Origin of the sequence: Hymenobacter duratus, from assembly GCF_014698995.1 — a bacterium.
GTDB classification, from domain to species: Bacteria; Bacteroidota; Bacteroidia; order Cytophagales; family Hymenobacteraceae; genus Hymenobacter; species Hymenobacter duratus.
Genome location: NZ_JACWZZ010000003.1, coordinates 228,189 through 343,531, shown reverse-complemented (window position 1 = coordinate 343,531; position 115,343 = coordinate 228,189). Strand labels below are relative to the sequence as shown.

Sequence of the window (115,343 nt, the reverse complement as noted above, 5' to 3'; positions counted from 1 at the left end):
AACCCGCCACCTACACCATTGGCCCCCTCTCAGAAGCCAACTCCACACCCGTCCTAAACGCCGTTGCTATTCGGCAGGACAACAATACGCCTGTAGTTTATCTTGATGGTGTTCGGGTAGCCACGGGCTGGGGCGCGGCCATCAGCCGCCCCGAGTACACCGAGCCCAATGGTACCATCAATGCCGGCAACTACTATAGTGTAGGCGTATCGGGCACCAACGACCGTCTGGACCCGAACGGCGCAGTAGTAGTAGAAGGCAACCTCAACCTGGATGGTGGCAAGATATTCACCACCGCTGCCAACTCGCTTACGCTCCGCGTTGGCGTCACGACGCAGGTAAGCGCCAGCGGCACCAGCTTCGTAAGCGGCCCGCTCGTGCGCGAGTCCGTGAATGCGCCGTCGCTGTTCTTCCCCATTGGCAAGGGCACCAACTACCGCCCCCTCACGCTCAACATCAGCACGGCCCCGGCCGGCATCACCCGCTACACCGCCGAGCAGAACGAAGGCGTTCCGGCCGACCAAACCCTCCTCGGCGACCTGAAGCGCGTGTCGCGCTACCGCACCTATAGCGTGACGCCGAGCCCGGCCCCGGCCGCCGGCACCTTCTCCGGCACCATCGAGCTGAGCTTCGGCACCAACGACGGCGTCACGGACCCTTCGGCTTCCTCGCTGGTAGTAGCCAAGAGCAACGGCAGCGGCTGGGAAAACATCGGGCGCTCGGCCAGCACCGGTACCAGCACCGGCGGTGGCAGCACCGCCTACGTAGCCGGCACGCTCACTTCCAACGTCTTCACCTCGTTCAGCGACTTCGCCCTCGCCAGCACCGACCCCGACGTGCTCATCAACCCGCTGCCCGTCACGCTGATCAGCTTCGCGGCAGAGCGGCAGGGCGAGGTAGTGAACGTAGCCTGGGCCACGGCTTCGGAGAAAGACAACGCCCGCTTTGAAGTGCAGCGCTCCGCCGACGGCAACGCCTTCAGCACCCTGGAGAGCGTAGAAGGGCACGGCACCACCACCCGCCGCCACGACTACCGCATCGTGGACCGCCAGCCGCTGGCCACGCTCGCCTACTACCGCCTGCGCCAGCTCGATACCAACGGCAAAGCCACCTTCTCGCCCGTCGTGACGGTAGCGCCCGGCAAGGAGCTGGCCCTGTACCCGAACCCCACCCGCGCCTCCCTGACGCTGGTAGCGCCCGCAACGGCCGCTACCTACCGCGTCATCAGCACAGTGGGTAGCGTAGTGCTGGAAGGGCAGGCCCCCACCGGCACCGCCACCCTCGATGTAGCGAAGCTGCCGGCCGGCCTCTACCAGCTGGAAGTAACCTCCGCTGCCGGCCGCACGGTGCGCAAGTTCACGAAGCTGGACTAAGCCCCCGGCCCGCGCCGGGCGCGCCTCAGCCCCAGCAAAAAGCCTCTTCCACTCAGTGGAAGAGGCTTTTTTGTGTGCCGCTCAGCCGGGGCCGAAGGCGCTACTGGGCCGGGCCGGTGGGCGCGTCGTCGGCATCGGGGCCCGGCTGGCCGCCGCGCCGCACCACGCGGGCCGCCCCCTGGAAGGCCGCCCAGAACTCGGGCTCATCGGCCTGGTACACGGCCAGCAGCGCCGCGATGCGCGCCCCCAGGCGGCTGGTTTCCTTGATGAGGCGTTCGAGGCCGCTGCGGCCGGCGGCCCCGGCCGTGTCGTTGATGCGGCCTTCGGTGGTCGTGGCCCGAAACTCCTGGAGCAGCTTCTGGGCCTGCTGGTAGTGCTCGGGCAGGAAGCGGCGCTTGCTCAGGGCCGCGCTCCGCTCGGGGGCCAGGCTCAGCAGGCGGCGCGCTTCCTCCTGAAACGAGGTTTCGGTGAGCTTGGCCAACTGGCCGGGCCGGCCGGCCAGGGCCAGCAGGCGGGTGTCGTTGGTGGCGGTGGCTTCGGCCCGCACGGCCACGGCCAGGCGCTTGAGCAGGGCCGTGAGCTGGCTGCGGCTGCCGCGCTTGTGGGTGGTGTTGGCGTCGGAGTCGGCGGCCAGTACCTCATCGGCGAAGGTCTGGGCCTGCTCCAGGGTCTGCTGTAGCTGGGTGCGCAGGGGCGCTACATCGTCCTCCACGTCGGCGTACTGCGCTTTCTGCTCGGTCAGGAAGGCGAGCAGGGTGGTGTCGCGCCGCAGGCGCGCCTCAATCAAATCGTTTTTCATGGAATAAAGTAAAGTGAGAATAACACGCGGATAAGGTACTGATTAAATGAAATCCGGCCTAGTCCTACGCGCCTCCCCCCATGCGCATGCCATTTCCACCCGTGCGCGCGCCATTTCCACCTGTGCGGATTCCATTTCCACCCATGCGTGTACCATTTCCACCCATGCGTGCTTCATTTCCACCCTTGCGCGCGCCATTTCCACCCATACGCACGTCATTTCCACCCGTACACGCTTCGTTTCCACTGGTGTACGCCTCGTTTCCCGGTGTGCGGGAGGGAACCTCCTGGTGGGGCGCAGGGCGCGGGGCACCGGGCAGGGAAGAGGCAGCTGGTTAGCACGTTTCCAAGGAGCCGCCATAGCGTGCGTGCCCCGCCCGGCGCGCTAGGTAGCTGAATACAAGGAGCTCAACCATACGCCTACCATACCCAGTAGCAGGGCAGGGTAGCATAATGCTACTACATGTAAAAATATGAATAGTAGGGATAATCGGATATACGAATTAATTGACTTTATTTAGGAAAAATTAGCCAACCTTCTACCACCATGCAACGTATTTACGCACCCTTTTCCCGACTCAGTGTGTTTTCTCGCACCCTGCTTCTCGCAGCAGCACTGGGGGCGGGTACTCTGAGCGCACAGGCACAGTTTACTGCTGTGCAGAGCTTCAATGGGACCAATAACAACACGCCGGCCGGCGAGTTGGGCTATGAAGGAACGCCAGCCTTTATTGGCAGCACGGCCCCTGGCACTTGGCGGAATCCTGGTGACAACCTGTCGTTTGCCAGCAACAGCGCTTGGCGTATCCAGAATGCAACGGAAGGGCTGATGTTCCGCAACCGTACTACTACAGCTGCTTCTACCGGCAATTACATTCAGTTTCGGGTAGCTGCCTGGGGAACGAATGGCGGTGCTGGGTTGGATGCAGATGACGAAATCAACGTCAACGTCAGCATCGACGGGGGACTGACGTATACCAACACCCTGCGCATCACTGGTAAGACGAACGGTAGCGGTAATGGCTATTGGAACTTCACACCAGGCGCTCTGAACTCGACCACCTATGTTAACGGAGGAGCCGTACGGGTAACTGGCCCCAATACTGGCAACGATGACCACAACGGCGACGGATTTAGCAACTTCCGTATCAATCTGCCGAATGGCGCGCTGTCTGTCCGTTTCTCCATCATTGCCAGCAACAACAGCGCCGACGAAATCTGGATTATTGATGAGGTAACGGTAGGCAGCAGCGCCCCGCTACCGGTAGAGCTGAAATCGTTCACGGCCGAAGCCACGAGCAAAGGCACGCAGGTGCGCTGGGCAACGGCTTCCGAGAAAAACAACGCCGGCTTCAAAGTACAGCGCGGCACCACCGCCGATAAGTTTGAAACGATAGGCCAGGTAGCCGGTCACGGCACCTCCACCCAGGCGCACTCCTACGAGTGGCTCGATGCGCGGCCCCTGAGCGGCACCAGCTACTACCGCCTGCTCCAGACGGATACCGATGGCACCGAAACCTACTCGCCGGCAGTAGCGGTGCAGTCGGGCGGGGGCACCAAAGCCACGTTCTTCCCCAATCCTACCACCGGCAGCATCGTGCTGGCCCCCGGCATCGGCACGGTCCGCTACCGTATCCTGAACCCGCTGGGCCAGGCCGTACTAACTGGTGAGGCCACCGGCGGCAGCACCCTCGATGTACAGACGCTACGCGCCGGGTCGTATTTCCTGGAGCTCAACACCGCTTCCGGTCGCCAGATTCAGCGCTTCGTGCGCGAGCTGTAGCAGGCAGCCGCAAAGCTATAAAAGCAGAAGGGGCGCTATCCGAGTGAATAGCGCCCCTTCTGCTTGTATGTGTATATAGCTGCTGGCCGGTAGCCCGCAGGCAAGCTACACCGAGAAACTCTCGCCGCAGCCGCAGGTGCGGGAAGCATTCGGGTTGTCGAAATAGAAGCCTTTGCCGTTCAGTCCGTCGGAGAAGTCGAGCTCGGTGCCAGCCAGGTAGAGGAAGCTTTTCATATCCACTACCACGCGCACACCCTTGTCCTCAAACTCCTGGTCCATGGGCTTTACCTCGTTGTCGAAGTCGAGCTTGTAGCTAAGGCCCGAGCAGCCGCCGCCGGCCACGGAGGCGCGCAGGCGGTACGTGGCGTCCAGCTCCGCATCGTGCATGAGCTTTTCTACTTTTTCTTTGGCTTTATCAGAAACAGTAATCATGGGAAGAAGAGGCTACCTCCACCAGCGCTGCCGACCCGGCAGCATCGGGGAGAATTCTAGAAGCAGAACACCAAAGATACGACGCTTGTTCAGAAAGAGTCTAAAAAGCTTGAGCCAATAAGACGCCACCCGCAAAAAAAACGGAAACGCAGTACTGCGCTTCCGTTGTCGTTCGGTCGGGGCTGGGTGAGAGCTACGAGCTGGGGTTCAGCACCACGCTGAATACCGTAATGGTGCTCAGGTCGCGGCCGTAGTAGAGCTTGTCGAGGGCTTCGTAGGTGTTGTGGGCGCGGAAGTAGGAGGTTTGCAGCTCCTTCGCGTCGCGGGCCCGCCACTGGATGGTGTACGAGCTTTCCTCGTCGCGGTAGCGCTGCACGTAGGCCAGCATCTTGCGGAGCGCATCCAGCTTATCGTGGCCCATTTCGTAGCGGAACAGAAAGCTCTGCTGGTGGCGCGGGTTCACCGTTATAAGGTCCAGGCGCGTCTGCCCGTCCAGCTGCCGGAACTCAAACAGCAGGTTGCCCGGTCCCAGTCCCAGATAGTCTTCTATCTGCCGCTGAATCCGGGCACTTTCTACGTGTACGTCGGAGGGAGTGACGTCCATGGGGTAATGTGTGAATGGTTGAATGAGTGAATGAGCGAGTAGTTGTCGTGTGCTGTAAGACGCTTGCTCATCCTTTTATACAATAAACGAGTGAGCGAATAAAGTGCCACGGACAGCACTCATTCGCTCACTCGCTCATTCACTGTTGACTAGTGGTGCGACTTCGCCATTTCCAGCTCCGGCATCCCGTTTTTCACGCGGTAGTCGTTGATGGCCGACTTGATGGCGTCTTCGGCCAGCACCGAGCAGTGGATTTTCACGGGCGGCAGGGCCAGCTCTTCCACAATCTCCATGTTGTCGATGGCCAGGGCCTCGTCCACGGTCTTGCCTTTCAGCCACTCCGTCGCCAGCGACGACGAGGCAATGGCCGAGCCGCAGCCGAAGGTTTTGAATTTGGCGTCGGTGATGGTGTTCGTGGTTTCGTCCACCTCGATTTGCAGGCGCATTACGTCGCCGCACTCAGGCGCGCCTACCAAGCCGGTACCTACGTTTTTCTTGCTCTTGTCCAGCGTGCCCACGTTGCGGGGGTTGCTGTAATGGTCGATTACTTTATCGGAGTAAGCCATGGCTTTGTTGAAGTTTAGATGTCAGATTTTAGAACTCAGAACCTAGATTGAAAACCAAAGCTACGCTCTTGGTTCTCATTTCTAAGTTCTAAAATATTAATGTTCAGCCCACTCAATCGAGTTGAGGTCGATGCCTTCCTTGAACATCTCCCACAGCGGCGACATTTCGCGCAGCTTCGTTACAGCCTCCTTCACATGGTTGATGGCGTAGTCGATCTGCTCGTCGGTGGTGAAGCGGCTCAGGCCGAAGCGCAGGGAGCTGTGGGCGAGGTCGTCGCTGAGGCCCAGTGCCTTGAGTACGTACGAAGGCTCCAGGGAGGCTGAAGTACAGGCCGAGCCGGACGATACGGCCAGGTCTTTCACGCCCATCATCAGGCCTTCGCCCTCTACATATTTGAAGCTGATGTTGGCCACGTGCGGCAGGCGGCGCTCTACCGAGCCATTCACGTAGCTTTCTTCCAGCGTCAGCAGCTCTTTCTCCAGCCGGTCGCGCATGGCGCTCAGGCGGGCCGTATCGGCCGCCATTTCGAGGCGGGCCAACTCACAGGCTTTGCCCAGGCCAACAATGCCAGGCACGTTGAGGGTGCCGGAACGCATGCCCCGTTCGTGGCCGCCACCGTCCATCTGGGCGGTTACTTTCACACGTGGGTTTTTGCGACGCACATACAGCGCACCTACGCCTTTGGGGCCGTACATTTTGTGCGCCGTGAAAGCCATCAAGTCGATGCCGTCGGCAATGACGTCTACCGGGATTTTGCCTACTGCCTGCGTGCCGTCCGTCATGAACAGGGCACCGTGCTTGTGGGCAATGGCCGCAATTTCGCGGATAGGCTGAATGGTGCCGGTTTCGTTGTTGCCGTACATGATGGTCACCAGAATGGTTTCCGGAGTCATGGCAGCTTCCAGCTCTTCGAGGCTGATGAGGCCTTCGGCGTTAACTGGAAGGTAGGTTACACGGCCGCCCAGCTTCTCGATGTGCTTACAGGTATCGAGCACGGCTTTGTGCTCCGTAGTAGCCGTGATGATGTGGTTGCCCTTCTGCGCGTACATCTCAAACACGCCCTTGATGCCCAGATTGTCGGACTCAGTAGCGCCTGAGGTGAAGATAATTTCTTTCGGGTCGCAGTTGATCAGGCTGGCAATCTGTTCGCGGGCGTAGTCTACAGCTTCCTCCGCAGCCCAGCCAAAAGGATGGTTGCGCGAAGCAGCGTTGCCGAACACCTCGGTCAGATACGGCATCATCGCCTCCAGCACACGCGGGTCGAGGGGCGTAGTAGCGTTGTTGTCGAGGTAAATAGGTAGTTTGAGCATGGCTCGGGGTCTGGTTTCAGCGGAGAATCATTCGCAGGTAGAACACAAAAAACGATAAACAGGTTTTAGTTTCTTCCCACATTTGCAACTGCAAAAGTAGAACAAATACAAAGAAGCCTCGCTATGGGGCCAGTCCGCATTTTCGACCAATGTATGCTCACTAACCTTGAACACCTGGGCCTCGCCGTTAAAGATCTGGCGGCGGCTACTGCCTTATATACAAAGCTGCTGGGGCAAGAGCCCTACAAGCACGAGCATGTAGCCTCTGAAGCCGTGGATACGGTGTTTTTCCAAGTGGGAGGCTCTAAGATAGAGCTGTTGGCCGGCACCTCGCCCGACAGTGCCATCACGCGGTATCTGGAGAAAAAGCCGGAAGGTATTCATCACGTCGCGTTTGAGGTTGACGATATTCGGGCCGAGATGGCGCGGCTGCGGGCCGAGGGATTTGTGCTGCTGAACGAAGAACCCAAGCGCGGCGCCGACAACAAGCTGGTGTGTTTCGTGCATCCGAAGTCGGCGGGTGGCGTGCTGGTAGAGCTGTGCCAGTCCATTGTGGCGTGAGCTTGAGGCGCTCAAAGCACGTAGTATAGTCACTGCGCACCCACCTTTTCCATTTGTTCCCCCAAGAAGTCTGGCTTATGAGTACCAAATTTTTCCGTGAGGAGGTAGATGCCACCGTGGATGCGCTATTGATGCAGCAGGTAATTCTGTACCCAACCGATACGGTTTGGGGCTTGGGCTGCGACGCTGAGGCCCCGCCGGCGGTAGAGAAGCTCTATAAGCTCAAAAACCGTCCGGCCGACAAAGCCTGCATTGTGCTGGTAGCGGATGAGGTTATGTTTGCCCGGTACGCTGCCGTGGTGCCACCGAATCTGGCGGAGCTGCTGGCCACCCAGGCCCGGCCCACCACCTATGTAGTGCCCGGCAGCCGGCTGCTGGCCCCGAATCTGCTGGCTCCCGATGGCACCATCGGGTTGCGGGTGGTCCTCACCGATGAGTTCTGCAGCAAAGTAGTGCGCCGGCTGGGGCATGGGCTGGTATCCACGTCGGCTAACCTGAGCGGGGAGCCCACACCGGGCATCTACGCCGAAATAGACCCGCAGCTGGTGCGCAAAGTCGAGTATGTGGCCCACTGGCGCCAGGACGACACCACCCCGGCCACGCCTTCCCGCGTGGTGCGTGTGCTGCCCGATGGCTCGCTGGAAGTACTGCGCGACTAGCTGGCAGTTGCCTGCTGCCGGGGCCGAGCCATAGTGGAGTGCAAAAAACATTGACGTGCCGGGTTACCATTCGCGCTGAGGCGTATGAAGCGGGAATTCTTTCATCAGAAACTCCATACCCAACTTACTATGAAACGCTCGTTCAAATCCCTGCTCGTTCTGGCTGCTTTCGCTCCTTTCGCTCTGGCTTCTTGCTCGGAAAAGACGCAGGAAAACGCTGAGGCTACTGCCGAAAGCGCTGCTACCGATGCTGCCAACGCTACCGAAAACGCCGGCGACGCCGTAGAAAACGCTACCGACAATGCTGCTGCTGACGTGAAAGCCGATATGGCTCCCGAGGCTGGCGACACGGCTGTAGTAGTTAACAAAGAAGCCAACAAAGTAGTAGAGGAAGTTCCTGCCAAGCAGTAGTCTTCTGCGCCTTCTGGCAAAAAGCCCCTTTCGAACCTGGCTCGGAAGGGGCTTTTGCCGTTTTACGGGGTCAGCCGCGTACCGCTGATGCGGCAGCAAAGCATAGGCGGCAATAACACGAGTGGCGTACCTTTGTGCCCTAACCCGTTTTGCATGACTACTCCACAGCTGCCAGATCTTCCGTTGTTCCGCACGATTGCCGCTGCCGCCGGCGAATTGGGCTTTCCGGCTTATGTCATCGGGGGCTACGTGCGGGATTTGGCGCTGGCTCGGGAGAGCAAGGACGTGGACGTGGTATGCGTCGGCGACGGAATCCAACTGGCCCAGGCAGTGGGGCGCAAGCTGCCCGGCCGGCCGCGCGTAACGGTGTTCAAGAATTTCGGGACGGCCATGCTGCCGACACCCGAAGTAGAGGTGGAGTTTGTGGGAGCCCGCAAGGAAAGCTACCGCGCCGAAAGCCGCAAGCCCGAAGTAGAGGCCGGCACCCTGGAAGAGGATCTGGCGCGTCGCGACTTCACCATCAACGCCCTGGGCCTAAGCCTGAATCCGGAGGATTTCGGTACGCTCGTGGACCGCTACGACGGCATGGGCGACCTGCAGCGCAAGCTCATCCGGACGCCGCTCGACCCCGATATTACCTTCTCCGACGATCCGCTGCGCATGCTGCGCGCCATTCGGTTTGCCACCCAGCTGGATTTCGATATCGACCCCGACACCTTTGACGCGCTGGCCCGGAACAAGGAGCGCATCAAAATCGTGTCGCAGGAGCGGATTACGACCGAGCTGAACAAGATTATCATGGCCCCGAAGCCAAGCTACGGTTTCAAGCTGCTGTTCAGCAGTGGGCTGCTACAGCTCATCTTCCCGAAGATGGCCCTGTTACAGGGCGTGGAGAAGGTGGGCCAGCACGCGCACAAAGACAACTTCTACCACACGCTGCAGGTGCTCGACAACGTGGTGGCGGCCGGCGGCGACCTGTGGCTGCGCTGGGCGGCCATCCTGCACGACATTGCAAAGCCCGCCACCAAGCGCTACGACAAGCGGGTGGGCTGGACGTTTCACGGCCACGAAGACAAGGGCGCGCGCTGGGTGCCCGGCATCTTCACCGACCTTAAACTGCCGCTGGGCGAGGAAATGCGCCAGGTGCAGAAGCTGGTGCGCCTGCACCTGCGGCCCATTGTGCTGTCCAAGGAAATCGTGACGGACTCGGCGGTGCGCCGGCTGCTGTTCGAGGCCGGCGACGACATCGACCGCCTCATGCTGCTCTGCCGCGCCGATATCACCAGCAAGGACTACCACCGGAAGAGCCGCTACCTACGCAATTTCGACGTGGTGGAGCAGAAGCTGAAGGAAGTGGAAGAGAAGGACCACCTGCGCAACTTCAAGCCGGTCATCACCGGCGAAATCATCATGGAAACCTTCGGCCTGAAGCCCAGCCGCGAGGTAGGGCAGCTGAAAGAAGCGCTGCTGGACGCCATTCTGGAAGGCCGCATCCGCAACGAGTACGATGAGGCGTTTGCGCTGCTGCTGGCGCTGGGGCAGCACAAAGGCCTGGAAGTGGCCGGCAAGCCCTGACAGAAGGTGGAGTGGCCGCCGAAAGCGGCAGCCACACTACTACAGCATACCGGTCCGCCCCGGGCGCCAGCACAATCGGTTGTACGATTGAGGCTGACGCCCGGGGCGGACCGGTTAAACATAAGCGGTGCGCGCCACTCCAGAAGCAGCGCCACGATGGTTGCTTTGCTTTGGATTCAGCTAAAAATGAAGAAGCCTCTTATCTACTGGTTGCAGCACAGTAGATAAGAGGGCTTCTTCGGGTTGGCCTCTCACTCACCAGAAAAAGGCCATATTGTTGGTTTCTCTATAGCACAGATGGCAATTCGGGTAACAGCGTTGCCTGAAGAATAGGAAATATACAGATTAAGCGGATAAGATGCTGGCTTGCAGGCAAACATTACCGGCAGAAGCTGCGGCTAGTCGCGGATAGAGCGGATGCTGGAGGCTCCCACGGCGTCCTTGTCAACGTTGCCGGGGTTTCCGCTGTATTCCACCACGCTGGCACCCACCGCGGCGGCGTTGAGCGACTCGGTCACGTGCAGGCGGGCTTTGCTGCCGCCTACCAAGTCCACGTCGGCGTGGCGGGCCGTGAAGTCGGCGGCGGCAACCTCGCAGCCGGCGGCTCCGTCAATACTCAGCTTGTCGGCGCTGCCCTGCAGGGCTGCGCGGCACCCGGCCGCTAGGTCCAGGTCCAGGTCGTTGAGGCTGGCATCGAGGCGAAGCTGGCTGCCCCCGGCCTGCTGCACCTGCAGGTCGCCGGAGTTGAAGCCACTCACGTCGGCCCGGCTGCCACCCACCAGTTTCAGCATGTTCAACTCGGGCATGGTGATGGTGATGAGCACCTTTTCGTTGCTGCCACGGCGTGAGTCGAACAGGTTGCGGTTTCGGGGGCGGATCAGCAGCTCATTGCCTTCGCGGTCTACTTTCAGGTCGCGCAGGGCCCGACCGTTGCCGGCCGCTCTCACTTCAAAATCATTGCCCTGGCGCAGCACCACGCGGTAGGGCCCCACGATGTTGACCTGGTCGAAGTCTGATTCCGTGAAGCGCTGCCGGCCGGAACCGTAGGCATTTTCATCCGTGTCGAAGGACTGAACCTTGCCGAAGTTGAGGTTGATGTTTACGCCGCTGTCCTCGTTGCCGTCCTCGTAATCCGCGCTGTCTTCATCGGTGTCCTGCTCATCGGCAGGGGGGCAGCCGATGCATTCCAGCTTGTTGCCGCGCAGGCGGTAAGTGTAGTTTTCGGGTTCGTCGGGCGTTGTGTCGCCAACAAAGTTGTCGTCACCGAGCCAGTTGGCGGTGGCTTCGCTCAGGCGGAAAGTCCGGTCGCGGGGCAAACGCAGGGTCAGCTCTACGTCCTGGTCGCGGAAGCGGGCGTTGGGCTGATACGAGAAGTGGTCGTCCAGAATCAGGGTGGAGTCGCCGCGGGTACGAACTGTGTAGGCCACCGACGTAGCGGCAGTGCGGCTGGCTTCGGCTTCAGAAGCGCCCTTGGCCGAAATCAGCTGGAGCACTTCCACTACCTGGCCACTGTCAGCGGCAGCCAGCCGCACATCAACGTGCTGATCCCAGTCACGCTCGACGCGGCGGGTTTCCAGGCGCAGCACCGGGGCCGTGAGGCCAGCGTAGCGGGCCGTCTGCTCTACATCGGCGCTGTATTGGAACTCGCGGCTCTGGCGAGCTGCTGCCACCGTTACACCAATAATGCTCAGCAGCCACAGGCCAAACATCGACCAGCCTACCATGCGGCTGATAAGAGCCCGGCGCAGCAGCAACCCTACTCCAATCAGCAGCAGCGCCAAGGATGGAATAGCGGTGGCGGCGTAGCCGGCCATCCAGGCCCAGGTGGGCTGCTCCTCCAGCAGCTTCAGGAAGCTAGCGTCGCCGAAGGTCGGGTTTTGGGACTCCGGAATGAGGCCCAGCACCGCGCCCAGCGTGATGGTAAAGCCCACCAGCAGGCTAAACCCGATGACCGACAGCATCACGCCGGCAAAAATGCGGATGGCAGTGCCCACAAAGCTCAGCAGCGGGTTGAGCGCCTTGGCCAGGTCCTCGAAAAAAGTGCCCAGCGGCCGGCGGTTGCCGGCAGTAGTGTCGTCATAGTCGCGGGCGTTGCTGGCAATGCCCGACAACGTCAGGGCATCGCCGCGCATCCGCATCCGGTCGGCCACGGTTTTGGCTTCCGGCACCGCAATCCACAGAATGATGTAGAGAATCAGGCCGAAGCCAACGAACATTCCGATCAGAAACAGAATCCGTACCAGCGAAACGTCGGTGCCCAGATAGGCGGCCAAACCGGCCGATACCCCACCGATTTTGCCGGTATCCGTGTCGCGAAACAACTGCTTCTCGGTGCCGTCGGTGGGCTCAGGCGAGTCGTAGCGCTTGGGCAGCACAATCCACAGGACAACATACGACACGATAACCACGCCTGGCAGGAAGCCGATGAAGTCGCCGATGACCGGCGAGAGCAGCGAGGCCAGCGCAATCAGCCGCACCCACACCGCACTGATGCGGAAGTATTGCGCCAGACCGGCGCACACACCCGCAATTTTGCGGTGGCTCATGTCGCGGAACAGCTGGCGGGGCTCCTCCGGAGTGGCTGCTGCGCCGGCGCCGGGGTTGGTGCTGCTGTAGGCGCGGCTGCTGCCGGCGTAGGTGCCCTGGGCGGTGCCGCTGGCTACGGCGTCGGCCAGTAGCTCGTCATCGTCCTCGGCATCGTCGGCGCTCTGGAAGTCGCTGACGCGGCCCATTTTGGCCACCATGGCCTGCACGTCCTCCAGCGACACCACCTGCTTCATGTCGGAGAGGCGGGCGGCGAAGATTTCGGCAATGCGGCCTTCAATGTCGGACACAATTTCGTCGTGGCCGCGGTAGCCGCTGAAGTGGGCTTTTACTTCCGCCAGGTAGCGGCTCAGTACTTCATAGCCATCTTCTTCGATGTGGAAGATGATGCCTTGGAGGTTGATGCTGATATTCTTTTTCATCTCAGTTGCTGCAACTAGTCGGAAAAAAATCGGGAGAGGGAGCTGGTCGTTACAGTACGACCGGCAGTTCGGGGCTCCCGCTGGCGGAAGGCTTGGTCCGGATAATGCGAATGGAATCCTCGACTTCCTCCCACGTCAGGCGCAGCTGCTGGAGAAACTCCGTGCCGGCTTCGGTGAGGGTGTAGTACTTGCGGGGCGGGCCACTCATGGATTCCTTCCAGGTATAATCCAGGAGGCCGGCGTTCTTGAGGCGCGTCAGCAGCGGGTAGAGCGTACCCTCCACCACAATCATGCGGGCTTGGGTGAGCTCTTCGAGCATGTCCGACGCGTAAACCTCGCCGCGGGCGATGATTTCCAGAATGCAGAACTCCAGGATGCCTTTCCGCATCTGCACTTGGGTGTTCTCAACTTTCATGGGCTTGAGGCGGTAGTCGGTGAAGAATAAGTCAAAGGTAGCAAAAGGTACTATGCAACGCAAGGTACTGGGTGAAAAATATTTTGAGAAAATGATATTTTGATTTGGTTTTGTTGGTATATGTTTGATTGATAGTTATTTGCTTGTTTAAGCGGCCCTGCGGTTTAGCGGCTGCTGCATGTCCGGCGGACCCGAAGAGCCAAAAAACTCCGATACAACGCCGGTGCAAATCTGGCGGAGGGGCAATTCCGTAGCTCCGGAACCGAGGACAACCGGCCCTCTTTGCTCCGGAAAAATTTCGGAAACCATCCTGCAGGCCGCCACGTGGTGCGGTTTGTGCAGGCTTCGCGCGCGCGACGCACTATTAGTTAGTACCTTGCGTTGTGAAGCGGATTACCCGTTTTTAGCTCATTTTCTATGTCGCACGTTTTCCGTATTGCTCCCTTGCTGCTCGGTGTGAGTGGCGCGCTGACCCTGGCACCTCAGGTGGCCTCCGCGCAGGATTCCACGCCCAAGTACAGCAACGAATTTCTCAACATCGGTGTCGGGGGACGGGCCCTGGGCATGGGCAAAACGCAGGTGAGTCTGGCGCAGGACGCTACGGCCGGCTATTGGAACCCGGCCGGCCTGCTCAGCCAGAAAACCAAGTATGATGCCGTGCTGATGCACTCCGAGCTATTTTCGGGCATCGTCAAGAACGACTATGCGGCCTTCTCTATGCCGCTCGATGACCAGAGCGCCATCGGTATCAGCGCCGTGCGCCTCGGCGTCGATGATATTGCCGATACCCGCGACCTGATTAATGAGTACGGCTACATCCAGTACGACCGAATCCGGTACTTCTCCGTGGCTGACTATGCTGTGATGCTCTCGTATGCCCGCCGCATCGGCAACATCGAGGGACTGAAAGTGGGCGCCAACGCGAAGGTTATCTACCGCAACATCGGTGAGTTTGCCAACGCCTGGGGCTTCGGTATTGATGCCGGCATGCAGTACGACAAAGGCAACTGGCGCCTTGGCCTCATGGCCCGCGACATTACCACCACCGTGAATGCCTGGTCCATCAACTCCGAGCGGCTACGCCCCGTAGCCGGCGACTCTACCGACATTCCGGCCAACAGCACCGAAATAACGCTGCCCCGGTTTGTGCTGGGCGTAGGCCGCCTGATTCAGCTGCCCGGCGAGTTTACGGCCCTAGCCGCCGTAGACCTGGAAATGACCACCGATGGCCAGCGCAATACGCTGATATCGAGCAAAGCCGTGAGTATTGATCCGCGGGCGGGTCTGGAAATCGGCTACAAGAACCTAGTGTTTCTGCGCGGTGGCGTGAGTAACATCCAGCAGGTGAAAGCCTTTACCGGCTCCGATGAGTGGAAAGTGCAGCCTAGCCTAGGGGTAGGTGTGGCCTTGAGCGGCCTGCGCCTGGATGTGGCGCTTTCGCAGCTGGCTATTGAAAAGCTGGGCGGACGCAGCCAAACTAACAACATCATCGTTTCGTTGGGCTACGGCATCAAGTAGGGCCCAAACCTGAGGAAATAAGGGAAGTACCTTCCTGAGCATATCGTTTTACGGTTAGAATATGAAACAACACTACCGCGTCCGGCTTCTGGTGAGTTGGTGCAGTCTGCTGCTGGCATTAGTGGCCTTCCGGCCAGCTCTGGCCCAGGCTCCCGCGCCCTTCGGCAACGAGTGGATTGTGCCCAGCCAGCAGTACTATAAGATTCAGGTGCTGAAGGACGGGCTCTATCGCCTCGATCAGCAATATCTGACGCAGGCCGGCATCAGCGGCGTGAACCCGCAGCGGATTCAGTTGTGGCGGCGGGGCCGGGAAGTGGCCATATTCGGGGGCGGCAACCAGACCGCGCTGGATGCTACCACTTACTTCGAGTTCTACGGCCAGCGCAACGACGGCAAGCTGGACCAATACCTATACAAAGGAGGCACCGCCACCCAGCCCCACGACCTGTATAGCCTGTATACCGACACCGCCGCGTACTTTCTTACATGGTCGGCTACTGCTAACGGCCGGCGCATGGCCCAACCGACGGTTGCGCCTACAGCCGCGCCCCACCCACACCGGATGGCGCGCGAGCTGGACTTATTCACTTCCAGGATTGCCTATGTAGACGACGCCAGTTTTGTCTACCAACCCTGGGGCGAAGCAGGAGAAGGCTACTTATCTGCTGCGGCTGCGGCAAATGCAGCTCTTACAGATTCCCTCTGGAGCCGTAGTGCCACTGGCCCGCGGCCGGTAGTGGAGGTACTACTGGTAGGAGCGTGGCCCGGGCAACGATCTGTGGACGTGTCCGTCACTATTCCGGGGGGCACTGCCACGCGTTTTCTGGGTACGGCTGCGCTAACAAACTATGGAAAGCAACGGCTGCGCCTGCCATTGCAGGATGCAGATATAGATGCCAGTGGAAGAGTGAACCTTGTGTTTACTGCCACTGGCTCCCCTGCAGGAAACAACAACAGATTCAGAGTAGCATATGCCCGCTACATGTATGCGCAAACCAGCCGCTGGTTTGCGGGCCGCAAGCACATACAATTTGCCAACGACTCCACCCTTACCGGCCCGGCTTATTATACCCTAGATTCCATTCCGGCGACTGTCGCTGGTTTTGACGTAACGGACCCCTATAATGCGCAACGGATAGCAGGAACTAGCTTGGGCGGTCAGCGGCGGGGCTACGTATTTCCGGATGCCAGCAATCGGACTCGGACGCTACTCCTCGCCGATGAAGCAGTGGCCTCCTTGCCCCGGCCAGCTAAGCCGGTTCGTTTCCGAACCCTGAATGCGGCCAACTCCAACTTCCTCATCGTTAGCAGCAAGATTTTGATGCGTCCGGTGGGAGGGGTGAATCCTGTGCGGGCCTACGCCGACTACCGGGCCTCCACGGCCGGCGGCCGCTACGACACGGTAGTGGTGACGGCTGAGCAGCTCTGCAATCAATTTCACTACGGTGAGAGGTCAGTGGACCAGGTGCGCAACTATGTGCGGTGGGAACTGGCCAACTCGCCGGCAGCTCAAACCAACTACCTGCTGCTACTAGGCAAAGGATTAATAGTAGGGGAGGCTTTCCGCAACGGCAGCAACTTCGAAATTGACCTGATACCCTCCAGCACGCGAAGCGGTTCGGATAATTTTCTGTCGGCTGACTGGGAAAACAACAGCTATGTGCCCCGTATGCCCACCGGGCGCTTATCGGCTACCAATCCGCAGGACGTAATCAACTATCTGGACAAACTCAAAACGCATGAAGCGTTAGGGCCGGAGCCGTGGCGCAAGAATATCTTGCATCTGGCAGGAGGTAAGGACGTGGATGAGTACGCAGAGTTTGAGGGCTACGTCGACAAATACAAACGGCTGGCCGAACGCCCGCTGTTTGGCGGAAAAGTGGTTAACACTTACCGGCGGGGGCAGTCTGGCGGCAGCAACCTACCCGTCAATATCACTATTGCGCCCGAGGTAAATGCAGGTGTTTCGCTCGTGACCTATTTTGGGCACGGTTCTACTACCACTTTCGACCTGAATTTTGGCGACCCATCGGAACCGGGTAAAGGCTACAACAACCCCGGCAAATACCCAGTATTTCTTCTCAATGGTTGCGCTGCTAATGCCGTGGACCGGCGGAACTACTCAAAAGTGGTTTCCGAAAACTGGATTTTTTCGGCTAACAAAGGCGCAATAGGCTTTATGGCCGCTTCCGATGAGGCCTTTGCCTACGACCTAGACGCCTTTAGCACCGAATTTTACAAAGTTGCCTTCAACGAGCCTGCGTGGTATGGCAAGCCCATTTCGGTGCTACAAGCAGAAGCGGCGCGCCGTATGGTGGCCTCTGTAGGGCAGTCATCTTCAATTGCGCTGAGCCAGATGACGGTGTGGCTCGGCGACCCGGCGCTGCGGTTCTACTCACCCGAAAAACCCGACTTCATTGCCAATCAGACCGGCAACGTGCAGGTATTGTCTAACAATACCGGCCCGCTGCAGGCGGCTTCTCCCGACCTGAAGGTGGTGGTGAACGTGAAGAATCCCGGCAAAATCACCTACGATTCGCTCGATATCCGGGTGACGCGGCGCTACCCGGCTACCAGCACAGGCACCCGCACGCCGGACGTGTTTACCTATACCGTGCGGCAGGCCTGGCGCGACACAACGTACGCTTTCGTGCTGCCTAATTCGGGTAACGTGTTCGGGGAAAACTGCTTTGAAGTAGCCCTCGACTACCGCATGCGGATAGACGAGCTGAGTGAAACCAACAACGTGGGGCAGGCCTGCTTCAACTTCCTGCAAGGCGGTGTCACGACGCTCTGGCCGCCGGAGTTTGCCATTGTTCCGGCTACCGGCCTGCGGCTAGTAGGCCAGACCAACGACCCGCGTGGCGCCTCCCGCGTCTATGAAATGGAACTGGACACGGTACCAACGTTCAACAGCGGCCCGGCTATCAAGCAAACCCGCACCATTACAACGACGCTGCTGCCTGACTGGCGCCCCACGCTACCTGCTCTGGCTGGCCGCGATAGTGTGGTATGGTACTGGCGCCTACGCTTCCAGACACCTGACCCGGCGCTGAACGAAAACGGCGACTGGGCCACCAGCTCGTTCCGCGTGATTCCGGGCAGCCCCGGCGGCTGGTCGCAGAGCCACCACGGCCAGTTCAAGCGCGACCAGCTGACCAACGTAGATGTAGCCGCTCCCTCGGGCCGCTGGAACTTCGCCGATGTAAGCCAGGCCGTGACGATGGTGACACGAGGTGGCGGCACCGGTGCTGCGCCTACTTTCAACCAGATAACCGACGGTATTACGGCGGCCACTTCGCCTTTCGTGGGCAACTGCAGCATTGGAGTCCCGAATATTATTGTGGCCGTATTCAGCGGCCAGACGCTACGGCCCGTGCGCAATGTGGGCGGCGGAACCTACGATTCCTGCGGGCAGGGCAATCTGCGCTTTTACCACTTCGCCTTGTCTGGTACCGACAACATCAACACGCCTGCCCGCCAGGCCCAGTTACAAACACTGCTCACCAACGTACGCCCCGGCGACTATGTGGCGCTGCTGTCGGTGAACAAGGTGAATTTTACCTCGTTCAGTGCTTCGCTAAAAGCTACGCTGACCTCGTTGGGAGCCACCCGCATCAACACCCTGCAGGACAGCGACCCGTATGCGCTGCTGGTGCAGAAAGGCCCCGGTGCCCGCCCCGTGCAGGAGCTCACTGCGGACCCAGCTAGCGCTACACCCCGCGCCAATCAGGTCATCACGCTGAACGGGCAAATTCAGACTCGCGCCGGTAGCGGCACCGTCACGTCTGCCCGCATCGGGCCGGCGCGGCAGTGGCAGAACCTCTTCCATACGGTGCGCACGCCCGATGCTTCCGATGCCTACACGCTGCAGTTGGTGGGCATCGATACGTTGGACGTCGAAACGGTACTGAACCCCAATGTCACCAACCGGAACCTAGCGCTGGCTGGTATTTCGGCCGCCCGGTATCCATATCTGAAGCTGATGCTGACCCTGCGCGACACCGTGAACCGCACGGCTCCGCAGCTGGAGCAGTGGCTCGTGACCTACGAAGGCGTTCCGGAAGGCATTGTACGCCGCGACCTGGCCACACCTGCTACCGCCTACGACGCCGCCACGCTGGCCCGGCAGGCTACCGAAACTGGTGTCATTACGGTACCGGTGGTTTTCCAGAACGTTTCGAACATCAACTTCAGCGGCCCCATGAAAGCCCGCATTACGGTGCGCGACAACACCAGTGCCCGCACGCAGCTAATAGATGTTCCCGGCGGCCCACTGCTGGCCGACAGCCAAGTTAGCTTTGAGGCGAAGCTGAATGTGGTGGGCATGGCCGGCACACTCAGTGGCAACGTCATCGTGAATCCGCGGCCGACTGCGCCGCGCGAGCCTAAGGCCCTGCCCGAGCTATACTACTTCAACAACGAGTTGACGCTGCCTGCCTTCCAGGTAGATGGCCGCAACACGCCGCCGGTGCTGGATGTGGCCTTCGATGGCCAGCACATCCTCAACGGGGACATTGTGTCGCCTTCGCCTACCATTGTGGTGCAGCTCAAGGATGATGACCGGCTGCGGCGCATCAAGGACCAGAGCCACTTCGATTTGCTGCTGACCTCGCCCGGCCAGGCTACGCCGGTTCCTATCAACCTAAATGGAGCTAACGTGCGCTTTGAGTCGGACTCGACGAAAGGCATGGCCCGCCTGACGGTGGAAATGGGACGCGGCCAGCAGGCATTGGACAATGGCACTTACACGCTGGAAGTGCAGGGCCGCGACGCCACCGGCAACGCCGCCGGCTCGGAGCCCTACCGCGTAACGTTTGTGGTCGTGAAAGAGTCCACCATCACCAACATCTATCCCTACCCGAACCCCATCACCAGCAAAGCCCGCTTTGTGTTTACGCTGACCGGCAGCGAGATGCCGCAGAACATGAAGATTCAGATTCTGTCCTTGACGGGCCGGGTGGTGAAGGAAATCATGATGGCGGAGCTGGGGCCGCTGCGCATCGGCAACAACATCACGGAATACGCCTGGGACGGCACCGATGAGTACGGTGACCGGCTGGCTAACGGGACCTATTTGTACCGCGTCATCATGGACGACCCCGGCAACAAGTTCAGCCGCCGCGCCTCCAATGCCGAAGCCGACAGCCGGGCCTTCAAAAAGGACTGGGGCAAGCTGGTAATACTGCGCTAAGAGCGCAGCAGGTTTGTATCGGAAATAGAAAAGGGCCGCCCATGTGGGCGGCCCTTTTTATGGTTATTACTGCTGCTTGACTCAGTAGCTGCCTATCTTCTGCGCAGCGTCATGAAGCTGAAGGCGTAGGCGTGCTTCTCGTCCGGCTCGTGCCGCTCCCGCGACTCTTCGCGCCACTCGGTGTTGTTCAATTCCGGAAACACCACGTCGCCCTCGAAGGTATGATGCACCTCCGTCAGGTAAATAACGTCGGCGGCGGGCAGGGCTTGGCGGTAAATTTCAGCTCCCCCAATGACGAAAACTTCTTCGTCCAGCCGGGCCGCCTGCTCCAGCGCATCGGGCACGGAGTATGCCACCTCGCAGCCCGGCGCTTGCCAGTCGGCCTGGCGGGTGACTACAATGTTAGTGCGGTTGGGCAGCGGCCGGCCGATACTTTCGTATGTGCGGCGGCCCATCACGACGGGGTGGCCCTGGGTAAGGCGCTTGAAGTGTTTCAGGTCGTCGGGCAGGTGCCAGAGCAATTGGTTATCGTTTCCGATGACGTTGTTTTCAGCAATGGCCACTACAAATGCGAGCATTCAATCTGGTTTTATAAAGTGGTAGTAGACTTGACAAGTCTACTCTGGGCCGGGTTGTTTTAGGCAGCTGCTGCGCTAAGTAGTTGCGGGCTCCTAACCAGCGCGGCAAAAGACAGCATAGAGCCTATTCGCCGGACTTCTGTGCCAGTGCTGCTGCATTGAAACCGCGTAGAAACTCCTGCACCGGCATCCGCTTTTTGCCCTCTAACTGCACGTCAAGCAGGTCGAGTAGGCCGGCGGCAGTCTGTACGCGCAGGTAGGTGCGGCCATCGGTGTGCCAAGTGCCGGCACCGCCCGCATCGGGGCCGCTGGCTTCCTCATCGTCGAAGGGTTGGGCTTTGAATACTTTGAGCGTACGGCCGTCGGGCAGTTGGGTGAAGGCCGTAGGAATGGGAGAGAGGCCCCGCACGCGGTTGACCAGCGCCGGCGCCGGTTCGCTGAAATCCAGTCGGCCGGTTTCCTTTTGAATCTTGGGGGCGGCCCGCAACTCGGTGCTTTCCGGCTGGGGCAGGCTAGGGGCCGTGCCGGCCGCAATGGCTTGCACAGTGCGCAGGGCCAGTGCCGCGCCAGCCGTTTTCAGCTTCTCATAGAGCGTCCCGAAATCGTCTTCATCGGCAATAGGCACGATGTCCTGAAAAATAAGGTCGCCGGTATCAATTTCGTGGCGCAGGAAAAAGGACGTGACGCCGGTTTGGGTTTCGCCATGGATGAGGGCCCAGTTGATGGGTGCCGCGCCTCGGTACTGCGGGAGCAGGGAAGCGTGGATATTGATGCTGCCCTGCGGCGGCATGTTCCAGACGGCCTCAGGTAGCATCCGGAATGCTACCACCACCTGTAAATCGGCGGCGTAGCTCTTCAGCTCCGCCTGAAACTCCGGCGACTTGAGGTTGGTGGGCTGCAGCACCGGCAGCCCGTGCCGCACGGCCGCCTGCTTCACTGCCGACTCCGCCAGTTGCCGGCCGCGCCCGGCCGGTTTGTCGGGCGCCGTCACCACGGCCACTACCTGGCAGCCTTCCCAGCTAAGCAACGCGTCCAGCGTGGGCACCGCAAACTCGGGTGTGCCCATGAAAATAATTCGGAGAGGCATACGATATAGTGACGCGAAGTCTAGCTTCGCGAAGCGTGAAACGATGAGTGAGCTGGCTACCCTACGGACTGGTGCGCTATTGTTCAGGATACAGCAGGTACTTCTTACGCATGGCCTTGTACTGGGCTAGCGCCGGCTCCCAGCTCTGCCGGATTTCCTTTTCCGTCTTGCCCGCAACAACCATTTGGCGCACAGTAGATGTGCCGGTCAGCTGCTCGAAGTATTTACCGAAAAACTTGTCCTTGGCAGTGCTTTGCTGGTAGAAATCCAGCAGATACTTCACCGTAAAACCCACGTCGTTGCCGGTCTGGCGCAGGTCGAGGCCGTAGCAGAGCTTGCCGTTCTGGGGCGGTGTGGGCGAGCCGGTATTGGGCTTGGGCGTGAAGCGGAAAGACCGCGTAGTCGGTTGTGTAGGCGCGCCGATAACTTCAAACGGCATGTCGGTGCCGCGGCCCACGCTCACGTCGGTGCCCTCAAACAGGCAGATGGTGGGGTAGAGAATTACCGAATGCGCGTTGGGCAAGTTGGGGGAGGGGCGCACCGGCAACTCGTAGCGGGTGGCGTGGGTATAGCCCGCCACGGGCACTACCGTAAGCTTGCATTGCTTGCCTCCGGCCAGCCATTTCTCGCCGTTTATCATTTGGGCCAGCTCGCCTACCGTGAGGCCGTGCACCACCGGAATAGGGTGCATGCCCACAAACGACTTGTGCTGCGGTTCCAGCACGGGCCCGTCTACGTACCAGCCATTGGGGTTGGGACGGTCCAGAATGATGACTTCCTTGCCCTGTTCGGCGGCGGCCTCCATCACATAGTGCATGGTGCTGATGAAAGTATAAAACCGCACGCCCACATCCTGAATATCGAAAACCAGCACGTCTACATCGGCCAGCATTTCCGGGGTAGGCTTTTTGGTGGCGCCGTAGAGGCTGCGCACCGGCAGGCCGCTACGGGCGTCTTTGCCGTCTTTAATCGTGGCCCCATCGGCGGCTTCGCCCCGGAAACCGTGCTCCGGCCCGAATATCACCTTTACCGGCACGCCCTGCGCCAGCAGCGTATCGACCAGAAAAGCCCGCCCGACCAGCGCGGTCTGGTTCACTACCAGTCCTACGCGCTTGCCTTTCAACTGGGGCAGGTAGCGGCCGAACTGTTGGGCCCCTACTTGCAGCGGCGTGGCGGCCGGAGCGGGCTCAGTGAGCACCTGCGGCGGCGAAACCACTGTGGCTGAGGGAGCCGCACCGGAGGAGGTGGTGGCCGATTGGGCAGGTGGGGTGGCGCTGCAGTTGGCGAGCAACAAAGTGGTACTCAGCAGGCTGGCAAGATTGGCTAGAGGCATCAGGAAACGAAGCTAGGAAACTGATTGTAGACGCGTAGCTTTACGGCAGTGAACGTCTCGCGGTACATATCCCACAAGATTGACGGAGCCGACTCGGGGTCTTTTACCTCGTCGGTGACAAAGATAGCCATCATCAGCATTGCCATGGGCGTTGCCGTGATGATTGTGTCCTTTGCTATCCTCGAAGGATTTCGCAACGAAATCCAGAGTAAGATATTCTCTTTCGGTGCGCATTTGCAGATAAGCAAGTATGACACCAACAACTCGCTGGAAGTAGAGCCGATTGGTGGGCCACGCCTTGTGCAGGACCTGCACCGCTTTCCGCAGGTGCAGACGATTCAGCCTTTCGCCCGCAAAACGGCCATCATCAAAACCAAAGAAGAAGTGCTGGGGGTCGTGCTCAAAGGCATTTCGGAGGAAGATGGCCGCTCACCAATGCGCGAGAATCTGCTGACCGGCAAGTTTCTGAGCTTCCCCGATTCTACGGCCAGCAACGAAATTCTGCTCTCGCGCAAAGTGGCCGATAAGCTCCGGCTCAAAGTCGGCGACGATGCGCTGTTCTACTTCATTCAGAACCCACCACGGGTGCGCAAGTTCACGGTGAAAGGCATCTACCAGACCGGCTTGGACGAGTTTGACGAGGTGTACGTCATTGGCGACATCCGCCAGATTCGGGAGCTGAATGCCTGGCCCGATTCGCTGGTGGGTGGGGTGGAAGTGGTGCTCAAGGACTTCAACCGTCTGGATCCGGTGGCGGAGAACCTCTACGAAAACCTGCGCTACGACCTGAAGCTGGACAAGATAACGGACCAGTATGCGCAGCTCTTCGACTGGTTGCAGCTGCTCAACCGCAATGTTATCATCTTCCTGATCCTGATCATCTTCGTCGCTACCTTCAACATGGTGGCCACTATCTTCATCATGATTCTGGAGCGCACCAATATGATTGGGGTGCTGAAGGCCATTGGCGCTACCGACCGCCAAATCCGGAGCATGTTCTTTTTCCGGGGCCTGAGTCTGACGTTGCGCGGTATGCTGTTTGGCAACTTGGTGGGGCTGGGTTTCTGCGCCCTGCAGTACTACACCCACCTCATTCCTCTCGATCCGGAGAACTACTACATGGACCGGGTGCCGATTTTCTGGGACCCTAATATCATCATCATTCTCAATGCTGCCGTGTTTGCCACCTCGCTGCTGGCAGTACTGATTCCGACGTATCTGATTTCGCGCATCAAGCCCGTTACGGCCATCAAGTTCGACTAAAGGCAACACCTTCATCAACGCACTGGGCGACTGTGCCTCCAGGAAGTACCCCGGAGACGCAGTCGCCCAGTGCGATAGTGAGAGTCTATAGCCATTGGCTCTGCAGAATCAGGTTTGGGTTGGGGCAAAGCGCCGCCCATTTCTCCTGCTCTTCCGGCAGCGCTACGCCGGGAAAGTCGCCACTCAGGCCCAGCATGTCCGCAATTACCTGAAAGTGCAGATGCGGTGGCCAGTCGCCGTTTTCGGGGGCGGGGCCGACTTCCGTAAACGTCTGGCCTTTCTCGATAACCATGCCGGGCCGCAGCAGCGCAGTTTCGCGGCGACTCAGGTGGCCGTACAGCGTGTAGAACGTGTCGCCTTCCAACTGGTGCTGCAGAATAACAGTTGGGCCGTAGTCGCCGAAGTTGTCGTTGTCCTGCACGCTGTGCACGGTAGCATCCAGCGGGGCCAGCACCGGCGTACCAGCCCGTAGCCACACGTCCACGCCCAGGTGCAGGGAGCGGGCCGGTACGGCCGGGTCGCCGAACAGGCCGGGACTGCGGCGGTAGATAACCCGATTTTCGAGGTAGCCGCCCACGCCGATGTGTGCCTCCTTGTTGGCCAACAACTGGGCTACCAGCGCCTCGAAAGCAGCTGTGTCGCGCAAATCAGCGTCGCGGATAAGCGGATTGGCGGCCGTAAAATCGAGGCGCGCTACATCAGGAGCGTTCAGATCGACGGGCAGCACCGGGCCAAATTCGTGCTGATGGCGTTCAAGCAGGTCGGAGAGCATAAGAGAGAGAAAAGACGGAAAAGCAGCCGTGCTGTGAGCATTCCGGCGCGGAGCTGGCAAGAGGGAAAACCACGCGCCGCACAGTACGGTTGGAGTGTAGATAAGCAGGTTCCGATACGCAACGCTGCAGCCCTGTGGCATCGAAATGAGGCCAAACGGCAATATCTTATACGTTGCGTATTCGTAGCGCAAGCTAAGGCTTACGCTGTAGAATCACGTACTTTGCAGCCCTGTTTCCCAGTCCTCAAGACTCCAAGCTCCTACCAATTCTAATGAGCAGTCCATACCTTACGCTTACCGTCGTGGCCCTCACCCAGGAAACCCCCGACGCCGTTACGATTCATCTGGAAGCTCCCGGCCGCCAGACCATTGCCAGTGCCCCGGGCCAGTTCCTGACCCTGATTTTACCCTGCGGACCCGGCGGCAAAAAAGAGCGCCGCGCCTACTCGCTCAGCAGCACGCCCAGTGAAGCACCGCGCCTGTCCGTGACGGTGAAGCGCGTGACGGGGGGGCTCGTGAGTAACTATCTGCTTGATACCGTTCGCGTAGGGCAGCAGCTGGAGGCCATGGCCCCGCTCGGCAACTTCACGCTCAGCACCAACCCTAGTACAGCTCGCTCCCTGGTGCTGGTCGGTGCTGGTTCGGGCATCACCCCGCTGATGAGCATGCTAAAGGCCGCGCTACGTGACGAGCCCCGTAGCCAGGTGCTGCTCGTGTATGGCAACCGCAACGAGGAATCAGTGATTTTTGCTGAGCAGCTTCGGCAGTTGGAAGCCCAAAGCGGCGGCCGCCTGCAGATAGAGCATGTCTATAGCCAGCCCACTGGCCCGGTAGCCGCTCACCAGCATACCGGCCGCCTCAACCGTACCATGCTGCTGCGTATTCTGGAGCAGCGCCACCAGATGCCGCCTGTCCAGGCCGAATACTTCCTGTGCGGCCCTGATGGCATGATGGCCGAAGCCAAATCGGCGCTGGAGTTGCTGGGAGTGCCCGAAAGCCGCATCCGTCGCGAGAGTTTTGTGGCTGCCGCCGACACGCAGGAAGCCGCTGCTGCCCAGCCCAACGGCCATGGCGACGTGTCGGACGCCGACGATGACGGCCAGATTGTAACGCGCACCGTAACCGTTAATTATGAGGGCACGGAGTACCAGTTTGAGGTGAAGCCCAGCCAGACCATTCTGGAAGCCGCCCTCGACCTAGACATTGACCTGCCGTACTCGTGCCAGGCTGGCTTGTGCACCGCCTGCCGTGGCAAGTGCCTCTCGGGTAAAGTCCATCTGGATGAACGGGAAGGACTTTCCGACTCGGAAATGAAGCAGGGCTACGTACTAGTCTGTGTGGGCCACCCGCTGACCCGCGACGTCGTTATTGAAATTGACTAACTGAACGAAAGAAGGCGTTCTGGTCTTATGTAGCAACAGCAATGCCTGCCGCAGGGCATTGGGCCAGCATAGCGTACGGTGTCACTCAGCTCACAAAAGATGCGGCATCGCGCCCGACATTTCCTCGTATCTTCTTCCTTATGACAACGAATTCCCTCGATCTGCCGGTGGCATCCGCTACCGATACGCAGCGCCCGCCCCGGCACTATTTGCCCGAAGAGTTTACCGTAACGGACTGGACAACTCTGGAGCCCTTCTTTATTGAGCTGCGCGACCGGTCTATTGCCTCTGGTCCGGAGTTGGAGCGCTGGCTGCTCGACCGTTCGGAACTGGAATCGGTGCTGAGCGAGGACCTCGCCTGGCGCTATATCCGCATGACCTGCGACACACAGGACGAGCAGCGGAGCACGGCATTTCAGTTTTTTGTCAGCGAGATTGAGCCCAACATAGCCCCCTACGACCACGCGCTGAACGAGAAAATGATGGCGTCGGAGTTTTTGCCGGAGCTAGACCAGGAGAAGTACCGCGTGTTTCTGCGCTCGGTGCGGCAGGCGCTGGAAATCTACCGGGCCGAAAATATTCCGCTCAAAACCGACATCAGCACCAAGCAGCAGCAATATGCTGCTATTGCTGGCGCCATGACCGTGACTTTGGATGGCGAGGAAATGACGCTGCCCCGCGCTGCCGACCGGCTTAAAAACACCGACCGCGCCGTGCGGGAAGAGGCCTACCGCGCCATTCAGGCCCGCCGCCTCCGCGACGCCGAGCCGCTGGACTCGCTTTACACCGAGCTGATTGGCCTACGCCACCAGATGGCATTAAATGCCGATTTTCCCAACTTCCGCGACTATATGTTTGCGGCGCTGGGCCGCTTCGACTATACCCCGCAGGACTGCCGCAATTTCCACCAGGCCATCCGCGAAACCGTCGTGCCGCTGATTGATGACCTGGACCTGGAGCGCCGCCAGGATCTGGCGCTGGCCGAGCTGCGCCCCTGGGACCTGGACGTAGATGTAAGCGGCAAAGCACCCATGCGGCCGTTTGAAACAGGGGCGGAGCTGCTGGAGAAAACCATCGACGTGTTTCAGCGCCTCGACCCATACCTCGGCGACTGCCTGCGCACCATGCGCCAGATGGGCCACCTCGATCTGGAAAGCCGCAAGGGCAAAGCGCCCGGCGGCTACAACTACCCGCTTGATGAAACCGGCGTGCCGTTCATTTTCATGAATGCCACCAGTTCCCTGCGCGACGTCGTGACGATGCTGCATGAGGGTGGCCACGCCGTACACTCCTTCCTGACCCGCAACCTGCCGCTGGGTGCCGACAAGCACCCGCCATCCGAAGTGGCGGAGCTGGCCTCCATGAGCATGGAGCTGATGAGCATGGACCACTGGGACGTGTTTTTTACGGACGCCGACGAGCTGCGCCGCGCCAAGAAAACCCACCTGGAAAGCGTGCTGGAAACCTTCCCCTGGGTGGCCACCATCGACAAGTTTCAGCACTGGGTATACGAAAATCCGGAACACACCGAGGAGCAGCGCCACCAGCAGTGGCAGCAGATTTTCGACGAGTTCAACCAACGGACCGTGAGCTGGAAAGGGCTGGAAGGCTTCAAGCCGTACCTATGGCAGAAGCAGTTGCACCTCTATGAGGTGCCCTTCTACTACATTGAGTATGCTATGGCACAGCTTGGGGCCATTGCGGTGTGGCGCAACTACCGCCAGAATCCGCAGGAAGGCCTCGCCGCGTACAAGCGCGCGTTGGCGCTGGGCTACACCGCACCCATCGGCGACATCTACGCCGCTGCCGGCATCCGCTTCGATTTCAGCACCAGCTACTTGCGTACCCTCGCCGACTTCGTACGCGACGAAATGGCGAAGCTGTAGCAGAAAAATGTAAAGAAAGCGGCCGGAGTATTCCCGTCGCATCGAAAAAGGGATTCTATAGCAAAAGACCAGCTACATACGTGGCTGGTCTTTTTTTGAACCCGGCGGCAAGACAACTTTGCTTACTATTCCTGCTTCCACAACTTATCCAAAGCAGGGTCACCCATATCACTGGGCGGTAGGTATATGCTTTGAGCCGTTGGTGTCGGCGTTTCCGAACCGTCGCTCAGCAGAAGTGGCTCGCCGGGCAATCCTTGAAACACCGGAACATCCTGCTGAGCTAATTGCTCGGCAGGATGTTCGTCGGGGGTAAGATGCGCTATTTAGCCGCCGGGTACCAGTTGCGCAGCCGAACGTCGATTTTCTTATTGGCCGCACGCACGGTTTTCTGAAAGGCCGCCACGTCGCTCAGGCCGCTTTGGCCGCGGTAGTGGTAGGGGTACACGATGCCGGGCTTGAAGGCCAGCACGCCCTGCGCCGCCTGCTGCACATCCATAGTGTAAGGGAGATTCATGCACACGAATGCCACGTCGATGTTCTTGAGGGCGCGCATTTCTGCTGTGTCTTCGGTATCGCCGGAGATGTATACATTTTTGCCTCCCAGGTTCAGTCTGTAGCCGTTGCCGCGGCCTTTGGGGTGCATGGCGTCTGCCGCTTCGGGCAGGTTATACATCGGAATGGCCGAAACGCTCATGCCCAGCGTGTCGAGTTGCTGGCCGTTACGCAGGATGCGTGCCTGCGTTTTGTACTCTGCCGGGAGCTTCTCGGCCACGGCCTGGGGCACGATCATCAGCGCTTTGCCCACAGCAAGGCCCGCCAGTGTTTTGGTGTCCAGATGGTCGCCGTGGATGTCGGTAATCAGAATCACATCGGGCGCGGCCAGCCCGGCATAGGCTTCCGCGCCGCCGTAGGGGTCCACGTAAATGGTTTGGCCATTCCACGTCAGCACTACGCTGCCGTGCGTGATGGGCTGCACCGTAAGCGGCCCCTTTTTGGTCGTAATCTGGTCGGCGGGCACACGCGGCGCGGTAGCGGGAGTGGCAGTTTGGGCCTGCGTCTGAACCGCAAAAGCAGCCAGCACGGCAGTGAGGGCAAAAGTAAGCTTCATCTGTTTGGGTTTCGGTGGGGTAAGAATCAGGAGTCTGGTTGCGGAGGGGGGAGCAGGGGCGTTGTCGAAGCAGCGCCTCTTCTCAAAAACCGCAACCATAACCGGGCCGCCCGCCACAAGTTCAGGCCAGAGAAAACGGCGGCCGGCAGGAAACATAGAGCCCGTATAGTAGTATGCCGCGGCTTCTGCTGATGCTGCCCCGCGGCAGCCACAAGTGTCACGGCGCTACTCTAGCTAGCGGCCCGCCTGCCATGAGGTTGGGCGTGTCTGATTGGCAAGGCTCCTAAAACGTAAAAAAGCGGCCGGAATATTCCGGTCGCCTTTTCCACAACCAACTCAACCATACAAAATGCGGCGCAATGCGCCGTATCCGGGGCGGTTTCACTAAAGAGTTGTAGATGAATAGTTAGGTTGCATGGGTCTCAAATTTCCTTTCCCTTTGAATTCGCACAAAGCTAAAAATCCCCACTGCACAGGTTGTAGTGGGGATTTTTTTGGTGATGTGAATCTATCCGCTATTCCTGTAGCTCAAACAGCGGCAGCGGCGCGAGCTGCTTGTACTTACCTCCTAGGCTTTGCAATTCACTCTGGTGCAGCAGCAGATAGTTGTTGAACTGCTTGGCGGCGCGGTCATATTGCACGCGGTAGCCTACCACCTGCCCGTCGTACTCGCCGATGGTGTCGAAGGTATTCCGGACCGTCGTGTTAGGGGAGCCTGGTCCGGTTGCCGTTAGGATTCCGCGCAGCGAAGTCAGCAGCGAGTCCTGCGCCATATCATACTGGTCTATCTGGGTCGACTGCATGGTAAGCTGCTGATAGCGGCGGGCCTTGAGGCGACTGTTGGCGCGGCTGAGCTGCTGTAGCTGCTCTTTGTTGGCCGTAGGGTTGCGTTCCAGCTCACTTAGTATCTGGGCAGTAGCAACAATTTTGGCGTCGTCGCTGGCCATCATCTGGGTCCAACGGGTGTCTACGGAGTCGCGCAGCACATCCAGTTGCGCTCTGGCAGCAGTAGCAGAAGCCGGGTCGAGGGGTTTGGGAGTACGGTTGCAGGCAGTGAGGACAGCAGCCAGCAGAAGAGCCAGCCAAAGCGTGTGTTTCATAGGGCTAAATAAGTGTCGAACAGACAAGCTATGAGCAGAGGAGGTTCCGGAATACTGACAACCAGCCAACAAATATGCAGGCTGTAACCGGATTCGTATGCCAACCGGATAACGGCATTTGTGCTATTTCCGCATGATAAGGCTACGGGCCGGAAAAACGACGCAGACTACACTTACCACGTGCTGTATGCCTCCGCCAAGGACAAGAAGCTGCTGGTCGTAAAGAAATTCTAACATGGTTGCATCTCGGTCGGCGCTGATAATCAGTATGCTTACAGCAATATAGGGCAACCCCTTTATCATTTGGTAACGTATAAAGCCCGGCCAAAGTCCTTATCTTTGAGGCCGGTTCAGTCAAACATTCACTTCCCCCTTACATGAAAAAGAATTACTTACTGGTGTCGGCGCTGCTGCTGGCGGCTGCTACTTCCCGTGGCCAGGGCACCGAATTGTTTCTCTCGGAGTACAACGAAGGAGCTCACCAGTCGGGCCTGAGCTACAATGGCGGCGTTTCCAACTCAACCGGCAACGAGCGGGCAGTGGAGATTTTCAACCCTACCACGGCAGCTGTTAACCTGAATGCCTACTCCATCCGTCGTTACTCCAACGGCAGCACTACCCCAGTGGACGAGGAGCGTCTGATGCGCACAACGGGCGCTAACACGCTGAACTCGGCCGCTGCTTTCGTGTACGCTAATGGCGAGGCCACTCTCACGGACCTCACCACCAAAGCCAACCAGCGCGGTGCTACCCCTTACAACACCAACGGAGCCAACTACATCAGCCAGGGCGGTGCCCCAACCGGCAACGTAACCTACTTCAACGGCGACGACGCTCTGGGTCTGGTACGCTGGACGGGCGGCACGGCTGGCGTTGGCACGGCAGTATTGGTGGATATTTTTGGTGTAATCGGCAACCAGCCGCTGCCATCGGGTGGCGGTACGGGCACGGGCCAGTGGAGCGGTACCAACCCCGCTGATGCTCCTGTTATCGTGAACGGTGTGAGCGTACAGCCTTTGGTAGCTTCGGCCAACCAGTCGCTGATGCGTCGGGCGTCGGTTTCGTCGGGCATTCGTGTCAATCCAGCCGTTGCTTCTTACAATATTGCCGACCAGTGGGAAGCGTATAGCTTTGCTTTCCCTCCCGGAGGCACCTCCAACCCCGCTGGCCAGAGCTACTCGCGCCTCGGTGAGCACAACGACTACACTGGCCCTTTCGGCACCTACGGTCCGTTGAAAGTTCTGGAGAAATTCAACAACGGCATCAGCGTGTATCCGAACCCCGCTAGCGGCTCGGCTACCATCGAGTTGAAAGATGTAAAAGTGGGTTCTATTGTCGTGCTCAACGGCCTTGGCCAGCGCATCTCAGCTCAGCCGCAGGGCTTGGCTTCCGAGAAAATTACCCTCGACATCTCGGGCCTGAAAGCCGGTCTGTACTTCGTACAGTTCGTGTCGAAGGATGGTCAGACTACGCTCTACAAAGAGCTGATGGTGAAGTAAACGACTGACAAAATCGGAGGCGTCATCTGTATTTCGCTTCTGCATTGTCTACCTGAAAGGCCGCTTCCACTGAGAAGCGGCCTTTTTGTTTATACATTCTACTGCAAGCCACGCCAACCGTAGCAGCGGGGCTCAGGCGCAGTTACGTACCTTTGCTTGCTGTAGCCGCATCTGTTTTTGCACAGTGCAGGCAGACCCGGCTACCCGATTTTTTCAACTCACTGATCTTATGAGCGACGTCACTCCTCTCGATGAAGTAGGCGAATTCGGCTTGATCCGCCGTATTCAGGATACTGTACAACTCAACCAACCCAGCACCATCCTTGGCATCGGCGACGACGCGGCTATTCTGGCTCCAGCAGCCGGGCAGGAGCTGGTTATCAGCACCGATTTGCTGGTGGAAGGCGTGCATTTCGACCTCACGTTCTGCCCCCTCAAGCACCTGGGCTACAAGGCTGTGGCCGTGAATGTGTCGGATGTGGCGGCCATGAATGCCCTGCCCACCCAGATTGTAGTGGCGCTGAGCGTGCCGTCGCGCTTCTCAGTAGAAGCAGTAGAGGAACTCTACGAAGGTATTCGGCTGGCCTGCGAAGCCTATAACGTGGACCTAGTAGGTGGCGACACCACCGGCAGCCGCTCGGGCCTCACAATTGGCATCACGGCGCTGGGCCAGGTGGAGGCCGGTAAAGCCGTGCGCCGCAGCGGAGCCGGCCCCAACGACCTGCTTTGCGTCACCGGCGACCTGGGCGGGGCCTATTTGGGCCTGCAGGTGCTGGAGCGCGAAAAACAAGCCTGGCAGGCTGACCCCGAAACCCAGCCCGAACTGGATAAATATCCCTACGTTCTGCAGCGCCAGCTCCGCCCCGAGGCCCGCATGGACGTGGTGCACGAGCTGCGCGACCTGGGCATGGTGCCCACCAGCATGATTGATATTTCCGACGGGCTGGCTTCCGAAGTGCTGCACCTATGCCAGGCCAGCGGGACCGGTGCACGCATCTTCACCGAAAACCTGCCTATTGCCAACCCCACGCTGGAAGTGGCCGAGGAATTCAACCTCGACCCCATTATGTGCATGCTCAACGGCGGCGAGGACTACGAGCTGCTCTTCACCGTCCCGCTCTCCGCCCACGACAAAATCAAGAACCACCCCGATATCACCATCATCGGCCACATGGTAGCCAAGAGCGAAGGCACCAATCTCATCACCAAAGCCGGCCAGCCCATCCCGCTGCGGGTCCAGGGGTTCAACCATTTCTGAACCGTGGCTTAGCTCAACCAACGAAATTGCAGTTAGTCAAAGTAGTGTCGTTTTGAGACTGTCGTGCGCTTTGAACTAATAGTAAAGGAGGGAATGAATTTGTATCTATCTGAAATTGATATTTCGGATGGATATTATATTGAGCCAAGCGGATTTTATTCGTAACAGCTAGTTGATGCATGGGAACAGGCTGAAAAGCAAGCAGAATCTATTGGTGCATGGCACGTGCTAATTAGCTGGAATTTATATCAAGCGCTGCATGATGTAGCGAGGACGCATTTCAGAAATAATGTTTTCTGTTTGCGCATGGTAGATATCAAGTCTGAATCAATAAGAAAATACTTAGAGCAGCACCTTGACGAACCTGAGTATAAGGATATATTGTTACTCTATGAGCACTAAAAAGGGCTTGCCAGAAGGCAAGCCCTTTTTAGTGCTCATACTCTGTGGATCAGTCCTCGGGGTAGGGGATGTAGACGAAGTTGGTGAACTCCTCGTCGAGCACGAACAGGCAGCAGTACTCGTTCGGGTCGCGGTAGGTGCTTTGGAAGGCTTCGATGCCGTCCTGGCCCACGATGCCTTGCTGCACGAACAGCTCCAGGTAGCTGGCGAAGACGTGCCACTCCAGGTTCAGCTCGTCGGCGTTGATGAGCAGGCCGCCCAGCGGCACCTCCTGGCGGGCAAATACGAAGATGGGGTACTTGGAAATATCCCGCTTGCGAATCTGCGAGGAAGCTTCGCTCAGCGTATCGGAAACGGTAGCAAAGTCCTTGGTGATGGTGCCGAGGTACTTGCCGTTCAGTTCGGGGTCGTTGGTGTAGTCCATGTGTCCTTATTCAGTTTGGGTAGGTTTCCACAATAGGCGAAATGATATTCCAAAGGCAAACCCATTAATAGCAGACAGTATCATCAGTACCTGGGTAACTGTGGTAGCGGATACAGAAGCCTCTCTAAAAATGATAGAAAAGAAAGTGAGGGTAAACATTGCTAAGCCGTAAAGGCTCGTCAAAAATCCAAATGAAATAGTGTTTATCCTCAAGGCTAATAGCTTGATGTATTTTCTTGGTAACTGGATGCAGATAACGTTGAAAGCTAAGCTGGTAAACCAAGTAACTGTAGCAAGGAATAATGCTCCTCGTATATCCGAAAATAGGCTTGTCTGGCTATCGATAAGCATACATGCAAACGCTGCAAGTTGCATTGCTGCCCAACCGATAACGAAAGCAGTAATGGAAGCAAGGCTGTAGCTCTGCACGACGTTTCGACTTTTTACCAAACAGGACTGCCTACCGCAACTCCAGCAGCACCACATTCTCCACGTGGTGGGTATGGGGGAACATATCCACGGGCTGCACTTTCACCACTTTATACGCTTCGTCCAGCAGCTCCAGGTCGCGGGCCTGGGTGCCGGGGTTGCAGCTGACGTAGACGATGCGGGGGGCGCGCATTTCGAGGAGGCGGGCCACTACGTCGGGGTGCATGCCGGCGCGGGGCGGGTCGGTGATGACGACGTCGGGGCGGCCGTGCTTCTGGATGAACTCGGCGTTGAGCACGTCCTTCATGTCGCCGGCGTAGAACTCGGTGTTGGTGGTGCCGTTGATTTCGGAGTTGATGTAGGCGTCCTTCACGGCCGATTCCACATACTCCACGCCCACAACGTGTTTCGCCTGGCGGGCCACGAAGTTGGCGATGGTGCCGGCCCCGGTGTAGAGGTCATACACCAGCTCCGAGCCGGTGAGCTGGGCGAAGTCGCGGGTGATTTTGTAGAGGTTGAAGGCCCCCTCGGAGTTGGTCTGGTAGAAGGATTTCGGGCCGACGCGGAAGCGCAGGCCTTCCATTTCCTCGTGAATGTGCGGCTCGCCCTTGTAGCACACCACCTCCAGGTCGTGGAAGGTTTCGTTGCCCTTGTCGTTGAGCACGTAGTTGAGGGAGGTGATTTGCGGGAACCGCTCGTGCAGGAAATCCAGCAGCGGAAACAGCGCGTCATGGGCGTAGTAGCACTGCAGAATCACCATCAGGTCGCCGGTGTTGGCCGTGCGGATGATGAGGTTGCGCAGAAAGCCTTCCTGGGTCACGAGGTTGTTGAAGGGCAGGTCGTGCTCCAGGGCGTAGTCGCGCACGGCCAGCCGGATCTGGTTGCTGGGGTCGGGCTGCAGCCAGCAGTGGTTGATGTCAAGAATCTTATCGAAGCGGCCGGGGGTGTGGAAGCCCAGCACGCGCCGCTCGTAGTTGTGGCCGCTGGCAATCTGCTCGTTGGTGAGCCAGCCGTTGTGGCTGAAGGTGTACTCCAGCTTGTTGCGGTAGTAGGTCTGGTCGGGCGAGGCCTGAATCGGCAGGATTTCGGGCAGGGCCACCTTGCCGATACGCTGCAGGGTGTCGGCCACCTGCTGGTGCTTGAATTTGAGCTGGGTTTCGTAGCCCAGGTGCTGCCACTTGCAGCCGCCGCAGGTACCGAAATGCTCGCAGAACGGCTGCACGCGCAGCTCGGAATACTTGTGGAAGTGCGTGGGCACGGCCTCCAGGAAGTTCTTCTTGGCCTTGGTCACGCGCAGGTCCACCACGTCGCCGGGGGCCACTTGCGTCACAAAGATGACCAGGTTCTCGCGGCGTACCAAGCACTTGCCCTCGGCCACCATGTCGGTAATTTCGACTTCGCGGAGCAGCTCCGCCGGGATGTTTTTAACGGATTTTCTCACCGGACAAAGATAACCACGGATTTAGACGGATTCATCGGATTGCACGGATTCTGTGGACGACAGCCCGGCAGTCGTGTCGGAAGGTCCGGAGGTCGTGTCGAAAGGCCCGGAGGTCGTGTCGATGGGCCCGGGAGTCGTGTCGGAGCTGAGGCAAATAAAAAAGGCGCTTCTGATGAAGCGCCTTTTTCAGGTCAAACGAGGCAGAATCGGCTACAAAATCCGACTAATCCGTCAAATCCGCTGTAATCCGTGGTCCTATTTCACCACCTCAAACCAGCCTTTGTACGACTTGCCGCCGGGTAGCTCCAGCAGGTAGTAGTAGACGCCGGCCGAGGCATTGGCCCCGTCGTAGGTGTTGCGGTAGTCGGTGGTTTTGTAGACTTCCTTGCCCCAGCGGTTGAAGATGGACAGCTTGCTGCCGCTGTACAGCTCCACGTTCTTGATGATAAACTGGTCGTTGAGGCCGTCGTTGTTGGGCGTCACGACGTTGTAGAAGACCAGGTCGTTGGTGAAGTTGATGCAGGCTTCGTTGGAGTTGGAGCGCAGCGTGCCCGGCCCTACGGCCTCCACGCGGAAGCACTGGTCGAAGCCGGCGCTGCCCGTGGAGAGCTGTACGCTGGTGCCGCTGGCCCCCACCGTTTGTACCAGCTCAGCGGCTCCGCCGGCCGTGCGGCGGTAGATGCGGTAGAGCTGCACCGGAAAGCCTTGGTACGGGTTCCAGGTCACGGTTACTTTGCCTTCGTCGCGGCCGGGGCCGCCTTCCACAGCCGTGGCCTGCGCCCGGATGGTGGTGTGCGCCACGCTAAAGAGCTGGGTGCCGCAGGAGTTGGTGAGCAGCAGCTGGTACTCGTAGATGTTGGCATCGGCATCCACGCCGGTGTCGGTGAAGGAGGTGCTGGTATTGGCCACATTGCCTACGGGCTGGAAAGGGTTGCCGCTGCCCGGTATGCGCCGCCGGATGCTGATCTGGCTGGTGTTGTTGGCGTTGTTGAGCGCCTGCAGGTTCAGGTTGATTTTGCGGTCATCCTGCGCATCTACGGAGGCCACAAACAGCGTCACGTTGGTATTGTCGGGGCGCACGGTGAAGGTGGCGGCGCAGTTGGCGCTGGCCGTATCGACCACGGAAATAGTAGCGTTGGTGCTGCCGGCCGGGAAATCAACCCGGATGGTGCCCGTGCGCTGCCCGCTTACAATGGTGCCGCCCGTGACGGTCCAGCGGTAGCCCAGTAGCAACGACGAAGGCCCGATGGTGTAGCTCAGGCCGGTGCGGTTTTCGGGACAGTAGTTGGCCGGGCCGGTAATGACCAGGGGCGGCACTACGTTCACGGTAGTAGAGTAGAGCGGGCCCGAGCAGCCGCTGGTATTGGTTTCGCGCACCGTGACGGTGTAGGCACCTGCCGTGGTAGCCGTTACGGGCAGCGAATTGGTGGTGGGGGGCTGCGGTGTGCCGTTCAGGGTCCAGGCGTAGGTGGAGCCGGTGGCGCCGGGCAGCGAGAAGGTGAGCGGGCCCTGGCTGACGCAGGCACGGTTGGGGCCAGCCACTAGCAGGTTGGTAGCGGGCGAGGGCAGCACGTTCACGTAGAGCGTGTCGCTCTGGCCCAGGCAGCGGCCACCGGCCGGGTTGCTGGATTCCGTCACAACGAGCTTGGCCCGGCCGGGCTGGGTGAAGTTCACCTGCACCGTGTTCTGGCTGGAGCTGACCTGCGTGCCGCCGATAATCTGCCAGCCGTAGGTAGAGCCGTTGGTGAGTTGGGTCTGGTACGTGAACGGACCGTTGGCGAGGCACACGGTGAGCGGACCAGTGGGCCGCTGGGTTACGAGCTGCTGATTTACGCGCACCGGGAACACCACCGTGTCGGAGGAGCAGCCGAGGCTATTAACCTGGAAGGCTTTCACGCTGGCCGTGGGAGTGGCCGTACCCCAGTTGACGGTGATGGCCGCCGTGCCCTGGCCGCTGGCCAGCGTGCCGCCCGTCACGATCCACTGATAGGAAGTGCCGCGCGGGCTGCGGATGCTGTAGGCAATGCCCTGCACCGTGGGGCACACCGAAGCGGCTCCCTGAATGCTGTCCAGGAGCGGCCGCGGATTCACGGTGATACGCACCGTGTCGCGGCCGATGCAGTTCTGGGACGTATTGGCCGTCACGACATAGGTCAGGGTGAGCGGCGTTTGGGTGGTATTGACGGCCGTGAATACCGGGCGGGCCGTGGTGGCGCTGCTCAGGTTGGTAGCCGGGCTCCACTGGTAGCTGTAGCCGGTGAGGGCCGTGCTGCCGAGCGTAATGGTTTTCCGGTCGCAGAGTACACTGTCGGCACCCGCGTTGACTATCGGGGCCGGATTGACGGTTACGCGTACAGTGCCGGTGCTTATGCAGTTTTGGTCCGTGGAGGCCGTGAGGGTGTAGTTGAATGTTTGCGGAGCGCCGGTGGTGTTGGTGAGCGTGAGCGTGGGGTTAGCGGCTGTAGCGTTGCTCAGGCCGGTAGCGGGGCTCCAGGAGTAGCTGTAGCCCGCTAGCGCAGCCGCACCCAGCGTGGTGGTTTCGCCGGAACACACGTCACGGTTGAGGCCGGCGTTGGCCACGGCCGCCGGATTGACGGCAATGCGCACCGTGTCTTGGTTCACACAGTTGGTGCCGTTGGTAGCCGTCAGGATGTACGTGAATACCTGCTGGGCGCTGGTAGTGTTGGTGAGCGTGAGCGTGGGGTTGGCGGCGGTGGCGCTGCTCAGGCCGGTAGCGGGGCTCCAGGAGTAGCTGTAGCCGGTCAGCGAAGCCGCGCCAATGGAGGTGGCTATGCCCGAGCAGACCGTACGGTTGAGGCCTGCGTCGGCCACGGCTGCCGGATTCACCGTCACTCGCACCGAATCACGCGCCACGCAGCCCTGGGCCGTGGTAGCCGTTACATAATACGTGTAGGCTTGCGGGGTAGACGTGGTGTTGGTCAGGACCAGGACCGGCTGGGCGGCCGAGGTGTTACTCAGGCCGTTGGCGGGGCTCCAGGAATAGGTGTAGCCCGTCAGGGAGGTGGTGCCCAGCGTGGTGGGTATGCCGGAGCAGGTGGCGGTAGTAGTAGGGCCGGCATCGGCTACGGCGGCCGGATTTACGGTCACTGTCACCTGGCGCGTAGTGGTGCAGATGCCATCCGAGGTGGAGACACTGTAGGTTGTGGTAGCGGCGGGGCTAACCGTGATGGTGCTGCCGGTGAAGGTCTGGCCGGTGCTGGACGTCCATTGGTAGGTGGTGCCGCCGGTGGCGGTGAGGGTGGTAGAAGCACCGGGGCAGATGGCCGCGTTGGTAGGCGTTACGGCCAAGGCACCGGCCGGCCGCACGTCAATCGTGCGCACCACCGAGTCGGTGGGGCAGCCGAATGCCGAAATACCGCGCAATACCACGCGGCCGGCACCCGTGCCGTTCCAGAGTACCTGCACCGTGTTGCCGGTGCTGGCGCCCTGAATCACGCCGCCCGTGACGCTCCACTGGTAGGCCGTAGCCGAAGGGCCGCCCGCCGAATAGGTGCGAGCCACTGCCCGGTCGCAGATGATAGAGTCGCCGCTGATGCGGTTCGGGCCAACGGCTTTGGTTACCAGAATCTGAAACACGTCGGCCACGGTTTTGGAGCCGCAGGCTACGTCGGAAGCTGTAATAACTACGTCGTAGGGGGTGGCGCGGCCATTGCCGCACTGGCTGTTGAACACGAACTGGCCGCTTACGCTGCCGGTACCCTGCACCGTGGCGCTGCCCGTGGGCGCGCCCGGCAGCACCGTGCCCTGGCTGCCGCCAAACGTGGCGTTGAACGGACCGCTGCCATCGAGCAGCACGCTGTTAGCCCGCAAATTAATGGGGTTGCCATCAGGGTCGGTAGCGGCCAGGCCGAAGCTCACCGACTGGCCTTCCTCCACCGTGAAGAGGCGCGGCTGTGACGTAGTGGCCGGCGTGAACTGCGGCGAGTTGTTGGGTGAGCAGGTGCGCGACACCAGCTGGATTTCGCGCCGGGTGGAGCCAATCAGCACTTCCGTGCCGTTGATGGTTCGGTATTCCTTTACTTCCACGGCCACTACATAGCGGCCTACCCGCGACGTGGCGTAGCGGCTGATGCCGTTGCTGGCGTTGAGAAAGGCGTAGTTGCCGGCCCCCGTACCGAACGGGTTGGTGGCCGAATAGCCGCCGATGGTAGCGTACGTAACGGGGTTGGGCGGCGGCATGAACGAGGGAGCCGCCCCCTGGTTGCCGTTATACGGCGTACTGAACGAGTAAATCAGCCGGTCACCGTCGGGGTCCACGGCGTTGTTTACCAGAATGCTGGTGTCGCCCTGGCAGATAACTACTACAGCCGTATCCGAGAAGGTAGGGGATGAGTTGGGCAGCAGCGGCGGCGCCATTTCCACATACAGCGTCTGGTTCTGGTTGCTAGGGTTCTGCAGGTTGTCGATGTTGAAATTGCGCGTACCGTCGGTGTACACGGCGTAATAGCCATCAAACGATACCGGCAGGTTCACAATGGCCTCGTAGCGGGCCAGGCGCACGGGCGGCACCGAGCCGGCCGGAATGCTGCAGCCACCCGGCTGCGGTGGCGTGATGCTGGGGTTGGAAATGCGCGGCAGCCGGAACGTGCCGGCCGGCTGCTGGTCATTCTGAATCGGGTTTTGCAGCGTAGGGCAGCTGATCTGAGTGCAGGGGAAGCTGTTGGAACCCTGGTTGCTGATAATGCGCTGGCCCGTGGTCTTGTTATACAGATTCAGGAAGATGTTGCAGCGGCCATCGGGCACGTTCGACTGCGTAGCCGACGAGCCACCGCCCGATGGGGGGCACTCCCAGTTGAGGTAGATAAACACCGTGATGCGGTAGCGGAAGGGCGTACCTACCGGGCCGTTGGCGTCGAGATATTCGTATTTCATCTCGCCGCCCAGCAGGTGGGAAGCCATTGCTGGCCCCGGGCGCAGCCCCGTCAGCAACAGCAGCAGAAATATCGCGCGGAGTAAAGTTTGGCGCATAGAAAGAGAGTGGGAAGGGAGAAAGAAGGTGCCGGGGCAGCTAGGCTGCCAGCAAAGGAAAATGGGAGCAGCGGACCGCATCAGCCGTCCGCTGCTTTGCATCAGGTGTTAGTCGCGCTGCACGCGGCGGACGGCCGTCTGGCCCTGGGCGTCCTGGAGGCGCACTACATACAGGCCCCGCGGCAGCGCCGAGAGGTTCAGCTCTGCATCCTGCGCGGGGCTCAGGCGCACGGTGCTGGTGAGCAGCGTAGCGCCCAGCACGTTTTCTACCCGTACCGAATAGGTGCCGGCGACAGCCGGGTCGGGCAGGCGCAGGTGCAGGCGGCCATCGGTCGTGGGGTTGGGGAAGATGCTGAGAGCTGGCATCGACCGGGCTTCTGCCGTGCTCTGCGGGGCGCTTACCAGCACAGAGTAGTCTTCCGTTTCCGAGTTGTTCTGGTTTACCTGGCAGGCACTGGGAGCGGGCAGGTTGCTGAGGCGCACCATCACCCGCATGCGCGTAAAGCCACGAGTAGCTACTGTAGAGGGCACCGTGAAGCCGGCCGTGAAGGTAGTGGCCGTGGTGATGCCGTTCGAAATCTGCTCCGTAGTTTCAAAGGTGCCGTTGCGGTTCCAGTCAACCCAGGCCCACAGCACGTGCTGGAAATTGGCATTCACCGTCATGTCCAGCGAGGTATTGGCGCCCTGGTACAGGTTAATCACCTTATCCACGTAATTGCCGTAGCCAGCGGGGCTGGCCGCAGACGCATTGGCGAAATCCTGGGTGGCGTTGCGGCGCACGGCTATGTTGGTCAGCCAGATATTCGGCGTCGTGCCCGTGGCCTCGCAGTACCGAACGCAGGGCTGCATGAGCACCACGGAGTTGGTTTTGGTGATGGAGCTGTTGCCGAAGGCGTTGGTGGTGGTCAGCGTGACGCTAAAGGCGCCACCGGCCGTGTACTGGTGCGACGGGTTCTGCAGGGTGCTGATAGCACCATCGCCGAATTCCCAGAACCAGCTGGTGGGCGCGTTCTGGCTCTGGTCCGTGAACTGCACCGGGTTCTGGCAGGCACCCAGCACGTAGTTGGAGGCAAAAGCCGAAACCGGCGGATTGGTATTGGGCAGTACGGTTACGGTGTAGTCCTCAATCTGGCCCAGCTGCGGGCTGGCGCACGGTGCATCGGCCCCGCCTACATAGTCGGACAGTACCCGCAGGCGCAGCGGAACGTTTTTCAGCGCCGCACCCGGCAGCAGGAAGCTGCCCGTCGGATTGATGCGGTTCAGGGCCGTAAACAGCAGCTCGTTGCCGGTAAATGTGCCGTCATTGTTCAGGTCCAGCCAGATTCTGGTGTCCTGCGGGTTGGTGCCCGTCGTGACGCTCACGGTGTAGGTATTTCCTTCCGTAAGCTGCACCCGGCTGCCGCAGGTAAAATCCTCGTAGCCAGCCTGACCATTCTGGGAAGTTTTCGTGAGGGAGCCCAGGGTAAACTGCGTGATACCGTAGCCGCAGCAGAAAGCCGTGGTGGCCGGGGTGCAGCTGGCCGCTACCGGAACGGCATTGTTATAGACGATGTAGTTGGTGCGGGTCCGGACGTTGTTGCCGGCCGGGTTAGTAGCCGTGAGCGTGACGGTGTAAGTGCCGGGCGTGGTATAGCAGTGGCGCGGGTTCTGCAGGGTGCTGGTCGTGTTGTCGCCAAAATTCCAGAGCCAGCCGGTAGGAGCGTTCTGGGTCTGGTCCGTGAACTGCACGCAGCCCGAGCAGGTCAGCGTCGCGTCGGCGCTGAACTCAGTAACCGGCGGCGCTACGTTGGCCTGCACCGTCACGGCGTAATCCTCGGTCTGCGAATACTGGGGCGTAGAGCAGGGCGTCGGCAGCGGAGCATTCACGTAATCGGCGGCCACGCGCAGGCGCAGGGCCGTGTTCAGCACGGTGCCCGTCGGCAGCGAGATAGTGCCCGAGTGGGTTTTGGCCGAGTTCGAGCTGAAAATAAGCTCGGTCGTGGGGTTTAGCGTCCCATCGTTGTTCAGATCCAGATACACCCGCACGTTTTCGTTGGCATTGGCATTGGTTCGCACCGAAACAGGGTAGTTCTGCCCCACTGTGAGCGTGGTGCCAATGGTGCAGGCATAGTCCCGGAAGCCTTCCTGCACGCCCGCCGTGGTGTTGTTGATGGTGCCCAGCGTCACGTTCAGAATACCCATCCCGAAGGCAAAGCTGGACGACGGGGCCGAGCCGGGCGTGCAGGCGCTGGCAGCCGGTGGGCACTGCGCCCAGGCCGTCTGCGTGAGGGGCAGAATCAGCAGCAGCAGGCAGGCCCAGAAAGCAGGCGCACTGCGCCGGATAAGTAAAGTTGGGGTCATAGAAAAGGGTAGGAAAGTGCGCGGTGTGAGGAAAGTAAATGTAGCGACATTGCGGGGACAAAATGCAATTTATCACACCGACAATCCAATATAGATAAGGATTAATTATTGCGCCGAAAGAATCTATGATTCGGCGAAGCATACCGATGTCCTGCCCCTAAATAGGTAGTTTTGCTGGCCGCTTGCTAAGGCATGCTCCAATCAGATAAGTAAAATGAAAGATAAAGTAGTGCTAATAACCGGTGGTACATCCGGTATCGGGCGCGCCTGCGCCGTTGCCTTTGGTCAGGCCGGGGCCCGGGTAGTTGTGACGGGCCGCGACGAAGCCCGCCTCCAGGATACCGCGCGTGAATTGGCCACACTGGGCATCCGCCACCACACCGTGCGCGCCGATGTAGGCGTGGCCGCCGATTCGGAGCGGGCCGTGCAGGAAACCATTGGGGCTTTCGGCCGCCTAGATGTGCTGCTCAACAACGCCGGTATCAGCATGCGCGCCCGTTTTCAGGACGTGGACCTGAGCGTGATTGAGCGCCTGATGCAGACCAACTTTTTCGGCACCGTGTATACTACCAAGTTTGCGCTGCCGCATGTGCTGGCCAGCAAAGGTTCCGTGGTGGGCATCAGCAGCATTGCCGGCTACCGGGGCCTGCCCGGCCGCACCGGCTACTCCGCCTCCAAATTTGCCATGCACGGCTTTCTGGAAGCGTTGCGTACTGAGCTGCTGCCGCAGGGCGTACATGTGCTGCTGGCTTGCCCTGGTTTCACGGCCTCCAACATCCGGCAGGTGGCGCTGGCCGCCGATGGCTCCGCCCAGGGCGAGTCGCCGCGCGACGAGCAGAAAATGATGAGCAGCGAGGAGGTGGCCCAGCACATTCTAAACGCCGTGCAGCACCGTCGCCGCGACTTAGTGCTCACCAGTCAGGGCAAGCTCACCGTCTTTCTCAACAAGTGGCTGCCATCTGTCACCGATAAGCTGGTTCTGAGCCATTTCAGAAAAGAAGAGAAGGATTTCGAGGTGTAAGCAAGAGCAGTGACAGGTGGCGGAAAGCGGATTACGCACCTGTCACCTGTCACTGCACCAGCAGCAGGTCCTGCACCCGGATATACGCATCCCGGCCCTGCCATTGCACGCGGTACCAGGTATCCTGTTTGCCCTGCACCACCAGCCGGTCGCCGGCCGCAGCGGTTGTCAGCCAGGTAGCCCCGGCACTGGGGCCGCTCATCAGCGCCGCGTGTGGATGGGCTACCAGAGCGGCTCGCTCATTACCCAGCAGGTTTAGGTAGGCCCCGGCGAACAGCAGATACGCTCCATAAGCCGTCCACCAGCCGCGGGAAAGCCGGTTGCGACGCAGCAGCAGCAGGGTACCGCCCACTACGGCCCCGATCAGCAGGACCTGCAACCCCAGGTAGTAGTAGCGCCGAAAGGTCAGCACCAGATCCTGCCGCCAGGTTTCGGGGTAGCCGGTGAGGCGGTTGTCGCGGGCAATAGTGGCCATCTTGCGCCAGGTAGAAACCCGAGGCTGCCGGGCCTGGGCCATGCTCAGGTAGTAGAGCGCCATGGGATAGTGGCCCAAGCCTTCCTGCACGTAGGCCATCCGCAGCAGCATCCGGGGCGAGGCCAGCTGCTGCTGGCGCAGGATCTGGCGGTACAGTATGTATGCCGGCATATAGGCACCGGCTACAAAGGCAGAATCGGCGCGAACTAGCTCAGGAGTAACTTTTTGGGCCGTAGCGAGTTGGGGCGCCAGCAGCCAGGCCAGAAAAAAAAGAGGGAGTATTTTCCGCAAAACGTTTGGAGCGTAGAACGCGGCCGGCTACTTTTGTGCCACAATCAGCGAATCAGCCGCGTTTTGATTGCAAAGTAACTGATTCTGTAGCTCAGCTGGTAGAGCAATACACTTTTAATGTATGGGTCCTGGGTTCGAATCCCAGCGGGATCACCAAAGCTGAAAAAAATCGCCAACTCTTCCGGGAGTTGGCGATTTTTTTTTGTGGTAGGTCCACTGCTTTAAAACAGCTTTCGCAGCGCCCACAGGCTCCAGACAATCACCATCAAGCCCACGCCCACGAACATCCAGCGGACCGGGATACGGCCGGCAAGGCGGGCCGCGAAAGGCGCAGCGGCAATTCCGCCCACAATCAGGCCCAGAATAATCTGCCAGTGCGAGATGCCCAGCGTGGCAAAAAACGTGACGGCGCTGGCAAACGTGACAAAAAACTCCGTGACGCTGACCGAGCCGATAACATACTGCGGCGTACGGCCTCCGGCAATGAGCGTGCTGGAGACCAGCGGACCCCAGCCGCCACCGCCGAACGAGTCGAGGAAGCCGCCGGCTGCCGCCAGAAATCCTAGCTTCTTGTGCTTTTTGCGCGGGCCCGGTTTGGAAAAGGCTTTGCTGATAATACGGATGCCCAGCAGCAGCAGGTAGCCAGCCAGCAATGGTTTCACGTAGCTGGCATAGGTTTCGCCGAAGCGGGAGAGGAGGTAGGCACCGGTGATGGCACCCAGCACGCCCGGAATCAAGAGAACTTTGAAGAGTTTCTTGTTGACATTGCCGAAGCGGTAATGGTGGTAGCCGGAAGCGCCGCTGGCAAACATTTCGGCCGTATGGATGCTGGCGCTAACGGCGGCCGGGGCAATATTCATGCTCATCAGACTGATGGCCGTGACGACGCCGTAGCCCATGCCCAGCAATCCGTCAATCAGTTGCGCGCCGAAACCGATGGCGACGAATAGATAGAATGTGTCGGCGTTGCTGGCTACTTCCCACGCCTGTTGCCAGGTGAAATAGAAGGAGAAAATGTTGAACACCAGCAATACGCCAAATGCCACCAGCGCCCAGGTAGCACGCCGCCGCCACCTAGCTGCCGCCGGCGACTCGTAGGCCGGTCCGCCGGCTAGTTCGGCGGTTACGGCATTCAGCGACCTTACTTTGTGGGCGAAGTCGCCGCCCACTTTTTCGCGGATACTGGCCATGCGCTGCAGCACATCATGCAACTCGTTGGGCAGCGCCTCCGTCAGCATTTCGCGCAGGCGCTTGGAAATGGTGGGCGACTTACCGTTGGTGCTGATGGCAATTTTCAGGTCGCCTTTCTGCACAATGGAGCCCAGGTAAAAGTCGCAGGCATCGGGCGAGTCGGCCACGTGGCAAAGTAGGCGCTGGCGCGAGGCCGCCGCCTTGATTTGCAGGTTCAGCGCCTTGTCGTTGGTGGCCACGATAACCAAGTCGTGGCCCACCAGATCGGTGACCTGGAAGGGCTGCTGGCGAAGCTGCACCTGCGGGTGCTGGCTGGCCAGGGCCAGGAGTTGCGGCGCAAACCACGGCGCTACCACGGTAACGGCGGCGGCCGGACTGTTGTTGAGCAGCACCAGCAGCTTTTCGTGGCCCACAGCGCCGCCTCCCACCAGAAGCACGCGCAGCTGCTCCAGCTTCAGAAAAACAGGAAACAGCCGGTTGGTTTCCGTGGGAGGAAATGCCCCGGACAGGCGCGCGGCGGTGGTGTCGGCGGTGTTCATGAGGCAAAGAGTGAGTTCGGAAAAGTAAAATAGAGAAAAGACCCGATTTGTCGCGCCGTGAACGGCCGGAAGCCGGCCGGAACCCAGATGCGCCGAGGCTACCAGCCGTTGGAACAGGAGGCACGAAAACGCTGGCTATGCACGGTGGTCTGCACGCCGCCCGAGCGGGCGGCAAAACGGCCGGAGCACTCCGGCGCCCGGTGCGGCCGGGCTTCCGTGATACGCAATGCCTGGAGAATTTTGCTGCAGCCGCCCTCGTCTAACATCTCCTGCCGAAGCTTGTTCAGCCCGCCGATTTGCTGGCTCCCCTGCCTGCTGTGGCCGGGTGGAGCCCGGGCGGCAGTCGTAGCAGACAAGAAGTTCAGGGCTTGGCACCGTTCGGGAAGTTGCGCTGGCTACCGACGCGGCGTCGGGCCTGGGCTTCCATGCCTCCGGGTAAAAACACTCCTTTAGCAAGTGAAAAATGGGAGTTCGAGAGCCGAACCGAAATTTTACACGTCCGGATTGCCTTGCGCCAGCGCCACATGCAGCGGCGCGGGTGTGGCAGCCCGGCCCAGCATCGAGCGCGCCGGGCCGGCCGGGTGGCAGCGCGCCGCCGGCCGGGCTGCCCGGTGCTTTATAATTTGTCCTGAGGGTGGTGAAACGATGCTTTTTCAGGTTTCGGGGGTCGGGGGGTGCGGCGCCGGTCGGCGGTGAAGCGGATGGCGCCCGACGGAGCCGAACGGCCGCGGCCAGTAGCGGCGGCTTCGGCCCGAATGACAGGCAGCGCGGAAACTTCATGTAACCTACAGGCTCATCTGGTAGTCTTGAATAGAATCTGAACCACTTTCCTATGACTGAATCTTTCAGTGTACTGCGCCTCCGCAACCAGATAGCCCTCGTGACGGGCGGCAGCTCCGGCATTGGGGCGGGGGTAGCCAAAGCCATGGCCGCCGCGGGGGCCGTGGTGTATGTCAACTACTCGCACAGCGCCGATGAAGCGGCAGCCGTGGTGAAGGAAATAACGGATGCCGGCGGCCAGGCCACCGCCGTACAGGCCGATGTAAGCAAGGAAGCCGATGTGCAGCGCATGTTTCAGCAGATTCTGCAGGAGCAGGGCACGTTGCACATTCTCGTCAACAACTCCGGTATACAGCAGGACGCCAAGTTTCTGGACATGACGCTGGAACAGTGGCAGAAGGTGATTGATGTAAACCTGACCGGCCAGTTTCTGTGTGCCCGCGAGGCGGCCCGTGAGTTTGTGCGGCGCGGCCCTCAGCCCGATATTTCGGCTGCTACCGGCAAAATCATCTGCATGAGCTCGGTGCACGAGGTAATTCCGTGGGCCGGGCACGTCAACTATGCCACCAGCAAAGGCGGCATCATGCAACTCATGAAAAGCATGGCCCAGGAGCTGGCCCCGCACCGCATCCGCGTCAATAGTATCGGGCCGGGCGCCATTGCCACGCCCATCAACGAAGAAGCCCGCGACACGCCCGAGGAAGAGAAAAACCTGCTGACCCTGATTCCCTACGGTCGTATCGGGCAGCCCGCCGACATCGGCAAAGTGGCCGTCTGGCTGGCTTCTGATGAGGCCGACTACATAACCGGAACCACCCTGTTTGTGGATGGCGGCATGACCCTCTATCCCGGCTTCGCGGACAACGGCTGAGCCGCCAGCCCGGCCGGCCGGCGGTTGCCAGGTGCTGGCCTGGCTGCCCGGCGGCCTGTTCCGCCGTTCCGCCGCAGGGCGCATTTTCTGGCACCGCAGGCTCTTTATCCAAGGCAACCGACACACATGAACGAAGAGCAAATCCGTCAGCAGCAGGCCCGGGAGGGCAACGAGCCGTGGCACTGGCTCGGGCCGTATGTGTCGGACCGGCAGTGGGGCACGGTGCGCGAAGACTACAGCCCCGACGGGCAGCCCTGGGCGTATACCACCCACGACATGGCCCGCAGTCTGGCCTATCGGTGGGGAGAAGAGGCTATTGGCGGCGTCTGCGACGAGCAGCAGCTGCTGTGTCTGGCTCCGGCCTTCTGGAACGGGCAGGACCCTATTCTGAAAGAACGGCTGTTTGGCCTGAGCAACCCCGAAGGCAACCACGGCGAGGACGTGAAGGAGCTATATTACTACCTGGACAGCACGCCCACGCACTCCTACATGCAGATGCTGTATAAGTATCCGCAGCACGCGTTTCCGTATGACTGGCTGGTAAGGGAAAACAGCCGCCGCGGCCGCCAGAAACCCGAATTCGAGCTGCAGGACACGTGCGTTTTCCGCGAGAGCCGCTACTTCGATATCTTTATTGAGTACGCCAAAGCCGGCCCGCAGGACCTGCTCATGCAGATAACGGTACACAACCGGGGCACGCAGGAAGCGCCGCTGCATGTGCTGCCTCAGCTCTGGTTTCGGAACACTTGGCGCTGGGCTCCGGGCAGCTACCGCCCGAGCCTGGGCGTAGTGGAGGGCGGCCACATCTGCGTTGATCATGCCAAGCTACCGGAGCTGCAGCTTTATTGCGAGCAGATGGCCGAGCAGGCCGCGGAGCTGCTCTTCTGCGACAACGAAACCAATGCCGTGCGGCTATACCAGACCGCCAACGCCACCATGTACTGCAAAGACGGCATCAACGACTATGTGGTTTCCGGCAAAGAAGACGCTGTAAATCCGGCGCAGCAGGGCACAAAGGCGGCCGCGCACATTGTGCTGCAGCTACCGGCCGGCGAAAGCCGCACCGTGCGGGTCCGGCTGGCCGCTCCTGGCCTTGCAGACCCATTCGGGGAATTCGCGGAGTTGCTGAATACACGCCGGGCCGAGGCCGATACTTACTACAACGAGCTGCAGGCCGGGCTGGCCACCGAGGATGCCCGTAATGTGCAGCGCCAGGCGCTGGGCGGCATGCTCTGGAACAAGCAGTTCTATTATTACGACGTCAGTGAGTGGCTGGCCGGTGACCCCGCCGGCCCGAAGCCGCCGGAGCAGCGCCGGCACGGCCGCAACAGCACCTGGCCCCACCTCAACAATGCCGACATCATCTCGATGCCCGACAAGTGGGAGTATCCGTGGTATGCGGCCTGGGACCTGGCTTTCCACTGCATTCCGCTGGCTATGGTCGACTCGGAGTTTGCCAAGCACCAGCTGCGCCTGCTCTGCCAGGACTGGTACATGCACCCCAGCGGCCAGTTGCCCGCCTACGAGTGGAAGCTGGAGGATGCCAACCCGCCGGTGCACGCCTGGGCCACGTGGCGCGTCTACAAAATGGATAAAAAGCAGCACGGCCACGGCGACACGGCTTTTCTGGAAAGAGTATTCCATCGGCTGCTGCTCAATTTCACGTGGTGGGTGAACCGCAAGGACCGCCACAACCGCAACGTATTTGAAGGGGGCTTTCTGGGGCTCGACAACATCGGCGTGTTCGACCGGAGCGCGCCGCTGCCCACGGGTGGCCACATCGAGCAGGCCGATGGCACGGCCTGGATGGCCATGTTTGCCCTGAATATGATGCGGATAGCCCTGGAGCTGGCCCGCACCAATGCCGTCTACCAGGACATGGCCAGTAAGTTCTTCGAGCATTTCCTCTACATAGCGCACGCCATGAGCTCTATGGCCGATGAGGAAATAGACATGTGGGACGAGGAGGATGAGTTCTACTACGATGTGCTCAACCTGTCCGACAATAGCCGGATTGCCTTGCGCATCCGGTCTATAGTAGGCCTCATTCCGCTTTTTGCCGTGGAAGTGCTGGATCTGGATACCCTGACCGAAATGCCGTGGTTTGTGGCCCGGCTCAACTGGTTTCTCGACCACCGGCCCCAGCTGGCCGCCCTGGTCAGCCGCTGGCAGGAAGCGGGCCAGGGCCAGCGCCACCTGCTTTCGCTGCTGCGCGGGCACCGCATGAAAGAGCTGCTGCGCCGCATGCTCGATGAGGCCGAGTTCCTATCGGAGTATGGGGTGCGCGCCCTTTCCCGCTACCACCTCGAACATCCGTACCAGTTTCAGCACCAGGGCGGCACAGATGCCGTGGTGAAGTATGAGCCCGGCGAGTCCTCCACGTCGCTGTTCGGGGGCAACAGCAACTGGCGCGGCCCCATCTGGATGCCGGTCAACTTCCTCATCATCGAGTCGTTGCAGCGCTTTCATCATTACTACGGCGACGATTTCAAGGTCGAATATCCTACCGGCTCCGGGCACTACAGCACGCTGCTGGAAATCTCACAGGCCCTTGCTGAGCGGCTCATCAGGCTGTTTTTGCGCGATGAGCACGGCCACCGTCCCATCTTCGGCGACGACCAGCAGCTGCAGAACGACCCCCACTTTACCAACTACCTGCTCTTTCACGAGTACTTCCACGGCGACACCGGCCGCGGCCTCGGCGCCAGCCACCAAACCGGCTGGACCGGCCTCATTGCCAAACTCCTGCACCCACGTCATCCGGACGAATAGGCCAGTTTCCGGCCATCCGGCAGCGCCTCTGCCGGCTTTTCTACCGTTCTGTTCTGAGTATCCCACCCGTTTCAAGTCCACACTTTACTGGTTCACCGCGCATGAGCAAGACACAACTTGGAGTTATCGGCCTGGGAAAAATGGGAGCGGGCCTGGCCCGGCAGGCGGCCGAGAAAGGCTACCCCGTAATAGGCATGGACCTGCATCCTCGCCCCGATCTGGAAGGCAACAACCTGCACGTAGTGGGCAGCCTGCAGGAACTGGCGCAGCAGCTGGACCGCCCCCGCAAGGTATTCCTCTATATTCCGGCCGGTACGGCAGTGGATGGTATCATCGAAAACCTGCTGCCATTGCTGCAAGAGGGCGACATCATCGTGGATGGCGGCAACTCCTATTGGGGCGACTCCATTAGAAGGGCGGCGCGCCTGAAGGAGCAAGGAGTACATTTCATTGACTGTGGCACCAGCGGAGGCCCCGGCGGCGCCCGTACCGGCGGCTGCTACATGGTGGGCGGCGCCACCGAAGCCGTGGACCAGCTTAAAGACTTTTTCATTGAAACGGCGGTGCCCGGCGGCTTTCTGCATACCGGACCGGCCGGCACCGGCCACTACGTGAAGCTGGTGCACAACGGCATCGAGTTCGGGATGCTGCAGGCCATCGGGGAGGGGATGGGCATGCTCACGCATTTCCGCGAGAAGCTGGACGTCAGTGCTATTCTGGGCCTCTGGAACAACGGCTCGGTGGTGCGCTCCTGGCTGGTGGAGCTGATGAAGAAGATGTACGACGAGGAAGCCGGCTTCAACGTGCCCAGCTACATTGAGGACACGGGCGAAGTAAACTGGCTGATTGCCGACGCGCTGCATATGGAGGTGCCCATCCCGGTTATCACGCAGTCCGTCATGCAGCTGTTCACCTCCCGCGACCAAGACCCCACCTGGGCCAAAGCCATTGCCATGATGCGCCACGGCTTCGGGGGGCACCCCTATGGCGAAGACAAAGGCATCCGGCGCGAGCGGCAGTACGGCCGCGTGGGCGAATACGAAATGCCCGAAGAAACCGGCGAGCGGGCCGAGCAGGAGCCTGGCAGCAAGGGGTAGGAATGCGTATTTTTGTCGGTGCTCTGCTCCACACGAAGGGCCGGCCAAGCGTGAGTACGTCTCGTTGTAGTGGCTTTTTTACGTAGGTGCTGGCGCCACGGGCCGCTCAGAATAACCCGGGGCGCAACCCGTTCCCTAAAAAAGCCCTATACTTCCTTGATTCCAATCCACCCACCCTGTTGCCGGAGCCTTTTTGCGGGCTTCGCTGTTCTTTCCGCGTGACTGATTCTACTACCCCCACCACTACTCCGCGGCCGGACCTGCTGCGCGTGCCCTACGACGACTACCGCGCCCTGCCGGCCATTGCCAATTCTGACCTTTCGCGGCTGCGCGACGCCCTGAACGGGCGCCCGCCCCGGCCTACCACTTCGCTCGGGGCATTGGGCCTGGGCACTGCTTTCCATACGGCGCTGCTGGAGCCCGACTTGTACGAAGCCGGCCTTCCCGGTATCAACGATACGCTGGTGTGGTGGATGGTGGAAGGCGTGCAGCTGAATGCCGAGGTGAACCAGCTGCTGCAAACCGGCATTCCGGAGCCCAGCTGCATCTTTACAGAGCCCGTCACGGGCACGCTCTGCAAGCTCCGCGCCGACCTCATCGTAGACCAGCCCGGCCAGCCCTACACCATCATCGACTTCAAGACCACCATGGCCCGCGACCATCAGCACTTCGTGGAGCAGTGCTCGGGCTACGACTACGACCGGCAGGCCGCTTTCTACTCCGATGCCCTGCAGGCCGACCGGTTTATTCTGGTGGGAGTGCAGAAAGTAGAGCCGTTTAAGCTGTTTGTGTTTGAGGTGCCCAGGTTTATGCTCGCTGAAGGCCGCGCCAAGTACCTGCGTCTGCTTAAGCTGCTGCAGCCCGAAACACCGGTGCCTTCTTCCGTGGCCGGTGCCGTGCGCGAGGTGCGCGAAGCCCTGAACGGGAGTGAGTAAGCGTTGAAATAAATAGAAGAAACAAAAGGTGGATAGTATTATAAGAAGTAATTTTCCAAAAAGACGAATTACTTCTGAAAATTATTAGGAATTAGTGCAGCCTGTCTTTATACTTGTATATACCTGACGAAGAAAACATCCAGACAATGCATTTTTTTAGCAATAATCTTCCTAATAATAACTCGAATAATAATCCGATTCGAGACTGGAAGGCTATTGCTCCATAGGAGAAGAGAAAAATTCGTAACTGATTTTCTTTTAAAGCCTTCCATCATCAGGAAGGCTTTTTTTTGTGCCTGTCTCCCCGATTATGAATTTTAATAATCTGGACTAGCGCAGTAATTTTTTTGGCACAGCTAATTTCTGAGAAATTAGAAAACTCCCGGCGGGGAGGCTGGAAGACGCGTGCTTTTTTAACTGGAATTCATCACACTTCATAAAAAACAAAAACCATGAACGCTCAGCAACTGCTCAAAACCGAGGAAGCTATCAGCTTCGTGAAAGACTCGTTTGCCAAAGAACTAGCGACGCAGCTACACCTCATCAAAGTATCGTCGCCGATTGCCGTACTCGACGGTACCGGCATCAACGACGACCTGAACGGTGTTGAGCGGCCGGTTGGCTTTCCTGTCAAATCCCTGGATGAGAGGCGGGCCGTGGTAGTACACTCGCTGGCCAAATGGAAGCGGGTGCGCCTGCAGGAGTTGGGCATTGAGGCCGGCCGTGGTCTGCTGACGGACATGCGCGCCCTCCGCCCCGACGAGGACTACTCGCCCATTCACTCCATCTATGTAGACCAGTGGGATTGGGAAAAGCACATCAGTCCGGAGCAGCGCACCACCGGATTCCTGAAAGCTACGGTGGAGCGTATCTACGAAGCCTTGCGCACTACAGAGACCCACGTAGCCGCTGACTACCCGGAAATTACGCCAATTCTGCCCGGCAAAATAACCTTCCTGCACGCCGAAGATTTGCTGAAGCAGTACCCTACGCTCACGCCCAAAGAGCGGGAGCATGAGGTGGTGAAGCAATACGGAGCCGTGTTCCTGATGGGCATTGGCGGCGAACTGAGCCACGGGGAGCCACACGATGGCCGCGCCCCCGACTATGACGACTGGAGCACCGAAACTGAAGACGGCCACCGCGGCCTCAACGGCGACATTCTGCTGTGGCACCCCGTGCTGGAAACCTCGTTTGAAGTATCCTCAATGGGAATTCGGGTGGATAAGCACGCGCTGGTACGCCAGCTGGCTTTGCGCGGCTGCGAAGACCGGCAGGAACTGTCATTCCATTCGCGGCTATTGGCCGGCGAGCTGCCGCAGAGCATTGGCGGGGGCATCGGGCAGAGCCGGGTGTGCATGTTTATGCTGCGCAAAGGGCACATTGGCGAAGTGCAGGTGAGCATCTGGCCGGAGGCCGTGCGCGAAGAACTGGCGGGGGCTGGGGTAGGGCTGCTGTAGAGTAGCCAATAGGTTCGCTACCTCAACTAGCGGAGCGGAGAAGTGGGCTTGGCGGCCGGAGCTTCTCCGCTTTTTTTTTGAGGTAAAGGGAAAGATGGGAAGCTTGAGAAAGTGTATTTTTTTGGCCCTGTTTTATGATGTAAGTATCTGGCTACGAGTTATGAGAGCTGGAGCAGGGGCCTGCTTTTTTCTATATCCGGGGCCAGAAACGCGAACCGCGCCTATCATCGGCACTATGCTTGCAAGGGACTGGAAAAGCGCTTGAACCTAGGAGCTGCTCGTGCACAAAGCAGCTTCCATAGTTTTCACTTCACGCCTTCCTGTCCATGAAAACCTTCCTGCTTTCCCTTGCCACTTCTGTGCTGCTGGCTTCCACCGCCGCCGCCGCTCCGCTTGCCTCGCGCCCCAATGATGGCCGCTGGGAAAGAAAGTCGGACCACGACAAAAAGTACAAAGACGATAAGCGCCACGGCTACGATAAAAAGGGTAAAAAAGGCCACGACAATCACAACCACGGCTATTCAAATCACGGGTCCTCAAGCTATGGCCACTCGCGCCACCGTGCCAACCGGCATGACCATGACCACGACCGGCGCGACAGCCGCTACTCGCGTGGGGGCCGGGACTCCCGCAACGACCGTTACTCCCACCATGACCGCCACGACCGGGACCAGCGCGACAACCGTGACCGAAACAACAATGGCTACGGCTATGGCACTCAGAATAACCCCCGCACGACCGTGCCAGCTCCGGAGCAGCCACGCTGGAAAGTATTGGGGCGCAATCAGTAAGGCGTAGAATCTATAGTTCGAAAGCCTCCGCAGCAGTGTGCTGTGGGGGCTTTTTGTTGGCAGAGCAAGAGGTTCTGTGGCGTAGCGCCAAACGCTATTTTTCGCCTATAGCATACTGAATGCCACCAAGCAGGTGCTGTACAAAAAGCGGTTCGGAGTAGCTCTCGGCCGTATGGCCGCCTGCAGTATAAAAGGCGCGCCCTCCATCGTAGGCATGGTACCAGGCTATCGGATGGGTAGGGCCGTTTGTGCCGCCGGAATACGTGCTTTCGTCGAGTGTGGCCAGCACGGTGAGGGCCGGGTTTATGTCGCGGAAATTATACCACTCATCAGTACGCAGCCAGGCGTCGGGCAGGTGGCGTGTGGCCGCGTGTGCCTTATTGCTGACTCGCACCGTGGCCTGCTGAATCTGGGGGTGGCTCATAAAGTATGCTCCCACCAGTTGGTTGTACCAGGGCCAGTTATATTCCGTGTCGGTAGCGGCATGCACTCCCACAAAGCCGTTGCCGGAACGGATATACTGCTCGAAAGCAGTTTGCTGTTCCTGATTCAGAACATCCTGAGTGGTGTTCAGGAAAACTACCGCGCGGTAGTGTCGCAGAGTAGCAGGTTGAAAATTTTCGGCTCGTTTCGTAGTGTCAACCAGAAAGTTATGGGCTGCTCCAAGCTGCTGAATGGCCCGGATGCCATCCGGAATGGAAGCATGATAAAAACCACTGGTTTTGTAGAACACCAGAATCCGGGGTACGGGCTGTACTTCGGCCGGCTGCGTCGTTTTTGAGGAGCAGCCTGCAGCCAGCCCCAGTGCCAGCAGTGCCACAGCTGATAGTAAGCGTTTCATCCGGAATAGCCCTACGTGGAAGTCTCTCCCTGCTTACGCGTGCCCCGTTCATAAGTTGAGGGCTCAACCCGCTGTTTCTCAGGTGCACAGCAGCTGTCGTGTTGCCGGGAGGGTTTGGCCGCACGATAAAAAATGAGCACGCTTAGCTGCTTTTCTTTTTGCATCTTGAAGCACGGCAGCGGCTCGGTCAACGACGGGTGCTGCTTTTCGTTCTCTCCTCACTTCCAACTGCTATGGGTCAGCCAGCCTCTCTTCTGGATCCTATCAAAGGTGCCGACCACCGCGTGGTCGGCGGAGTAGCCATAGATATGGTGCGCACCGGCGACGCACGGGTGAAACGCGTGGTGTATCCGGTGGGTTTTCGCTGGTCGCAGCACATGAAGCCGGTAGTTAGCACCGACTTATGTATGCACGCGCACGTCGGCTTTCTGGCTCAGGGCGAGTTTCACATTCAGTACACCGACGGCAGGATAGAGGAGTTTGTGGCGCCACAGGTAGTAGCCATTGCCCCCGGCCACGACGGCTGGGTAGTGGGCGATACGCCGGCCGTGCTGATAGAATTCGACTTTGAAGGCGAGACTATTAGCCGGATGGGCCTGTAAAGCCGCCCGCGGGAATTGCCCGGTACCGGGCGGCTCTTCCCTGCTTACCGCAGCCGCAGCCGCGTGGAAATTGTGGGCACCCCCACCGGATGAACCTGTAATGGCACCCCCGGCGACGAGGCTACGGTAGTGCCGGCTGCGTCGCGGTAGCACACTTTGTACTCGGTTGTGCTTCCCATCGGCGGATTCTGGTCCAGATGGGGGCTGCACGCGTTGTGGGCAATGCATTCCCGGTTTGCGCGATGTTGCCGCCGATAGACGTAAGCAAACCGGGCCGGGTAGCCGCGGAAAATCCAGCCGGCAGCCGGCGGGTACCAGATGCACGCGTAATTCGGTGAAGGCAGAACCAGGCATGGGCAGATAGAGCAGCAGTGAAAAGGTGGCACCCCGCAACCCGAAGTGCCGCCCTGGCAGTGATTTAAACAACATCACACTGGAATTTGTACGTGTTTTGATGCGTAAAATACTGATTTTCAGTATCCGATATTGGTGATTGGCTGGTTCCGAAGACCACTGGGAAATAAATTCAGCTATTCGCCGCCATAGCGGCTTTTGCCCCCGCCGCCGGCATCCATGCGCACAATGCGGGGCATGAAAGAACCCAGCACATCCACCAGATCCTGCTGGTGGGCCATCACCTGATGAATGTCCTTGTAGGCCATCGGGGCCTCGTCCAGCCCGCCCCCAATCAGTTCGATGCCATGGTCGCGCAAGTGGCGGCGCATGTCGCCTTCGGATAGGTTCTGCTTGGCCTGAGTGCGCGACATCCGGCGGCCCGCGCCATGGGAAGCCGACTGGATGGAGTCCCGCTCACCACGGCCGCGTACGATAAAGCCGGGAGCTGTCATCGAGCCCGGAATGACGCCCAGCACGCCTTTGCCGGCCGGCGTGGCACCCTTGCGGTGCACTATGGCTTCGCGGCCGTCGGGCAGGGTTTCCTTCCAGGCAAAGTTGTGGTGGTTCTCTACTTTGGCCAGCGGCTTTTCGCCCAGCGCCTGGCTTAGGCGGCGGTGAATGTCGCGGTGGCAGGCCGAGGCGTAGTCGCCGGCCAGGTTCATGGCGCGCCAGTATTCCTGGCCTTCTTGGCTGTCGAGGTCGAGCCAGGCCAGGTAGCGGGCTTCAGGCGGCAGCGGGCACTTGCTCATGGCCACTTTGGTGTAGTGCTGCGCAATGGACGCGCCCAGCCCGCGTGAGCCGGAGTGCGAAAGCAGCCCCAGATACTGGCCGGGCGCTAGATCCAGGTCGTTGTCGTCGGCGGTGATGTCTACCACGCCCCACTCCACGAAATGGTTGCCGGAGCCCGACGAGCCCAGCTGGTTGTAGGCCGCTTCGCGTTTGCCGCGCACCACCGCAATTTCTTTGAACTCGGGCCGCTCCAGAATCGGGTCGTCGGTGGGATTCTTGAACACTTCCTTGCCGCCGAAACGGGTGTGGTTGTGGAGCAGCTTTTTCAGCTCCTGGGTGCGCTGGGCCAGGTAGTGGGCCGGCAGCGGAAACACCGACAGTGACATCCGACACCCGATGTCCATGCCCACCCCATAGGGAATCACGGCATTATCCACGGCCAGCACGCCCCCGATGGGCAGGCCGTAGCCCTGGTGCGCATCGGGCATGAGGGCGCCATCCAGCGTCACGGGAAGCTGCATAGCGGTGTCCATCTGGCGGCGCGCCCCGTCCTCGATAAACGCCTCGCCGTAGCGGCGGTAATCCTTGATTTCGGAGCTGAGCGTCACGTCGCGCTTGGGGTCGGGCACAAATTCCTTGGCCAGCTCCCGCCACAGTGAGTCGCGCAGGTAGGCATACGGGTCGGCTTTGATTTTCTGGAGCAGGGCCAGCGCACTGCCTTTATCGAGGGTTTTGAGTTGGCGGTCTTCCAGAATGTTGAGGGCCAGCGTAGTGGCCCGGCCCTCAGGAAAGCCTATTTTGCGCAGGTCGTTGCCGCGGAGCTTGGAGGTGGCCATGGGAGAGAAAGGGAGGGTGGAGCCTGTTGTAGCGCGGATGGACGGTCCGAGGTTATGGACGAGCTATGCGGAGGCTGCCTGCGTTGGGTGGCGCAAACCCAACCGAAACAAGCCTCCTCGTTCTGCGTTGTCGAACTTGCGGCCTGGGATATCCGCCGTGGCCAATCGGCCCGTCTGCGGCTGTGCTGCCGAAAACCAATCCTCTTTTTCCTATGCCTGATATGTTGCAGTCTTTCGATAAAGCGTTGTTTCAGAACTCCTTTGTGGAGCAAATGCGCGGCGAGTCTTCCATGGACCGCAGCCCGCGCCAGGTGCCCGGCTACCACTATTCGCGGGTGCTGCCCACGCCCGTAGCCGACCCGCAGCTGCTGGCATGGTCCGAGGAAGTAGCCGCTTTTCTGGGGCTGGAGCGGCCGCCGGAACGCGGCCCGGCCGTGGATGCACTGGCCGGCAACCTCGTAACGGAAACCATGAAGCCGTTTGCCGCGCGCTACGGCGGGCACCAGTTCGGCAACTGGGCTGGCCAGCTCGGCGACGGCCGGGCCATGTCGCTGGGCGAGCTGACGGCCACCGATGGGACGCCGTGGGAAATTCAGCTGAAAGGCGCGGGCCCCACGCCCTACTCGCGCCGCGCCGACGGGCGGGCCGTGCTGCGCTCCTCGGTGCGGGAGTTTCTGTGCTCCGAGGCCATGCACCACCTGAGCGTACCCACCACCCGCGCCCTGAGCCTGGTGCGCACCGGCGACGAGGTGGTGCGCGACATGTTTTACGATGGCAACGCCCGCCCCGAGCCGGGCGCCGTGGTGGCGCGGGTAGCGCCTACGTTCGTGCGCTTCGGCAGCTTCCAGATTCTAGCGGCCCACGGCGAAAAGGACAACCTGCAGGCCCTGGCCGACTACGTTATCCGGCGCTACTATCCCGAACTGGGCGCGCCCTCGCCGGCCGTGTACGTGCAGTGGCTGGAGGAAGTATGCCGCCGCACCGCCGTCATGATAGCGCACTGGCAGTCGGTTGGGTTTGTGCACGGCGTGATGAACACCGACAACATGTCCATCCTCGGCCTCACCATTGACTACGGCCCCTACGGCTGGCTGGAACCCTACGACCCCGACTGGACGCCCAATACCACCGATTTTGGCGGGCGCCGCTATGCGTTCGGGCAGCAGCCGCGCGTGGCGCTCTGGAACCTGATGATGCTGGCCCAGGCCCTGCTTCCGCTGGTGGAGGATGTGCAGACGCTACGCACCGCGCTGGACCGGTACGTGGCTACCCTGAACGAAACCCAGCACCGCATGATGCTGCGCAAGCTCGGCCTTACCGCATCAGCAGCGGCCGAAGCAGATGGTGCGCTGCTTGGAGCCCTGCCCGAAGCGCTGGCAGAAGCCGAAGCCGACATGACGCTGTTTTTCCGGCACCTGTCTCACGCGGCCCCGTCCCTGATTTCGCATCCGGCCATTGAGGAAGCCGTGCTGCAGGAGCTGCTGGAAGCAGTAAGCTACACCGAAGCTCCGGAGAAGCACCAGAAGCTGCGGCAGTGGCTGGCGCAGTACGCGGTGCGGCTCCGGCTGGAAACCGTGCTGCCGGAGGCAATCAGGGCTGGAATGCTGGCCGCCAACCCCAAATATGTGCTGCGCAACTACCTGGCTCAGCAGTCCATTGAAGCCGCCGAAACCGGCGACCTGACGCTGCTGAACCGCCTGATGCTGGTGCTCAAAACGCCCTTCGAGGAGCAGCCCGAGCACGATGAGCTGGCTGCCAAACGCCCGGAGTGGGCCCGCGAAAAGCCCGGCAGCGCTACGCTTTCGTGTAGCTCGTAAGCAGATTTTGGCTGCGTTTTCCAAACCAGAAGGCTCCGTTACTACCAGGGGCCTTTGTTTGGTTTGGAAAGCAGGTTGAACAGACGAGGCCGCAGAGGCCAGGCGGCAGAAAACGCCTGCCACATTCCGGCGTGAGGAAGCAGGGGAAAGTTTCCGGTCGGCTGAATGCCAGATGCTTGCGTATTCTGCTTTATTTACTGGCGTAACTCTCAGCGCTTTCGCCATGGACTCCGTTCAGCACTCAGTGGCCGACTCCCCGAGCAGCAGCCTCACCAGCCCCGATCTGGCGCCCATTCCTGCCGCCAGGCGTACCTGGACCACCGCCAACTACGCGGCGCTGTGGATCAGCATGAGCCTCTGCATTCCGACGTACATGCTGGCCAGCTCGCTCATTGAGGGCGGGATGAACTGGTGGCAGGCGCTGCTTACCATCTTCCTCGGCAACACGGTGGTGCTGGTGCCCATGCTGCTCAACGGCCACGCCGGCGCCAAATATGGCATTCCGTTTCCGGTGTTTGCGCGGGCCAGCTTCGGGGTGCGCGGGGCAAATGTGCCGGCGTTGCTGCGGGCCATCATTGCCTGCGGCTGGTTCGGTATCCAAACCTGGATTGGGGGCTACGCGCTATACCAGATGGCGGTGCTGTGGCTGCCGGGCCTGGCTACGCTGCAGGCCGTGTTTCCGGCGTCCTGGGGCCTGGCCACGGGGCCGGCCCTCACGTTTGTTCTATTCTGGGCGCTGAATATGTACGTGGTGTATCTGGGCGTCGAAAGTATCCGGAAGCTGCTGGTGTTCAAGGCGTTTTTTCTGCCCGTGGCGGCCGCGGCGCTGCTATGGTGGGCCATTGCGGCCGGCAACGGCCTCGGCCCGATCCTGGCCCAACCCGCCAAATTTACTTCGTCGGCGGAGTTCTGGGCGTTTTTCTTTCCCTCGCTCACGGGCATGGTCGGCTTCTGGGCCACGTTGTCGCTCAACATCCCCGACTTCACGCGCTATGCCACCAGCCAGCGCGCTCAGGTGCTGGGGCAGGCCATCGGGCTGCCGACTTCCATGACGCTGTTTTCGTTTGTGGGCGTGGTCGTGACGTCGGCGACGCTGGTGATTTACGGCCAGACCATCTGGGACCCGGTGGTGCTGGCCGGCAAGTTTGAGAGCCGGCTGCTGGTGAGCGTGGCCATGCTGGCGGTGGCCTTGTCCACGCTGGCCACCAACATTGCGGCCAACATCGTGAGTCCGGCCAACGACTTCGCCAACCTGGATCCGGCCCGTATCAGCTTTAAAACCGGCGGCTACATCACCGGCGTCATCGGCCTGCTGATCTTTCCCTGGAAGCTGATTGCCGACCCGTCGGGCTACATTTTTACCTGGCTGGTGGGCTATTCGGCGCTGCTGGGGCCTATCGGCGGCATCATGATAGCCGACTACTACCTGCTGCGCCACCAGCAGCTCGACGTGCCGGATCTGTACCGCCACCTGGGCCGCTACATGTACCGGAACGGCGTCAATTACCAGGCTCTGCTGGCACTGGTGCTGGGTATTCTGCCTAACATTCCGGGCTTTCTGCAGGCCGTGGGCGCGCTGCCGGCCGGATCGGTGTGGCCCTGGCTGGCGGGTATCTACAACTACGCCTGGTTTGTGGGGTTCCTACTGGCCGGTGGGCTGTATGTGCTGCTGATGCGGCCTCAGTTTCGTTCTGTGCCAGCATCGGTGGTAGCGGCTGAGCTGGTGTGACGGAAAGGCGGGAATGGGCTGTCGGGACAGGCAAAGTGGAATCATAGGTGCCGCATGAGCCGGCCAGTTCGGGTGTGGTTGCCGACCTTTGCCGCATGCATACCCTTGAAGAGCTGCGGTCCGGCCAACTGGCCGGCGCCACCCGCCTCGACCTTTCCGGCGGCCTCACCGAGTTTCCGACCGAAATATTCGACCTCGCCGACTCGCTGGAAATCCTCAACCTGTCCGGTAACGCCCTGACGGAGCTGCCAGCCGACTTCGGGCGACTCCGTAAGCTGCGCATCCTGTTCTGCTCCGACAATCGGTTCACGGAAGTGCCGGCCGTGCTGGGGCAGTGTCCGGAGTTGAGCATGGTGGGCTTCAAGGCCAACCAGATTCGGACGCTGCCGGGCGCGGCGTTGCCATCTGCCCTGCGCTGGCTTATCCTGACTGATAATCGGCTGGAAGAGCTGCCCGATGAGTTGGGCCAGTGCATGCACCTGCAGAAGCTGATGCTGGCCGGCAACCGCCTAACGCATCTGCCCGATACTATGGCCGCCTGCACCCGGCTGGAGCTGCTGCGCATTGCCGCCAACCGCTTCACCGCGCTGCCCGCGTGGCTGCTGCAGCTGCCGCGCCTGTCGTGGCTGGCCTACGCCGGCAACCCCTTCGGCGACAACATAGAAGACGCCGTGCTGGCCCGCCACCCCATCGGCATCATCGAGTGGGCGGCGCTGGAACTACAGCAGCAGCTTGGTGAAGGCGCATCCGGCGTCATCTCGAAAGCCCGATGGCACCGCGGTGCGGAGCAGCCGCCCCAGGAAGTGGCCGTGAAGCTATTCAAAGGCGCCGTGACGAGCGACGGACTGCCGCACAGCGAAATGTCGGCCTGCATCAGCGCCGGGCGGCATCCCAACCTGATTGCCGTGGAGGGCAAAATCGGAGGCCATCCGGCCGGAGCCGAAGGGCTGGTGCTGGAGCTGATTGACCACGAGTTCGGGAACCTGGCCGGACCGCCCAGCTTCGCCACCTGCACCCGCGACGTATATGCGCCCGGCACCACGTTTACAATGGAAGCTGCCCTGCGCATTGCCCACGGCATCGCCTCGGCGGTAGCGCATCTACATGCCCAGGGCATTCTGCACGGCGACCTGTACGCCCACAACATCCTCTGCACGCCCGCCGGGGACAGTCTGCTCGGCGACTTCGGGGCCGCCTGCTTCTTCATGCCCGAAACCGCAAAAGGAGCCGTCCTGCAACGCTTGGAAACTCGCGCCTTCGGCTGCCTGCTGGAAGAGTTGCTGGAACGTTGCAAGGTGCCGGCTGGGGCAGAAGTAGCTTTAGAAGCCGCGCGAAAGCTGCAGCAGGAGTGCGTACAGCCGGATACGGCCGCGCGGCCGCTGTTAGCGGAAGTAGCTGCGCGCCTGAAGGTTATGCAGCGCCAGGTAGGGTAGCGGCCGCTACGACAGCGCCTGCGGGGCGGGGGAGGAGCCGGCGGGGCGCGAACGGTCTTCGGGCAGGGGCACGAATTCGGCGTTGTCGTTGGGCGGGAGGGCAATGCGGCCCGCCTGCCAGTCGGCTTTGGCCTGCTCGATACGCTCCCGCCGCGACGACACGAAGTTCCACCAGATAAACCGTTCCCCCAGCGGCTCACCGCCCAGCAGCATCAGCGTAGCCGGCTCGTGGGCCACAATCACCGGGTCCTGGCCGGCCGTGAATACCAGCAGCTGGCCCGCCGGATACACGCGCCCGGCCACGGCCACGCTGCCTTTGGCCACGTAGGCGCCGCGCTCCGGATAGCCCTTCGGCAGCCCGAATCGGGCCCCGGTCTGCAGCACCACATGCAGGTAGAACAGCGGCGAATGGGTTTTTACGTCGTTGCGCAGCCCGAAAGCGTCGCCGGCAATCAGGCGCATCCAGACGCCCGCATCCGTGAAAATGGGCAGCTGCTCGGGCTGGTAGTTGGCGAAGCTGGGCGCGCTTTCCTCGGCGGCTTCGGGCAGCGCCACCCAGGTTTGCAGCATTTCCAGTTGCCCGCCCACCAACGCATTTGGGTCCTCAAACCGCTCGGAGTGCGCAATGCCACTGCCGGCTGTCATCCAGTTCACCTCCCCCGGCCGGATAATCTGCTCCACACCCAGACTGTCGCGGTGCGTGACCTGGCCGCCAAACAGGTAGCTCACGGTGCTCAGCCCGATGTGCGGATGGGGCAGCACGTCCATGCTGGCGGCTTGGGCGGGCGCCACGTGTACGGGGCCGGCGTGGTCCATGAAGATGAACGGACCCAACATACGGCGCAGCCGGTAGGGCAGAATCCGGCGCACTTCGAAGCCGGGGCTAAGCGCGGCCTGGCGCGCTTCAATGACCATGTCGAGCATAAGACGAGGGGAAGAAGATGCGGGTATTGCTAAGCGTAAGGTAGGAACTGTTGCGTACAGCAACATGCCGCCTTCTCATGAGGCCACCGGGCCAGCAACGGAAATATTCGGGGCGCTGCGTATATACCGGGCTGCCGGCTGCGTATGCTGCTCGTAGCTTGCCGTTCCGAAATCTGCTCTTTCCCCACATGCTAACTACTTCTCCTAAGTCTTCTTCCTCTGATTTTACTGGATTCGTGCGAGTGCGCGGCGCCCGGGAACACAACCTCAAAAACGTCGATGTAGACATTCCGCGCGATGCGCTGGTGGTATTTACCGGGGTGTCGGGCTCCGGCAAATCGTCATTGGCATTCGGCACTTTATATGCCGAGGCCCAGCGCCGCTACCTAGAGTCGGTGTCGCCGTACGCGCGGAGGCTGTTTCACCAGATGGCCGTGCCTGAGGTAGATAGCATCGAAGGCTTGCCGCCGGCCGTGGCGCTGCAGCAGCAGCGCGGCACGCCTACCACCCGCTCGTCGGTGGGCTCGGTCACCACGCTGTCCAATCTGCTGCGCATGCTCTACTCGCGGGCCGGCGACTACCCGGCGGGGCAGCCGATTGTGTACGCCGAAGGCTTTTCGCCGAACACGCCCGAAGGCGCTTGCCCCACCTGCCACGGCCTGGGCCGCACCTACGAAGTAACCGAGCAAAGCATGGTGCCCGACCCCACGCTCACCATCCGGGAGCGGGCTATTGCGGCGTGGCCTCAGGCCTGGGGCGGCCAAAACCAGCGCGACATCCTCGTGACTATGGGCTTCGATGTGGACCGGCCCTGGCAAGAGCTGCCCCAGAAAGACCGGGACTGGATTCTGTTCACCGACGAGCAGCCGGTGGTGCCGGTGTACCCCGGCTACTCGCCCCAGGAAACTCAGCGCGCCCTCAAGCGCAAGGAGCCACCCAACTATATGGGCACGTTCACGGGCGTGAAACGGCACGTGCTGCACACCTTCGCCAATACGCAAAGCCCGCTCATGAAAAAGCGCGCGTTGCAGTATATGATTAGCACGGAATGCCCCACCTGCCACGGCAAACGCCTGCGCCCCGAGTCGTTGGCCGTCACGTTTGCGGGCCTCGACATTGCCGATATGTCGCGGCTGCCGCTCAAGCGGGTGGCTGGTCTGCTGCAGCCTTTCGCCGATGGCACCGCCGCCCGCCAGGCGCACGACGCCGAGCATCCGGAGCAGGCCGAAGTAGCGCGCCGCATTGCCGCCGACCTGGTGGCCCGGCTGGCGGTGCTGCTGGATTTGGGGCTGGGCTATCTGGCGCTGGAACGCAGCACGCCCACCTTGTCGCCGGGGGAGCTGCAACGGCTGCGGCTGGCCACGCAGCTGTATTCCAATCTGTTCGGGGTGGTGTATGTGCTCGATGAGCCCTCTGCCGGCCTGCATCCTTCCGACACCGAAGCCCTACTGTCAGCCCTGGCAAGCCTCAAGAAAGCCGGCAACTCGCTGTTCGTGGTAGAGCACAACCTGGACGTGGTGCGCCAGGCCGACTGGCTGGTAGACGTAGGCCCGGCGGCCGGCGAGCAGGGCGGCGAAATCCTGTACAGCGGTGCGCCGGCTGGTTTGGCGGAGGTCGAAACTTCGCAGACGCGGCGCTACCTGTTCAACGATACGGGCAAACCCACGTCCCGCACGCCGCGCACACCTACGGGCTGGCTGCGGCTGGCCGGCGTCACGCGCAACAACCTGGAAGGGCTGGAGGTGGCGTTTCCGCTGGGCGTGCTCACTACTGTCACGGGTGTGTCGGGTTCCGGTAAGTCCAGCCTCGTGAGCCAGGTGCTGGTAGAGCTGGTGGTGGAACATCTGGGCCAGGCAGTGGAAGCCGAGGAGGAGCATGACGCCGACCCGCTGACGCAAGCCGCGCCAACCGAAACCGGCGGGCGCATCGTGGCAGGCATGGAAAGCATCCGGCGGCTGGTGCGCGTCGACCAAAAGCCCATCGGGCGCACGCCGCGCTCCAACATGGCCACCTATACCGGCCTCTTCGACCACGTGCGCAAGCTGTTCGCGGCCACGCCCGCCGCTCGCCAGCGCCGCTACGACGCCGGCCGGTTCTCCTTCAACGTGGCCAAAGGCCGCTGCGAGAACTGCCAGGGCGAAGGCTTCGTGATGGTGGAGCTGCTGTTTCTGCCCAGCGTGTATGCGCCCTGCCCGGTCTGCCACGGCACCCGCTACAACGCCAAAACCCTGGAAGTTACCTACCAGGACAAGAACATTGCCGAGGTGCTGGGCCTGACCGTGGACGCCGCCTGGGAGTTTTTCGCCGAGGAGCCAGCCATCTACCGTGCCCTCACGGTGCTGCGCGAAGTAGGCCTGGGCTACCTGCGCCTCGGCCAGCCCGCCACCGAACTGAGTGGCGGCGAAGCCCAGCGCATCAAGCTGGCCACCGAGCTGCAGCGCATCGGGCGCGGCAACTCGCTCTACGTCCTCGATGAGCCCACTACCGGCCTGCACCCGTCCGACGTCGAGAAGCTGATGACCCAGCTGGAAGGCCTCGTGGAAGCCGGCAACACGGTGATTGTGGTGGAGCACGACATGCGCGTGGTGGCCGGCTCCGACTGGGTGCTGGACATGGGCCCCGGCGCCGGCGACGAAGGCGGCCAGGTAGTGGCGCAGGGCCCGCCCGCCGAAGTAGCCAAAGTCAAAGCCAGCAAAACCGCCCCCTACTTGGCTCGGTTTCGGGGATAGAACAGCGAAAGTTTAAGCTTCGCTGTTCGCCAATTTCACTCTCCTCACCGCTCCACCCATGCCCGAAAATGCCGATGCAATGTTCATGGGCCGCTGCCAGCAACTGGCACGGCGGGCTGCCGAGGAGGGCGAAAGTCCGGTGGGCGCGCTGCTGGTTTGTAATGGGGAGGTAGTGGCGGCCGAGCGGGAAGCTACGCAGCGGCTGGGGGCCATTACGGCTCACGCCGAGCTGCTGGTGCTGCAGTCCGCGCGCCTGAAGCTGGGCCGCACCGACCTATCGGACTGCACGCTGTACTCCACGCACGAGCCGTGTATGATGTGTGCCTACGCCATTCGCTACCACCGCATTCGGCGGGTGGTGTTTGAGCAGTTGAGCACGTACTGGGGCGGCAGTGCCTCGCTCACTACGCCGCAGGTGCCGCCGGGCTGGGCGCCGCCGCCCGAGTTGGTGCACTGGCGGCCGCAGTAGCGTTGCAAACTGCATCCGTAGCGCAAAACTGGCCGCATTGTGCGTCCTTTGCCATCCTCCATGCTGATTTTTGTGCCTATGCCGGCTGATGCCCTTTCGCTGAGAACTGTAGATGTAACGCGCTATGTGACGCCCCTGCGGGAAGGCGGTTCCCTGCCCGCGCTGGTAGAGGCCAACGACGACTTTCTGTACGTGGTGAAGTTCCGGGGCGCCGGGCAGGGCCCCAAGGCCCTGATTGCCGAGTTGATTGTGGGTGAGCTGGCCCGGGCGCTGGGGCTGCGGGTGCCGGAGCTGGTGTTTATTCAGCTTAATGAAGCCTTCGGCCGTACCGAGCCCGATGAGGAAATCCAGGATTTGCTGCGGGCCAGCACTGGCCTGAATCTGGCCCTGCACTACCTTGCCCGCGCCAGCACCTTCGACCCGCTCGTGACGACCGTGGACGCCCGTCTGGCCTCGCAGGTCGTGTGGCTCGATGCCCTCACGCTCAACGTAGACCGCACTGCCCGCAACACCAACATGCTGCTCTGGCACAAGGAACTGTGGCTGATTGACCACGGCGCGGCCCTCTACGTGCACCACACCGCCCCCAACTGGGCCGAGCAGCAACGCCGGGTCTTTCCCCAGATAAAAGACCACGTGCTGCTGCCCCAGGCCTCTGAGTTGACCGCCGTGGACGCGGATAGCCGCGCCCTGCTTACGCCGGATGCTATCCGCGCCATTGTGGCGCTGGTGCCCGATGAGTGGCTGCTGGAGCCGGACTTGTCGGCGGAAGCACAGCGGGAAGCCTACGTACGGTTCCTGGAAAACCGGCTTGCTGCGTCAGAAACCTTTGTTCAGGAAGCCAATGCTGCCCGCCATGCACTTGTTTGAGTATGCCGTGGTGCGGGTGGTGCCGCGTGTGGAGCGGGAAGAATTCTGCAACGTGGGCGTGGTGCTCTACTGCCGCGACCAGGGTTTCCTGCAGTGCCGCTTCGGCCTCGATGAGGCGCGCCTGCGTGCCCTGGGTGGCCCCGACCTGGACCTGGAGGAGCTGCAAGCCCGGCTGCAGGCCTTCGAAAGAATCTGCCAGGGCCGTCGGCAGGGCGGCCCCATCGGGCAGCTGGGCATAGCCGAGCGGTTTCGCTGGCTCACGGCTACCCGCAGTACCGTAGTGCAAACCTCCGCCGTACACCCTGGCCTGTGTACCGATGCCGCCGAAACCCTGGCGCGCTTGTTTCGGCAGCTGGTAAGCTGATTGTTGAGGGTTAATTGTTTGTTGTCAGGTCGTTTTCAACCAACAATTAACCCTCAACAAGCAGCAATCAACCTATTGCTTCATCACGCGCTGCGTTTTGTCGAGGCCGCGGCCCTTGATACGCAACACATAAATGCCGGGCGCCAGATGCGAAGTGTAGCGGTTGAGCTGGCTTTGCAGCAGTGGGCCGGAGCCTTGCAGGCGCAGCATAGGAGCCCCCTGCGGCAGGTTCACTTCCAGCGAAACCGGACCGACATTGGCCGGCAGCTCGGGCAGACTGAATGCCCGTGCGCCACCTTCCGGATTGGGGTACATATACAGCCGCGCCGAAGCGGCGTTGGAAGGCGCCAGCCCCGAGAAGTTGATGCCGATAAGCACCGGGTCGTGGTCGGAGGAGCGGAAGGGGCTGGCTACGTCGGTGGCGGCACCAGCCGCGTCGTACTGCAGAAACGGAGGCTCGCCGGAGTTGATGTTCCATTTATGCACGTCGATGAAGCCCACCATGTTGGGCGTCACGATGCAATGGTCGAGGGAGCCGGTGAGGCCTTTGAACACGTACGAGGCACTGGTTGGCGGTGTAACAGTCACTAGGCCGGCAGCTCGCAGAATATCGATGGGGTCTTCCTCATAGTTGGCGTTATAGTCGCCGATGCACACCACGTGGCGGGCACCCGCAGGCTTCACCTTCTGGTTGATGAACTGCACCAGCTCGCGGGCCTGCTCGCGGCGGCGCTGGTTGGAGCCGCCCTGGCCGTCGTTCAGGTCGGCGTTGGGGCCGCTGCCGCTGCTCTTGGACTTGAAGTGGTTCACTACCAGCGCCAGCGTGTCGGGGCGGGCAGAGCGGCGGGTGATGAAGAGCTGCCCCAGCGGGGGCCGTTCGAATACGCCCGGCGTCATATCGAGCAGTGCCGGGCCCAGCGGCGTCACAGCGGCCGGCTTGTAGAGAATGGCGCACCGAATCACGTCGGTGTTGTTGGGCTGCTTGGCGGTGCCTCCATCATTTATTAAGGCATACGTGCCGGTCCCGAGCAGCTGGTTGAGGCCGTTGACCAGATCCTGCAGCGCGGAATTGTCGCCGTTGCCGTCGTTTTCCATCTCGCTGAGCCCAATGATATCGGGGTTCATGCGAACCAGTCCGGCCATGATTTTACTGCGCTGGCGGGCAAAATCCTCTGCCGTTTTGGCTCCCCGCGGGGTAGGGTAGCCGCCGCCCGCGCCGTCGCCGTTGAAGTAGTTAAGCACGTTGAAGCTGGCAATCTTCAGGTCGAGGCGGCCGAAGGTGGGCACCGGTGGGCGCTTCACATCAAAGGAAGGAGCATCGGAGCCGGGCAAAGGCTGAATGCGCCATTTGTTGTAGGCGTAGCCCATGATGCCGCGCAGCTTCGGAATGGTGTTGCCTACGCGCACTGTGCGCAGCTGTGGGTCGAGGAACGGAACAGGAGAGGGGTCGGAGGCGGCGCTGCCGTCATCAAGCACCACGGACCGTTCCAGGTTGGCCGCCTGATAGGCGTTGATGGCGGCTACATTGCTGGTGCCGGTGCTGGTGGTGCCGGTGGCCGGGTTGTCGTTTGGGTCGATGAACTGGGTGGGCTGGTAGAGCGTGCCGCCAGTGGTCAGAATCAATTCGCCGCGGCGTTTGAGGCTGTATACGTCGGCCACCGTGAGCGGTACCGGAAACTGCACGCGCATGCCTTCAAAGTGCTCCAGATCAGCCGACGAGTACTGGCCGGCGGGCAGCATGACGAAGTCCGGGAGCTGGTTTTTGGGCCACAGCACCTCCACTTTCGGGTCTGTCAGGACGGCCTGCGTAAAGGAAGGGCCGGCGGCACTTTCCAGCACCGTGCCCGTGATGCGCACATTGTCGCCGATGTTCACTTTGGCGTCGGGCTGCACCACGTACAGCGCGTCGGAAGTGGCGGGGTTGCCGTCGGAGGCCGAGGCTACCTCCTGCACGTAGAAGCCAGCCGGGCTAAGCCCAGGATATACGCCCGTCACTACGGCTTCGATGGTGTAGGTGCCGGGCGTAGCCGTGGCTCCACTGCCCTGAATAGCGCCGATATGGGTGAATGGTACCGCCGGAGCATCGGGGGCTGCCTGGGCCCTGGCAGGTGTGGTGTGGGGTAAAATGCTAAGCGTTAGGAGGGAGGTGCAGAGGGCGGCGGATTTTGAAGCCATGGATGGCGCGGGCAAGAGAGCAAAATGAGGAATAATGAATTATAAAAGTACCATGATCAGGCGTAATAATTACATGCCTTGAAAAGGGATTTTATCCGAACAAGGGGAAAAGCAGGATGAATGGGCCATGATACCCGGCAGGACTAGCGCTACTGGCCGCGCCGCCGCGGGCATCCGTGGGGCTAAAAAGAAGCAACGGGGCATACTGCTGGAAGTAAAAAAAAGAATGCCAGTTAATAATCGGTACTTGCGGCTGCGTACCGGCCGCCCACCCCTGCCACAGGGCCCGGGCGGCTCCGGTATCGTGGGTAGTACCGGCCCGCGAATGAACTTAACCGTTCGGGCAATCCTTGACTGAAGTACCGATAGTAGTGGTAGCGCACTGATGACGGCTGCAGATGAGCATTTCTGCGCCTGGTAGCTTACCGCATGGCGCTCTGCTTTGCGCCCTTCTCCGGTTTCTCCTATGTCTTCCTTCTACCAGCCACCTGCCGAGCTGCTGCACACCTTTGGGTTTGTGCGGTTTGCTTCGCCGCCCGGCCAGGTCCGCTATAGCCGCCCCAGTGACTGTGGCCAGGAAACCATTGTGCTCTACGACGATGACGAGCTGACGCTGCTCGAAAATGTGAACAGCCAATTGCTCTACAGCTTTCAGGGCCGGCTGGCTTCGGAAGCCGAATTCCGGGTGTTGCTGCGCCAGGTAAACTGGGCGGCCGAAGTGCTGCGTTCCTCCTGATTTTTTTCTTCCCCACTACCATGACAGATTCTTACCTGCGAAGCCTCGGCTTTACCCCCACGGAACAGACCCAGAGTGCCATTCGGCCGGCCTTCAGCGCCGCGTGGCGCTACCAGCACGAGCACATGGCGCAGGACGGTGCCCGGCTGTTTATTGAGCATCCGCTGGGTATTGATAGCTGCCGGCTGAGTGCGATGGAGGCGCCATTGGCTGCCGCTGATATCTTTGCGGCGGTGCACCTGCAGGACCAGCCTGCTCTGGAAAAAGCAGTAGCTTCCTACTTCACGGCGCACGGTGGCGTGGGCGAGGTGGTTCCGGCTTTTGTGCCGCATACCTACCTGCCTTACCGCCGGCAGCGCTAGGCGTCGGCCAGTGTGCTTTTCACGCTTTTCTATTGTATTTATGGACAAAGACTTACAACTCAGCCTCGCCAACAACGCCAAAGAATGGCTGGCGCTTTCGCTCTCCATTTCCTCGGCGGAGAAAATTTCCTTTGCCAAGATTCACGACGGCTTCTTCTCCACTTACGGGGCCCACTTTATGGCGCACGTATACCGCGACACGTTTGAGCGGGCGCTGCAAAACACGCCGGAGACGGAGCGCAACAAGCTCATTGGGGCGTTCCGGGAATCGATGGACAAGGCTATTGACGAACACTACGCCACCGGCCAGGAATAGCGGCCCCGGGTGCCGGTGCTTCCGATAAAGCGCACCAAGGGGCCGTATCCGGCGGATACGGCCCCTTGGTGCGTTGTGTGGTTTCAGTAGCCGCAGCGGGCGGCTACTCCCAGTCGTGCAGGAGGCGGCGGAGCAGGATAATCTGGCCGGTGTGGTAGGCCGCGTGGTCGGCCAGCAGGTGGGCTTCGCGCAGCAGGGTCTGGCCGGTGCCGTGCGCAAAGGGTGCCAGCAGGTCCTGCGCTTCGTCGTGGAGCAGGGCCAGAAAGCGTAGACGGTCCTGCCGGATGTGGGCCAGCGTAGCCTGCCACCGGGCGCTGCCCGCCGATTCGTGCGGGGCGGGCCAGTAGCCCTCGGGCCATTTCGGCGACTTGTGGTGGGCGTGCAGGCAGAACTCCACGATGTCCCACTGGGCAATGCGGACGTGCTCGGCCAGCTGCCAGATGGTGTAGGGCAGGCCGGGCACCTGCCGGTTCAGCAGCTCCGGCGGAACGTCGGTGCAGGCGTCGTCGAAGGGGACGTGGGCGTTGCCTTTGGTGAGCAGCTCCTGCAACTCATATACGAGGCGTTGGCGCGTGGTTGGTTCCATAGCGAAGCTATACGGGAACCGGGCCGGTACGGGGGCGTTGCTGGCCGGTGGCCGGAACTGCCCCGGCCGGTTTGGAAGATACGGCGGCAACATAGTGCTACCGGGCACGGCCAGACTTGCTACCTTCGCAAAGTAGTAGTGCACCCGGCCCGGCAGAGGGCCGGCCCCTGCGGGCTGCTACCAGATTAGATGGCTATGCATGTAGTAGAGCGACATAATGTAACGGTTTCCGGGGCCGGCAGCCAGGCGATGGTGTTCGTGCACGGCTTCGGCTGCGACCAGCGCATGTGGCGGCAGGTAGCACCGGCCTTTGAAGCCGATTACCGGGTGGTGCTGCTGGATCTGGTGGGGGCCGGCCACTCCGACCTGACGGCCTACGACCCCGCGCGCTACAGCACGCTACAGGCCCATGTCGAGGATATGCTGGAGGTGCTGCAGGCGCTGGATCTGCACGATGCCGTGTTCGTGGGCCACTCCGTGAGTGCCATGATTGGGGTGCTGGCAGCCCTGCGGGAACCGGCGCGGATTGCGCGGCTGGTGCTGGTGGCGCCCTCGCCGCGCTTCATCAACGATGCGGACTATACCGGCGGCTTCGAGCCGGCCGATATTGAGGAGCTGCTGGAGGCCATGGACAACAACTACCTGGGCTGGTCGGGGGCAATGGCGCCGGTGATAATGGGCCACCCGGACCGGCCGGCGCTGACGCAGGAGCTGGAGGCGAGCTTCTGCAGCACCGACCCGGCCATTGCGCGGCATTTTGCGCGGGTCACGTTTCTGGCCGACAACCGCGCCGACCTGCCCCGGCTGCACACGCCGGCCCTGATTCTGCAGTGCGCGCAGGATGCGCTGGCCCCGGTGGCGGTGGGGCGCTACGTGCACCGGCAGCTGCCCAACAGCCAGCTGGTGGTGCTGGACACGTCGGGGCACTGCCCGCATCTGAGCGCGCCCGAGGCTACTATTGCGGCAATCCGACAGTTTATGACAGTAGTACGTATGCCGGGGGTATGAGCGAAGACAACAACGAGCTGCTGCCTGACCTTGATCTGCGCCTGACGGAAAGTAACCCCGACGACCTCTACGACCGGGCACCGTGCGGGTATTGCTCCTGTTTGCCCGATGGGACGCTGGTGCGGCTCAACCAAACCCTGCTGGGCTGGCTGGGCTACCGCCGCGAGGAGCTGGTGGCCCGGCGGTGCCTGCAGGAGCTGTTTACGATAGGCGGGCAGCTGCACTACGAAACGCACGGGGCGCCGCTGCTGTTGCTGCAGGACCAGGTGCGGGAGCTGAGCTACTCGCTGCGCTGCAAAGATGGCCGCATGCGGCCGGTGCTGCTGAATGCGGTGCTGGTGCGCACGGCCGAGGGCCAGCCGCTGGTGATTCAGGCCACGCTGTTTGATATTACGGAACGCCGCAAGTATGAGCAGGAGCTGCTGCGCACCAAGCAGCTGGCCGAGGAGCAGCGCGAGCAGCTGGCCCGCGCCAATGAGCAGCTGGTGAGCAAAAATGAGCAGCTTACGCGCATCAATGCCGACCTGGACAGCTTCGTGTACACGGCCTCGCACGACCTGAAGCAGCCCATTGATAACATGGCGGGCCTGTTTGAGGAGCTGAAGAGCGCGGCCACCTTCCACGACCCCCAGGCCGCGCCCATGCTGACCATGTTTGAAGGGGCGCTGCGGCAGATTCTGAGCACTATTCAGGGGCTGACGGAAGTGGTGCAGCAGCAGCGGGCTCTAGAGCAGCTGCCGGCGGAAGAGGTGGCGCTGCAATCGTTTACGGAAGATATTATCCGGGGGCTGCAGCCGATGTATGCGCCGTATGCCACGCCGTTCGTGCTCGATTTCGGGGCGGTGCCGACGCTGCGGATGGCGCGCTCCAGCCTGCACAGCATGCTCTACAACCTGCTCAGCAACGCGCTGAAATATGCTATGCCCGGCCGCGCGCCGCATATCCGGGTGAGTACGGAGGCGGCCGGGGACAGGGTGGTGCTGGTGGTGCAGGATAATGGCCGGGGCATCGATCTGACGCGCCATAGCAAGGAGCTATTTCAGCTGTTCCGGCGCTTTCATCCGGACGTGGAGGGCTCAGGCATGGGGCTGTACCTGGTAAACCGGCTGGTGCACCAGGTGGGGGGGCAGGTGGAGGTAGACAGCACCGTGGACCAGGGCACCACGTTCCGCATCTATTTGCCTCGGTAGCAGGTAGCCGAATTTCCGGGCCAGCAGTCGGCAATCTGGCTGGTATAACAGTCTGAGTGGGGTAGCCAGATAGGCTGGCATGGAGGCTAGATGCAAGCCGCGCCATAGTTTTCGCGAAGTCATTCTAGCGGTTTCAACACGTGGTGTGCGGTGTACTCTCAGCTGGGACTAGGCTTCGTGGTAAATGAAACCATCGGCCAGACGTGAGTGACGAAGCCAGAAGAATAGCTGAAGCGGAAAATGCTGTCGACTGAGGCTCCCAGAACCTGAGCAGCGGAGGCCAGAAGCCTGTGAAACACCGCTAGACGACTTCGGCCTATAGCACAGAACAGCCCCCACAACTACGGCTGTGGGGGCTGTTCTGTGTTGCTGCCTGCGGTACGGAGTGAGGGCAGATTACCGCAGGCAAGCTGCTATTCTACTACTAGTCGCTTGATAAGCACTCCTTCACTGGTAGTAAGATGCAGGGAATAGACCCCGCGCGGTAGCTCGGCTACTTCGAATGCAACCTTGGTAGCTGTAGAGGCGGCTGGCAATGTGCGCTGCAGAAGTAGCTGGCCCACTCCACTGTAAAGCGTCACAGCCACCGGTTTGCGAGTAAGAGAAACCGGCACTTCCAGCCAGAACATATGCTGTGCCGGATTAGGGTACAAGCTTACCATATCGGCCAGGGCAGCATGGCGGGAAGCCAGCGGCCCGGTGCTGAAGACCACGCTAGCCGTAGCCGGCGACGTAGCTCCCGCTGCACAATTGCTGGTAATAGTCAGCGAGTAAGTGGTGCTGGCGCTGAGGCCAGTAAGCGTTACGGGAGAAGCCGTAGGAGCAGGCGTGACAGTCGTGGCCGTGCCTCCCTGGGGCGTGTAGGTCACGGTGTAGCTGGTAGCCGTGGGGCTTGGCGTAAACGTGACCGTAGCCGTAGTGGCCGTGATACCCGAAACAGCAGTGTTTGTAGGAGCTACGCACGCTACCGGCGTGGTAAACGTGACACATACGCCCGGCTGGGAAGCCCCGCTGCTGCAATTGGACGCTACACACACTGAATACGTGGTATTGGATGCGAGGCCGGTCAGCAGCACGGGTGAGCTGGTAGGCGTTGGCGTTACCACTACCGGCAGGCCGCTTCCCGTCTGGTAAGACACTACATAGCTGGTGTTGCCGGCGCCGGGCGTGAAGCTTACGGTAGCCGACGAAGTAGTGATGTTGCTAACCAGCACGGCCGTAACGGGTGGGCAAGGCGCTGCCAGCGTAGTGAACGTGAGGGTTTCTACCGACGAAGTAGGATTGTTTGCGCCGCTACAGTTGTTGGTCACCGTCACGGTGTAGTTGGTAGCAGGCAACAGCCCCGTAAGGGCTACCGGCGAGCTGGTAGGAGCCGGGCTGATGGTAGTAGCCGTGCCGCCCTGAGGCGTATAGGTCACCGTGTAGTTGTTGCTGATGCCGGCTGCCGGCGTGAAGGTTACGTTAGCCGACGTGCTGGTAACAGATGTGGCGGCCAGATTGGTAGGTGGGTTGCAGGGCGGGGCCGGCTGCGTGGTGAAGGTGGTGATGGCGGCAGGCGACTGAAAGGTGCCACAGTTGGTGACCACGCGCACAACATACGTGGCACCCGGTGTAAGACCCGTGAGGGTGATGGGCGTTCCGGTGGGGTTGGGCGTCAGCGTGGTCGTAACGCCGTTGGTGGTGTAGCTAACGGTGTAGCTGTTGCCGTTGCCAAGGCCGAAAACCAGCTGTGCCGAGGTCATTGTGATGTTGGTGGCCGCCAGCGTGGAAGGTCCTGCGCAGCCGCTGGTAGTAAACGTGGTGACGGCAGGAGCGGAGGTTTCGCCGGGGGCGCAGTTGCTGGTTATACTCACGGTGTAGAGCGTGCCCGGTGTAAGGCCGGTGAGGGCCACGGGCGAGGCCGTGGGAACAGGCGTGACAGTAGTAGCCGTGCCACCCTGCGGTGTGTAGGTCACGGTGTAGCTGGTGCCGGCGCTGGGTGCCGCAAATGTCACGCTGGCTGAGGTAGGTGTAATCGTGGACACGGCCAGATTCGTCACGCTGGGGCAGGGTGGGTCGGTGGTGGCGCATACCGTAAACGCGCCGCCTGTGCCGCCGCCAATCTGCCACACGCGGGCATATACGGTGCTGCCAGGAGTGAGGCCGGCGGCCCGAACCTGCGAGTAGTTGTTGCCGCCAAAATTGTCGTTGCAGCCTAGCGAAGAGAGGCTGCCGCAAGTGCCGGAGTAGAGTTGCAGGCCGGTATCGGCTACGGAGCTACCACTGCTGGCGCCGGTGCTCACAATGACCACGCCATTGGCGGGTACCACTGCACTGAACCAGACATCGTTCACAATGCCGTTGCCGCAGGTGGGAGCAGGTACCGGCGCGGCCGAAGCAGTGGCTCCCAGCGTGGATGACGTAACCGGTGTGCAGGCAGCGTCGACGGTGAGGGCCGTAGGCGTGGCGCAATTGTCGTTGGCCGGCGCCGGGGCCAGGGTCGTGAAGGTGAGAGCCAGCGGCAGGCCGGAACCCGCCGGGCAGTTCGACTGAATGGTGGCCGTGTAGACGGTATTCGGGGTGAGGCCGGTCAGGGCAACTGGTGAGGCACCGGGGTTGGGCGTAACCACCGTGACGGTACCACCCTGCGCCGTATAGGTCACGGTGTAGCTAGTCGCGCTGGCGCTCGGCGTAAACGACAGGCTGGCCGACGTGCTGCTGATGCTATTGATAGCCAGGTTGCTCACGCTGGGGCACAGCACATCCGTCTGGGCGCAGATGGTGAAGTCGCCGGTGGCGACAGTGCCAAAACGCCACACGCGGGCATACACGGTGCTGCCGGGCGTGAGGCCTGTGCGGCGCAGCAACGAGAAGTTGCCATCCGGCGAGCTGTCATCGTCGCAGCCCAGCAGGGTGAGGGTACCGCAGCTGCCGGAATACAGCTCCAGGCCGGTGTCCGTGAGCGTATTGCCGGCTACCCGGCCGGTTTCTACCTGCAGCGTACCACTGGCCGGCACTACCACGCTGAACCAGACGTCGCGGGCGACGGTGCCGGCGCAGCTGGACGCAAGGACCCCGCTCGAAAGTGTAGCGCCGGTGATGGTGCCTGTTACGGGTGCGCCGCAGGTGCCTATGCCTACGCTAGTAATGGGGGTGGCCCCGGCGCAGTCGTCGTTGGACGGTGTGCCGGCAGTAGCCGTGAAGGTGCGGGTCAGAATGGAGCCTACGCCGGCCGGACATACGCTTTGTAGTGTGACGGTGTAGGCAGTGCCGGAGGTGAGGCCCGTGAGCGTGGCCGGGGAACCCGTGACGGTGAGGGTGATGGGGGTGCCGCCGCTGGCAGGCACATAGGTTACGTTGTAGCTGGTGGCGTTGCCGCTGGGCGTGAAGGTGAGGTCAGCGGTGGTGGTGCTGGTGCTGACGATGGCCAGGTTGGTAGGGTCGGGGCAGGCGGCGGCTCCCGTCACGCAGATGGTGAAGGTGCCGCGGATGCTATTGTCGTTCTGGCCGGCCACCAGCACGTAGTAGGTGGTGCTGGGCGTGAGCGTGGTGGAACTGAGCGGCAGGGCCGGGCCGGTGGCGCTTTGCGAGCAGCCAAGCTGAGTGAGTGGGCCGCTGCAGGAAGCGGCCGAGAACAGCCGGATCTGGCCGGCGGCATTGCCCGTTACGGTAATGGTGGCGCTGGTGCTGGCGCCCCCCGTGGCGGGAGTCGTGAAGCTGTACCACACGTCGAGCGGGCTGGCGTCGAGCGCGCAGCCAGGGTTGGCGTAGCCGTTGGGGGTGGTGGTGCTGGCCCCGAAGGTGGTGCCGGTGGTGGGAGAGCAGGTGCTGGTGATGGGCAGCGCAATGGCACCGCAGGGGTCATCGTTGAGCAGCGGCACTGTGAAACTGAAGAAAGGCGAGGTGAGCGTGCTGCCGCCGCACTCGGTGCGGACGGTGGCAAAGTAGGTGGTGCCGGGCGTGAGGCCCGTGAAGGTGGCGGGTGAGGTAGCGTTGTTGATGGTCTGGCCCCCGTTGAGCATCACGGTGAAGGTGGTGTTGCCGGGGCCGGCCGTGAAGGCCACGGCAGCCGAGGTAGGCGTGGGGAACGTGACACCCAGCACGGCCGGGGCGCCGCAGGTAGGCGGGTCGGTGATGCAGATCGTGAACTGGCCCTGCGTATCGGTGGAGGTGTAGCCGGCGACCTGCACATAGTAGGTGGTGTTGGGCTGCAGCGCCCCGGTCACGAGGCGGGGGGCGGCGGTATTGCTGGCGTTGGAGGCGCTACAGCTGATCTGGGTGAAGGTGCCCGAGCAGGAAGCGGCCGAAAACAGCCGGATGAGGCCGGCCGGATTGCCGGTGACGGTGATGGTGGCACCCGCGCTGGCACTGCCGGTAGCGGCCGTTGTGAAGCTGTACCAGACGTCTTTGGGAGTGGGGTTGTTGAAGGCGCCACAGGTATTGGAAACGGTGCCGTTGATGGTGGTGGTGGTGGCCCCGGTATTGGTCCCGACGGTAGGCACGGTGCACAGGCTGCCGTTGAGCGTGAGCGGCTGGGCGCTGCAGGGGTCGTCGTTGGCGGGGGCCTGCGCCCGGGCCGTGAAGGCTGCCAGGCAGAAAGCCGCCAAGAGCAGCACCGAGTAACGCGGGGTGCCGGCGCGGGTGGCAGCAGGACGGAACAGCCGCAGCAGCTTTGGAAGCAGCTGTGGAGCGAGTAGGAGTGGACGCATAGAGGGTGGAAAAGGTGGAGGAAAGAGATGGAAGGAAAGGCGGTAACGTGCTGATTTGCTGGGTGAATGTAAAAAAGTAAATGTATACTATCACAATTGCTATATACCTAGATTTCGGAGTGCCTCAGGCCAGGCAGGAAAGCGGCTTTCGGAGTAGGGAGGAGCGGCCTCCGCTCAGGCCGCCCGCCCTTGTGGAGGATATCTGTTCGGGTGTGGCTGGGTTTGGGAACGGCGGCTGCACTGGTGCTGAAGGAGCCGGCCGGACCGGGTGTTTTCGCAGAGTGTTGGGTGGCAGCCTGCGGGGAATGTCTGGCAGGCTGCGGCTGATAGATGGTAGGCTGCGGGCGACAAGTGTCAAGGTGCGGGAGACAGGTGGCACGCTGCGGGCGATGTCTGTCAGGGTGCGGGAAGCAAGTGACAGGCTGCGGGAAGCAAGTGGCAGGCTGCGGGAGATGGGTGGCAGGCTGCGGGAGATGGGTGGAAATAAATGTGGAGATGGGGGCAACTGGCAGGTGGTAGCTCCGGGGGAAAATAGTAGCTTTTGGGGCCGTCCGTGACTGGGCGGATATAGCTCACTTACCCCATTCACTTACTTTATGAATACCAAACAACAGAACCAGGTGACGATGTATGCGGCGGTGCTGCGCTTCTTTGAGGAAGCGGGCGCGCCGCTGGTGGCGATTAAGAGAATTGCGGCGGGCCGGGAGACGCTGGCCGGGCTGGTAGACCGCATTGGGGTGGCCAGTGAGGCACAGGAGCACACGACGACGGGCGTGACGCGCGACCGGGAGGTGGTGAAGGCGGAGGCGGCCCAGAAGGCCGAGATTCTGCGGCTGCTGGTGGTGGCCCTGACGACGGACGCGGCGCTACGCGGGGAGCTGAAAACGCCGCTGAGCCGGATGCTGAAGGCCAAGGACGCCGAGCTGCTGCGGTATCTGAAGAAGGTGGATGACGCGGTGGATACGATTGAGAAAACGGAGCTGACGGACGCGGGCTACGACCCGCAGGTGCGCCAGACGCTGCAAACCGACCTGGCGGAGCTGCTGGCCACGCAGGGGGCGGCGCGCCAGATTGAGACGGGCACGAAGGTGGCTACTGAAACACTGCCGCTGCTGCTGGAGCAGGCTACTACGGTGCTGGAAACGCAGCTCGACCCGTTTGTGAAGGCGCAGCAGCTGGCCCGGCCGGAGCTGGTGGCGCAGTATGAGGTGGCGCGGCGCATTGTGCGCACGGCGGCGCGCCGGGGCACGGAGTACCGGGGGGCCACAGTGCCGGGCCGGCCGGTGCTGGTGTATGACCGGCGCGAGGCGGGCGTGGTGGCCCCGATGCTGGGCAACCGCAGCGGCAAGGGCCTGACGCTGCGCTACTACACGGCCGCCGCCGCAACGGATTTGCCGGGCAAGGAGCAGGGGCTGGCGGTGAAGAACCGGGCGGAGGTGCATCTGCCGGACTATAGCAAGCTGGGGCCGGAGGATGCGCCCTACCTGCTGGTGGTGCAGGAGCAGCTGGATGGGGAAGGGCGCTGGGTAGTGCGGTAGCTCGGTTTTAGCGGTAATGCAAAAGGCCCCGGCGCGGTTGCGTCGGGGCCTTTTTGGTGGTGGGGTGGGGGGAGTCTAGCATACCTCAAAGGTTTGATTTCGAATCTGTTGATACACTTATAGTAAGCTGAAGGCGAAACACCTGTCTATACTCTTCTATCGTTTTTAAAAGAGGGCTATCTTGTTTATACTCTGATTAACAACATATTATGGTGTAATCAAGGGAGGTGAATGAATCATGTAAAATGTTTAGATTTGTGATGGAAGAATTTAAGATCATATAAGTACCATAGTTCTAATTTATGAAGCACTCAGGAAGATTTGATAAGGTAAGAGTTGCAGGTGTAATTTTATTATTATTGGGGATAGGATTTGTTATATTCCATAAATACCCAAAGGACTGGCCCTATAATGTTTTAATTAATAATTACTATGCCAACGTTAGTGTTGAGCTTATTAGTATTGCTATAACTGTGCTGATTATAGATTATATGTATGATAAAAAGCAAAGAAACGAAAATAAACTAAAGTTGATAAGAGACTTAGGAAGTTCGGACAGGGGTTTTTCCGCGAGGGCCCTTAAGGAATTAAAAGTTAACGGCTGGCTAACGGATGGAAGCTTGATTTTGGCAGATTTATCTAATGCTAACCTTTCTGGTCTAGATTTGACTGGGGCAGTACTATCTCAAGCTAATATGGAGAGTTGTGATTTAAGTCATACTACACTTAAGAATGTCAACTTTGATGGAGCTAAACTGAATGGGTCTAAAATGCAGGGTTCTAACTTAGAAGGCAGTAGCTTTATTAAGGTTGAATTAAAGAAATGCAATTTTAATAAAGCTCGTTTGAATAATGTTAATATAATTGAATGTGATTTTGTTAATTCTGATTTCGAACTTGCCAAGCTTGTAGGAGCTTCAATAGTAGATTCTAGGTTTGAAGATGCTTCATTGCAGTTTGCCGACCTTGAAAGAGTTGTGGTCATGAATTGTGTATTTACAAGGGTCGATTTACAAAGCACTAATGTTGAAAATTCCAAATTTGAAAGGTGTGATATTGCTTCAGTGATAAATTGGGAAACGATGGTCAATTTTGAATCAGCGCAGTTCGTAGGCCCTGTTAATCCGCCATCAGGCTTTAAGTACAAATAAACCAATGCTCGATTATATACTGTCAGATTTGCTGAATGTCCGCTCTATAGTTAACAGTTTTGTTGACAAAAGGGAGTTGCAGTCTCAATTGGAAAAATACGTCCAAGAACAATATGTTAGAAATAAATCCATAAAAAACTCTCTATTTAGAAACGAGCCAGTTGAATTTTATAGGAGCTATGTTCCTCTAACAATTCAAAATAAGTCATTGGGCATAATGTCTGATAGCCTACTATCTGTATTAAAAAAGTTTAATCAAATTATTATTATAGGAAACGCAGGTAGTGGTAAGACTACATTATTACGTCATTTGGTGCTTGAATGTATTAAGGAGAATGACAGTATTCCGGTTAGCGTAAATTTGAGGTCATATAATGCGCTTGAAAATACTTTTGAGAATTACGTTTCGAAGTTGGTTAGTGAGCAATATTATAAAGAAGTTAAGCTAATGTTTGGTCATAGGAAATTTACATTTGTTATGGATGGTTTTGATGAAATCAGATATGATAATGATGAATTGTTCATTGGGCAAATCCAGGATTTTATTAATAAGTATAACCAAGAAAAATTTGTTATAACTTCTAGGCCAGGTACTAATGTTCAGAGTTTAGATGGATTTTATGTATTTAATATTAAAGAATTGAATGAAAACGATGTTTACTATTATTTAAATATGATGGTTGACTCTGGCTTAGATGGTTTGAAGATATCCAATGCCTTGACAAATAATAGAAGGCTTGTTGAGACTATTAATACGCCTTTATTAATATCTTTATTTGCTCTTTTTATAAATAATAACAATGAAATACCGGATAAAAAATCGGTTTATTTTAGAGCGATTCTGGATTCGTTACTGTCCAAACACGATTCTGTATCAAAATTAGGGTACATACGAGAAAGATTGTCTGGCTTAAGTAAAGATGAAATTGAAAGTGTATCAACTGTCTTAGCTTTCCGCGCCTTTAGTTTCTCTAAGTATCAATATTCAAAAGATGAGTTATATCATGAGTTTCAAATAATAAAAAAAATTAGAGGTTTTGATTTTGATAATGAGAAATTGCTGTATGATTTGATTGTTGCTGTAAATATTTTAAATGAGGATGGTTTATATTACTCCTTTCAACATGTATTGCTGATGGAGTATTTGGCAGCTCTATTTGTATCAAGAACTGGCGAGATGAAGCCTAAGTTTTATGAAAAGCTTGTCGATAATAATGGTGTTGATATAAGTGTTAGTATACTTGAATTTTTTTATGAGTTAGATCGTTTTTCCTTTGTTAAATACTATTATGTTCCTATGCTGGAGCTAATTGTTAGTGGCCAGCGTAACGAAAATTACTCTAATTTTTTGGCTATAAAGACCTTTGCTGTATCTCATTTTATCGGTGATAATTACGATAATGAGTATTTTAATAAGTTTATGGCCAGTAGTTTGATAAATAGTTTGAAGTCTGAGTATGAAAATAATTTCACGAATGATTTTGATGAACTTTTTGGGTTGTAGAAAATGATTGTCTCATTACTAGTTTCACTTAAAACTGACGATGCAATAAGAGTAAGCGTTAACAACAGCTTCAGCAGCTCCTATTACCAGCAGCCGGTCGAGGCCGTGGAGGATGATGAAGTGCTCGGGGGTGGGGGTAGGTGTCTCATCCCCCGGCCCCTCTCCCATAGAGAGGGGGCTGACGATTTTTGGGAATGAGAAAGGCCCCGGTGCTTGCCGGGGCCTTTTTGTTACTTTTGAGTTATACCCTTTGTTGTCTCCTTTGTTGAACCCGCTGCCATGGACACTGCTGCAATTACGGCCTACATTGTGTTGAACCCGGAGGTGCGGTTTGGGAAGCCGGTGGTGAAAGGCACGCGCACTACGGTGGCGGAGGTGCTGGAGATGCTGGCCAACGGCATGAGTGCGGCGGATATAGTGGAGGATTTTCCGGCTATCGGGGCGGAGCAGGTGCGCGCTTGCCTGCTGTATGCGGCTTATAAGGAAAGTGTGGTGTTGCTGTCGGTAGCCTGAGAAGCTATGCGGCTGCTGGTAGATGAGAATATTTCGTGGCGGCTGGTGGCGTATCTGCGCCCGCATTGCGAGGCGGTACTGCACGTTCGGGATATTAGCCTGGATAGCAGCCCGGATACGACTATCTGGCGTTATGCTCGGCAACATGGCTACGATGTGCTGACCAAGGATGAGGACTTTCTGCGGCTGGTGCTGGCCGAAGGGTTTCCGCCCCGGGTGGTAGCGGTGCAGAATGCCCAGGTGCCGGTAGCAAAGCTAGCCGGGTATCTACTAGAACGGCTGCCGCAATTGCGGGAGTTTCTGGGGGCGCAGACGGAATTTGGAATGCTGCTGCTGCGGCTGGGATAGGTTCGTTAGCTGCTGTAGGTAGTTTATGCTATAAGAAAGACCCCGGCGCGGTTGCGGAGGATAGTGAGTTATGCATTTAGATACTGCACGGCTCCATAGGTAATGAGTCCTACGCCGACCAGGGCAAATAGCCAAAGGGAGAGACCAGAACTGTCGGAAGTAATGATAAAGCAAGTGGGGTCGGCAGGGTCGAACCGCACCTGAACTGCTTCTCCCTCCGCGAAGCTTGCTGGATTGGTGCCCATATCATAGCGGGCAGTTATCCATTTTTGCTCTGGCGTTAGGAAACGAACTACCGGATGGTAGGTAGAACCGTCCCGTTCTAACCGGATAACTACGCCCTCGGTGGTAATGCCAGTTCGATAGAGCTGGGCTCTTTGCTGATGCTTGAATAGCGCAACAAACAGAAAGGTTGTTCCTAAGGCCGTTTGTGCCAGAAACTCCGTGTCAGCTTGAGTTAGTCCGAACATTCTTACTTCCGTTTTAGCGCTTCCCGGATGCCGCCTGGGCCGCCGGCCCCAACCGGTATCTGCCGTATCTGCAGGCGCTGGGCGGGGCCGGCGTGGCGGAGGTGGGTGGGGTGGGGATTAGTCGATTTTGGCCTGCACGTTAGGTGAAAAGGCGTGGTCCCGGTCGTAGCCGCTTAGCTCCTGATATAGCTTCTCATTGCTGTAACGGGCCAGCTTGGAAATGCTAACCCCGCCGAATAAACCCAGCATGAGGCCGTAGCCGAGTGGGGTAACGGTGGTGGTAGTGGTACCTCCGTTGGAGCTGGTCTTGGTGCCGGTTTGCGAGGCCACAAAGCCGATGACCACCGCTCCGGTGCCCAGCCACAGCTTGCCACCGGTTTGGCGGCGGGCAAACAGCCGAATGACGCGCGTGGCTTGCTCGTCGCCGGCGTAGCGCTGGTAGAGGTATTTTTTGTAGGGTTGGTTTTTGGTGAGGCCCGGCTTGAGCAGGGGGGTAGCCTCTGTTGTGGTGGCCGGTGCAGCGGCGGGAGGTGTCGTTTGTGCCAGGCTGGTAAGGGAAAGGCCACTGAATAAGGATAGGGTAAGAGTGCTGCAGAGCAAGAAACGCATGTTAGGAAAAGAGAAGTATGGAGTTGGCAACGTACAGTTCAAAGGTAATAAGGCCAGTGAAGTAGTTAGCGGCCGTTATTGAGCTTGGCCAGGAAGTGAGTTTTTACATGCAAAAAGGCAGTCTCCGGTAGGTGCTAGTTCCGATGTTGGTTGATACTAGAAGGGTAACCACCTCTACTCCCTCCATAACCGAGGAGGGGGCTTACTTCCAGCTCTGGTTTCTTCTCAGCGCCTCCCGAATGCCACTCAAGATGCCGACTGTGTTTCCCAGTTTCTCCGGCATCTGTAGGAGCTGGGTGGGGCTGGCGTGGCGGGGGTGGGTGGGGTGGGGTTGCCCACGCGGAAGGGGGGGGGGCGGGGGTAAACTGCTCAATTGGCCCCGCAAGCCACATCCTGCCATTGGATTCAGTTGTTTGCGGGAGGTTGCCGTTCTACTGGTAATAGTTGGCTTTTTCTATATCCTGTGTCATGCTTGATTTTCCTTCCCTTTTCATGGCCCAGGCGCAGGCCAGCACTCAGGTGCACTTCGTCTACGACATAGCCGCCGGGCAGGTGGTTTTCGTGAATGCGGCCTACGAGCAGGTGCTATTCGGCACTAATGCCGGCGTCAATGCCGAACTCCCCGCTTTGCTGGCCCGCATTCATCCCGACGACCAGGCCTACCTGGCCGAGCACTGGGCGCGGTGGATGCGGGGGGAGCAGCTAAGTGAGATAGAGGTCCGGTTGCAGCGCGTGGGCGAGTCGGCGCAGTGGTTTGCGGCCATTCCCTACTACCACGCGGGCGAAGCCGGCGGCCCGCTCCTGGTTTGCACCCTGCACGATATCAGCGCGGCCAAGCACCACCAGGCCAATTCGGACTTGTTCAACAGCCGCAAAAACGTGACGCTGGAGGTGCTTTCGCACGACGCGAGCGGGGCCTTTATCATGATTGAACAACTGGCCCAATACCTGCGCGAAGAGCTGCCGGAGGCGGTCCGGCCCGAGGTGGCGCAGATGCTTGACATGCTGGAAAACACCAGCCGGGAGAGCGTGAAGATGATTCGGGACCTGATCAACCTGGAGTTTACGGCGGCCGTGGCCACCAACCTGAAGATGGATCGGGTGGATTTGGGCGACATCATGCGCGGCCCGCTGGCGCAGCTGCAAGTCGGCTACAAGCTGCTGGGGCACCATTTCGCGTACTCGCTGCCGGCCGAGGCGGTGTACGTGAACCTGGACGTGAGCAAGTTCACGCAGGTGGTTATTAATCTGGTGAGCAACGCCATGAAGTTCACCCGCGACGACGGCCACGTGGGGGTGACTGTGACGGGGCTGCCGGACTTGGCGCGGGTGCAGGTGGCCGACGACGGTATCGGGATTCCGGCGGCCATGCTGCCGCACGTTTTCGAGCGGTTTACCAGGGCCCGGCGGCGGGGCCTGCGGGGCGAGGAAACCATTGGCCTGGGCCTCTCGCTCTGCAAAACCATCGTGGAGTGGCACGCTGGTTCGCTGTCGGTGAGCAGCGTGGAGGGTGAAGGCAGCGTATTTACCGTGGAAATTCCGCTGGCTGAAGGGACGTTGAGCCGGCTGCCCAACGAATTGGTAGACGCCGTTGTGTTTCACTAAGCGTTGCGTTGTTGCGCGGGTTGGGGGAGGCTGGTAGTCAGTTCGTGGATGCAGGAGGCTAACTCACCTACGCCAGCACGCTGTATACTATTCGATGAAGCGGTAGAGCTGCTTCGGCAAGCGGATGCCCGATGAAGCATGAAGGTTACTTTGGCAATGTGAGCACGCGAGATGCTTCGGCAAGCTCAGCATGACGTTCTGGGGTTTTCAGAGACAAGCCTGGAAATTCTTGTTACGGCAGCAGCAGGTCGAGGCCATGAAGGATGATGAAGTCCTGGGGAGCCGGGGCGGGGTAGCGCACCGTGACTTGCTGGCCCTTGCGGTAGCGGCCGGCGCGGCATTTCTCGGAGCCGCGCAGCGTGTACCACTGGCCCTGGGGGCCGGGAAACCGCACGATGGGATACTCGTTGAGCCAGCGCAGGTCGTCGGTTTCGAGGCCAACGACGGTGCCCTGCACCACGATGCCGGGGTGGCGCAGGCTCCGGCGGCGCACGTAGTAGCGGCGCAGCCACACCAGCGCCCCGATGATAAGTGCCGCGTGCACGAGCACAAGCAGGGCGGGCAGAAGGTGGGAGCTGATCATCGGGCAGATGGCGGGGCCGAACACGGGAACGGAGCGGCAATATAAGGTAGGCGTCGGGATTGGCGGGGCGGCGCGGCCGGTGCCCACGACGACCGGCCGGCCGCCTGCGGCGTTGGACCGGGAGCGGGCACATTGGGCGGTGGTGCCGATATTTGCGGGCGTATGGCGCTATCTGTTGATTCTTCTGCCCCGGCTGCTCCGGCAGTGGCGGTGGCTTTGCCGCCCGGCATCGGGCTGCTGCGGCTGAAATTCCGGCTGCTGGCGGCCCTCTCGACGGAGCTGGCGTTTGGGGCGGCCTGGAAGCTGTTTACCACGCCGCGCCGGCTGCCGCCGAAGCGGTGGGAAGTGGCGGCGCTGGCCGGCGCCCGGCAGTTCTGGGTGGCTACGCCGCGCAGCCAGGTGGCGGCGTATGAGTGGAATCCGGAGGGTACCCACACGGTGCTGCTGGTGCACGGCTGGGAGCACCGGGCCAGCTTCTGGGGCTATATGGCGCGGGGGCTGGCAGGAGCAGGGTTCCGGGTGGTGGCGCTGGACGGGCCGGCGCATGGGGCCTCGCCGGGCGGGCGCACCACGCTGCCGGGGTTTGGAGCGGCAGTGCAGGCGGTGGCCGATGCAGTGGGGCCGGTGCACGGGGTGGTGGCGCACTCGTTCGGGGGCGCGGCCACGGTGGGTATTCCGGTGCGGTTCAACCGGGAGGCTGATGGAACGCTGCCGCGGCTGGTGCTGCTGGCGGTGCCGGCCAGCACCACGGCGGTGGCGCAGCGCTTCGCGGAGCTGCTGCAGCTACCGGCGGCGGTGGTGGCGCGCATGAACCGCTACGTGCGGGAGCAGCACGGCCGCGACGCGGAAAGCTTCAGCCTGATTCATACGGGCCGCCTGCTGCCGGTGGGCCGGGCGCTGCTGCTCCACGACCACGACGACGCGAGTATTCCGTTCGGGGAAGCCGAGGACATTGCGGCGAGCTGGCCGGGGCTGGAATTCCGGCCGACGAGCGGGCTGGGGCACAACCGCATTCTGCGCGACCTGGGCGTGATAGAGCAGGTGGCGGCGTTTCTGGCGTAGGCGGCGGGCAGCCTAGCGGCTGACTTCGAGCCAGCCTTTGTAGGTGCGGCCGGTCTGGGGGTGGCGCAGCAGGTAGTAGTAGGTGCCGGGCGCGGCTGTCTGGCCCCAGTCGTTTTGGTAGGAGCCAGTAGAATAGATGCTGCGGCCCCAGCGGGAGTAGATGGTGAGGGCCCAGCCGCTGCCCTGCAGGCCCCGAATGACGAACCGCTCGTTCTGCGTGTCGCCGTTGGGGGTGATGATGTTGGGGATGGTAAGGCAGGCTTCGGTGCCGACGCGGCGCGTGGCGGTCTGGGTACCGCAGGCGCCGGAGATGGTAAGCGAGTAGGTGCCGGCTTCGCGCACCAGCAGGGCGGTGCCGGTAGAGCCATCGGACCAGCGGTAACTCAGGCTGGGAAACGTGGTGGCGGGGGCCAGCAGCCGCAGCGTGGCGCCTTCGCAGAGGGCGGTGTCGGGGCCGAGTGTGAAGGCCGGGACGGGTTCGGCAGCGCGCACGCGCAGGGTAGCTACGCGGCTGCAGCCGCTGGCAAAGAAGGCGGTGAGCGAGTAGGTGCCGGGCTGCGTAGCCATGCTGGTGGGCGTGGTGGCCCCGGTGCTCCAGGCGTAGCGGGTGGCGTTGGGGGCGGCGGCACTCAGGCTGAGGGGGCGGCCGGGGCAGAGCAGCGAGTCGCCGAGGATGGCCACTGTGGGCGCGAAATCCCGCACCGTGTAGCGGGCCGTGCTGCTGAAGCCGCCGCCGAAGCTGGCCGTAACGGTGTAGGTGCCGGGCTGGGTGGCCGTAATGGTGGCGGTAGTGGCCCCGGTATTCCAGACGTAGCTGGCCGCGGCCGGCGTGGCGGCGGCCGTGAGCAGCACCTGCCCGCCACTGCAGAGCAGCGAGTCGCCGAGGATGCGCACGGTGGGGGCGCCGCTGAGCCGCACGAGCCAGAAGTCGCTGGTGCCGTTGGGGCCGACTACGGGTTGGGTTTTGTCGCCGGAACTATCAGAGTAGGAGGTGCCGCCGAGGATGAAGCCGCCATCCGACGTCTGGCGCAGGCTGTTGAGCGCATCGCCGTTGTTGCCGCCGTAGGCCAGGTCCCAGCGCTTGGTACCGTTGGCCTCCAGCTGCACCAGCCAGTAGTCGCCGTTGGGGCTGCGGTTGGGCTGAGTCCGGTCCCCGGAAACTCCGGAGGCAGAAACCCCGCCCAGGGCGTAGCCACCATCGGCAGTCTGACGCAGGCTGCGCAGGTCGTCGGCGTCGATGCCACCCAGCGTCCGGTTCCATTGTGGCGTGCCGGTGGCGCTGAGCTTCACCACCCAGTAGTCGTGCTGGCCCCGGCTGGGCTCCGACTTCTCGCCGGAAACCCCGGAAAAGGACAGGCCGCCCACCAGGTAGCCGCCATCGGTGGTTTGCTGCAGGCTACGGAGCTTGTCGTCGTCGGTGCCGCCGAGGGTCCGGTCCCAGAGCTTACGGCCGCCGGCATCGAGCTTCACCACCCAGAAATCGGCGGAGCGAAACGGCACGGTGGGGCCGCGGTTGGGTTCCGATTTGTCGCCGGTCGCGCCCGATTCAGAAAATCCCCCGACGATGTAGCCCCCATCCGTGGTTTGCTGCAGGCAGGTCAGCTGCTCGTTTTCCTGGCCGCCCAGCACCTGGTCCCATTGCTTGACGCCGTTGGCATTGAGTTTCAGGAGCCAATAATCGGCGGTAGGGTAGGCGCCGGGCAGGCCCCGGTTGGGCTGGGTTTTGTCGCCGCTGATGCCGGAAGAGGAGGTGCCACCCAGGATGTAGCCGCCGTCGGCGGTCTGCTGCAGGGCGCTGAAGTAGTCGAGGCTATTGCCGCCGAAGGTGTAGTCCCACTGTTTGGTGCCGTTGGCCGTGAGCTTGACGATCCAATAGTCGCTGGACTGGGTGGGACCCTGGTTGGGCTGGGTTTTGTCGCCGGAGGCCACGGACAGCGACCAGCCGCCGAGGATGTAGCCGCCATCGGTGGTTTGCTCCAGCGCCAGCAGCTCGTCGGTGCTGGAACCGCCGAAGGTGTAGTCCCACTGTTTGGTGCCGTTGGCATCGAGCTTCACCACCCAGTAGTCGGCGAGGCCCCGGCTGGGCTGGGTTTTGCCGCCGCCGCTGCCGGAGGTGGAGAGGCCGCCGACGATGTAGCCGCCGTCGGCGGTCTGGCGCACTACGGCCAGATCTTCGAAGGCCGTGCCGCCGAGGGTAAGGTCCCAGAGCTTCGCCGGAATCTGGGCCTGGCTGGCCACCGTGGAAAAAAGGAAACCGAGCACTAGCAGTGCCCGCAGCCCGGGCAGATAAGACAGTAACACCAGCGTAGTCTTGAGGGGAATAAGGACGAAGCGGAAAAGCAGCCGTCAAAACTACGGCAGATAACGCAGGTTTCAGCGGCGGCCGGCAGCGGCGGAGCTACACCGTTTCGTGACCGGCGGCGGCGAGCTGGCGCAGCACTTCGCGCAGGCCTTCGGGCTCCTGCACGAGGCGGTGGATGTGGTGGAGGTAGTCGGCCTCGGCGCGGAGCTGGCGCTTGAACTGGCGGATTTCCTGCTCGCGCTTCTTGCCGGTGCTGCCGAAAAAGCCGTTGGCACCGAATTTCAGCTCGTTGAGCTGCTGCTTGAGCTCCAGCTGCTGCTGGTGCAGGGCCTGGGTGTAGCGGGTCAGCACGGTGTCGTCGGCCTGGTTGCCGGGGGCGGCTTCGGAGAGGAGCTGGAGCAGCGTGTAGAGGTCGTTGGCTTCGTAGGCTTCGGTGATGCGCTGCATCAGGGCCGTTTTGTGCTGCCGGGCGGTGGGGTCGCGCTCCAGATCCGGGTGGTGGGTGCGGGCCAGCTGGCGGTAGAGGGTTTTGGTGTTCGACAGCAGGGCCTGCTGCTGCTCGCGGGCTTGCTGGTCGGCGGCGGCCTGGGCTTTTTCGGCTTTGGACTTGCGGCGGGTGCGGGCGTGGGCGGCGGCCTGCTCATGCGAGGCCAGGGCAGGTTCCGCATCGTCCGGAATCGGGCCGGTGGGTTCGTCGTCCTCGTCTTCATCGACGCGCCGACGCGGCCCGTATTTGCGCAGCAGGTCGACCGCGTCTTCCCCGAACCGGTCCTGGAGCGCCCGCGCATTGCTCAGGAGCAGGGCCGTAATCTGCTGTTCTTCGAGGCGGCTGAAGTAGCGCAGGAGCAGGGCTTCCTCCAGGGGCGCAAACAGGGCGCGGCGGGCCTGCACCACGGTTTCGGCGGCGGGGCCTACCTGCTGCCAGTAGCGCCGCCGGGCTTCGGCCTGCTCGGCCTGGGTTTCGCGCAGGCGCTGCCGCAGCCCTTCCACCTGCTCCACGGCCGCCCGAAACGCCTGCTGCGCGGGCGTGCCGGCCGCTTCCCCCGAGGCAGGAACGGGCAGAGCATTGGCGGCGGGCAGGTCGGTGGCGGGGTTGTGCAGGTTCATGGGGTAAAGGTAACTGGGGGATGGGGTGAATGGTAAATGAGTAATAAGAACGTCATGCTGAGCCTGCCGAAGCATCTCTACCGCTTCGTTGCACTGGCATTGGTTGCCAGAGGTAACACTGGCCGGGCTCCGCTCGGACTGACGTTCAGCTTTTTATCATCTGCCTCATCACCGTTCACTTCATCGCCCAACATCATCCAAATACCTCATACGCCACCCGAAACGTGTTGCAGTGCGCGTCCACGATGTCGCGGAGCTGCTCGGAGTAGCCGCCGCCCATGCTCACGGCCACGGGTAGCTGGTGCTGCTGGCAGAGGCGCAGCACGTATTCGTCGCGCTGGCGGCAGCCGGCCTGCGTGAGGGCCAGTTTGCCCAGCTTGTCGGTGGCCAGCACGTCTACCCCGGCCTGAAAGAACACGAAGTCGGGCTGCGTCTGGGCCAGCAGGCCGGGCAGCGTGTCGTGCAGGAGGCGCAGGTAGGTGTCGTCGTCGGTGCCCAGGTCAAGCGCAATATCCAGGTCCGACTGCTCCTTCCGCAGCGGGTAGTTGGCGCCGGCGTGCATCGAGAAGGTGAATACGCGCGGCTCCTGGCGGAATATGCTGGCCGTGCCGTCGCCCTGGTGTACGTCGAGGTCTACTACCAGCACCTGCCGCGCCAGGCTGTGGTGCAGCAGGTGCGCGGCGGCCACGGCCATATCGTTGAGCACGCAGAATCCTTCGCCCCGGTCCCGGAACGCGTGGTGGGTACCACCGGCCAGACTCAGGCCGATACCATCCCGCAGCGCCCGTACTGCCGACTGCACAGTGCCGGCCACGCTGCTCAGGGAGCGGCGCACCAGCTCGGGGCTTTGCGGCAACCCCAGGCGGCGCACTTCGGCGGCGGAGAGCCGCAGGTCGCGCACCCGGTGCCAATAGTCGGGGGAGTGGACGCGCAGAATGTCCTCCTCGCTGGCTAGGCCGGGGTCGTAGAAGTCGTGGGGTGGCGCAATGCCCTGCCACAACAGCTGCTCCCGAATCAGCTCGTACTTGGCAATGGGGAAGCGGTGGCCGCTGGGCAGGCTGATGCTGTAGCGTTCGGACGTGGCAAGGCAGGGCATAGGCTGAGCCAATACGCACCGCAGCGCCGGAAGGTGCGCTACCGGCGGAATACCGCGTGTTTTACCCCGAAACAGGCGGTGCCACAACAGAAGGCGCCAGCCGCCGAAGCGACGGATCCAAGTGTCGGCGGGGCTGGAGATAGAAGGCGGTACCTTAAAGACCAGCCTGAAAAAGGCCCGAACAACCATTCGGGCCTTTCCGGTTTTTAGAGTGCCATACGGCGCCGGTGGCGGAACCGACTCAGCGCGCTGGCGTGCCTGCTACCGTGCAGCGTAGTAAGGTTGGTGGTGCTCCCGCCGGTATCGGAGGTGGTAGCTGCCAGAATGGAGGAAGTGGTGAACAAGCCGCCCGCAAGCAGTAGCAGCGCTACTGCCGTAGTGGACAGGGACGAGGTATGGGCATGTGGTTCCATCCGAATAAAGATTCGTGGTGAGAAGACTACTCAATGGAACCTGAAGCAGGTGTGAGCCGCAGGTGTACTCGGAAAGAGGGCGCGGGCGGCATAGCAGCTAGCACTGTGTTGCGGCAGGCTACCCTGATCTGCTTGTATGCAGTTACGGAAGATTGGCAGCAGGTGGTTTGCGGGTAGCAGGCATTTGTGCGGAGCTACTGCTGTTGGGGTTGAAAATCAGAGAACTAATTTCACGCAAAAGCCTGCCCCCGACGCATCGGAAGCAGGCTTGAGGGGAACGGTGGCAGATGGAGCGCTACCGACGACGGCGCTGGTCGCGGAGCTTTTTCAGGCCGAAACCAACTCCGGCGGCCAGCAGCAGCGAAGCACCGCCGTCAATAGGAACGGCCGTGGGCTGTTGCGGGTCGGGCTCGGGGCCGCCCGAACCGGGGCCCTGGGCCTGTGCCAGGTTGGCTCCGCCGGCCAGCAGAACAAGGCCGGCAATAGCAAAAGTCAGTCGGAGGAAAGTGGCAATGTTTTTCATATAAAGCGGAGCTAGGCGGAAAACAAGGAAAAGGCAGTCGGCAGCCAAACCCCGGCCGTGCATGCACAGCCGGGGCCGGAAGACCGGTGGTTATTCAATCACGAGGCGTTTGTTGATGCTGCCTTCGGTGGTTTGCAGGCGCAGCGTATACACGCCCTGCGATACGCCGGACAGGGAAATCGAGCGGGCCTGCGTGGTGCCGGCGGGCAGCGTAGTCCGCAGCACTGTCTGGCCCAGCGAGTTCAGCAGCTGCACCTCAGTGGCCTGGCGGGCCAGAGCCGCTGGGAGGCTGACGGCAACCGTGCCACGCGCCGGATTCGGGAATACCGACACCTGTTGGCTGAGGGCTGCCGGAGCATTGGCCAGAATCCGTTGCTGGGTCAGGAGCAGCGTGAAGCGGCCAATGGCGGTGCCTGCCGCAAGCTGGAAGCTGTATTCAGGCTGAGATGCCAGATCTACCACAGTACCGGTCTGAGCGTCGCGGAGGTAGGCAAAGGTGCCGGCTGGCAGATTCTGCAGCTCCACGGCCCGCAGCGTGTGGGTGCCTGGCTGGCTGGCAGCTACGTGCAGCGCAATAGTCCGGTCAGCAGTAGTCAGGGTCGGCAGAGCATTGATGGCGAGGCGCGTCGTGGCGTTCAGCTCGCTGGCCAATACGGGCGTACTGCCGGCCAGAAGCTTATAGGCGTCCATTGTCGCATCGAATCCGGCCGTGGCATTCGGGTCAAAGTACACTACGGTTTCATCAGCTGGTCCGGCAGCCGCCCGTAGGTCGAGGCGGACGAGCGGGCCGTTGATGGCCGTACCGCGCTGGAAGATCGGGCTTGCATACGTCGTCAGGCGAGCCGCATTGGCAAAGGAAACCTGCCCATTGGTGCTGGCCGGCGTGCTTACCCGCACGAAGAACCCCTGGCCCGAGCCGATGATGTCCGTGCCACCGTTCGTGCCCGCGCCATCTGCTACATAGCTGGAATAGGTGCCGGCGTAGGTGCCTGTAGAGCGATACACATACACGGCAGCGTCTACGTTGGTGCGGCCTACCAGGTCCCAGTCAATTGGGGAAGGGTAGGGGTTGCCCAGCAGCTGCCAGCCCGACTCGGTCTGGGTGCCGCGCGACAGGCCGCTGGCCGTAACGGCGCCGTTGTTGAGCGTGCCCACGAAGTCCACGGTCTGCGAAGCCGGAATGTTTACGGTGTAGCCCCGGCCTACAACCAAGGGGCTGCCAGTGGAAGCAGGGGAGAAGAAGCCTTTGTCGAAATCCTGCGGCGCGGGGTTACCGCTGGTAGTCACGCGGGTTTCATCGTAGCCGAACACCGTGGGGAACGGCGTAACGGCGCTAGGTACAGCGGCCGTATTATAGGCCGGATTCACAACCGGCGAGTAGCCGCTGGTAGCCAAGTCGGCCACGCTGGAACCGGAAACCGGGGCGGAATAGTGGCGGTAGCCGCTGCCGCTGTTCAGGCTGCCATCAATGTAGCGCTGCACGGCGGCGTTGCCGTTCACTACGCCTCCGTTGTTCACCACGTGGGCTGTGCCGGTAGCGTTGGAAAGCAGCGTCAGGTTGCCGTTGGAAGTGAGGTTGCCGTTGAGCAGCAGCACGCGCTGCACCTGCACCGCACTGGCGGCCGTTACGCCCGCCGGGCCAGCTGTCAGGTTATTGATGAAGGTAGTGCCCGTGCCGCCGATGGTTTGGGCAGCCGGACCGGTAAAGGCAATGGTGCCCGTGCCACTACCCAGCGTAGAGCCACCGTTGTTGGTGAAGTTGCCATTCACGGTGAGGGTGCCGCCGTTGGCCGTGGTCAGGGTAGCGCCCGAGCCCAGCGTCACGCTGTTAGCCTGCTGGGCGTTGCTTACCACCGGGTCGTTGGCGACATTCGGAATGGTCACGTTGTCGGTAGCCGTGGGCACCTGCATGGGGCTCCAGTTGCCGGCCACGCCCCAGTCGGTGCTTACTGCTCCGGTCCAGGTCAGGCCCGATAGAACAGGCGTCAGGAACGCGGCCAGACCGGTCAGGTTCGAGCCGCTGCCGATACGGCCGGCCGAGGTGGCGGCTCCGCTGGATAAGTCCACCGTGTACAGGTTGTCGGCGGTAGAGCCCGCGGGCGACGCGGCCAGATACGCCGTGTTTACGGGAGCAGCTGGAGCGGTCAGATCGGCGAAAATGTCGAATTCTGCCCCCGGATTCACGCTGATACCCGTGCTGCCCTGGTCGACGTAGGTGCCCGCGTTGGCATCAGTAGAGCGCAGCAGCACGTTGCGCGCCTGGTCGTAGCCGTAGAGCGTGGTTCCAGTGGCGGCGTTGGTGTCGTTGTTGGTGTAAGCCACCCCCGACAGTGCCGGCGCTCCGTTCGGGTTGCTCAGCGTCCCGTCCGTGAGGTAGGTCGCGTCGTCCGGGTTCATGCGCAGGTTGGCCTGGTTCGAGGCCGACGTGATGCGGATCCGGTCCGGAACCGGGTTGAAATCGAAGCCGATGCTGGCGGCGGAAGTGCCCAGCGCCAGGGGCTGCAGGCCACCTACGGCACTCAGCGCGCCGGTCGTCAGATTGAGCGTGTAGAGCTGGCCTTGCTGAAGCGCGGCGTCGTAGCCCAGCGCATAGAGCATACCGTTTGCCGGCCGGAAGTCGCTGCCTACCAGTACCTGCGAGCCATTGACCGGCAGACCGGTGATGTTGACGGCAGTACGAATCACGCCGGGGTTGCCGGAGTCGAACGATACCAAGTTGCCCCCGGCAATGCCGTAGAGCAACCGGCCACTAAGTGCCGCCGAAGCATCAGCGCCGCTCAGCGCCGCCGCCACGTCCCGCACCGGAATGCCCAGCCCGATGGCGCCCACCAGCGCCGGATTGCCGGTGCCTAGGTCGAGCGAGTAGAGGTTGCTGGAGGGCTGGCCGGCGGGATTGGCCGTCAGGAAAGCCCGGTTTACGGAACTGCCCCGGTCGAAGTAGATATCCAGGTCGACCAGCGCATTGCTGCTGCTCAGTGTCAGGCCGGTGGTGTTGCCTACCGTGTTCAGGGTGCCGGCATTCGGCGGATTCTGAATCGCCAGAATGCTCAGCGCCTCATCAATATCGTAGAGGGTGGTGCTGGTGCTGCCGGGGTAGCTGTTGGTGTAGCCCACCGAGCCGATGCGCGGCGTGGCGGCCGCGTTCTGGTCGGTGGGGGCGTAGGTGAGCTGGCCGTCCGTGGCGGCCAGGGCGCCGTTGTTGGGGTTGAGGCGGAAGTCGGCGCGGTTGGTGCTCACTACCCGGATGCGGTCCACCGTCGGGTTGAAATCGAAGCCGATATTCTCGGTAGGGCCGCCCAGCTCCAGCCGGATAGCCGCTCCCAAGGACGTGGCCACCCCCGTGCTTGGGTTGATGGAATACAGCTCCGAGTTAGCGCCGGCAGTCGTCGCATCGTAGCCCATGCCAATCAGCTGGCCGGTGTTGGGGCGGAAATCGGTGCCTACCAGTGTCTGGCCAGCCGAAATGCCCGAAATGCCGACCGAGCTGTTGATGAAGCCCGGCGTGCCCGAATAGAAGCTGATCAGGTTGTTGTTGGTTGTCACGCCGTACAGCAGCTGCCCGCTCACGGCGGGGGCCGTCCGGTCGATACGCACGGCAATGTCGGTGATGCCCACGCCCGTGCCGTTGATGGCCCCGGCCAGGGTGGTAGCCCCGGTAGTCAGGTTCAGGCGGTAGAGGAACGAGATGAAGTTGCCGTTGCCGTCCACCTGGTTTACGTTCAGGTAGGCATTTTCAGCACCGGCCGACACGGTGAAGATGTCCAGGTCGGTGCTGGCGCCGGGGGCGTTGATGGGCGTGGGGTTGCCCAGGGCCGAGGGGGTGATGGGAACCAGGGTAGTAAGCGTACCACCGTTGGGGTTGTCGGAGCGCACCAGCAGGTTGCGCTGCTCATCGATGTAGTAGAGCACGGTGTTGGCCGCGCCGATAAACGAGTTGGTGTAGGCGCCCGCGCCGATGTAGGGGTTCTGCCCCGCGTTGGCGTCGCCGGCCACGAAGGCCAGGTTAGTGTCGGGGGCCGCAATGCCGCCGGTAATGGGGTTCAGGCGGTAGTTGGCGTCGTTGGTGCTGACGACGCGGATGCGGTCAACCGTCGGGTTGAAGTCGAAGGCAATACGCTCCGAGGCTCCGCCCAGATCCAGGCGGAAGGCCGCTGCGCCCACGGGCGTCGCTACGGCCGTGGTCTGGTTGATAACGTAGAGGCGGGAGTTGGCGCCGGCCGTGGCGGCGTCGTAGCCCAAGGCAAACAGCTCCCCGGTGGCGGGACGGAAGTCCAAGCCCACCAGCGTCTGCCCCGCCGTGACGCCGGTAATGGCTACGCGTGTCTGGGAAGTAGCCGGGGAGGCTAGGTTCACCGAGGTCAGGTCGGTGCCGGAAAGGCCGAACACGACCTGGGCGTTGGCGTGCTGTGCGCTCACGCTGCCCAGCAGACTTATGCCGATGGTCAGGCCCAGCAGGCGGCGGTTGAAAGGTGGAAACGGAGAACGTATGGGTGCTTTCATCACGAAGTATGTAGTGAAATGAACAAGGCCGACCCGTCTGGTAGTTGTACTATACTAATCCAATACTGGGTCAGAGACACAAGCCATACGCTAGCTCCAGAATAAACGGATTGGCAAAAAGGGTTAAAAATTCATTAAAAATTATATTGTTATATAATTATGGCGCACGACAAACATGCTTTGTACTAATGCGTTTATGCCCGGCCAGACAGGAGCGGGGCCCGTCGTGCGGGTTCTCAGTCAGTAGCGCTTGCTCATGCCGGCAGCACTACGTTTGGGTGTAAATTGGCGTAGTAGCGGATCCGCAGTGCCAGCACAGCAGCCGCGGTTGTTGCGGAGTTGCAGAAAGGAAATTGTATCGCACCCCTCTTGCCGTTGTCAAAAACCGGCGAACCGTGTGTGTCGGATGCGTAACTTCGCCGGGCAAATTCCAGGTAACTAATGATTCGTTCTGCTACCCGTTTAGCTTTAGTCACGGTACTGGCAGGGGCTGCCGGCTGCGAGAAGCCTACGCCTCCACCACCTGCTGCTGAGGTGCCCACCTACACAATCAGTGTCTTTGCGGGCACCAACAGCTCCGGCGGCTTTGCCGATGGCACCAGCAGCCAGGCGGAGTTCAACAGTCCGCAGGGGCTGGCCGTGGATGCCCGGAACAGCGTGTACGTAGCGGATTTCCTGAACCACCGCATCCGGAAAATAAACCCTGCAGGCGTCGTAACCACGCTGGCCGGTAGCGGACCAACGGGCAGTCAATACGGAGACTATGCTGATGGCCCGGGCGCGACTGCCCGGTTCAGCAGCCCGGCAGCCGTGGCCGTAGATGCGCAGGGTACCGTGTATGTAGCCGACTTTGGGAATGCGCGAATTCGCAAAATCAGTCCGGCCGGTGAGGTGAGCACACTGGCCGGCAGCGGCGTGCGGGGCGCGGCCGATGGGCCGGCTGCCGTGGCGCAGTTCAACCTGCCTACCGGCCTGGCCGTGGATGCGCAGGGTGCTGTGTATGTGGCGGATGGAGGCAATTACCGGATTCGCAAAATCACAGCGGCGGGCGTCGTCAGCACGCTGGCGGGTTCTGGCGTAGCCGGCTACGCCGACGGCTCCGGAGCTACCGCGCAGTTCCAGTATGTAACGGGGTTGGCGCTCGACGGGCAGGGGAATGTGTTTGTGGCTGACCTGCAGAACCACCGAATTCGTAAGGTGTCTCCGGCCGGTGTCGTGACTACGGTAGCGGGTAGTGGCACCAAAGGCTACACCGACGGTCCGGCGGCAGCCGCCCGCTTCAACGCTCCGGCCGGGGTAGCTGTGGATGCGGACGGTACCCTCTATGTGACAGACGGCGAAAACAACCGCATCCGCAAAATCAGTGCGGGCGGCGAGGTCAGCACGATTGCCGGCACCGGCGAAATGGGCTTCACCAACGGTCCGGGGAGCACTGCCCAGTTCATCCTGCCCTACGGCATTGCCTCCGATGCGCAGGGCACCCTGTACCTGACGCAGCAAGTCGGGTCGTACGTCCGCAAGGCAACCCGTGACTAGTGTGCTATAGCTAAGCCAACCCGCTTTCTGGCTGCCTGAGCCGGCCCCTACAATGCAAAACAAAGCGCTTCTCCGAATCTTCCTCGCGCTGCTGGCAAGTGTGTGTTGCTCTGCCGCACGTGCCCAGACGCCTGCCAACCCCGTGCAACCCTGGGGAACCTGGTTTATTGCCACCGTGCAGCTGCCCGGCAATGCAACCCACAAGTTCGGGGGCTTTGGGGAGGTGCAGGCTCGTACCAACGGCCTCTTTAAGCAGTATTTCTATAACGAGTTGAAAGCCGGGGGTAGCTACGATATCGACCCTAATTTTACGGTGACTATAGCCGGCGGGCGCTACTCCACCTCCGACTACCGCGACTTGGATGCACCGCCCCTGAACACTGAAAAGCGGCTCTGGGAGCAGCTCACCCTAACGCAGTACTCCAAACGGCTGAAGCTGGAGCACCGCTACCGCATTGAGCAGCGCTGGTTCAATTTCCGCGACGACAGCACCGGGTTTCGGCAGCGGTTCCGCTACCGCCTCAACGCGTTTCTGCCCCTCAACAATACGACTATATCGGCCGGCACGGTGTTTTTGGCCGCCTACGACGAAATATTTCTGAACCCAAAAGGCCCGGTATTTGAGCGAAACCGTGTGTATGGAGGTATTGGCTACCAGGTAAATACGCACGTTGCCGTGCAGCTTGGCTACGTCCATCAGGCCAACTACAACTACGCGGCCCGCCAGGGGCAGTTTGTTCTGCAGAACACGGCGGCCAAGAACAACATCGTCATGGCCTTCACCTACCGAATCATCCGGCCTTCCACTGTGCTGCCTGCCGCCGAGAAATTGCCTTCACAGCAGGACTAGGGAAAGCGGCTGGCCTGCCTCAGAATCCTGCGAACGGCGTAGCCCGCCTAAGCGCCGGCCTTTTCCAGTACGCGCACCTCGTCGCCTATGCGGAACACGCCCCCCTGCACAATGCGCGCCGTGAGGCCGCCGTGCCCGCGCATGGCATTGTAGCCGCCAGGGCCCAGTTCCTCCTCCATGCGGGAGCAGGGGTGGCACTCGCCCATAATTTCCAGCACCACATCGGCCCCAATCTGAACCTGCCGATTCTTCAGCGCCAGCAGATTCAGCCCGCTGATGGCCACGTTGCGGCGCAGCCGGCCCGGAGCCAGGGGAGCCGCCAGACCCAGATAGCCGGCAACGGCCGCCAAGTGCTCGTGCTGGAGCAGCGTGATTTGGCGCTTGCCGCCGGGCTTGGGCCGGGCATGGTCGCCGGTCAGGTGGCGGTCTGTTTCGGCAGTGGCTTCTGCCACGGCCAGAAGTGGCTCCCGCCGGGCGGGGCGCAGGCCGATCCATTCGATACGGCCAGTCTGGGGCAGCGTCGAGAGTAGCCGGGCAATAGTCGATTTGTCGTCGCCGAAAAAAGGAAAAGGCATGGTAGCAAGAGAAGATAACGCGAAATCCTGATACTGCCTCTACCTGCTGATAGTTGCTGCCGGCCGGCCGTGGGCTGCATCTGCCCACCGATCAGGCAAGCCGGTCCGCCGGGCGCCTGCGTGTCGGGCCGCGGAGTTTTGTGCACTTCACCGGATATACCCTGGAACAAACCGGCTGGCTTGCTAACCTCAAACGGGTTTCCGGCGTATTGGTGCAGGGTGCCGGTCTGTTCAGGCCCACGCCTTTCCATCGATATTTTGCTCTTCCCAACCATGGCTAAAGCTCCTGCCAAGAAACCCGCTGCCGCCGCCAAAGCGCCAGCCACTCCCTCTAAATCCTCTGCCGCTTCCAATGGCCATGCTGGCCCCAGCGTGCAGCCTGTTCTCAATCAGCAGTTTGATGCTCCGGCACCGCTGCAGAAGTATGGCACTGTGTCGCAGCGCCTGCCCATTGGTCTTGATGAAAAGACTCGCCAGCAGAGCGTGAACAACCTTAACCAGCTGCTGGCCGACACTATCACGCTGCGTGACCTGTACAAAAAGCACCATTGGCAGGTAGTTGGCCCTACGTTCTACCAGCTGCATCTGCTCTACGACAAGCACTATGAAGAGCAAAGCGCCTTGGTAGATACTATTGCTGAGCGAATCCAGATTCTGGGTGGGGTAGCCGTGGCTATGGCCCACGATGTAGCCGAATTGACCAGCATTCCACGGCCGCCCCGCGACCGGGAAGAGGCCCCGATTCAGGTCGGTCGGCTGCTGGAAGCCCACCAGATTATCCTCAAGAACGCTCATAAATTCGCCAAGGAAGCCGACGATTCCGGCGACGATGGCACGAATGACTTGGCCGTGAGCGACGTCATGCGTCTTAATGAGTTGCAGGTCTGGTTCGTTTCGGAGCACGTGGTAGATACGCCACTGGCCCGCACCGAATAGTACGGATGCCATTCGCAAGCGCCTAAAAAGCCGGTCCTGTTTCCTTTGCTGGAAGCAGGACCGGCTTTTTGCGGTAGGTGCCAGCTAGTGAGGCTTGTGGCGGGCCGCCTGCTTGGTTACGTGGTTTTCTTCGGCTTCTTCCACGCTGTGGGTACGCCCCAGGTCACGGTCCAGCGCCGCTTTTTCAGCCAGAATATCGAAGTATCGGTGTAGCACATGGATTTCCTCTTCCGAAAAATCCTGCGCGTTTATCAGGCGGTTGCTGGCTCCCTTATGGGCTGCTATCAACTCGTTGAGCTTGAGGTGCAGCACCAGCGAATCCTTGTTCTGAGCCCGCTGAATCAGGAAAACCATCAGAAATGTGATGATGGTAGTGCCCGTATTGATGACCAGCTGCCAGGTTTCGGAATAATGGAACAGCGGGCCGGTACAGGCCCAGAATACCACCACGCCCAATGCCAGGCAAAAGGCCAGCGTGGAGCCCGCCCCGGCTGTGATGCGCTCAGCAAAGCGGGCAAACAGGTTGGAACGGGCAGAGGCGGTGGGCAGAAAAGGTGCCATATCGAGGAAGTGAGAGTGAGGAAAAAGCGAGCAGCGGCACTGCCATCCGAAATATAGGGGCCTCATTCTGAATGCCGGGTGAGGTGGTTTGAGGCTGATTATGAGCTCACAAGCCTTGGTGACTCGGTTTGCATTGGCAAAATGCCGCAAAAAATACCTTCGCGGGCTTGCACCGCCCGGCCAGAGTCCCTACTTTTGCCCTCGCTTTACCACCTCAGTAAGGCCGAAAGGGTTGCCTTTCGCGAATGAAAACAGGAGTGCTTGCCGTCTCTGCGCACGTGGTGAAACTGGTAGACACGCCATCTTGAGGGGGTGGTGCCTTCGGGTGTGGGAGTTCGAATCTCCCCGCGCGCACTCTAACTTAAAACGCCGCTTCAGTTCAGACTGAGGCGGCGTTTTGCGTTTGGGGCGTATGTCGGCCTCACGGGCTACAACACCCCGTTTCGCTCAAACGGATTGGCGGGCACAACCAGCACCACCTTTTCGCGCTCTACCAGCACCTGGCCGGGCAGCGCGCCCTTGGGCTTACGGACAAATTTCTTGGGTGTGACAGTCACGGGGCAGAGCGAATCGTTCTGGCGGCGCGAGTACCAGGCGGCGAGCTGCGCGGCCCGCTCTATCACGGGTTCCGGCACTGGTTGTCCGGCCCGGTGGCGGACCACCACGTGCGAGCCGCTTACATCCTTGGCGTGCAGCCACAGGTCGTCTTTGTGAGCATAGCGCTGCGTGAGCAGGTCGTTGTTCTGGGAGTTGCGGCCCACCAGAATCGTGAAGCCGCTATCCTCGAATACTTTGAAAGGTAGCTCCTGGGAGGCTTTGGCTTTGGTTTCCGGCTCCAGTTGGTGCTGCTTGCGCCACTGGCGCAGCGTGCGCAGGTCCGGGTGCAGGGCGGCCAGTTCCTCCAGTCGCTCCAGGCACCAGAAAGCTTCCGTTTCGCGCCGCTCGGCCCGCTCCGCCAACTGTCGGGTTTCTATCTGCTGGTTTTTGGCCTTGCGGTAGAGGTTCTGGGCGGTACGTTGCGGGGTTTCGGTGGCTTTCAGCTTGATGAGACGCGGCTGGTTGTCCTGGTAGAAATCCACGACTTCCACCTGCGTAGCGCCGGCCGGAATCTGGCTCAGATGGGCCATGATAAGGTCGGCAGTCTGGCGGTAGCCGGCGGTGTGCTCCAACGCATGCAGGCGCGTGCGGGCCATGCCCGCACTGGTAGAGGCCTCTTCCGCCCGGCGCTCCAGCGTCTGGCGCAGCTGCCGCATTTCCAGCTCGTAGGCGCGGCGGCTAAGGGCCAGCGGCACGAAGGTCCGGAGCGCCGCAACAGGATCCGGCGGCAGGATACGCTCTACCTCGCCGAAAGGCAGCAAACTCAGGCGGGTGCGGCCTTCCAGCGTAATAACGTATAACTGCCGGGGATTTTCCAGCTGATGGACAAGTTCCTGAACCTGCTGTTCCATGGCCTCGGGCGTGGCAGAATCGTAGCCGTGGGTGCGCAGGTAGCGGGCGGGCAGGTCGGAGAGGGCCGGGTAGCGTTTGAGCGGATTCAGGTGGGGGAGCACGCCAGCCGAGCCGGGTAGTGGCGCTTCGGCAGCATGCCCGGCGGCCAGCGGCCGGATAGCGGCATCGGGTGTATAGCGCTGATGAAACAACTCAGGCGTGGAGTCGTCAGTCAGGCGGAAAATAACGTTGGGGCGGGAGCTGTAGAGCTTGAAGAGTAACGTCGCGCCGCTCCGAAAACGAAATTGCAGTACCCGGTCCTGGGGAAGTGCGGCCACTTCCTGCACCTGTTGCCCTAGCAAGTCAGGCAGCAAGTCCACGGAGTTGGCGCGGGCCCGGTGGAAGGTTTCGGGCAGCGCCAGCGCCGGAAAAGCGGCCGAAAGCTGCGCCTTCAGCCAGAACTCCACCGTGCCGTTGGTCAGCCCAATCACCAACTCATCCTTCTCCTGCGAAAAGCACGTGACTACTGAACAGCCCGCCAGTTGCCGGGTGAGGGCCGGGGCAAGCAGGCGCAGGAAATAGTAGTTGGCGTGCATAAGTAGTTACGTAATGCAAATGACGGTTGGCGTATCTAGGTCAAGAACAAAATGCCCGGTATAGCTATTGAAAAAGGTACGGTAGTGAGAATAGTATCTCTTCAAAAAATCCTGCAAATCAGCTTTCTGAATAGTGATGAAACGGCTGAAGTTATGAGCTCCCCACTCGAATGCGAAAAACAAATAAAGCTCGGCGCCAGGGTATGTTGTGGCGGCTTCCAACAAAAGGTTTACCAGCTGCATTTCTCCGCTGTCAGCGTATGCAGCAATAGATAATTCATAAAATACTTCCTGAGAATTTGGCCCTATTTTTCGCCGCTTTTCCGTGTCGATGTACAGAAGCCGGTCAAGTTGCTTCTGCTCGCAGAAAGGATGGAGGCCAGGGCTAACTTCCAGATCTACCGAAAAATTATCGACAATAGCTCTATGGTTTAGGGTTTCAATAGCAGCTGTGACGTCTGCTATCCAATCCGCTAGCTGTACAGAAGAATTAGAACGAAAGCCAAATGCGAAAAAGCTAGACATCGTATTGCGCTCTACACCTCCAGCCGCAATCCGTCATAGGCCAGCCGGATAAAGTCGGGCAGGGTGGCTTCTACGTCGCGGTGGCGGCCCAGCAGGTGGCTGATGTGCGTGAGGTAGGCGCGGCGCGGGGCAAGTTCTTCCAGCACAGCCACTGCCTCCGACAGCGAAAAGTGCGAAATGTGCTTTTCGTGGCGCAGCGCATTTAGCACCACCACGTCGGAGCCCCGCATCTGGTCCAGTGCGGCCGAAGAAAGGTGGTTGGCGTCCGTCACGTAGCTGAAATTGCCGACGCGGAAGCCCAGCACCGGCAGCTTGTAGTGCAGCGCCCGGATTGGCTGAAACGGTACGCCCTGCACATCGAACTGCTCGGTGTCGCTGAGAATAGGCACAGTCTGGACCTGCGGCACGCCGGGGTACTTGTGCTCAGCAAAGATGTAGGCGTACTCGCGCTTCAGCTGCTCCAGCACCCGCGGCTCGGCATATACGGGCATGTCCTGCTGCTGCTTGAAGTTATAGGCCCGGATGTCGTCCATGCCGGCCGTGTGGTCTTTGTGCTCGTGCGTGAAGACCAGCGCATCCAGGTGGTCAACATGCTCCCGCAGGACCTGCTGCCGGAAGTCAGGACCCGAGTCGATGATAATGCTTTTGCCCTGCGTTTGCACATGCACCGACACCCGCAGGCGCTTGTCGCGGTAGTCAAGGGAGCGGCATACCGCACAATGACACCCAATCACGGGCACGCCCTGCGACGTGCCCGTACCGAGGAAAGTAACAGTCATTAATGTGCTGATTGGTTGCTATGCTGATGTGCTGATGAAGGTAGACAACTGAGGTTCTTCAATCAGCACATCAGCACATTATTTCATCATCACATTACCCAACATACTGTTTCACTACGCGTACCAAAGCGTCGAAATCGAGGGGCTTGGGCAGGTAGTCCGTCACGCCAGCCTCCCGAAATTGCTCCATGGAGTAGTTGTTGGCATTGCCCGTGATGGCAATAATTGGAATGTGGGAAATCCGCTCGTCTTTATGGGCGCGAATTTCACGGGTGCATTCCATGCCATCCTTCACCGGAATGTTGATGTCCATCAGAACACAGTCAATCGGCTGGCTTTCTACCTGCTTGATGACTTCACCACCATTCTTGGCCGAAACGATGCGGTACTTCTGCAGCTCGAGAATCTTTTTGGTCAGGTTCAGGATAACAGAACTGTCTTCGGCAATCAATATTGTTTTCGCGTCGCTCATGGGAGAGAAAGAAGAAGAGTAGGTTGGGAGGGCGAATGAGACAGGCTGGGTCGCCGGACAGCTCGGTTAGGAGTCGCCGGTTACAGAAGGGTATAGAATCTTAAACTGAGCGAAATAACGCAACAAATTCTGGAAATTCTGCTCTATGTTGCCAAAGTGCCCTAGTTTCAGTTCATGCTCTAGGAGCTTGGCACATTCTGCCAGCTCTGAGAGGCCTAAAGTGAAGCCGGTGCCCTTTAGCTGGTGCAAATGTGGTAAAATCTGTTCGTACTGTCCGCTTCGCACCAGAGTTTCGGCTTCTTCGAGCAGTTGGCCGGCTTCCATTTCGAAGTCCTGATAGAGTTGGGCGGCAAATTCGCCGCCACCCAGCTGGCGAAGCTGCTCCAGAACTTCGGCATCTATAACCAGCGGCGGCAGAGCGCCTTCGGTTGTAGAAGTGGTGGTTGCAGCAACTACCCCGGCTGGCTCCAGCAGAGCGGGCGCAGGCGGCTTGGGTGCCTCCAGCGGGCCAGCCATTACCCACCGCCGCAACACGGCGTGCAGGTCCTGGCTTTTCACCGGCTTCGACACGTAGTCGTCCATGCCTTCATTTACGAACCGCTCGGCATCCTCCTTCATGGAGTAAGCCGTCATGGCCACGATGGGGGGCGTAGCCGTGCCCAAGCGCCGCCGGATTTCGTGCATAGCTGTAAGGCCATCCATTTCCGGCATCTGAATGTCCATAAAAATCAAATCGAAGACGGCATTGGGTGCAGTGGCTTTGCTGATGGCCTCAAACCCATTGTCGGCCATGGCAATGTCGCAGCCGAGCTTGTCGAGCAGGCGAGTGGCTACCTTCTGGTTGATGGGGTTATCATCGACGAGCAGCACCCGCGGGGCCACATCAAAGCGGCTGATATCGGAAGCCCGCTCCCGGGACGCCAGCCGCTCCTGCACAATCTCCTCCTCGTTGTAGGCAGCGCGGCAGCGGAGCGTAAACCAGAACGTGCTACCGTCGCCTTCGTTGGAAAACACCCCGATTTCTCCGCCTAGCAGCTCAGCCAGCTGCTTGCTGATAGCTAGGCCCAGGCCTGTGCCCCCGAACGACTTGGTCGGCGTGGTGTCCAGCTGGGTGAAGTTGGTGAACAGCAGCTTGGCGTTGTCTTCGGAGATGCCGATACCCGAGTCCTGCACCGCTATCCGCAGCGTGTAGTCGTCGCCTTCCCGCGTCATCGTTGAAACAACGATGCTGACCGTGCCCTGCGCCGTAAACTTGATGGCGTTGGAGGTCAGGTTGCTCAGTACCTGTAGCAGGCGCGTTTCGTCCGTGATGATGAAGCGCGGCGTGTTGGGCGCAATATGGTAGGTGAAGGTGAGGTGTTTCTGCTGGGCCCGGTTGGCAAACAGGGAGTGAATCTTATCGAGGGTGTAGTGCAGGTCCATGCCCTCCTCGTTGAGCTGGAGCTTGCCCGCCTGGATTTTCGACAGGTCCAGAATATCGTTGAGAATAGCCAGCAGCGCATCCGACGATTTACGCAGCGTATCCACGTACTCTTCCTGCTCCTCCGATGAGACGGTTTGGTGCAGCAGATCAATCATGCCAATGATGCCATTCATGGGCGTGCGCAGTTCGTGGCTCATGTTGGCCAAGAACAGGGTTTTGGCCTCCAGTGCCGTTTCGGCAGCATCTTTGGCCCGGCGCAGGTCGTCCTGCATCTGCTTCAGGCCCGTAATGTCGCGCCCGATACCTTCCGTGCCCATGCCGCCTTCCACCGACCGCGCATTTACGAGCACACTCACTGAGTGCCCATCACTGTGGCGCATGGCAATTTCGAAGTTGCGCGCCTCGCCATACTGCTGCACGCTCTTAATCAGGGCTTCGCGCTCCGTCGGATACACGTAATAGTCACCGATGTAGTGGCCCGTTACTTCCTCGGGCGTGTAGCCCAGCATATCCTGCACCGAGGGGCTCACCAGCGTCAGCTTGCCGGTGCCATCGGTGCGGTAGTACACATCCTGAAACGATTCGAAAATGGCCCGGAACTTCTCTTCCTGTGCCGCCAGCTCCAGCTGCCCGCGCTTCTTTTCGGTGATGTCGTGGGCAATGCCCGAAATTTCCTCAAACGAGCCATCATCGAGGTAAATCGGGTTAAGGAAGATTTCGCGCCACGAATCCATGCCGCGGGCGTCGCGCAGGCGCACCTCGAAGCGCTGCGGGTGGCCCTGAAAGGCTTTGCGGTAGTTGTCGACGAACAGGTCCCGCGCATCCTCTTCCATCATGGCCAGGTCGGCCTGGAACAGGTTGACGTTGGGAGTCGGATACACCCCGTTGCGGCGCAGGAAATACGCGGCGTAGTTGCGGTTGAAGCTGGTGAGGCGGGAGTGCGTATCCACGCTCCACATCAGGTGCGAGCCGCTCTCGAAGATGGCGTTCAGGCGGGCATTCTGCTTCTGAATCTGCACCTCGTTGCGCTTGCGCTCAATAGCCAACGCCACCTGGTTGGAAATAAAGTGCAGGATTTCCAGATCGGTAGGCGCATAAGCGTCGGCCTTGTAGTAGTCCTGCACAGCAATTACGCCGATGATCCGTTCCCCGATGCTGAGCGGCGAGCAGAGCATTACCTCCGGCATCAGCCCATAGGCCGTGATGGTGCCGTTGCTGATGAGCTCCTGCAACTCGTGGCGCAGCATGTACTGCGGCCGCCCGGTCCGGATAATGTACTCCGACATGCCCGACGAAAACGGCCGCGACACCGCGCCCACTTCGCCCTGCGTGTTCTGATCCACAAAGTAGGCGAACTGCAGCTGGGTGCGCGCCTCGTCGCAGAGAGCAATATAGAAGTTGTTGGTTTCGATGATCTTGCTCAGCTCCCGGTGAATGGCGCCGTAGAGCGAGTGCAAATCCTTGGAGCTGATGGCCAGGTTGGCAATGCTGTAGTACACTTTCTGCAGTCGCTCGGCCTTGATGCGGTCCGTAATGTCGTGCAGAATGGCGCGGGTGCTCACCGGCTCGTCGTCCTGCCAGGAGCAGGAAATGGAGCCGATGAGATGGACGGGTTTGCCGGTTTTGGTGAGGAACACCGTTTCCAGCTTGTTCACTTTCTCCCCCTTATACAGGTTGCGCAGCTGGTAGAGCAGCTTGGCCTTGTAGTAGGGGTGCACCACGTCGGAAAGGGTGAGGTGGGGCAGGTCTTCATCTTCGTAGCCCAGCTTTTCCTTCCAGGCTTTGTTCACGAACAGCAGCCGGTTGTCAATGCTCAGATTCTGAATCAGGTCGTGCGCATTGTCCAGGAAATCCTGCAGGCGGTTGCGGTTGTCAGTGAGGGCACGGGCCGCCACATGGCGCTCCGTAAAGTCGCGCCCGACTACCAGCAGGCCGGTAATCTGTCCATCGGGGGCATGGGCAAACTCGGCGTGCCAGTACACCATGCGCGACTGTCCGCTTTTGGTGAGCAGCGCCCGCTCGTAGAAATCATGCAGCCGCTCTTCCCGGATGCAGGTCAGATAGGCCTGCTGCCGCATTTCCCGCTCCGCCGGCGGCGAAAACAGTGCGTGGTACTGCTTCCCGATAACTTCGGCCCGGCTGTACTCGGTGAATTCCAGAAAGAAGTCATTCACATCCAAAATGATGCCTTCCCGGTCGGTCAGCACGTAGCTGAGGGTGGTACGCGAAAGCAGGTCGCGTAGCTGGCGCTGCGTACTGTCCAGTACCAGCTGCTGGTTCTGCTGCTGCTGTTGCTGAGTGCTCTGCGTAGCGTCGCGCAGAATAAGCTGCACGCGCACTACCCCTTCAGCTAGCACCAGGCGGTGCAGCGTGGCCCAGGCCGTAAGCGGGCGCTGGTCTGGGTAGCGGCCGTACCACCAGCGCGCGGCGGCCTCGCCAGTGCGGGCCGTATGCTGCACGGCCTCCCGCAGCGCCTCCTCGCTATACCAGTACTCCTGCTGGCCGGACGGTAGGGCCGGTGCTGCCAGCGTCATCAGGCCGGTAGCGCGCAGGCGGGCGCAGGTAGTGCCCAACAGGCGCTGCGCGGTGTGGTTGCAGTCAATGAGGTGGCCCTGCTCGTCATAGAGAAGCTGGGCATCATAGGCCTCCTCGAACAGGGCACGGTATAAATCTGTCGGCGGGGCCAGAGCGGAAGTGGCCAGCGGGGCAGCGGATTGCGACATCGGGGAAGACAATAACCAGCGGTAGTGGCAGTGAAAAGTAACTAGCGCCGGTGCCAGGTTTAACCGTTAAATTTGTCGAAAATATCCCAAACCCCCGCGTTTTTCGTGGCGGCCTTTTCCGGCTGGCCCGCCCGGTTCCCCGTATGCCCGCACCGCGCCTGCTCTTCACCGTCACGACGGACCTGAACTACGACCAGCGCATGCAACGCATCTGTGGCTCGCTGGCCCGGGCCGGCTACGACGTGCTGCTGGTAGGGCGGGAGTGGAGCACCTCGCGGCCCCTCACGCCGCAGATCTACGGGCAGCACCGGTTGCGATGCCATTTTCAGCGCGGCAAGCTGTTTTATCTGGAGTTTAACCTGCGCCTGCTGCTATACCTACTGGGCCAGCGTGCGGCAGCCTGGTGCGCCATCGACCTGGATACGGCCCTGCCCATGTGGCTGCGGGCGCGGCTGGGCGGCCAGCCGCTGGTATACGATGCGCACGAACTGTTTACGGAGGTGCCCGAAGTAGTAGCGCGGCCGGCCATACAACGCATCTGGCGCAGAATAGAGCGGTTTGTTGTGCCGCGGGCTCAGCTGGCCTATACGGTAGGGCCAGCCCTGGCGAATGTGTTTGAAAGCCGCTACGGCCGCCCATTTGAAGTCATCCGCAATATCAGCCGGCTGCAGCACAACACCTTGCCGCCGGCACCCGCTGCAGCACCGGCCTCGGGCTATATTCTGTACCAAGGCGCCCTCAACGCTGGCCGGGGGCTGGAAGCGCTGCTGGCTGCTATGCCGCAGGTGGCGGGCCGGCTGGTTATTTGTGGCGAAGGTGACCTGTCGGCGGAACTACGGGCGCAGGCGGCCGCACTGGGGCTACTGGAAAGCGGGCAGGTAGAATTCCGGGGCTTTGTGCTGCCCGATGAGTTGCGCGAAGTGACACGCCAGGCTGCTCTGGGGCTAAATCTGCTGGAGAATCTGGGACTGAGCTACTATTATTCGCTGGCCAACAAATTCTTCGACTACCTGCACGCCGGCATCCCGCAGGTAGTAGTGGATTTCCCCGAGTATCGTGCCCTCAATGACGAGTACGCCGTGGCCGACCTGGTGGCTGACCTGCACCCGGCTACGTTGGCGGCAGCCCTCAACCGCCTGCTGCGCGATGAGCCCACCCACTACCAAGAGCTAGCCGAAAACTGCCGCCGTGCCCGCCTGCTCCTAAGCTGGCAGCACGAGGAAAAGCGGCTTCTCGCACTATACGCCGCACTGGTTGGCGCTCCGCATTCCGTTTCTGTATGAGCATTCTTTCCGAACTAATAGCTGCTCTTGAGCCTGATTTGCGCAGCGAGCAGCCGACTCTGCTGGTGGTAGCGGGCCCCACGGCCGTGGGCAAAACGGCCCTGAGTGTGCAGCTGGCGCAGCACTTCCAGACCGAAATAGTTTCGGCTGACTCGCGGCAATTCTTCCGGGAGATGAGTATCGGGACGGCCAAGCCCACGCCGGAGGAAATGCAGGGTGTGTCGCACCATTTTGTCAATTCGCACACTATCAGCGAAGACTACAGCGCCGGCCGCTTCGAAACTGACTGTCTGCAGGTGCTCGACGGGCTGTTTCAGCGCCATCCGGTGGTCATCCTTACAGGCGGTTCGGGCCTGTACCTGCAGGCCGTAACGGACGGCCTCGACGAACTGCCACCTGCTGACCCGGCTATCAGGGTGCAGCTGCAGCAGGAGTTGGCCGAGTTTGGGCTGGAGCATCTGGCAGCCGAACTGTCCCGTCTTGACCCGGTAGCTTATGCCCGTATTGATAAGCAAAACCACCAGCGGGTAGTGCGGGCTGTGGAGGTATGCCGCGCCACCGGACAGCCCTTCAGCAGCTTTCATACGGGCCGGAGTGCAGTGGCTCGCCCGTTTCGGGTTGTTAAGGTGGCCCTCAGCCGTGAACGAGAAGAGCTGTATGAGCGGATAAACTACCGCGTGGACCAGATGCTGGAGGCCGGACTGCTAGCGGAGGTGGAAGCGCTGCTGCCGTACCGGCACCACAATGCTCTGCAAACGGTAGGCTATCAGGAAATATTTGGCTTTCTCGATGGCCTCTACGATTGGCCCGAAGCCGTGCGTCTGCTCAAGCGCAACACCCGCCACTACGCCAAGCGTCAGCTTACCTGGTTGCGCCGGGATAGTGCGTACCGCTGGATCGATTTAGGGTAAACAGAAAACAGGACCGTCATGCTGCGCGGCACCGAAGCGTCTTTACCAACCAAGTAATAAGTACTTTCCGGTAGAGACGCTTCGGTGCCGCACAGCATGACGGTCGAAGTTATTTTCCTTCTGATTCTAAACCGACAGGATTTCCACCATCCGCATGAAGCTCTGGTTGATGAGCTTCTTCTTGTTGATGGTGTCTGTGAAGGGCGTATACACGAGTTTACGGTCTACGATGCCGGCCATAACGTTGCGCATGCCGTTCAGTAGGCCTTCCACAGCGGCAATGCCAATCTGGGAGGCAAGGAGCCGGTCGGCGGCCGATGGAGCCCCACCGCGCTGGATGTGGCCGATGATGGTCACGCGGGTATCGAGTTCCGGAATGGCTTCCTTCACGCGTTGCGCCACGGTGTGGGCGTTGCCTTCTTCCTCGCCCTCAGCCACCACCACAATAAACGAGGTTTTGGAGCGGCGCCAGCTACTTTTCAAGGACTCAATCACCGCTTCCGTCGACATCTGCGTTTCCGGAATCATCACAATTTCGGCACCGCCGCCAATGGCGCAGGGCATGGCAATATAGCCGGAGTCGCGGCCCATTACTTCCACGAAGAAACACCGGTCGTGCGAGTCAGCCGTGTCCCGAATCTTGTCAATGGCCTCCAATGCCGTATTTACAGCCGTGTCGTAGCCGATGGTATAGTCGGTACCGTAGAGGTCGTTGTCGATGGTGCCGGGGGCGCCTACCGTCGGAATTCCGAACTCCTGCTCGAAGAGGGAAGCACCTGTGAATGTGCCGTTGCCACCGATGGCAACGAGGCCTTCGATGCCATTGTTAACAAGCTGATCGAAAGCTTGCTGGCGACCTTCCTTGGTCAGGAATTTTTGGCTGCGGGCCGATTTGAGGATGGTGCCGCCCTTCTGGATGGTATTGGCTACCGAGGCCGAGT

88 protein-coding genes and 2 tRNA genes (2 of these 90 cut by a window edge) are annotated in these 115,343 nt (G+C 60.5%); 47 read left to right on the top strand and 43 right to left on the bottom strand.

The genetic code is table 11. From position 1 onward, the window contains the following. On the top strand, nt 1–1,373 hold the 3' portion of the coding sequence (locus tag IC231_RS14955; protein ID WP_190785300.1) for a choice-of-anchor D domain-containing protein. Its footprint begins 2,362 nt before the window's first position; only the last 1,373 of its 3,735 coding nucleotides appear in the window; the start codon falls outside the window, past its left edge; the stop codon is at nt 1,371–1,373. 100 nt (nt 1,374–1,473) lie between these two features. Here IC231_RS14955 and IC231_RS14950 read toward each other — a convergent pair whose 3' ends face one another. Continuing rightward, nucleotides 1,474–2,172: a hypothetical protein gene (locus IC231_RS14950; protein ID WP_190785299.1), complete on the bottom strand. Its 699-nt coding sequence runs from the start codon at nt 2,170–2,172 to the stop codon at nt 1,474–1,476. A gap of 582 nt (nt 2,173–2,754) precedes the next feature. Between IC231_RS14950 and IC231_RS14945 the strand changes: the two genes are divergently transcribed. Next, complete coding sequence (locus IC231_RS14945) at nt 2,755–3,954, top strand: T9SS type A sorting domain-containing protein (protein WP_190785298.1); 1,200 nt, start codon at nt 2,755–2,757, stop codon at nt 3,952–3,954. Nucleotides 3,955–4,059: 105 nt separating this feature from the next. On the opposite strand, the gene IC231_RS14940 is transcribed toward IC231_RS14945, so the two are convergent. The 4 genes from IC231_RS14940 to IC231_RS14925 all read right to left on the bottom strand — a co-directional run bounded on the left by IC231_RS14940 (nt 4,060) and on the right by IC231_RS14925 (nt 6,867). Then, nucleotides 4,060–4,386: a HesB/IscA family protein gene (locus IC231_RS14940; protein WP_044001463.1), complete on the bottom strand. Its 327-nt coding sequence runs from the start codon at nt 4,384–4,386 to the stop codon at nt 4,060–4,062. 193 nt (nt 4,387–4,579) lie between these two features. Then, the gene (locus IC231_RS14935) at nt 4,580–4,990 is read right to left on the bottom strand and encodes a hypothetical protein (protein WP_185889490.1); all 411 of its coding nucleotides are present in this window, start codon (nt 4,988–4,990) and stop codon (nt 4,580–4,582) included. A 149-nt stretch (nt 4,991–5,139) separates the two neighbouring features. Next, nucleotides 5,140–5,556 (bottom strand): Fe-S cluster assembly scaffold IscU, encoded by a 417-nt coding sequence (gene iscU, locus IC231_RS14930; RefSeq protein WP_044017126.1) that lies wholly within the window; start codon nt 5,554–5,556, stop codon nt 5,140–5,142. Between the two features lie 96 nt (nt 5,557–5,652). Then, complete coding sequence (locus tag IC231_RS14925) at nt 5,653–6,867, bottom strand: IscS subfamily cysteine desulfurase (protein WP_190785297.1); 1,215 nt, start codon at nt 6,865–6,867, stop codon at nt 5,653–5,655. A gap of 153 nt (nt 6,868–7,020) precedes the next feature. On the opposite strand from IC231_RS14925, the gene mce reads away from it, so the two are divergent. From mce to IC231_RS14905, 4 genes are all read left to right on the top strand, one after another. Continuing rightward, nucleotides 7,021–7,428 (top strand): methylmalonyl-CoA epimerase, encoded by a 408-nt coding sequence (gene mce, locus IC231_RS14920; protein ID WP_190785296.1) that lies wholly within the window; start codon nt 7,021–7,023, stop codon nt 7,426–7,428. A 77-nt stretch (nt 7,429–7,505) separates the two neighbouring features. Further along, nucleotides 7,506–8,087 (top strand): L-threonylcarbamoyladenylate synthase, encoded by a 582-nt coding sequence (locus IC231_RS14915; RefSeq protein WP_190785295.1) that lies wholly within the window; start codon nt 7,506–7,508, stop codon nt 8,085–8,087. 129 nt (nt 8,088–8,216) lie between these two features. Then, on the top strand, nt 8,217–8,498 hold the full coding sequence (locus tag IC231_RS14910) for a hypothetical protein (protein WP_073284039.1): 282 nt from the start codon (nt 8,217–8,219) through the stop codon (nt 8,496–8,498). A gap of 153 nt (nt 8,499–8,651) precedes the next feature. After that, nucleotides 8,652–10,073, top strand: coding sequence for a CCA tRNA nucleotidyltransferase (locus IC231_RS14905; protein WP_190785294.1), 1,422 nt, complete (start codon nt 8,652–8,654; stop codon nt 10,071–10,073). A gap of 398 nt (nt 10,074–10,471) precedes the next feature. Here IC231_RS14905 and IC231_RS14900 read toward each other — a convergent pair whose 3' ends face one another. Together IC231_RS14900 and IC231_RS14895 are read right to left on the bottom strand one after the other, a co-directional pair. Then, complete coding sequence (locus IC231_RS14900) at nt 10,472–13,039, bottom strand: PspC domain-containing protein (RefSeq protein WP_190785293.1); 2,568 nt, start codon at nt 13,037–13,039, stop codon at nt 10,472–10,474. Between the two features lie 49 nt (nt 13,040–13,088). Further along, nucleotides 13,089–13,454, bottom strand: coding sequence for a PadR family transcriptional regulator (locus IC231_RS14895; RefSeq protein ID WP_185889498.1), 366 nt, complete (start codon nt 13,452–13,454; stop codon nt 13,089–13,091). A gap of 417 nt (nt 13,455–13,871) precedes the next feature. On the opposite strand from IC231_RS14895, the gene IC231_RS14890 reads away from it, so the two are divergent. Beyond that, entirely contained in the window at nt 13,872–14,972 is a 1,101-nt protein-coding gene (locus IC231_RS14890; RefSeq protein WP_190785292.1) for a putative type IX sorting system protein PorV2, read from the top strand. Nucleotides 14,973–15,033: 61 nt separating this feature from the next. Next, nucleotides 15,034–20,166 (top strand): putative type IX secretion system sortase PorU2, encoded by a 5,133-nt coding sequence (gene porU2 / locus IC231_RS14885; protein ID WP_190785291.1) that lies wholly within the window; start codon nt 15,034–15,036, stop codon nt 20,164–20,166. 92 nt (nt 20,167–20,258) lie between these two features. Here the strand turns inward: porU2 and IC231_RS14880 are convergent, their stop codons facing one another. The 3 genes from IC231_RS14880 to IC231_RS14870 all read right to left on the bottom strand — a co-directional run bounded on the left by IC231_RS14880 (nt 20,259) and on the right by IC231_RS14870 (nt 23,164). Then, nucleotides 20,259–20,744 (bottom strand): dihydrofolate reductase, encoded by a 486-nt coding sequence (locus IC231_RS14880; protein ID WP_190785290.1) that lies wholly within the window; start codon nt 20,742–20,744, stop codon nt 20,259–20,261. Nucleotides 20,745–20,868: 124 nt separating this feature from the next. Beyond that, nucleotides 20,869–21,831, bottom strand: a complete 963-nt coding sequence (fmt, locus tag IC231_RS14875; protein ID WP_190785289.1) for a methionyl-tRNA formyltransferase — start codon at nt 21,829–21,831, stop codon at nt 20,869–20,871. Nucleotides 21,832–21,907: 76 nt separating this feature from the next. After that, nucleotides 21,908–23,164 (bottom strand): exo-beta-N-acetylmuramidase NamZ family protein, encoded by a 1,257-nt coding sequence (locus IC231_RS14870; RefSeq protein ID WP_190785288.1) that lies wholly within the window; start codon nt 23,162–23,164, stop codon nt 21,908–21,910. A 114-nt stretch (nt 23,165–23,278) separates the two neighbouring features. Here IC231_RS14870 and IC231_RS20375 point away from each other — a divergent pair, with 114 nt between their 5' ends. Beyond that, entirely contained in the window at nt 23,279–24,427 is a 1,149-nt protein-coding gene (locus IC231_RS20375) for an ABC transporter permease (RefSeq protein WP_211539090.1), read from the top strand. Nucleotides 24,428–24,512: 85 nt separating this feature from the next. Here IC231_RS20375 and IC231_RS14860 read toward each other — a convergent pair whose 3' ends face one another. Continuing rightward, the gene (locus IC231_RS14860) at nt 24,513–25,199 is read right to left on the bottom strand and encodes a peptidoglycan DD-metalloendopeptidase family protein (protein ID WP_190785286.1); all 687 of its coding nucleotides are present in this window, start codon (nt 25,197–25,199) and stop codon (nt 24,513–24,515) included. A 272-nt stretch (nt 25,200–25,471) separates the two neighbouring features. Between IC231_RS14860 and IC231_RS14855 the strand changes: the two genes are divergently transcribed. Next, nucleotides 25,472–26,581, top strand: a complete 1,110-nt coding sequence (locus IC231_RS14855) for a ferredoxin--NADP reductase (protein ID WP_190785285.1) — start codon at nt 25,472–25,474, stop codon at nt 26,579–26,581. A 140-nt stretch (nt 26,582–26,721) separates the two neighbouring features. Beyond that, the gene (locus IC231_RS14850) at nt 26,722–28,467 is read left to right on the top strand and encodes a M3 family oligoendopeptidase (RefSeq protein ID WP_190785284.1); all 1,746 of its coding nucleotides are present in this window, start codon (nt 26,722–26,724) and stop codon (nt 28,465–28,467) included. A gap of 319 nt (nt 28,468–28,786) precedes the next feature. Here IC231_RS14850 and IC231_RS14845 read toward each other — a convergent pair whose 3' ends face one another. Both IC231_RS14845 and IC231_RS14840 read right to left on the bottom strand, forming a co-directional pair. Beyond that, nucleotides 28,787–29,575 (bottom strand): MBL fold metallo-hydrolase, encoded by a 789-nt coding sequence (locus IC231_RS14845; protein WP_190785283.1) that lies wholly within the window; start codon nt 29,573–29,575, stop codon nt 28,787–28,789. A 515-nt stretch (nt 29,576–30,090) separates the two neighbouring features. Next, nucleotides 30,091–30,675, bottom strand: a complete 585-nt coding sequence (locus IC231_RS14840; RefSeq protein WP_190785282.1) for a hypothetical protein — start codon at nt 30,673–30,675, stop codon at nt 30,091–30,093. Between the two features lie 377 nt (nt 30,676–31,052). Here IC231_RS14840 and IC231_RS14835 point away from each other — a divergent pair, with 377 nt between their 5' ends. Together IC231_RS14835 and thiL are read left to right on the top strand one after the other, a co-directional pair. Then, nucleotides 31,053–32,174: a T9SS type A sorting domain-containing protein gene (locus IC231_RS14835; RefSeq protein ID WP_190785281.1), complete on the top strand. Its 1,122-nt coding sequence runs from the start codon at nt 31,053–31,055 to the stop codon at nt 32,172–32,174. 229 nt (nt 32,175–32,403) lie between these two features. Further along, on the top strand, nt 32,404–33,432 hold the full coding sequence (gene thiL, locus IC231_RS14830; RefSeq protein ID WP_190785280.1) for a thiamine-phosphate kinase: 1,029 nt from the start codon (nt 32,404–32,406) through the stop codon (nt 33,430–33,432). A 451-nt stretch (nt 33,433–33,883) separates the two neighbouring features. Here the strand turns inward: thiL and IC231_RS14825 are convergent, their stop codons facing one another. The 4 genes from IC231_RS14825 to IC231_RS14810 all read right to left on the bottom strand — a co-directional run bounded on the left by IC231_RS14825 (nt 33,884) and on the right by IC231_RS14810 (nt 43,457). Continuing rightward, the gene (locus tag IC231_RS14825) at nt 33,884–34,258 is read right to left on the bottom strand and encodes a hypothetical protein (RefSeq protein ID WP_190785279.1); all 375 of its coding nucleotides are present in this window, start codon (nt 34,256–34,258) and stop codon (nt 33,884–33,886) included. Between the two features lie 460 nt (nt 34,259–34,718). Further along, entirely contained in the window at nt 34,719–36,128 is a 1,410-nt protein-coding gene (gene rlmD, locus IC231_RS14820; RefSeq protein WP_190785278.1) for a 23S rRNA (uracil(1939)-C(5))-methyltransferase RlmD, read from the bottom strand. Between the two features lie 255 nt (nt 36,129–36,383). Then, nucleotides 36,384–41,117 carry a gliding motility-associated C-terminal domain-containing protein gene (locus IC231_RS14815; RefSeq protein WP_190785277.1) on the bottom strand — a complete coding sequence of 1,578 codons (4,734 nt, stop codon included), beginning with the start codon at nt 41,115–41,117 and terminating at the stop codon, nt 36,384–36,386. Nucleotides 41,118–41,225: 108 nt separating this feature from the next. Further along, entirely contained in the window at nt 41,226–43,457 is a 2,232-nt protein-coding gene (locus IC231_RS14810; RefSeq protein ID WP_190785276.1) for a GEVED domain-containing protein, read from the bottom strand. Nucleotides 43,458–43,671: 214 nt separating this feature from the next. Here IC231_RS14810 and IC231_RS14805 point away from each other — a divergent pair, with 214 nt between their 5' ends. Continuing rightward, entirely contained in the window at nt 43,672–44,478 is an 807-nt protein-coding gene (locus IC231_RS14805; protein WP_190785275.1) for an SDR family oxidoreductase, read from the top strand. 49 nt (nt 44,479–44,527) lie between these two features. Here the strand turns inward: IC231_RS14805 and IC231_RS14800 are convergent, their stop codons facing one another. Continuing rightward, on the bottom strand, nt 44,528–45,124 hold the full coding sequence (locus tag IC231_RS14800) for an SH3 domain-containing protein (RefSeq protein WP_190785274.1): 597 nt from the start codon (nt 45,122–45,124) through the stop codon (nt 44,528–44,530). 200 nt (nt 45,125–45,324) lie between these two features. Between IC231_RS14800 and IC231_RS14795 the strand changes: the two genes are divergently transcribed. Beyond that, nucleotides 45,325–45,400, top strand: a tRNA-Lys gene (locus IC231_RS14795). Between the two features lie 65 nt (nt 45,401–45,465). Here IC231_RS14795 and IC231_RS20370 read toward each other — a convergent pair. Then, nucleotides 45,466–46,974: a TSUP family transporter gene (locus IC231_RS20370; RefSeq protein ID WP_190785273.1), complete on the bottom strand. Its 1,509-nt coding sequence runs from the start codon at nt 46,972–46,974 to the stop codon at nt 45,466–45,468. 832 nt (nt 46,975–47,806) lie between these two features. Between IC231_RS20370 and IC231_RS14780 the strand changes: the two genes are divergently transcribed. The 6 genes from IC231_RS14780 (at nt 47,807) to IC231_RS14755 (ending at nt 55,680) form a co-directional block, all read left to right on the top strand. Continuing rightward, nucleotides 47,807–48,625 (top strand): SDR family oxidoreductase, encoded by an 819-nt coding sequence (locus tag IC231_RS14780; protein WP_190785271.1) that lies wholly within the window; start codon nt 47,807–47,809, stop codon nt 48,623–48,625. A gap of 126 nt (nt 48,626–48,751) precedes the next feature. Beyond that, nucleotides 48,752–51,397, top strand: a complete 2,646-nt coding sequence (locus tag IC231_RS14775; RefSeq protein ID WP_190785270.1) for an MGH1-like glycoside hydrolase domain-containing protein — start codon at nt 48,752–48,754, stop codon at nt 51,395–51,397. A gap of 101 nt (nt 51,398–51,498) precedes the next feature. Beyond that, nucleotides 51,499–52,494, top strand: a complete 996-nt coding sequence (locus IC231_RS14770; protein ID WP_190785269.1) for an NADP-dependent phosphogluconate dehydrogenase — start codon at nt 51,499–51,501, stop codon at nt 52,492–52,494. 218 nt (nt 52,495–52,712) lie between these two features. After that, nucleotides 52,713–53,429 carry a PD-(D/E)XK nuclease-like domain-containing protein gene (locus IC231_RS20365; protein WP_190785268.1) on the top strand — a complete coding sequence of 239 codons (717 nt, stop codon included), beginning with the start codon at nt 52,713–52,715 and terminating at the stop codon, nt 53,427–53,429. 452 nt (nt 53,430–53,881) lie between these two features. Then, nucleotides 53,882–54,889, top strand: a complete 1,008-nt coding sequence (asnA, locus tag IC231_RS14760) for an aspartate--ammonia ligase (protein WP_190785267.1) — start codon at nt 53,882–53,884, stop codon at nt 54,887–54,889. Between the two features lie 326 nt (nt 54,890–55,215). Continuing rightward, complete coding sequence (locus tag IC231_RS14755; protein WP_190785266.1) at nt 55,216–55,680, top strand: hypothetical protein; 465 nt, start codon at nt 55,216–55,218, stop codon at nt 55,678–55,680. A 94-nt stretch (nt 55,681–55,774) separates the two neighbouring features. Here the strand turns inward: IC231_RS14755 and IC231_RS14750 are convergent, their stop codons facing one another. Then, complete coding sequence (locus IC231_RS14750) at nt 55,775–56,521, bottom strand: ThuA domain-containing protein (RefSeq protein ID WP_190785265.1); 747 nt, start codon at nt 56,519–56,521, stop codon at nt 55,775–55,777. Between the two features lie 233 nt (nt 56,522–56,754). Here IC231_RS14750 and IC231_RS14745 point away from each other — a divergent pair, with 233 nt between their 5' ends. Next, nucleotides 56,755–57,123, top strand: a complete 369-nt coding sequence (locus IC231_RS14745) for a cupin domain-containing protein (protein ID WP_211539088.1) — start codon at nt 56,755–56,757, stop codon at nt 57,121–57,123. A gap of 44 nt (nt 57,124–57,167) precedes the next feature. Here IC231_RS14745 and IC231_RS20230 read toward each other — a convergent pair whose 3' ends face one another. Then, complete coding sequence (locus IC231_RS20230; RefSeq protein ID WP_262892774.1) at nt 57,168–57,302, bottom strand: hypothetical protein; 135 nt, start codon at nt 57,300–57,302, stop codon at nt 57,168–57,170. A gap of 351 nt (nt 57,303–57,653) precedes the next feature. Next, the gene (locus IC231_RS14740; RefSeq protein ID WP_190785264.1) at nt 57,654–59,084 is read right to left on the bottom strand and encodes an RtcB family protein; all 1,431 of its coding nucleotides are present in this window, start codon (nt 59,082–59,084) and stop codon (nt 57,654–57,656) included. 221 nt (nt 59,085–59,305) lie between these two features. On the opposite strand from IC231_RS14740, the gene IC231_RS14735 reads away from it, so the two are divergent. From IC231_RS14735 to IC231_RS14725, 3 genes are all read left to right on the top strand, one after another. Beyond that, on the top strand, nt 59,306–60,901 hold the full coding sequence (locus IC231_RS14735) for a protein adenylyltransferase SelO (RefSeq protein WP_190785263.1): 1,596 nt from the start codon (nt 59,306–59,308) through the stop codon (nt 60,899–60,901). A 223-nt stretch (nt 60,902–61,124) separates the two neighbouring features. Beyond that, nucleotides 61,125–62,630: an NCS1 family nucleobase:cation symporter-1 gene (locus IC231_RS14730; protein WP_190785262.1), complete on the top strand. Its 1,506-nt coding sequence runs from the start codon at nt 61,125–61,127 to the stop codon at nt 62,628–62,630. 95 nt (nt 62,631–62,725) lie between these two features. Then, nucleotides 62,726–64,063 (top strand): leucine-rich repeat-containing protein kinase family protein, encoded by a 1,338-nt coding sequence (locus IC231_RS14725; protein WP_190785261.1) that lies wholly within the window; start codon nt 62,726–62,728, stop codon nt 64,061–64,063. Nucleotides 64,064–64,069: 6 nt separating this feature from the next. Here the strand turns inward: IC231_RS14725 and IC231_RS14720 are convergent, their stop codons facing one another. Further along, a complete protein-coding gene (locus IC231_RS14720) occupies nt 64,070–64,987 on the bottom strand; it encodes a pirin family protein (RefSeq protein ID WP_190785260.1) in 918 nt (305 codons plus the stop codon). Between the two features lie 188 nt (nt 64,988–65,175). On the opposite strand from IC231_RS14720, the gene uvrA reads away from it, so the two are divergent. The 4 genes from uvrA to IC231_RS14700 are packed head-to-tail and all read left to right on the top strand — an operon-like array spanning nt 65,176 to nt 69,419. Then, nucleotides 65,176–67,716 carry an excinuclease ABC subunit UvrA gene (gene uvrA / locus IC231_RS14715; RefSeq protein ID WP_190785259.1) on the top strand — a complete coding sequence of 847 codons (2,541 nt, stop codon included), beginning with the start codon at nt 65,176–65,178 and terminating at the stop codon, nt 67,714–67,716. Between the two features lie 58 nt (nt 67,717–67,774). After that, the gene (locus IC231_RS14710; protein ID WP_190785258.1) at nt 67,775–68,185 is read left to right on the top strand and encodes a nucleoside deaminase; all 411 of its coding nucleotides are present in this window, start codon (nt 67,775–67,777) and stop codon (nt 68,183–68,185) included. Nucleotides 68,186–68,245: 60 nt separating this feature from the next. Then, complete coding sequence (locus IC231_RS14705; RefSeq protein ID WP_211539086.1) at nt 68,246–69,055, top strand: HipA family kinase; 810 nt, start codon at nt 68,246–68,248, stop codon at nt 69,053–69,055. Then, nucleotides 69,033–69,419, top strand: a complete 387-nt coding sequence (locus tag IC231_RS14700) for a DUF3037 domain-containing protein (protein WP_190785508.1) — start codon at nt 69,033–69,035, stop codon at nt 69,417–69,419. Before IC231_RS14705 ends, IC231_RS14700 begins: the two co-directional genes overlap by 23 nt. 72 nt (nt 69,420–69,491) lie before the next feature. Here the strand turns inward: IC231_RS14700 and IC231_RS14695 are convergent, their stop codons facing one another. Then, nucleotides 69,492–71,594 carry an ExeM/NucH family extracellular endonuclease gene (locus tag IC231_RS14695; RefSeq protein WP_190785257.1) on the bottom strand — a complete coding sequence of 701 codons (2,103 nt, stop codon included), beginning with the start codon at nt 71,592–71,594 and terminating at the stop codon, nt 69,492–69,494. 466 nt (nt 71,595–72,060) lie between these two features. On the opposite strand from IC231_RS14695, the gene IC231_RS14690 reads away from it, so the two are divergent. From IC231_RS14690 to IC231_RS14680, 3 genes are read left to right on the top strand one after another with little or no spacing between them, the layout of a single operon-like run. After that, entirely contained in the window at nt 72,061–72,330 is a 270-nt protein-coding gene (locus tag IC231_RS14690) for a hypothetical protein (RefSeq protein ID WP_190785256.1), read from the top strand. 20 nt (nt 72,331–72,350) lie between these two features. Continuing rightward, entirely contained in the window at nt 72,351–72,692 is a 342-nt protein-coding gene (locus IC231_RS14685) for a hypothetical protein (RefSeq protein ID WP_190785255.1), read from the top strand. A 40-nt stretch (nt 72,693–72,732) separates the two neighbouring features. Beyond that, nucleotides 72,733–73,008, top strand: a complete 276-nt coding sequence (locus IC231_RS14680) for a hypothetical protein (RefSeq protein WP_190785254.1) — start codon at nt 72,733–72,735, stop codon at nt 73,006–73,008. Between the two features lie 103 nt (nt 73,009–73,111). Here the strand turns inward: IC231_RS14680 and IC231_RS14675 are convergent, their stop codons facing one another. Beyond that, the gene (locus tag IC231_RS14675) at nt 73,112–73,594 is read right to left on the bottom strand and encodes a DinB family protein (protein ID WP_190785253.1); all 483 of its coding nucleotides are present in this window, start codon (nt 73,592–73,594) and stop codon (nt 73,112–73,114) included. Between the two features lie 195 nt (nt 73,595–73,789). On the opposite strand from IC231_RS14675, the gene IC231_RS14670 reads away from it, so the two are divergent. Both IC231_RS14670 and IC231_RS14665 read left to right on the top strand, forming a co-directional pair. Then, complete coding sequence (locus tag IC231_RS14670) at nt 73,790–74,602, top strand: alpha/beta fold hydrolase (protein WP_317173285.1); 813 nt, start codon at nt 73,790–73,792, stop codon at nt 74,600–74,602. After that, nucleotides 74,599–75,792 (top strand): sensor histidine kinase, encoded by a 1,194-nt coding sequence (locus IC231_RS14665; RefSeq protein ID WP_190785251.1) that lies wholly within the window; start codon nt 74,599–74,601, stop codon nt 75,790–75,792. The genes IC231_RS14670 and IC231_RS14665 overlap by 4 nt, the downstream gene beginning before the upstream one ends. A 413-nt stretch (nt 75,793–76,205) precedes the next feature. Here IC231_RS14665 and IC231_RS14660 read toward each other — a convergent pair whose 3' ends face one another. Next, entirely contained in the window at nt 76,206–80,480 is a 4,275-nt protein-coding gene (locus IC231_RS14660) for a fibronectin type III domain-containing protein (RefSeq protein WP_190785250.1), read from the bottom strand. A gap of 596 nt (nt 80,481–81,076) precedes the next feature. On the opposite strand from IC231_RS14660, the gene IC231_RS14655 reads away from it, so the two are divergent. The 5 genes from IC231_RS14655 to IC231_RS14635 all read left to right on the top strand — a co-directional run bounded on the left by IC231_RS14655 (nt 81,077) and on the right by IC231_RS14635 (nt 85,534). Further along, nucleotides 81,077–82,018, top strand: coding sequence for a hypothetical protein (locus IC231_RS14655; RefSeq protein ID WP_190785249.1), 942 nt, complete (start codon nt 81,077–81,079; stop codon nt 82,016–82,018). A gap of 302 nt (nt 82,019–82,320) precedes the next feature. Beyond that, on the top strand, nt 82,321–83,169 hold the full coding sequence (locus IC231_RS14650) for a pentapeptide repeat-containing protein (RefSeq protein ID WP_190785248.1): 849 nt from the start codon (nt 82,321–82,323) through the stop codon (nt 83,167–83,169). 4 nt (nt 83,170–83,173) lie between these two features. Beyond that, a complete protein-coding gene (locus IC231_RS14645) occupies nt 83,174–84,673 on the top strand; it encodes an NACHT domain-containing protein (protein ID WP_190785247.1) in 1,500 nt (499 codons plus the stop codon). A gap of 279 nt (nt 84,674–84,952) precedes the next feature. Continuing rightward, nucleotides 84,953–85,186 (top strand): DUF433 domain-containing protein, encoded by a 234-nt coding sequence (locus IC231_RS14640; RefSeq protein ID WP_190785246.1) that lies wholly within the window; start codon nt 84,953–84,955, stop codon nt 85,184–85,186. A gap of 6 nt (nt 85,187–85,192) precedes the next feature. Next, nucleotides 85,193–85,534 (top strand): DUF5615 family PIN-like protein, encoded by a 342-nt coding sequence (locus IC231_RS14635; RefSeq protein WP_190785245.1) that lies wholly within the window; start codon nt 85,193–85,195, stop codon nt 85,532–85,534. A 68-nt stretch (nt 85,535–85,602) separates the two neighbouring features. On the opposite strand, the gene IC231_RS14630 is transcribed toward IC231_RS14635, so the two are convergent. Continuing rightward, nucleotides 85,603–86,004: a DUF3592 domain-containing protein gene (locus IC231_RS14630; protein WP_190785244.1), complete on the bottom strand. Its 402-nt coding sequence runs from the start codon at nt 86,002–86,004 to the stop codon at nt 85,603–85,605. A 117-nt stretch (nt 86,005–86,121) separates the two neighbouring features. Then, nucleotides 86,122–86,613, bottom strand: coding sequence for a hypothetical protein (locus tag IC231_RS14625; RefSeq protein WP_190785243.1), 492 nt, complete (start codon nt 86,611–86,613; stop codon nt 86,122–86,124). A 468-nt stretch (nt 86,614–87,081) separates the two neighbouring features. Between IC231_RS14625 and IC231_RS14620 the strand changes: the two genes are divergently transcribed. Further along, nucleotides 87,082–88,218, top strand: a complete 1,137-nt coding sequence (locus IC231_RS14620) for a PAS domain-containing sensor histidine kinase (protein WP_190785242.1) — start codon at nt 87,082–87,084, stop codon at nt 88,216–88,218. 232 nt (nt 88,219–88,450) lie between these two features. Here IC231_RS14620 and IC231_RS14615 read toward each other — a convergent pair whose 3' ends face one another. Then, nucleotides 88,451–88,801 carry a DUF3592 domain-containing protein gene (locus IC231_RS14615; RefSeq protein ID WP_190785241.1) on the bottom strand — a complete coding sequence of 117 codons (351 nt, stop codon included), beginning with the start codon at nt 88,799–88,801 and terminating at the stop codon, nt 88,451–88,453. 162 nt (nt 88,802–88,963) lie between these two features. On the opposite strand from IC231_RS14615, the gene IC231_RS14610 reads away from it, so the two are divergent. Beyond that, a complete protein-coding gene (locus IC231_RS14610) occupies nt 88,964–89,863 on the top strand; it encodes an alpha/beta hydrolase (protein ID WP_190785240.1) in 900 nt (299 codons plus the stop codon). Nucleotides 89,864–89,875: 12 nt separating this feature from the next. Here the strand turns inward: IC231_RS14610 and IC231_RS20360 are convergent, their stop codons facing one another. From IC231_RS20360 to IC231_RS14580, 6 genes are all read right to left on the bottom strand, one after another. Beyond that, nucleotides 89,876–92,125 (bottom strand): T9SS type B sorting domain-containing protein, encoded by a 2,250-nt coding sequence (locus IC231_RS20360; protein ID WP_190785239.1) that lies wholly within the window; start codon nt 92,123–92,125, stop codon nt 89,876–89,878. 136 nt (nt 92,126–92,261) lie between these two features. Beyond that, nucleotides 92,262–93,272 (bottom strand): J domain-containing protein, encoded by a 1,011-nt coding sequence (locus IC231_RS14600; protein WP_190785238.1) that lies wholly within the window; start codon nt 93,270–93,272, stop codon nt 92,262–92,264. Between the two features lie 193 nt (nt 93,273–93,465). Then, nucleotides 93,466–94,368, bottom strand: coding sequence for a histone deacetylase family protein (locus tag IC231_RS14595; protein WP_190785237.1), 903 nt, complete (start codon nt 94,366–94,368; stop codon nt 93,466–93,468). A gap of 206 nt (nt 94,369–94,574) precedes the next feature. Continuing rightward, the gene (locus IC231_RS14590) at nt 94,575–94,781 is read right to left on the bottom strand and encodes a hypothetical protein (RefSeq protein ID WP_190785236.1); all 207 of its coding nucleotides are present in this window, start codon (nt 94,779–94,781) and stop codon (nt 94,575–94,577) included. Between the two features lie 295 nt (nt 94,782–95,076). Next, nucleotides 95,077–95,304 carry a PID-CTERM protein-sorting domain-containing protein gene (locus tag IC231_RS14585; protein ID WP_211539083.1) on the bottom strand — a complete coding sequence of 76 codons (228 nt, stop codon included), beginning with the start codon at nt 95,302–95,304 and terminating at the stop codon, nt 95,077–95,079. A 90-nt stretch (nt 95,305–95,394) separates the two neighbouring features. Beyond that, a complete protein-coding gene (locus IC231_RS14580; RefSeq protein ID WP_190785235.1) occupies nt 95,395–99,804 on the bottom strand; it encodes a DUF4394 domain-containing protein in 4,410 nt (1,469 codons plus the stop codon). Between the two features lie 441 nt (nt 99,805–100,245). Between IC231_RS14580 and IC231_RS14575 the strand changes: the two genes are divergently transcribed. After that, the gene (locus tag IC231_RS14575; RefSeq protein WP_190785234.1) at nt 100,246–101,340 is read left to right on the top strand and encodes an NHL repeat-containing protein; all 1,095 of its coding nucleotides are present in this window, start codon (nt 100,246–100,248) and stop codon (nt 101,338–101,340) included. A gap of 100 nt (nt 101,341–101,440) precedes the next feature. Further along, nucleotides 101,441–102,190 (top strand): DUF2490 domain-containing protein, encoded by a 750-nt coding sequence (locus IC231_RS14570; protein ID WP_211539082.1) that lies wholly within the window; start codon nt 101,441–101,443, stop codon nt 102,188–102,190. A 47-nt stretch (nt 102,191–102,237) separates the two neighbouring features. On the opposite strand, the gene IC231_RS14565 is transcribed toward IC231_RS14570, so the two are convergent. Continuing rightward, nucleotides 102,238–102,765: an MOSC domain-containing protein gene (locus IC231_RS14565; protein ID WP_190785232.1), complete on the bottom strand. Its 528-nt coding sequence runs from the start codon at nt 102,763–102,765 to the stop codon at nt 102,238–102,240. Between the two features lie 273 nt (nt 102,766–103,038). Here IC231_RS14565 and IC231_RS14560 point away from each other — a divergent pair, with 273 nt between their 5' ends. After that, nucleotides 103,039–103,701, top strand: coding sequence for a Dps family protein (locus tag IC231_RS14560; RefSeq protein WP_190785231.1), 663 nt, complete (start codon nt 103,039–103,041; stop codon nt 103,699–103,701). An 84-nt stretch (nt 103,702–103,785) separates the two neighbouring features. Here IC231_RS14560 and IC231_RS14555 read toward each other — a convergent pair whose 3' ends face one another. Beyond that, nucleotides 103,786–104,262 (bottom strand): low affinity iron permease family protein, encoded by a 477-nt coding sequence (locus tag IC231_RS14555; protein ID WP_190785230.1) that lies wholly within the window; start codon nt 104,260–104,262, stop codon nt 103,786–103,788. A gap of 272 nt (nt 104,263–104,534) precedes the next feature. Between IC231_RS14555 and IC231_RS14550 the strand changes: the two genes are divergently transcribed. Further along, nucleotides 104,535–104,616: transfer RNA gene (locus IC231_RS14550), tRNA-Leu, on the top strand. Between the two features lie 74 nt (nt 104,617–104,690). On the opposite strand, the gene IC231_RS14545 is transcribed toward IC231_RS14550, so the two are convergent. The 5 genes from IC231_RS14545 to IC231_RS14525 form a co-directional block, all read right to left on the bottom strand. Next, a complete protein-coding gene (locus IC231_RS14545) occupies nt 104,691–106,286 on the bottom strand; it encodes an NFACT RNA binding domain-containing protein (protein WP_190785229.1) in 1,596 nt (531 codons plus the stop codon). Between the two features lie 6 nt (nt 106,287–106,292). Continuing rightward, nucleotides 106,293–106,811 carry a hypothetical protein gene (locus tag IC231_RS14540; protein WP_190785228.1) on the bottom strand — a complete coding sequence of 173 codons (519 nt, stop codon included), beginning with the start codon at nt 106,809–106,811 and terminating at the stop codon, nt 106,293–106,295. Between the two features lie 11 nt (nt 106,812–106,822). Next, nucleotides 106,823–107,590 (bottom strand): MBL fold metallo-hydrolase, encoded by a 768-nt coding sequence (locus tag IC231_RS14535; protein ID WP_190785227.1) that lies wholly within the window; start codon nt 107,588–107,590, stop codon nt 106,823–106,825. Nucleotides 107,591–107,684: 94 nt separating this feature from the next. Continuing rightward, nucleotides 107,685–108,062, bottom strand: coding sequence for a response regulator (locus tag IC231_RS14530; protein ID WP_185889564.1), 378 nt, complete (start codon nt 108,060–108,062; stop codon nt 107,685–107,687). Between the two features lie 66 nt (nt 108,063–108,128). Then, entirely contained in the window at nt 108,129–112,208 is a 4,080-nt protein-coding gene (locus IC231_RS14525) for a PAS domain S-box protein (RefSeq protein ID WP_190785226.1), read from the bottom strand. A 143-nt stretch (nt 112,209–112,351) separates the two neighbouring features. Between IC231_RS14525 and IC231_RS14520 the strand changes: the two genes are divergently transcribed. Together IC231_RS14520 and miaA are read left to right on the top strand one after the other, a co-directional pair. After that, the gene (locus IC231_RS14520; protein WP_211539081.1) at nt 112,352–113,491 is read left to right on the top strand and encodes a glycosyltransferase; all 1,140 of its coding nucleotides are present in this window, start codon (nt 112,352–112,354) and stop codon (nt 113,489–113,491) included. Beyond that, nucleotides 113,488–114,402 carry a tRNA (adenosine(37)-N6)-dimethylallyltransferase MiaA gene (gene miaA / locus IC231_RS14515; protein ID WP_190785225.1) on the top strand — a complete coding sequence of 305 codons (915 nt, stop codon included), beginning with the start codon at nt 113,488–113,490 and terminating at the stop codon, nt 114,400–114,402. Before IC231_RS14520 ends, miaA begins: the two co-directional genes overlap by 4 nt. Nucleotides 114,403–114,528: 126 nt before the next feature. On the opposite strand, the gene pfkA is transcribed toward miaA, so the two are convergent. Beyond that, nucleotides 114,529–115,343, bottom strand: the 3' portion of a protein-coding gene (gene pfkA / locus IC231_RS14510; protein WP_185889977.1) for a 6-phosphofructokinase. It continues 157 nt past the right edge of the window; only the last 815 of its 972 coding nucleotides appear in the window; its start codon lies off the right edge, out of view; the stop codon is at nt 114,529–114,531.

Coding starts and splice junctions, on each gene's coding strand:
- IC231_RS14950 (WP_190785299.1), bottom strand. CDS start 2,172: ATGAAAAACGATTTGATTGAGGCGCGCCTGCGGCGCGACACCACCCTG.
- IC231_RS14940 (WP_044001463.1), bottom strand. CDS start 4,386: ATGATTACTGTTTCTGATAAAGCCAAAGAAAAAGTAGAAAAGCTCATG.
- IC231_RS14935 (WP_185889490.1), bottom strand. CDS start 4,990: ATGGACGTCACTCCCTCCGACGTACACGTAGAAAGTGCCCGGATTCAG.
- iscU (WP_044017126.1), bottom strand. CDS start 5,556: ATGGCTTACTCCGATAAAGTAATCGACCATTACAGCAACCCCCGCAAC.
- IC231_RS14925 (WP_190785297.1), bottom strand. CDS start 6,867: ATGCTCAAACTACCTATTTACCTCGACAACAACGCTACTACGCCCCTC.
- mce (WP_190785296.1), top strand. CDS start 7,021: ATGCTCACTAACCTTGAACACCTGGGCCTCGCCGTTAAAGATCTGGCG.
- IC231_RS14915 (WP_190785295.1), top strand. CDS start 7,506: ATGAGTACCAAATTTTTCCGTGAGGAGGTAGATGCCACCGTGGATGCG.
- IC231_RS14910 (WP_073284039.1), top strand. CDS start 8,217: ATGAAACGCTCGTTCAAATCCCTGCTCGTTCTGGCTGCTTTCGCTCCT.
- IC231_RS14905 (WP_190785294.1), top strand. CDS start 8,652: ATGACTACTCCACAGCTGCCAGATCTTCCGTTGTTCCGCACGATTGCC.
- IC231_RS14900 (WP_190785293.1), bottom strand. CDS start 13,039: ATGAAAAAGAATATCAGCATCAACCTCCAAGGCATCATCTTCCACATC.
- IC231_RS14895 (WP_185889498.1), bottom strand. CDS start 13,454: ATGAAAGTTGAGAACACCCAAGTGCAGATGCGGAAAGGCATCCTGGAG.
- IC231_RS14890 (WP_190785292.1), top strand. CDS start 13,872: ATGTCGCACGTTTTCCGTATTGCTCCCTTGCTGCTCGGTGTGAGTGGC.
- porU2 (WP_190785291.1), top strand. CDS start 15,034: ATGAAACAACACTACCGCGTCCGGCTTCTGGTGAGTTGGTGCAGTCTG.
- IC231_RS14880 (WP_190785290.1), bottom strand. CDS start 20,744: ATGCTCGCATTTGTAGTGGCCATTGCTGAAAACAACGTCATCGGAAAC.
- fmt (WP_190785289.1), bottom strand. CDS start 21,831: ATGCCTCTCCGAATTATTTTCATGGGCACACCCGAGTTTGCGGTGCCC.
- IC231_RS14870 (WP_190785288.1), bottom strand. CDS start 23,164: ATGCCTCTAGCCAATCTTGCCAGCCTGCTGAGTACCACTTTGTTGCTC.
- IC231_RS14860 (WP_190785286.1), bottom strand. CDS start 25,199: ATGCTCTCCGACCTGCTTGAACGCCATCAGCACGAATTTGGCCCGGTG.
- IC231_RS14855 (WP_190785285.1), top strand. CDS start 25,472: ATGAGCAGTCCATACCTTACGCTTACCGTCGTGGCCCTCACCCAGGAA.
- IC231_RS14850 (WP_190785284.1), top strand. CDS start 26,722: ATGACAACGAATTCCCTCGATCTGCCGGTGGCATCCGCTACCGATACG.
- IC231_RS14845 (WP_190785283.1), bottom strand. CDS start 29,575: ATGAAGCTTACTTTTGCCCTCACTGCCGTGCTGGCTGCTTTTGCGGTT.
- IC231_RS14840 (WP_190785282.1), bottom strand. CDS start 30,675: ATGAAACACACGCTTTGGCTGGCTCTTCTGCTGGCTGCTGTCCTCACT.
- IC231_RS14835 (WP_190785281.1), top strand. CDS start 31,053: ATGAAAAAGAATTACTTACTGGTGTCGGCGCTGCTGCTGGCGGCTGCT.
- thiL (WP_190785280.1), top strand. CDS start 32,404: ATGAGCGACGTCACTCCTCTCGATGAAGTAGGCGAATTCGGCTTGATC.
- IC231_RS14825 (WP_190785279.1), bottom strand. CDS start 34,258: ATGGACTACACCAACGACCCCGAACTGAACGGCAAGTACCTCGGCACC.
- IC231_RS14815 (WP_190785277.1), bottom strand. CDS start 41,117: ATGCGCCAAACTTTACTCCGCGCGATATTTCTGCTGCTGTTGCTGACG.
- IC231_RS14810 (WP_190785276.1), bottom strand. CDS start 43,457: ATGACCCCAACTTTACTTATCCGGCGCAGTGCGCCTGCTTTCTGGGCC.
- IC231_RS14805 (WP_190785275.1), top strand. CDS start 43,672: ATGAAAGATAAAGTAGTGCTAATAACCGGTGGTACATCCGGTATCGGG.
- IC231_RS14800 (WP_190785274.1), bottom strand. CDS start 45,124: ATGCCGGCATACATACTGTACCGCCAGATCCTGCGCCAGCAGCAGCTG.
- IC231_RS20370 (WP_190785273.1), bottom strand. CDS start 46,974: ATGAACACCGCCGACACCACCGCCGCGCGCCTGTCCGGGGCATTTCCT.
- IC231_RS14780 (WP_190785271.1), top strand. CDS start 47,807: ATGACTGAATCTTTCAGTGTACTGCGCCTCCGCAACCAGATAGCCCTC.
- IC231_RS14775 (WP_190785270.1), top strand. CDS start 48,752: ATGAACGAAGAGCAAATCCGTCAGCAGCAGGCCCGGGAGGGCAACGAG.
- IC231_RS14770 (WP_190785269.1), top strand. CDS start 51,499: ATGAGCAAGACACAACTTGGAGTTATCGGCCTGGGAAAAATGGGAGCG.
- asnA (WP_190785267.1), top strand. CDS start 53,882: ATGAACGCTCAGCAACTGCTCAAAACCGAGGAAGCTATCAGCTTCGTG.
- IC231_RS14755 (WP_190785266.1), top strand. CDS start 55,216: ATGAAAACCTTCCTGCTTTCCCTTGCCACTTCTGTGCTGCTGGCTTCC.
- IC231_RS14750 (WP_190785265.1), bottom strand. CDS start 56,521: ATGAAACGCTTACTATCAGCTGTGGCACTGCTGGCACTGGGGCTGGCT.
- IC231_RS14745 (WP_211539088.1), top strand. CDS start 56,755: ATGGGTCAGCCAGCCTCTCTTCTGGATCCTATCAAAGGTGCCGACCAC.
- IC231_RS20230 (WP_262892774.1), bottom strand. CDS start 57,302: ATGGGAAGCACAACCGAGTACAAAGTGTGCTACCGCGACGCAGCCGGC.
- IC231_RS14740 (WP_190785264.1), bottom strand. CDS start 59,084: ATGGCCACCTCCAAGCTCCGCGGCAACGACCTGCGCAAAATAGGCTTT.
- IC231_RS14735 (WP_190785263.1), top strand. CDS start 59,306: ATGTTGCAGTCTTTCGATAAAGCGTTGTTTCAGAACTCCTTTGTGGAG.
- IC231_RS14730 (WP_190785262.1), top strand. CDS start 61,125: ATGGACTCCGTTCAGCACTCAGTGGCCGACTCCCCGAGCAGCAGCCTC.
- IC231_RS14725 (WP_190785261.1), top strand. CDS start 62,726: ATGCATACCCTTGAAGAGCTGCGGTCCGGCCAACTGGCCGGCGCCACC.
- IC231_RS14720 (WP_190785260.1), bottom strand. CDS start 64,987: ATGCTCGACATGGTCATTGAAGCGCGCCAGGCCGCGCTTAGCCCCGGC.
- uvrA (WP_190785259.1), top strand. CDS start 65,176: ATGCTAACTACTTCTCCTAAGTCTTCTTCCTCTGATTTTACTGGATTC.
- IC231_RS14710 (WP_190785258.1), top strand. CDS start 67,775: ATGCCCGAAAATGCCGATGCAATGTTCATGGGCCGCTGCCAGCAACTG.
- IC231_RS14705 (WP_211539086.1), top strand. CDS start 68,246: ATGCTGATTTTTGTGCCTATGCCGGCTGATGCCCTTTCGCTGAGAACT.
- IC231_RS14695 (WP_190785257.1), bottom strand. CDS start 71,594: ATGGCTTCAAAATCCGCCGCCCTCTGCACCTCCCTCCTAACGCTTAGC.
- IC231_RS14690 (WP_190785256.1), top strand. CDS start 72,061: ATGTCTTCCTTCTACCAGCCACCTGCCGAGCTGCTGCACACCTTTGGG.
- IC231_RS14685 (WP_190785255.1), top strand. CDS start 72,351: ATGACAGATTCTTACCTGCGAAGCCTCGGCTTTACCCCCACGGAACAG.
- IC231_RS14680 (WP_190785254.1), top strand. CDS start 72,733: ATGGACAAAGACTTACAACTCAGCCTCGCCAACAACGCCAAAGAATGG.
- IC231_RS14675 (WP_190785253.1), bottom strand. CDS start 73,594: ATGGAACCAACCACGCGCCAACGCCTCGTATATGAGTTGCAGGAGCTG.
- IC231_RS14670 (WP_317173285.1), top strand. CDS start 73,790: ATGCATGTAGTAGAGCGACATAATGTAACGGTTTCCGGGGCCGGCAGC.
- IC231_RS14665 (WP_190785251.1), top strand. CDS start 74,599: ATGAGCGAAGACAACAACGAGCTGCTGCCTGACCTTGATCTGCGCCTG.
- IC231_RS14660 (WP_190785250.1), bottom strand. CDS start 80,480: ATGCGTCCACTCCTACTCGCTCCACAGCTGCTTCCAAAGCTGCTGCGG.
- IC231_RS14655 (WP_190785249.1), top strand. CDS start 81,077: ATGAATACCAAACAACAGAACCAGGTGACGATGTATGCGGCGGTGCTG.
- IC231_RS14650 (WP_190785248.1), top strand. CDS start 82,321: ATGAAGCACTCAGGAAGATTTGATAAGGTAAGAGTTGCAGGTGTAATT.
- IC231_RS14645 (WP_190785247.1), top strand. CDS start 83,174: ATGCTCGATTATATACTGTCAGATTTGCTGAATGTCCGCTCTATAGTT.
- IC231_RS14640 (WP_190785246.1), top strand. CDS start 84,953: ATGGACACTGCTGCAATTACGGCCTACATTGTGTTGAACCCGGAGGTG.
- IC231_RS14635 (WP_190785245.1), top strand. CDS start 85,193: ATGCGGCTGCTGGTAGATGAGAATATTTCGTGGCGGCTGGTGGCGTAT.
- IC231_RS14630 (WP_190785244.1), bottom strand. CDS start 86,004: ATGTTCGGACTAACTCAAGCTGACACGGAGTTTCTGGCACAAACGGCC.
- IC231_RS14625 (WP_190785243.1), bottom strand. CDS start 86,613: ATGCGTTTCTTGCTCTGCAGCACTCTTACCCTATCCTTATTCAGTGGC.
- IC231_RS14620 (WP_190785242.1), top strand. CDS start 87,082: ATGCTTGATTTTCCTTCCCTTTTCATGGCCCAGGCGCAGGCCAGCACT.
- IC231_RS14615 (WP_190785241.1), bottom strand. CDS start 88,801: ATGATCAGCTCCCACCTTCTGCCCGCCCTGCTTGTGCTCGTGCACGCG.
- IC231_RS14610 (WP_190785240.1), top strand. CDS start 88,964: ATGGCGCTATCTGTTGATTCTTCTGCCCCGGCTGCTCCGGCAGTGGCG.
- IC231_RS14600 (WP_190785238.1), bottom strand. CDS start 93,272: ATGAACCTGCACAACCCCGCCACCGACCTGCCCGCCGCCAATGCTCTG.
- IC231_RS14595 (WP_190785237.1), bottom strand. CDS start 94,368: ATGCCCTGCCTTGCCACGTCCGAACGCTACAGCATCAGCCTGCCCAGC.
- IC231_RS14590 (WP_190785236.1), bottom strand. CDS start 94,781: ATGGAACCACATGCCCATACCTCGTCCCTGTCCACTACGGCAGTAGCG.
- IC231_RS14585 (WP_211539083.1), bottom strand. CDS start 95,304: ATGAAAAACATTGCCACTTTCCTCCGACTGACTTTTGCTATTGCCGGC.
- IC231_RS14580 (WP_190785235.1), bottom strand. CDS start 99,804: ATGAAAGCACCCATACGTTCTCCGTTTCCACCTTTCAACCGCCGCCTG.
- IC231_RS14575 (WP_190785234.1), top strand. CDS start 100,246: ATGATTCGTTCTGCTACCCGTTTAGCTTTAGTCACGGTACTGGCAGGG.
- IC231_RS14565 (WP_190785232.1), bottom strand. CDS start 102,765: ATGCCTTTTCCTTTTTTCGGCGACGACAAATCGACTATTGCCCGGCTA.
- IC231_RS14560 (WP_190785231.1), top strand. CDS start 103,039: ATGGCTAAAGCTCCTGCCAAGAAACCCGCTGCCGCCGCCAAAGCGCCA.
- IC231_RS14555 (WP_190785230.1), bottom strand. CDS start 104,262: ATGGCACCTTTTCTGCCCACCGCCTCTGCCCGTTCCAACCTGTTTGCC.
- IC231_RS14545 (WP_190785229.1), bottom strand. CDS start 106,286: ATGCACGCCAACTACTATTTCCTGCGCCTGCTTGCCCCGGCCCTCACC.
- IC231_RS14540 (WP_190785228.1), bottom strand. CDS start 106,811: ATGTCTAGCTTTTTCGCATTTGGCTTTCGTTCTAATTCTTCTGTACAG.
- IC231_RS14535 (WP_190785227.1), bottom strand. CDS start 107,590: ATGACTGTTACTTTCCTCGGTACGGGCACGTCGCAGGGCGTGCCCGTG.
- IC231_RS14530 (WP_185889564.1), bottom strand. CDS start 108,062: ATGAGCGACGCGAAAACAATATTGATTGCCGAAGACAGTTCTGTTATC.
- IC231_RS14525 (WP_190785226.1), bottom strand. CDS start 112,208: ATGTCGCAATCCGCTGCCCCGCTGGCCACTTCCGCTCTGGCCCCGCCG.
- IC231_RS14520 (WP_211539081.1), top strand. CDS start 112,352: ATGCCCGCACCGCGCCTGCTCTTCACCGTCACGACGGACCTGAACTAC.
- miaA (WP_190785225.1), top strand. CDS start 113,488: ATGAGCATTCTTTCCGAACTAATAGCTGCTCTTGAGCCTGATTTGCGC.